We start from the raw sequence: 81,778 nt of genomic DNA on the forward strand, positions 1-81,778 counted from the left end.
GCGCCGAGCAGTTGTCCGCCTTCATCATCATGATCGCCGCTCGTTCTTCAGCCGTGAGTTGTTCGTAGTGCTTGCCCATCGCGGTACCTTACCGGTTGGGTGTTGCACTTGATTATTGATTCCGCCCTTGCACTTCTTCTTCTGGTAGGTGTTCGAAATCAGCTCCAGATCATCGGGGAGTTCCAGGGCCAGACCGGCCTTGTAGACCTGGAAATGCTGCGCCACCTGATGCAACTGACTCAGGAAATCCCGGGGCATCCGCTCATTCAGGAGCAAGTCGGGATCCGAACAGGCGAAAACGTCCGGAAGTTGGTCATAGAAAGGCGGCAGGAAGGCCACCTTGTGGCCAAAATTCCTGTCCAGACAGATCACGCTGGCGTCGTTGCCCTTGTCCAGGCGCGACAGGATGCGCCGTGTCTCGTCGTCACCGGACCTGTTGTCCAGAACAATCGGGCTGACACCAAACCCTTTGAGCTGGCGGACCATGTGCTCCACATACACACCGTTGTTGTACGAGATGAGCAAGACCGGCACATCCGACTTGCATTGGTCCAGTGCACGCGCCAGTCTCATGGGGCCGTCTCCGGCCTGCCATGCAAGCCAGCGAGACCTCATCTCGCACGCCCAGCGGTTGATTGCACCGCTCATGACGAAGCCCCGGATACCGCCAACCTGGAGGGCAACCGCCACTGCAGGAGGCCACACAGGCGCCCCCACATTCTGGCAATCAGGCGTGGGGAAAAAGCAAGCACTCTCAGAGGCAGACTGACCACGGTCAACGCGATGAGTCGCCTCCTCAGACGATTGGCCTCAGCGCAAGACTGGTGCTTGGACACAAAAATCAACTTCGACTGCGCGTGGTGGAAGCCTCTGGTGTACTCGCTTCTCCAAGGCGCATCGCCTCTGACGGAGCCACGCGAAAAGTGCCGGGCGATCGCTCCAGGCACCACAATCATCGGGCGGCGATGCTGAAACAGACGAAGGCAAAGATCGTCATCTTCGTAGTAGAGGAAAAACGTCTCGTCGAAGAAACCCACACATTCAAAGGCGGACAGGCGAAACAGCATGGCCGCACCACACACGAAACCCACACAGACCGGTCCATCGGCCCCAGGCCCGGTGCTGGGCCAAACCGTCTGGGGCCAGCGGTAATTGATCTCGCGGCGCCCGTTCAGATCTGACAGTTCCGGGGCGACCACAGCCGCGTCGGGAAAATCCCGGGACGCACTGAGCAGTGTTTCCAGTGCACTGGCTGACACCACACAGTCCGGGTTGAGTAGGAAAGCCCAGGGCGTGCTCACCTGATCCAATGCCCGGTTGTTCGCCGCCCCGAACCCAAGGTTCAGGGGATGCCTGAGCACTCGCGCGTGTGGCCAAAGCGTGGCGACCCGATCAGCAGTGCCATCGCCACTGGCGTTGTCGGAGACGATCACATGCTCGCAGCATGACAGCAGCGGATCGAGACCGTCAAGACAGTGGGCGCTGTCCTTGGTCACCACCACCACGGTCACATCACGGAGCGAAGGCAGAAACACGTTGTCCCTTGGGTGGCGAACCAGCGATCAAGGCTCAGTGAGCGGACGCACCCACCACCGCATCGGGCTTGGCCTGCTTGAGCAATGCCAGCATGGTGTGTTCAATCCGGTGCAGTGCATCCACCGTCTGCCCTTCAAACCTGAGCACCAGCACGGGTGTCGTGTTCGATGCCCGGATCAGGCCAAAGCCGTCCGGCCAGTCCACCCGCACACCGTCAATCGTCGACAGCACGGCGGGCGCCGAGAAGGCCGGGTCCGCCTGGGCCAGATCGACCAGTTTCTGCACCACAGCGTGGGGTTCGCCTTCCGCACAAGCGACGTTCAGCTCGGGCGTGCTGTGGCTGGTTGGCAGGGCATCCAACACGGCGCTGGCATCCGCGCTGCGGCTGAGGATCTCCAGCATGCGCGCACCGGCGTACGAGCCATCGTCAAAGCCGAACCAGCGCTCCTTGAAGAAGATGTGGCCGCTCATCTCCCCGCCAAGCGGGCTGTCGAGCTCCTTCATGCGGGCCTTGATCAGCGAATGCCCGGTCTTGTAGATGTGGGGCACGCCGCCCGCCTCCCGGATGGCTGGCGCCAGGCGCTGGGAGCACTTGACATCAAAGATGATGTTCCCGCCCGGCACGCGAGAGAGCACGTCCCGCGCAAACAGTACCATCTGGCGATCGGGAAAGATGTTGTTGCCACCCCGGGTGACGATGCCCAGGCGGTCACCGTCACCGTCAAACGCCATGCCCAGCTCCGCTCCGGTTTCCTCCAGCGCGCGGATCAGATCCTGCAGGTTCTCGGGCTTGCTGGGATCCGGGTGGTGATTCGGGAAATTGCCGTCCACCTCACTGAACAGTTCGATCACCTCGCAACCCATGGCGCGGTACAGGGCGGGCGCCGAAGCCCCGGCGATGCCGTTGCCACAATCCACCACCACTTTCATCGGGCGGCTCAGGCGCACGTCCGACACGATGCGGTCCTGGTAAGCCTGACCCACGTCGACCGATCGGACCGAGCCGCCCGCCATCAGGGCCCAGCTGTCGGTCTCCATGATCTGGCGCAGCTTCTGGATCTCGTCACCGTAGATGGCGCGTCCACCCAGCACCATCTTGAACCCGTTGTAGTCCTTCGGGTTGTGGCTGCCCGTCACCTGGATGCCGCTGCGGCACAAGGTGCTCGCGGCGAAGTACAGCATCGGGGTGGTGACCATGCCGACGTCGATCACCTCCATGCCCGCAGCGACCAGCCCGCGGATGAGCGCTGCCGACAGCGCGGGACCACTCAGGCGACCATCCCGACCGACCGCCACGACCGTTTCACCCGACGCACGCGCGTGGGTGCCGAAGGCCCTGCCCAGCCCCTCGGCCACTGCTTCGTCAAGGGTGGCAGGCACGATGCCGCGAATGTCATAGGCCTTGAAGATCGACGGTGACAGCTGCATGTTGAGAACGATTCTTGATAGGTAAAAAGCTAACCCGACATTGTAGGATGAGCGCCGTTACCGGCCGAATGTCGATGTCCGGATCCGGCCAGCCACTGCCGCTCCACCGGGCTACCATGGGGCCATGGATACCGACCTTCATCAGAACCCGGCAGCCTGCTACGACGCACTGTGCGCGCGCGACGCCCGTTTTGATGGCCACTTCTTTGTCGGTGTCACCAGCACGGGCATCTACTGTCGGCCGGTGTGCCGGGTTCGCACACCCAAGGCTGACAACTGCCGGTTCTTTCGCCTGGCGGCACAGGCGGAGCATGCCGGTTTCCGGCCCTGCCTGAGATGCCGCCCCGAACTCGCGCCTGCCCAGCGGCATTGGTCATCGGTGGACGCGGGAGACTGCTTGCTGCAGTCCGCCTTGCAGTGGCTTGATCATCCCGGTCACTGGTCCATCGGCGACACCGGTATCGGCTCCACGCTGCAATCGCTGAGCGCACATCTGGGAATCACCGATCGGCATCTTCGCCGCCTGTTCGGCGCACGGCTGGGCATTTCCCCCCTGCAGTACCTGCAGACACGCCGGTTGCTGACCGCCAAGCAGCTGCTGACCGACACGGCGCTGCCCATGTCGCAGGTTGCACTGGCCAGCGGCTTTGGCAGCGTGCGGCGATTCAATGAGGTGTTCCGTTGCGCTTACGGCCTTCAACCCACCACCCTGAGACGGCACCCCGAGCAGGCCACAGTTTCTTCGATGGCGCCGCGTCCGGTCCTGCTGCAATGGCGCGCACCCATGCACGTCTCGTCCATGTTGACCTTCCTCGCCGACCGGCAACTGGCCGGGAACGAGGCCATGATTCACGGACCCCGGCCAGGCATGCTCAAAGCGGTCCGGCTTGAGACCCGGGCGGGATCCGTATCCGGCTGGATCCGGATCCGCTTTGTTCCCGAGCGGCAGAGTGTGACCCTGGAGGTGAGCCCCCTGCTCTGGCCAGAACTGCCACAAATCATCTGGCGGACCCGGCGCTGGCTTGATCTGGACGTCGACATCACGCAGATCGACTCAGTCCTGGATGAGGACTTTCCTTGCGGCAGCGGACTTCGCCTGCCGGGCAGTTTTGACGGTTTCGAGGCCGGCGTGCGCGCGATCCTCGGGCAGCAGGTCACCCTGGCCGCCGGCAACACCCTCACCGCCCGCCTGGTCGCCCAATGGGGCACACCGGTGGAAACACCTGCATCCTCGGTCTCAATTGCATTCCCGGACCCAGAGACTTTGGCGCATGCCGATCCCTCCCGAATGGGCTCGCTGGGCATCACCAAACAACGGCAGACAGCCATCATTGCCCTGGCACGGGCTTGCGCCGACGGCAAGCTGCGCCTTGAACCCGGTGGCGACCCGGATGCCACGGTAACGCAGTTGACGGCGTTGCCGGGTATCGGGCCCTGGACGGCACAGTACATTGCCATGCGGGCGCTGCATTGGTCGGATGCATGGCTGCCGGGCGATGCCGCGGTCCGCAACGCCTTGTGCGGCCGTCAGCCACCTTTGTCCCCTGATCACCTCGCCCAGCGCTGGCGACCGTGGCGCAGCTACGCGGTGGTGCGTGCGTGGGCCATGGGCACCTCCACCAGGAATCGACATGACACTGCCTGAACCCATCACCTACACCCGCTGGACATCGCCCCTGGGACCCATGCGCCTGGCCGCCAGCCCGCAGGGTCTGCTCGGTGCCTGGTTCGACGGCGACCGTCACGGGCCGGCCACCTGGCTGACGGCCCACTGGCAATATGAGGAGGGGCACCCGCTGCTGGACGAAGCCGCCGTACAGCTGCAAGCCTATTTTGATCAGAGCCTTCGTACCTTCGATCTGCCGCTGGACCTGCGTCTGGGCACAGGATTCCAGCAACGCGCCTGGCAAGCCTTGCTGGACATCGGCTATGGCGCAACGATCACATACGGGATCCTCGCTGCCCGACTGGACAATCCGGCAGCGGCCCGGGCCGCCGGCGCAGCCATCGGCCGAAACCCGCTGAGCATCATCGTTCCCTGCCACCGCGTGCTCGGTGCCAACGGGGCACTGACCGGCTACGCCGGTGGCCTGGAGCGCAAGATCGCCCTGCTGCGGCTTGAGGGGGCTTTGATCTGACGTCCGCTGTCCGCCCCATGGGCGGATGGACTCAGCCAGCGAATACCAGATGGGAAAAGAAAAAAGCCGTTCAGTTTTGCAACCGAACGGCTTTCATGATCACTTGGCGGAGTGGACGGGGCTCGAACCCGCGACCCCCGGCGTGACAGGCCGGTATTCTAACCAACTGAACTACCACTCCGCAGTGGTGCGGCTTTTTGCCCTCTGCTTTCGCATCAGGCCAAGTGCCACAAACTTGGCGACCCTACGGGGATTCGAACCCCGGTACTCACCGTGAAAGGGTGATGTCCTAGGCCTCTAGACGATAGGGTCAAAACCTTGGAACTTCCGGAATTCAGCATTGTAACACAGTTTTCAACGCTGAATTTTCACTAAATTTTGGTGGAGGTAAGCGGGATCGAACCGCTGACCTCTTGCATGCCATGCAAGCGCTCTCCCAGCTGAGCTATACCCCCACGGGATGTTGATGGTCACTTTGCAGTACTGCTCAACTTGCGTTTCGCTTGTTGCTCAGTGCTCATCAGCAAGACTTGAATTATAGGCACATTTTCAGGCGTTTTGCAAACGGGCCAAAATTTTTTTTCGGTCATGCAGTTCCAGTACCGCATCCAGGGAAGGCGTCTGGGGTGTCCCCATGGTCAGCACCCTCACCGGCATGGCCAGCTGCGGCATCTTCACGCCTTGCTCCGTGATCACTTCCTTGATGGCGGCGCCGATGGAGGCCTTGTCCCAGTTGCATGAAGCCAGCTTGCCGGCCAGGGAAGCCACCGCAGGCCTGATGGCGTCGGTGAGATGCTGTGCGCGGTCCTCATCCTTGACCATGACATCGGTGTAATAGGGTTGCGCCCAATCGGCCAGGGCGACCGTGGTGTCGCAGCGGTCCTTGAACAGGCCACAGATGCGCGGCAGGCGCTCGTCCGCAGTGATGCCACGCTTGGACAACTGTTCAGCGACCAACGCCGACAGCGCCACATCGTCCATGGCCTTGAGGTGCTGGGCGTTGACCCAGCGCAGCTTGGCCTCGTCGAAGCGGCCGGCGCTGCTGCCCAGGTGATCCAGGTTGAACCACTGAAGGAACTGCTCTCGGCTGAAGATTTCGTCGTCACCGTGGCTCCAGCCCAAGCGGGCCAGGTAGTTGACCATGGCGTCAGGCAGATAGCCCTCGTCGCGGTACTGCGTGACCGGCTTGGCGCCGTTGCGCTTGCTCATCTTCTCACCCTGCTCGTTCAGCACGGTGGGCAGATGGGCATAGACCGGTGGCTCCTTGCCCAGGGCCCGGAAGATGTTGATCTGGCGCGGCGTGTTGTTGACATGGTCATCACCACGGATCACGTGGGTGATGGCCATGTCGATGTCGTCCACCACCACGCAGAAGTTGTAGGTGGGCGTGCCGTCGGGGCGGGCGATCACCAGATCATCGAGTTCGCTGTTGCTGAATTCGACGCGGCCCTTGACCTTGTCGTCCCAGGCCACCACGCCGTCTTTCGGGTTCTTGAAGCGCAACACCGGCTTCACGCCTTCGGGCACCGGCGGCAGCACCTTGCCGGGCTCAGGGCGCCAGGTGCCGTCGTAGCGCGGTTTCTCCTTGCTGGCCATCTGGCGCTCGCGCAGCGCGTCAAGCTCCGCGACGCTCATGTAGCACGGATAGACCAGACCCTGGGCCTGCATCTCGGCCAGCACTGCCTTGTACCGGTCCATACGCTGCATCTGGTAGAACGGGCCTTCGTCGTGGTCCAGGCCCAGCCACTTCATGCCTTCGATGATCACGTCCACCGCGGCCTGGGTGGAACGCTCCAGATCGGTGTCTTCAATACGCAGGATGAAAACGCCCTGGTTGGCGCGGGCAAAGGCCCACGGATAGAGCGCGGAACGGATGTTGCCCAAGTGGATGAAGCCGGTGGGCGACGGCGCGAAGCGGGTACGGACGGTCATGACAGTGATCGTGAAATTCAGAGGCTGGACAGACCGCGAGCCAGATCGGCGCGGATGTCGTCCAGGTGTTCAAGGCCAACGGCCACACGGATCAGGCCCTGGCCGATGCCAGCGGCCTGACGCTGCGCTTCGGTGAGCTTGCCGTGCGAGGTGCTGGCCGGGTGGGTACACAGGGTCTTGGTGTCGCCCAGGTTGGTGCACAGCGACAGGACCTGCAGTGAATCGAGCACGTGGAACGCGCGCTGGCGGGCCTGCTCGGGGTTGGCTGCTTTCACGTCGAAAGACAGCACTGCGCCACCGATGCCGTTCATCTGGCGCATGGCCAGTTCATGCTGGGGGTGGCTGGCCAAACCGGGGTAGTACACGCGCCCGACGGCCGGGTGCGCTTCCAGCCACTGGGCCAGCGCCAGCGTCTGGGCACTCTGGGCCTTCATGCGCAGGTCCAGCGTTTCCAGGCCCTTGAGCACCACCCAGGCGTTGAAGGGCGAGAGCACCATGCCCGAGTTCTTCTGCACCGGCAGAAACTTCTCGCGGACCATGGCTTCACGGGCGCAGAGGGCACCGGCCATCACGCGGCCCTGCCCGTCCAGGTACTTGGTGCCGGAGTGCATCACGATGTCGGCGCCGAGTTCGATGGGGCGCTGCAAGGCTGGCGTGGCAAAGCAGTTGTCCACGGCCAGCAGCGCGCCGGCGTTGTGCGCCAGATCAGCCAGAGCACGGATGTCGCACACCTCACCCAGCGGGTTGGTCGGCGTTTCGGCAAACAGCAGGCGCGTGGTCGGACGCAACGCGGCGGCCCAGGCGGCCAGATCGGTCTGCGGCACCACGGACGTTTCGACCCCGAAACGGGCGAATTCGGAGCCGATCAGTTTGAGGGTCGAACCGAACATGCTCTGGGAAATGATGACGTGATCGCCTGCCTTGAGCAGGCTGAAGCACATCAGCATGACCGAGGCCATGCCCGAGGCCGTGGCCATGCAGGCCTCGGCGCCTTCCAGGGCGGCCAGCCGCATTTCGAAGCTGGACACTGTGGGGTTGCCGGAGCGGCCATAGGTGTAGCCATCGTCCTCGCCCGCGAAACGGCGCGCGGAATCCTCGGCGGAGGGCTGCACATAGCCGCTGGTGAGGTACAGGGCCTCGGAATTCTCACCGTAGGCGCTGCGCTCGGCGGCCAGGCGCACGGCCAGGGTTTCGCGGTGCAGGGCAGCCAAACTGTCGGACTTTTGTGGTGCGCTCATGGAGGTCAGCCTGTGGCTCAGGACACCTGGGCATTGGGCAAAGCCAGGCGGGAAGCGTCCTCGTCGCCCTCCTCTGCCTTCTGATCCCGACCATCGTTCATGCGGGCGATGGTCTCGGGGGTGATGTCACCCGTCACATAGACCCCGTCGAAGCATGAAGCATCAAAACCCGCCAGCGCCGGGTTGAGCGAGCCGATGGCCTGCTTCATCGCGTCCACATCCTGATAGATCAGGGCGTCACAACCGATGCTCTCCCGCACCTCGTCCACCGTGCGCCCATGGGCCACGAGCTCGTGTGAGGTCGGCATGTCGATACCGTAGACGTTGGGGAAGCGAACCGGCGGCGCGGCGCTGGCCATGTAGACCTTGCGCGCGCCCGCTTCGCGGGCCATCTGAACAATCTCGCGGGACGTGGTGCCGCGCACGATGGAGTCGTCCACCAGCAGTACGTTACGCCCCTTGAACTCGCTGCCGATCACGTTGAGCTTCTGGCGCACCGACTTCTTGCGAACGCTCTGGCCGGGCATGATGAAGGTACGGCCCACGTAGCGGTTCTTCACGAAACCTTCGCGGTAGGGCAGACCCAGGATGTGCGCCAATTCCATGGCACTGGGGCGCGAAGATTCGGGGATCGGAATCACCACGTCGATCTCGGTGGGCGGTACGGTCGAGATCACCCGCTTGGCCAGCGTCTTGCCCAGGTTCAGGCGAGCCTGATAGACCGAGATACCGTCGAGCACCGAGTCCGGCCGGGCCAGATAGACATATTCGAAGATGCAGGGGTGATGTCGGACGTTGTCCGCGCACTGCTCGAACTGGACATTGCCCTGCAGGTCCACGAAGAGCGCCTCCCCGGGCTGAACATCGCGCTCCAGTTCGAAACCGGTCCCCTCCAGCGTGACCGATTCACTGGCCACCATGAAGCCAGACTCCCCCTTGCCTACGCACAGGGGCCGGATGCCGTAGGGATCTCGGAAAGCCACCAGGCCATGACCTGCGATCAGGGCGATGACGGCGTAGGAGCCCTTGATGCGCTGATGCACGCCACGCACGGCGGCGAACACATCAGCCGGCTTCAGGGACACCCCGCGGGTCACCTTCTCCAGTTCATGGGCCAGCACGTTGAGCAGCACCTCGGAGTCGCTCTCGGTGTTGATGTGGCGGTGGTCGGTCTGGAACAGCTCCTGCTTGAGCGCCTTGGCATTGGTCAGGTTGCCGTTGTGGACCATCACGATGCCGAACGGCGCATTCACGTAGAACGGCTGAGCCTCTTCCTCGCTGAACGCGTTGCCGGCCGTGGGATAGCGAACCTGGCCCAGGCCGCAGTTGCCCGGCAGGGCACGCATGTTGCGGGTGCGAAACACATCGCGCACCATGCCCTTGGCCTTGTGCATGAAGAACTTGCGCCCTTGCTGCGTCACGATGCCGGCCGCATCCTGACCCCGGTGCTGCAACAGCAGCAGCGCGTCATAGATCAGCTGGTTGACAGGTGCCTGGCTCACCACGCCGACGATTCCACACATGTTCAGATCCCCACAAAGACAGACAAAAATTCAGACCCGTGCCTCAAGGCAGATAGCGCGCCATCTCCGAGGGCAGCAGGGGCTTGATGGCATGCACGCTGTGATCCAGCGACTGTGCCACCACCGACTGCTGCCACCACGCCTCTGACCGCAGCGGTGTCAGACCCACCACCACGCTCAGGGCCAGCAGGATCACGACACCGCGAAACAAACCGAAAACACCGCCGAGCACACGGTCGATCGGCCGCAGCCCCACCGACGCCACCAGCTTCTTGACCAGCCACGCCAGCAGGCCGCCCGCAAAGGCCACCCCCACAAACACGAGCACGAAACCTGCGGCCAACCTCAAGGGCTCGGACAGACCGTCCAGCGGCAACCACGCACCTACCGTACGGGCTTGCGCCTGCGCCACCAGAAAAGCCGCCACCCAGGCAGCCAGCGACAGCACCTCGTACACCAGACCCCGCCACAACCCGATGACCACCGACAACAGCAACGCCGCCAGCAGCAACCCGTCGAGCCAGCCCATCACCATGCCCCCGTCGCGAACACGGCTGCAATCACAGGGTCAGGATGGCCGCCTGCAGGCCCAGCGACTTGGCTTTGGCCGCCGCCTTTTCGGCCTCGGCCTTGGTGGAAAACGGACCGAGCCTGACCCGGATGCGCTTGCCCTCCGAGGTTTCGGCCACGTGGGTGTAGGTCTTGAGGCCGGCTCGTTCTAGCTTGAGACGAACCTCGCGCGCCCGCTGGGCGTCGGCAAAGGCCCCCACCTGAACGATGATGCGCTCCTGGCCGTCGGTCGGCTTGGCGGTCTCCTTGGCATCGGCCTTGGGCTTGTCGGCCTTCGCCGCATCCGCCTTGGTCGTCTCCGGTTTCGAGGTCGCGGGTGCCGTCGCCACAGCGGCGGTATCGCTGGCGGTGGTGGCCGGCTTGTCTTCCGGCGTGACCACCGTCTCGCGGGGGTCGAGAGCCTCGGCCACCGGCACTGGCGCTGAGAGGCCAGCATTCGATGTCACATCGGCAGCAGCCGCCGGCTTGCGGGCGGGCAGGCTGGAGACCCCGCGCGAGGGAATGTCGATCGGAACGTCGGCCGTGAGGGGGCGCGGTGCGGTGTCGAAGAGCAGCGGAAAACCGACCACGCCTAACGCCACCAGCACGGCGGCGCCGATCAGCCGGTGACGGGCGCGGCGACGCAACTCGTCAATGGAGGGAGCAGCAGGGGTCGGCGCGTGACCCTGGGAACCTGAACGGGACTTGAACATGCGGGTATGCCGGTACACCGAGAGGCCGTCCGAACCCGCGATTGCGGGCCCGACGAACGACTTCAGGCAGCCAGGTGTTTCGCCGCCAGCCGGGGGATGCCATCCTGCAAAACCCCGCCCACGGTGAAGAAGGAACCGAAGACCACGATTCTATCAGCCGGGTCTGCCGCCGACACGGCCGCCGCCAGGGCCTGGAGGGGATCCGGGTAGCAGCCGGCCACCTGTCCCCGGCCCAAGGGGCCCGCCTCCAGAGCGCTGCGCAGGTCTTCGGCCCTGGCCGCGCGGGCGGTCGGCAGGTCGGTAAGGTACCAGCGGTCAATCAGCGGAGCCACCCGTTCGAGCATGGCGGCCAGATCCTTGTCGGCCATCGCGCCGAACACGGCATGGGTCGTCGGGTGGAAACCCATGGCATCCAGGTTTTCGGCCAGCGCCGCCACCGAATGGGGGTTGTGCGCCACATCCAGCACCAGGGTCGGCTGGCCGGGAACGATCTGGAAGCGGCCGGGCAGTTCCACCAGCGCCAGGCCGTTGCGCACCGCCTGGGCCGTCACCGGCAGCCGGGTCCGCAGGGCCTCGATGGCGGCCAGCACACCGGACGCATTGACCAGCTGGTTGGCGCCCCGCAAGGCCGGGTAGGCCATGCCGCTGTAACGGCGGCCACCCCGGGAGGGGTGTGTCGCCCAGCCCCATTGCTGCTTGTCACCGGCGAAGTGGAAGTCCAGTCCGATCCGCCAGAGCTCCGCCCCCACCTCGGTGGCGCGGTCCAGCACGCTTTGCGGCACGGCCGGGTCACTCACGACCACCGGACGGCCGGTGCGCATGATGCCGGCCTTTTCATAACCGATGGCTTCGCGGTCCGGACCGAGGATGGCCATGTGGTCCAGGGCAATGCAGGTGATGACAGCACAGTCGGGGTCGATGATGTTGACGGCATCCAGCCGGCCACCGAGCCCCACCTCCAGAATGACCACGTCCAGACCGGCCCGTGAGAGCGTGCGCAGGATGGCCAGGGTGGTGAACTCGAAGTACGTGAGGCTGACCTCGCCCTGGCCATCGTCCCCGGTCTGACCCCGACGCGCCACCTCCACCTCGGCGAAGGCGGGCAGCAACTGGTCGGCGGCGATCGCTTCGCGGCTGAGGCGGCAACGCTCCTCGAAATGCACCAGGTGCGGCGAGGTGTACAGCCCGGTGCGGTAACCTGCTTCGCAGTAGATGGCCTCGAGCATGGCGCAGGTCGAGCCCTTGCCGTTGGTACCCGCCACGGTGATGACCGGGCAATCAAAGCGCAGGTCCATGCGCCGGGCCACCCGCTGCACGCGATCGAGGCCCATGTCGATGGTGACCGGGTGCAGGCGCTCGCAATGGGCGAGCCATTCTTCCAGTGTCTGGGGGTGGGGCGGCAACGGGATCTCTTGCATGGCCCTATTGTCCCATCCCGCCGGCAACCGCTGCGAGAATCGGGGCATGATCATCCTCTACGGCATCCCCAACTGCGACACCGTCAAGAAGGCCCGGACCTGGCTGGACAGCCAGGGCCTGCCCTACCAGTTTCACGACTTCAAGAAGGCCGGCGTGCCTCCCGAGCGGCTCCAGCGCTGGATCGAGGTGCTGGGCTGGGAGGTGGTGATCAACCGCAAAGGCACCACCTGGCGCGGGCTGGACGATGCGACCAAGGCGGGCGTCGCCGATGCGGCCAGCGCGCATGTTTTGGCCCTGGCCAATGCCTCGCTGATCAAGCGCCCGATCGTGGAATGGGACAACGCCCACGGCGGTGGCGTCACGGCGGGCTTCGATGCCGCTGCCTGGGCTGGGCGGGCCTGAGGCGCCCTGCCAGCCTAAAATGCGGGTTTTGCCCGGCGGCCCGCCGCCCTGCCTCCACCCACCCGCACCATGACCACCTCCCGCATCGACGGCGTGTCCGTCACCACCCAGGCCAACGTGTACTTCGACGGCAAGTGCGTCAGCCACGGCATCACCTTCCCCGATGGCACGAAGAAATCCGTCGGCGTGATCCTGCCCGCGACCCTGACCTTCAACACCGGCGCGCCCGAAATCATGGAATGCGTGGCCGGTGGCTGCGAGTACAAGCTGGCCGGCACCGACACCTGGGCCAAGTCCGGCCCCGGCGAGCAGTTCAACGTGCCCGGCAACAGCAGCTTCGAGATCCGCGTGACCGAGGCCTACCACTACATCTGCCACTTCGGTTGAACCACAGAGACGAATTCGACATGGCCACCATCCTGCAAAACCTGCCCAAGGGCAACAAGGTCGGCATCGCCTTCTCCGGCGGCCTGGACACGTCCGCAGCCCTGCTGTGGATGAAGAAGAAGGGCGCCCTGCCCTACGCCTACACCGCCAACCTCGGCCAGCCCGACGAGAGCGACTACGAAGAGATCCCGCGCAAGGCCATGGCCTATGGCGCCGAGAAGGCGCGCCTGGTGGACTGCCGCCTGCAGCTGGCACACGAAGGCATTGCCGCCATCCAGTGCAATGCCTTCCACATCAGCACCGGCGGCATCACCTACTTCAACACCACCCCGCTGGGCCGCGCCGTCACCGGCACCATGCTGGTGGCCGCCATGAAGGAAGACGACGTCCACATCTGGGGCGACGGCAGCACCTTCAAAGGCAACGACATCGAGCGCTTCTACCGCTACGGCCTGCTGACCAACCCCAGCCTGAAGATCTACAAGCCCTGGCTGGACCAGAGCTTCATCGACGAGCTGGGCGGCCGCAAGGAAATGAGCGAGTTCCTGATCGCCAACGGCTTCGACTACAAGATGTCGGTCGAGAAGGCCTACAGCACCGACAGCAACATGCTGGGTGCAACCCATGAGGCCAAGGACCTGGAGCACCTGAACAGCGGCATCCGCATCGTCAACCCCATCATGGGCACGGCGTTCTGGAAGCCCGAAGTGGACGTGAAGGCCGAGGAAGTCACCATCCGCTTCGAGGAAGGCCAGCCCGTCGCCATCAACGGCCAGACGTTTGATTCGCCGGTGGACATGTTCCTCAAGGCCAACGAAATCGGCGGCCGCCACGGCCTGGGCATGAGCGACCAGATCGAGAACCGCATCATCGAAGCCAAGAGCCGCGGTATCTACGAAGCCCCCGGCATGGCGCTGCTGCACATCGCCTACGAGCGCTTGGTCACCGGCATCCACAACGAGGACACCATCGAGCAGTACCGCATCAACGGCCTGCGTCTGGGCAGGTTGTTGTACCAGGGTCGCTGGTTCGACCCGCAGGCCATCATGCTGCGCGAAACCGCCCAGCGCTGGGTGGCCCGCGCCGTGACCGGTGAAGTGACGCTGGAACTGCGCCGCGGCAACGACTACAGCATCCTCAACACCGAGAGCCCGAACCTGACCTACGCGCCCGAGCGCCTGTCGATGGAGAAGGTGGAAGACGCGCCGTTCAGCCCGCTGGACCGCATCGGTCAGCTGACCATGCGCAACCTGGACATCACCGATACGCGCGGCAAGCTGGGCATCTATGCCCACACCGGCCTGCTGTCGGTCGGCCAGGGACCGGAGATCTTCAAGCTCGAAGGCAGCAAGTGATCTGACTTCGTGGAGCGGGCGGTGCCAGGGCGCGGCACTGCGCCGCTCATGTCCCCCGGCGGCCTGCGGCCGCCTCCTCCTTTACTTCGCTTTGCAGCGCCCCACCCTGGCTCCACCTTGGGTACGCAAAGGACCGACAACGTCAGATGACCACGGGCTCCGGCTCCAGCCGGATGCCAAAGCGCTCGTACACACTGGTCTGGATGGCCTTGGCCAGGGTCATGACCTCGCCACCGGTGCACGGCCGTTCGGGCGTGCCCCGGTTGACCAGCACCAGAGCCTGCTTCTCGTACACGCCGGCATGCCCCAAGGTCTTGCCCTTCCAGCCACAGGCGTCGATCAGCCAGCCGGCGGCCAGCTTGATGCTGCCGTCGGGCATGGGGTAGTGAACCACCTTGGGGTCACGGGCGATGATGTCGGCGCACTGCTCGGGCGTGACGGTGGGGTTCTTGAAGAAGCTGCCCGCGTTGCCGATGACCGCCGGATCGGGCAGTTTGGCCCGGCGGATCGCCACGACCCAGTCGAAGATCTGTTGCGCGCCGGGTTGGTGGATGCCGGTCTCCGCCATCTTGCGTTCCAGATCCAGGTAGCCCAGCACTGGCTTCCAGGGCTTGGGCAGCCAGAAGCGCACGCGGGTGATGAGCGCCCGGCCGGCCAGTCCCATGCTGCGCTCGTCGGACGGCGCATGCTTGAAGACGGAATCGCGGTAACCGAAGCCGCACTGGGCGGCATCCAGGGTCAGCGAGCGGCCAGTGACCAGATCGATGGCGTCCAGCGAATGGAAGCGGTCTTGCAGTTCCACCCCGTAGGCGCCGATATTCTGTACCGGCGCGGCGCCGACCGTGCCGGGAATCAACGCCATGTTTTCCAGCCCGGGCCAGCCTTGCGCCAGCGTCCAGGCAACGAAGTCGTGCCAGTTCTCGCCGGCGCCCGCCTCGACCAGCCAGCCTTTGGCCGTTTCCTCGACCAGACAGCGGCCGGGAATTTCGACCTTGAGCACCAGGCCCGGCACATCCCCCGTGATCACCAGATTGCTGCCGCCACCAAGCACAAAGTGGGGAGACGTGCCCCACTCGGGCTGCGCCATCAGCCCCAGCAGATCGGACGGATGGCCGATGCGCGCCAGTTGCTCGGCCCGTGCGGCGATGCCGAAGCTGTTGTAGGGCTGGAGGGAGACCTGTTTCTCGACTAACATGCCCGGATTGTCTCATTCACGTTTTGCCTGACACCCAGCCATGCCCTCTTTTGACACCAAACTGGAAGCCGACTTCGTGGAAGTGAAGAACGCGGTGGAAAACACCGCCAAGGAAATCGGCACACGCTTCGACTTCAAAGGCACCAGCGCCGGCATCGAGCTCAAGGACAAGGAGATCACCCTGTTCGGCGATGCCGATTTTCAGCTGCAGCAGGTGGAAGACATCCTGCGCAACAAGCTGACCAAGCGCAGCGTGGACGTGCGCTTTCTGGACGTCGGCAAGGTCGAGAAGATCGGCGGCGACAAGGTCAAGCAGGTCGTCAAGGTCAAGAACGGTGTCAGCAGCGAAGACGCCAAGAAGATCCAGCAGGCCATCAAAGCCAGCAAGATGAAGGTGCAGGCCGCCATCCAGGGTGATTCGGTGCGGGTGACCGGCGCCAAGCGGGACGACCTGCAGGCCGCGATCGCCCTGATCCGCGGCGAGATGAAGGACCTGCCACTGTCCTTCGACAACTTCAGGGATTGAATGGGACTCCCCCCTGCGCGGCTTCGCCGCTTCCCCCCTCTCTGGCGCGCTTTCAGCGCTGGGATGGGGGACGGCGCCAGCGGCCCGGCCGAGCCGGTTCCGCGGCGCCCTGGCTCACGCTCCATGCGCTGGGCTCCCCTCGCGCTCATTCTTTTGAGTGCCACGTGCGCGTCTGCCTGGGCGCAGTCGGTGGCGCTGTCGGGGGTGGCTGGGGGCAAGGCGCTGGTGGTGATCGATGGGGCGGCGCCCCGGTTTCTGTCTGCCGGGCAGTCGCACCAGGGCGTGCGGGTGGTGTCGGTTCAGGGGGAATCGGCCACGGTGGAGGTCAGTGGGCAGAAGCGGCTGCTGCGGGTGGGCGAAGCGCCCGTGAGCGTGGGCAGCAGCGGCCCCTCCGGTGACGGTGCCGGTCAGCGGATCGTGCTGACGGCCGACGGGCAGGGCCACTTCATGTCCAGCGGGCTCATCAATGGCAAGACCGTCCAGTTCATGGTGGACACCGGCGCCACCAATGTGATCCTGAGCGAGGCAGACGCCAAACGCATCAACCTGGCATTCGACAAAGGCCAGCGGGTCGGTGTCAGCACCGCCAATGGCCAGGTGGTGGGCCACATGCTGCGCCTGCAGTCAGTCAAGCTCGGTGACGTGCAGGTGTATGACGTACCTGCCATCGTGCTGCCCCAGGCCATGCCCTTCGTCCTGCTGGGCAACAGTTTCCTGACGCGCTTCCAGATGCTGCGCCAGAACGATCAACTGACGCTGGAGCGCCGTTACTGAACCGGCCACCTCAGGCCTGGGCGGCGGTGACCACGATCTCGATGCGGTAGGCCGGGTTGGCCAGGGGCGCCTGCACGGTGGCACGCGGCGGTGCGGCACCGGGGACCACCCAGGCATCCCAGACCTCGTTCATGAGGCCGATTTCGCGGATGTCGGTCAGGTAGATCTGGGCGCGCAGGATGCGCGACTTGTCGCTGCCGCACTCCTTCAGGCGCTGCTCCACCTGGGCGAGCACGTCCTCGGTCTGCCCCTTGATGTCGACATCGCCGCGCTCCGGCACCATGCCGGCCAGGTAGACGATGCCATTGAAGACGGCTGCCTCGCTGTAGCGGGCGGCCATGCCGATGCGGGAGATGTCGTTGGCGCTCATGAGGGCTTCTTCTTCGATCCGATCTTGCTTTCGGTACCCGCCAGCAGGCGGTTGATGTTTTCAGCGTGTCGCCAGACCAGCAGGACACCCATGACGGCCAGGCTGATGACCAGTGCCCGGGGGGCCGTCCAGGCCACACCATGGCCAAACAGGTAGTAGGCCGGCGCAAACACCGCCGTGACGATCGATGCGAGCGAGGAATACCGGAAGAACACGGCCATGACGACCCAGGTCAGCAGTGAGGCCAGTCCCAGCCAGGGATTGAAGGCCAGAATGACGCCAGCTGCCGTGGCCACGCCTTTGCCCCCCTGGAAACGGAAGAACACCGGCCAGAGATGGCCCAGGAAAGCTGCCAGCCCGACGAGGGCGACGGTGCCATCGCCCAGCCCCCAGCGCTCACCCCACCACTGGACGATGACGACGGGCAGCCAGCCCTTGAAGGCGTCCAGCAGCAGTGTCACGATGGCCGCCGCCTTGCTGCCGGAGCGCAGCACGTTGGTGGCGCCCGGGTTCTTGCTGCCGTAGGTGCGGGGGTCGGCCAGGCCCATGAGGCGACTGACGACGACGGCAAAGGACAGCGAACCGGCCAGGTAGGCCAGCACCACCGCGATGAAGGGATAGGCTTGTTCCAAGACGGATCCTCGGTGAATCAAGGGCTACTATTCTGCCAGCGCGCATTGCACCGGCCGGGCACCCAGCGGGTGGGCGAGCACCGCCGGATCGATGCCCACCAGAAAGCCGCGCCGCCCGCCGTTGATCCAGATGCGGGGCAGGCTCATCACGGTGTCTTCGACGTAGACAGGCATGGCCCGCTTCAAACCGAAGGGCGAAGTCCCGCCCACCAGGTAGCCGCTGTGGCGGTTGGCCACCTCGGGCTTGCAGGGCTCGACCGACTTGGCGCCGATCTGGCGCGCCAGGTTCTTGGTCGAAACCGTCCGGTTGCCATGCATGAGGATGGCCAGCGGCTTGGTCGCCTCGTCCTGCATGATCAGGGTCTTGACCACCGCGTACGGATCAAAGCCGAGCACGGCCGCGCTGTGCTGGGCACCGCCATGCTCCAGGTACTCATAAGGATGCTCGGTGAACACCACGCCGTGCGCCTTGAGCCAGGCGGTGGCTGGCGTCTCCGAGACATGCGACTTCTTGGCCATCACTGGGCAGGATCGCGCACTTCCCAGCGGATCGCGTCGATGGCCGTCAGCAGCTCGGGCGACAGTGGCACGCTCCAGGCGTCCAGGCACTCGTCCAGTTGCGCCACCGATGTCACACCGATGATGGTGCTGGCCACGCGCCAGTTGCGATAGCAGAAGGCCAGCGCGAGTTGCGACGGCGTCAGGCCATGCTCGCGCGCCAGCGCGTTGTAGCGGCGGGCGGCGGCCAGCGACTCCGGACGGCCCCAGCGCTGCTTGCGCATCGACTCGTACAGCGCCATGCGACCGTGGTCGCCCACCAGCCCGGTCTCGTCGTACTTGCCGGTCAGCAGCCCGAAGCCCAGCGGGGAATACGCCAGCAGGCCCACGTCCAGCCGGTGGCAGGTCTCGTCCAGGCCGTTCTCGTAACCGCGGTTGATCAGGCAATAGGGGTTCTGCACCGTGGCCACGCGCGGCAGGCCATGCTGTTCGGCCAGTCGCACGAACTCATGCACACCATACGGGGATTCGTTGGACAGGCCGATGGCCTTGACCTTGCCCTGGCGCACCAGCTGGTCCATGGCTTCGAGCTGCTCGTGGATGGACGCGCAATCCTTGTCCTTGGACGGGTCGAAATACAAAGCGCCGAAAGCCGGCACGTTGCGGGCGGGCCAGTGAATCTGGTAGAGGTCGATGACATCCGTCTGCAGGCGGCGCAGACTGCCCTCGCAGGCCGCGACGATCTCGGCCTTGGTCAGGCCGGACTGCTCGCCCCGGATCCACGGCATGCCCCGCGAAGGCCCGGCCACCTTGGTGGCCAGCACCAGCTTCTGGCGCGCACCTGGTCGGCGCGCGAACCAGTTGCCAATGATGGTTTCGGTGGCGCCGCAGGTTTCGGCCCGTGCAGGCACAGCGTACATCTCGGCGGTGTCGATGAAGTTGACACCGCGCTCCAGGGACCGATCCAGGATGGCGTGGGCATCGGCCTCGTGGACCTGTTCGCCAAAGGTCATGGTGCCCAGGCAGATGGGCGTGACTTGAAGCGTGGATGAGCCAAGGCGGGTGAGTTGCATGTCGTTCATGAGCATCTGTCTGAAAACAAAGGGGATGACCCACGCCATCAGGCGCGGACCTGCCGGTCGCGAAAGCGCTGTTCCTCCTGCAGGCGCAGCACCCGGCGCTGCACCTTGCCGGTGGTGGTCATGGGCAAGGCATCGACATATTCGATTTCCTTGGGGTATTCGTAGGGGGCCAGCTGCCCCTTGACGTGGCGCTGAAGCTCGGCCGTCAGCGCGGCCTCGAAGGCGGCGTCACCCAGACGGCGACCAGGCGCCGCTTGCAGGTACTCCTGCGCCAATACCACATAGGCCTTGACGACCGCGCCGCGCTCCTCGTCAGGCTTGGGCACCACGGCCGCGTTGGCCACGGCCGGGTGCTTGACCAGGCAGTTCTCGATCTCGCTGGGACCGATGCGGTAACCGGCGGCCTTGAACACATCGTCGCTGCGACCCTGGTACCAGAGGTAGCCGTCGGCGTCTCGCACCGCCAGATCACCGGTCCGGCACCAGCTGTCCGCCAGGTCACCGGTGTACTTGGCGCGGGTGGCGGCCTCATTCTTCCAGTAACCGAGGAAAAAGATGGGGTCAGGCTGGCCATGCACATCCTTGCGGTGCACCGCCACGTCGCCCGGCAGACCCACCGGGCATTCGTTCCCGTCCTCGTCGATGACGGCCACACGGTGTCCCGGATAGCCCTTGCCCATGCTGCCGGGCCGCGCCGGGTAGAGCCGCGCGCAATTGCCGACCACGTAGTTGATTTCGGTCTGGCCGAACATCTCGTTGACCGTGACACCCAATTCCTGCTGGCAGTAGGCAAACACGGCATCCCCCACCGCCTCCCCGGCGCTCATGATGGCCTGCAGGTTCAGCCGGTAGGTCTGGCGAGGGTGCGGGCAGGCCTTCATCATCGCCTTGAGCGCGGTCGGGAACAGGAAGGTGTGGGTCACCCCATGCCGCTGCAGGAGTTCAAAGGCGGTCTGGGGGCTGAAACGCCCGTTCCAGGCCACGATGGGACGGCCGAAGTACAGCGTAGGCAGCAAGGCATCCATCAGGCCCCCCGTCCAGGCCCAGTCCGCGGGTGACCAGAACACCGCCTGCGAGCGCACCGATGCGTCGAAAGGATCGAAACCGAACCAGTTCTGGCTGCAGACAAAACCCGTGAGGTTGCCGATGAGGGCCCGATGGGGAATCAGCGCCCCCTTGGGGTTGCCGGTGGTTCCGCTGGTGTAGATCAGCACCGCCGGTTCGTCGGCATGCGTCTCGACCAGGCGGAACGACGACGGCGCCTGCCGGATGACATCTTCCCAGTGCAGGACGTGCCGGTCATCGGCGGATGCCCCCACCGCAATGACGGAATGCAGGGCAGGACAGCTGGCGCTGACCGACTGCACCGCCGCCAGGGTACTGGCGTCGCACAGCGCCACCACGGCCTCGCTGTCGTGCAGCCGGTACTCCAGCGCATCGGGGCCGAACAGCTGAGACAGCGGCATGCCGACCGCACCCATCTGCAGCACGGCCATGTAGGCCACGGCGGTCTCGAAACGCTGCGGCATGACGATGGCGACCCGGTCGCCCCGCTGGACGCCCAGGGCCTGCAGCACATTGGACAGGCGGCAGGCCTGCTCGAACAGCTCGGCGTAGGTGTGCGACCGGTCTTCCTGCTCAGGGGCGCAGGCCTGCACCGCCGGCAGGCGGGCAACCTGCGGATCCCGCGCCCAGCGACGCATGCAGACCTCGGCCATGTTGAAACGCGACGGCACCTTCCACCGGAAACCCCGGTGGAGAACGTCGTGGTAGCCGATGCCGCCCGGCTGCGCAATTTGCGGTGTCGTGTCACTGCCTTGACGCCGGGCCATGGCTCATCTCCTTATGCTGTCGGTTTTCTCTGAATTGACTTCCCGAATGTATCAAGCCCGACGGCCTTCCCGCAGCGAATTCATCCCGATCCGGCATCTGGACTATCACGTACGCGTCTGGGGCGAGCCTTCGACCGACCGCCCTCCCCTGGTGCTGGTGCATGGCTGGATGGACGTGGCCGCCTCCTGGCAGTTCATGGTCGATGCCATGGGCGAGGACCGGCCCATCATCGCGCCGGACTGGCGTGGTTTTGGCCTGACCCGAGGACCGGCCACCGACAACTACTGGTTCCCCGACTACCTGGCGGACCTGGACGCCCTGCTCGACCATTACGCTTCCGATCAGCCGATCGATCTGGTGGGCCACAGCATGGGGGGCAATGTGGTGATGGTGTACGCCGGCGTGCGTCCCCAACGGATCCGGCGTCTGGTGAATCTGGAGGGGTTCGGCATGCCCGCCACGCGCCCGGCCCAGGCACCCGGACGCTACGCCCAGTGGCTTGATGAGCTCAAGGCGCTGCGCCGTGGGGACATGGACCTCAAGGCCTACGACAGCCTGGACGGTGTGGCCCGGCGCCTGATGAAGACCAACCCCCGGTTGACCGAGGACAAGGCCCGCTGGCTGGCGGGCGAATGGGCACAACCGGACGATCAGGGCCAGTGGCGCATCCTGGGAGACCCCGCGCACAAGGTGGTCAATGCACAGCTGTACCGCCTGGACGAGGTGCAGGAGGTGTTCGCCCGCATCACCGCCCCCCTGCTGTCGGTGACCGCGAGCGACGACAGCCTGGGCCAGTGGTGGAAAGGCCGCTACACGCTGGAGGAGTACCGCCAGCGCCTGAAGGTGGTGCCCGACCTGAGGGAGGCCCATCTCGACGACGCGGGCCACATGCTGCACCACGATCAGCCCCAGGCGCTGGCACGGCTGATCGAAACTTTCCTGGCATGAGAAAATGGGGGTTTTGCCCGCTGCGCGATCCGCAGCGGCCTGCCCTTGCGCGTCCGACGCGCCTGACCGAGAGAATCTGCCATGGAAGCCGAACGCACCAACGCCATCCGAAACCTGCTGACCGACCTGAGCGCCCGGGTGGTCGAGCTCCGGAGGTATCTTTGACTACGATGCCAAAGCCCTGAAGCTGTCGGAAGTCACGAGCGCGCTGGAAGACCCCACCGTCTGGGACAACCCCAAGCGGGCCCAGGAACTGGGCAAGGAAAAGAAGACGCTGGAAGACGTGGTGGTGGTGCTGGACCGCCTGACCAACGAGCTGTCCGACAACACCGAGCTGTTCGAGATGTCCGAGGCCGACGGTGACGATGCCGGGCTGGAGACCATTGAAGGCGAATGCGCAGGCATCCAGGCCGAGGTCGAGAAGCTGGAGTTCCGGCGCATGTTCAACAAGCCGGCCGACCCGCTGAACTGCTTCCTGGACATCCAGGCCGGCGCCGGCGGCACCGAGGCCTGCGACTGGGCCAGCATGCTGCTGCGCCAGTACCTGCGCTATGCCGAGCGCAAGGGGTTCAAGACCACCGTCGAGGACGAGACCCCGGGCGACACCGCGGGCATCAAGAGCGCGACCATCAAGATCGAGGGCGAGTACGCGTTCGGCCTGCTGCGCACAGAGACCGGTGTGCACCGGCTGGTGCGCAAGAGCCCGTTCGACAGCTCGGGCGGGCGGCACACCTCGTTCGCCTCGGTGTTCGTGTACCCCGAGATCGACGACTCGATCGAGATCGACATCAATCCGGCCGACGTGCGGGTGGACACCTACCGGGCCAGCGGCGCTGGCGGTCAGCACATCAACAAGACCGACTCGGCCGTGCGACTGACGCACATGCCCACCGGCATCGTGGTGCAGTGCCAGGACAGCCGCAGCCAGCACAGCAACCGTGACCTGGCGTGGCAGCGTCTGCGCTCGCGCCTGTACGACCACGAGATGCGCAAGCGCATGGAAGAGCAGCAGAAGCTCGAAGACACCAAGACGGACGTGGGCTGGGGTCACCAGATTCGCTCCTACGTGCTCGACAACAGCCGCATCAAGGACCTTCGCACCAACGTGGAAATCTCCGCCACGCAAAAGGTGCTGGACGGCGACCTGGACGCGTTCATCGAAGCCTCCCTCAAGCAGGGCGTCTGACCGGCGCCCACCTGCAGCATCCCACACTGGAACCCACCATGAGCTCCCTGCGAGAAGGCCCCGCCATCGTTGTCCGCCGTGAAGACTACGCGCCCCCGGCGTTCTGGATCGACACCGTCGATCTGGCGTTCGACCTCGATCCCGCCAAAACCCGTGTCCTCAACCGCATGCGCCTGCGCCGCAACCCGGATGTGGCACCCCAGGCGCTGCGGCTGGACGGCGAAGACCTGAACCTGGCGCGTGTGCTGGTCAACGGAGGCGGCTGCTCGTTCAGGATGGACGGCCAGACGCTGGTGCTGGAGAACCTGCCCGAAGGCGCCGAGCCCTTTGATCTGGAGATCTTCACCACCTGCGCACCGGAGAAGAACACCCAGCTCATGGGCCTGTACGTGAGCCAGGGAACCTTCTTCACCCAGTGCGAGGCCGAGGGTTTCCGCCGCATCACCTACTTCCTGGACCGCCCGGACGTCATGGCCAGCTACACCGTGACGTTGCGCGCCGACAAGGACCGCTACCCGGTGCTGCTGTCCAACGGCAACCTGGTCGACTCGGGTAACCTGCCGGACAACCGCCACTTCGCCAAGTGGGTCGATCCGCACAAGAAGCCCTGCTACCTGTTCGCACTGGTGGCCGGCAAGCTGGTGGCGCGCGAGCAGCGCATCGTCTCGCGCAGCGGCAAGGAACACCTGCTGCAGGTGTATGTGCGCCCCGGCGACATGGACAAGACCGAGCACGCCATGAACTCGCTGATGGCCAGCGTGGTCTGGGACGAGGCCCGCTTCGGTCTGCCGCTGGATCTGGAGCGCTTCATGATCGTGGCCACCGCCGACTTCAACATGGGGGCGATGGAGAACAAGGGCCTGAACATCTTCAACACGAAGTACGTGCTGGCCAACAGCGCCACGGCCACCGACACCGACTTCGCCAACATCGAATCGGTGGTGGGCCACGAGTACTTCCACAACTGGACCGGCAATCGCATCACCTGCCGCGACTGGTTCCAGCTCTCGCTCAAGGAAGGCCTGACCGTCTTCCGCGACCAGGAGTTCAGCATGGACCTGTGTGCCGATCCGTCGGCGCGCGCGGTCAAGCGGATCGAGGACGTGCGGGTGCTGCGCACCGCCCAGTTCCCCGAAGACGCCGGGCCCATGGCCCATCCGGTGCGACCCGACAGCTATGTCGAGATCAACAACTTCTACACCGTCACCATTTACGAGAAGGGTGCCGAAGTGGTCCGCATGATGCAGACCCTGGTAGGGCGCGACGGCTTCCGCAAGGGCATGGAACTGTACTTCCAGCGCCATGACGGACAGGCGGTGACCTGTGACGATTTCGCCCAGGCGGTGGCCGATGCCAACCCGGGCAGCGAACTCTCCCGCCTGCTGCCCCAGTTCAAGCGCTGGTACAGCCAGGCCGGTACCCCCCGCGTCCAGGCCACAGGCCGTTTCGACGCAGAGGCACGCACCTACACGCTGGAACTGGCCCAGACCTGCGACCCCACGCCGGGCCAGAGCGACAAGGCGCCCTTCGTCATCCCGGTGGCGATCGGCCTGCTCGACGCCCAGGGTCGCGATCTGCCGCTGCATCTGGACGGCGGTCCCGCCGTGGCGGGCACGCAGACGGTGGTGCTTTCCGAGGCTTGCCAGTCCTTTGTGTTCACCGGCATTGACGCTGAGCCCGTGCCGTCGGTGCTGCGCGGCTTCTCGGCGCCGGTGGTCCTCGACATGAACCTGTCGGATGCCGAGTTGCTGCACCTGCTGGCCCATGACAGCGACCCCTTCAACCGCTGGGAAGCCGGACAGCGCCTCGCGCTGCGCCGTGCCCTGCACGCGATCCGTGCGGAGGGTCCTGTGCACCAGGAGCCGCTGGATGAGGCCTTCGTCGCCGCCATGCGGGCCGTGCTGCGGCACCCGGCCCTGGACGCCGCCTTCAAGGAGCTGGTGCTCACCCTGCCGGCCGAAACCTACATCGCCGAGCAACTGGACATCGTGGACCCGCAACGCATTCACGCGGTGCGCGAGGCCATGCGCAGCCAACTGGCCCATGCCCTGCACGAGGACTGGATCTGGGCGTACGAACAGCACCGGGACAACGGCGCCTACCGACCCGATCCGGTGAGCACCGGCCGTCGCGCCCTCACGGGCATGGCACTGACCATGCTGTGCCTGGCCGCCCGCGACAACGGCAACCCGGTGTGGCCCGGCAAGGCGTACCAGCGCTTCAAGGATGCCGGCAACATGACCGACCGCTTCAATGCCCTGTCGGCCCTGGTCATCGCCGGCCTGCCGCTGGCCAGCGAGGCTCTGGCGCGCTTTCACGGCATGTTCAGGCAGGAGGCCCTGGTGCTGGACAAGTGGTTTGCCCTGCAGGCGGGCGCTCCGGACAGAGGTGGCAATATCCTGCCGGCGGTCCGCCAGCTGCTGGCCCACCCGGATTTCAACCTGCGCAACCCGAACCGGGCCCGCAGCGTGATCTTCAGCTACTGCAGCGCCAACCCGGGCGCCTTCCACCGCGCCGATGCCGCCGGCTACGTCTTCTGGAGCGAGAAGGTCATCGAGATCGACGCCTTCAACCCCCAGGTGGCGGCCCGCCTGGCCAGAGCCCTGGACCGCTGGAAGAAGCTGGCCGAGCCCTACCGCAGCGCTGCCCGCGAAGCCATCGCGCGCGTGGCCGCCAAACCCGACCTCAGCAACGACGTGCGCGAGGTTGTCACCCGTTCCCTGGCCGACTGAGACCCACTCATGAGCAACTCCATCTCCCTCACCCGCTACCTGGTCGAGCAGCAACGCACAAAAGGCCGCATCACGCCCGAGCTGCGTCTGCTGCTCGAAGTGGTGGCGCGCGCCTGCAAGCGCATCTCCATCAGCGTCAACAAGGGCGCCCTGGGCGACATCCTGGGCAGCGCCGACTCTGAAAACGTGCAAGGTGAAGTCCAGAAGAAGCTGGACGTGATCGCCAACGAAGTGCTGATCGAAGCCAACGAATGGGGCGGCCACCTGGCGGCCATGGCGTCCGAAGAGATGGACACCATCTACGTGGTGCCGAACCGCTTTCCCCAGGGCGAGTACCTGCTGATGTTCGATCCGCTGGACGGCTCGTCCAACATCGATGTCAACGTCAGCATCGGCACCATCTTTTCGGTGCTGAAGAAGCAGAACGACAGGACCGACGCGATCGAACCGGTGAGTGAGCAGGACTTCCTGCAGCCGGGCAACCAGCAGGTGGCCGCCGGCTACTGTGTCTATGGCCCGCAGACCACCCTGGTGCTGACCGTGGGCGATGGCGTGGCGATGTTCACCCTGGACCGCGAGCAGGGATCCTGGATGCTGACGGCCGATCAGGTGCGCATTCCTGAAGACACCAAGGAATTTGCCATCAACATGAGCAACATGCGCCACTGGGACGCCCCGGTCCGGCGCTACATCGATGAATGCCTGGCCGGCAAGGAAGGTCCGCGCGGCAAGGACTTCAACATGCGCTGGATCGCGTCCATGGTGGCCGATGTGCACCGCATCATGACCCGTGGCGGCGTCTTCATGTACCCCTGGGACAAGCGCGAACCCGACAAGCCAGGCAAGTTGCGCCTGATGTACGAAGCCAACCCGATGGGCTGGCTGGTGGAACAGGCCGGTGGCGCCGCAACCAACGGACGCCAGCGCATTCTGGATGTGGAACCCACCAAGCTGCACCAGCGCGTGAGTGTGATCCTGGGTTCCAGGAACGAAGTGGAGCGCGTGACGCAGTACCACCTGGAAGCCGATAGCGCTGCCAGCAAGGCCTGAAATTTGTTAGAATGGAAGGCTAGGCCGGAATAGCTCAGTCGGTAGAGCAGCTCATTCGTAATGAGAAGGTCGGGGGTTCGATTCCTCTTTCCGGCACCAGATCAAAACCCGCACATTTCTCAGGATGTGCGGGTTTTTTCATGGTCGTTTGGAAGGACGCACACAGTCGCTGGTGGCGCCATCCCCGCGTTGCCAGCACGGCGAGCGCAGGTCAGGGGCTGGTGACGGAATCCCGTCCCGATCCAGGCGGACCGGATCGGTCCTGAAGGCGCTGACGCCTGCGCGATCCAGGTCCAGGCGCAGCACCCAGCCCTCGCGCTGGGCGTCGTTGTCGGTTTCCTTCATGATGAAGTTGCCCACGCTGTAGATCACCGGTTTACCCCGGTAGATCTCAACGTCCTGGGTGACATGGGGGTGGCCGCCCACCACCGCGTCGGCGCCAGCATCGATGATCAGTCGCGCCAGTTGGCTTTGACGCCCGTTGGCCACGGGTTCGTTCTCCCAGCCCCAGTGCATAAACACCAGCACCAGATCGGCCCGATGCTGCGTCCGGGCACGGGCGATGTCGTCGACCACCTGCTCGTCCTCGCTCCAGGCAATGCCCGGTGCGTCGTGGTCGGCCTCGAAACTGCGGGGCATGAACTCGTTGTAGCTCAGCAGCGCGATGCGCAGCCCCTGGCGTTCCAGCATCAGCGGCCGGTGGGCTTGCGACAGGTTCAAGCCGCCACCGGTCTGGGCAATGCCGTGACGCGCCAGCAACCCCAGCATGTCGGCAAAGGCCTCGCGGCCATAGTCCCCGGAATGGTTGTTGGCCAGCGTCACCGCATCCACATGCCGGCGCAGCACCGGCAATACGCGCGGGTGCGCACGGAAGGAGTAGATCTTGTCGCCGGCAGTCCCTTTGGTCGAGACCACGCATTCCAGATTGACCAGCCGGATGTCGGCATCCCTGAACAGATGCGCCACCCGCGACAGGGGATCACCACCGCTGGCGATCAGGGCGCCAGGCGCGTCATCCAGCGTCGTGTCACCAGCAAACACCAGCGACACACCGGCCCACGCTGGGTTGTTCCACCACCATATCATGATCAACAGCCGGCACCAGCGGATCATGGCGCCACCCCTTTCAGATGGCACTGGTAGATCAGTTCGCGCTCCAGAGCACCGGCGTAGAGGTATTGCTGACCCGTGATCGCAATGTTGCCCGAAGCATCGGCCGCGGGAAAAGGCGGCAGGTACTTGGCCTGCTGGATGAGGACCGGCTGCGCATCGGTCTCCAGGTAGACGTAAATCAACACCCGCCGGATACGTCTGTCATCGCCCACCACGATGGGCTTGAACCGGAACCGGCCGGCGATGTCCACCGCAGGGACCGGATAGGGATCGGCCACCGGATGGGCCACAACCGTCTGCGTGTGGCCCGCGTAGGTGACCTCACAGGCCATCAAAGTCTGTGCCTGGCCCATGGTCGCGGCACCCCAACCGGCCAGAACTGTGGAGAGAAACCTGCAAAGCATCGCCGCATTGTGCCGCGTCAGGCTGCGCCAGCACCAGGCAGCACCCCGACGATGAACATCCCTAAAACATGCATCCACATCCTCCAAAGGAACTAGGTCTCCCCTACGTCCGGCGGATGGTCAGACCGGACACCTGACCAGACACTCTGGTGCAGCCATGTTGGCCTGCCAGGTGTGGTGCCTTCCCTTGGTGCTGAACTCTCTTGACAAAGGTCAACTCCCTTCTTTTTTGTTCATTTTTGATGAATATTCAAGGTTAAAGTCCTGCCCATGTCATTCGCTCACCTGCGCAACACCAGAACCTGCCGCTGCGCAGTGCTGTGCCTGTTGCTGTCCTGGTGCGTGGCGTTTGCCAGTCCATTGATCAAGCCGACCGCCCTGCATCTGGTGTGCGGCACGGCTGGTCTGGAACTGATTACCCAGTCGGACACCCCTCACAACGACGGCGTTCTTCAGGTCCTGGGACAGGACTGCGCCGCCTGCCTGCCCATCGGTCTGCCACCTGGCAGTGACCTGGCCGTGCCGCTCAACGCCTTGCCCACCGGCGAACCCGGCAACGCCCGTCACCCGTTCACACCCGCTTACCTGCTGCCCGTGCCACCGGCACGCGGCCCACCTCTTTTTGTCCCTGACCTCACCTGAAAGGTTGAATCATGAAAGAAGACCAAGTCAACGTCACCGAGGGAACCGGCCGCCTGGGCCGACGCAAATTCCTCAACACGGCCGCACTGGCGGGCCTGTCCATCGGTACCGTCGCCTGCGCCGAAAAGGACGAAGGCAAAGCCGCTGCCCCGGCAGCCGCACCGGCCGCAGCACCAGCGGCTGCCCCCCACGGCGCATCGGGCGCCCACCTCAAGCCCGGTGAACTCGACACCTACTACGGCCTGTGGAGCGGTGGCCACACCGGTGACATGCGCGTGCTGGGTCTGCCTTCCGGTCGCGAACTTCTGCGCATCCCCTGCTTCGTGCCCGACGCACTGGTCGGCTGGGGCATCACCAACGAATCCAAGGCCGTCATGGGCACCAAGCCCGATGGCCACCTGCGTTACACCGTGGGCGATACCCACCACACGCACGCCTCCTACAAGGACGGCAACTACGACGGCCGTTACGCCTGGATCAACGACAAGATCAACAGCCGCATCGCCCGTATCCGCCTCGACTATTTTGTCTGCGACAAGATCACCCAGCTGCCCAACGTGCAGGGCTTCCACGGCATCTTCCCGGACAAGCGCGACCCGGTGGACCCGGCCATCAACTACACGACGCGTGTCTTCTGCGGGGGTGAGTTCTCCATTCCCCTGCCCAACACCGGCATCGAGGACGAGACCAAGTACCGCTCACTGTTCTCGTGCGTGGACGCCGAGACCATGGAGGTGCGCTGGCAGGTGCTGATCGACGGCAACTGCGATCTGGTGGCCACGTCGTTCGACGGCAAGCTGGCCGCGACCAACCAGTACAACACCGAGATGGGCGCCAAGTACGAGGACATGATGTCCGCCGAACGCGACGCCTGCCTGTTCTTCAACATCGCCCGCATCGAGGAAGCCGTCAAAGCCGGCAAGTTCAAGACCATCGGCTCGTCCAAGGTGCCGGTGGTCGATGGCACCCGCGAAGCCAACAAGGACGCCAAAACGGCCCTGACCGCCTACGTGAGCGTGCCCAAGAATCCGCACGGTGTGAACGCCAGCCCCGACCAGAAGTACTTCATCTGCGCTGGCAAGCTCTCGCCCACCGCTACGGTCATCGAGCTGGCCAAGGTGCTGGACTGGTTCGACGGCAAGCATGAGAACGTCGATGACGCCATCGTGGCCGAGGTCGAGCTGGGTCTGGGTCCCTTGCACACCGCCTTCGACGGCCGTGGCAACGCCTACACCACGCTGTTCCTGGACAGCCAGGTGGTCAAGTGGAACGTGGACAAGGCGATTGCCTTCCACAAGGGCGACAAGACGGCCAACTATGTGGTGGATCGCCTGGATGTGCATTACCAGCCCGGCCACATCAACGCCTCGCAGTCGGAGACGATTGCGGCCGACGGCAAGTACCTGGCGGTGGGTTGCAAGTTCTCCAAGGACCGATTCCTTCCGGTGGGCCCGTTGCACGCCGAGAACGAGCAGCTGATCGACATCTCGGGCGAAAAGATGGTGCTGATGGCCGACCACCCGGTGCGTGGCGAGCCGCACGACTTCATCATCTTCAAGCGCGACCTGGTCAAGCCCAAGCAGGTCTACGACCTGGACCACCATCCGTTGGCCATCAAGGACTCCAAGGAGTCGGGCGTTTTCCGCAACGGCAAGAAGGTGACCGTGAAGATGACTTCACTGGCGCCAGCCTTCAGCCTGCGCGAGTTCAAGGTCAAGAAGGGTGATGAAGTCACGCTGATCCTGACCAACCTGGACAAGATCGAGGACCTGACGCACGGCTTTGCGATCCCGAACTACAACGTCAACTTCATCGTCAACCCGCAGGAAACGGCGTCGGTCACCTTCGTGGCCGACCAGCCAGGCGTGTTCTGGTGCTACTGCACGCACTTCTGTCACGCCCTGCACCTGGAAATGCGCACGCGCATGATCGTCGAGGCGTAAGCCCGGCCACCCGCAAGGGGGCCTCGGCTCCCTTGCGCCGCCCATGCGGCGGCACCAAGGATTCTGAGCATGTGGATTGCACGCAAGCTGGCCACCCCGCTGGCCGCCCTCCTTCTCTCGCTGGGTCTCGGACAGGGAACGGCATTCGCCGACGCCTACGAGGCCAAGCTGCCCGACGATCTGGCCACGGCGGCCGATCTGTGCACGCGCGTTCCGTGCGCCGAGGTGTTTCCGGGAGCGACCAGCTTTTCCGAGCGCAAGGGGCAACCGCCGTATGTGGACGCCTATGGAGAGGCAGACCCGCAGGCGCCGGGCAAGAAGAAACTGCTGGGCTATGTGATGCTCTCCACCGACATCACCGACACGCCGGCCTATTCCGGCAAACCGGTGATCACCCTGATCGGCATGGACACCCAGGGGCGCTATGTGGGTGTCAAGGTGCTGAAGCACTCGGAGCCCATTCTGCTGCTGGGCATTCCCGAGAAAGCCCTCATCGACTTCAACAACCAGTACCTGGGCAAGTCCGTCAAGGACACCATCGAGGTCGGACCAGCCCGCCCTGACGAGAACATCCTGGGCGTTGATGCCATTTCTGGCGCGACGGTCACCGTCATTGCCCAAAACCAGGTGATGCAACTGTCGGGTTCTGCGGTGGCCCGCCAGGTGGGCATCATCGAACCGACCGTGCGAGAGCCGGCGCGCTTTGCCGTCAGCGGCCAGCGCTACAACTGGCAGCAGTTGCAAGACATGGGGGCTGTGGTACGCCTGCGCGTACAACCCGAGCAGGTGGGCCTGGATCGTGGTCCGGAGCCCTTCATCGAACTGTGGTTCGGGGACCTCAACCACCCGGACATCGGCCGCAGCCTCATCGGCGACCGCGGCTACAACAACCTTCACGAACGCCTGCACCCCGGCGATGCTGCTTTCTTCGTCATCAGAACGGCCGGTCAGGAGTCCTTCAAGGGTTCGGGCTTCGTGCGCGGTGGCATCTACGACCGGGTGCAGGTCAAGCAGGGGGCGGATTCGTTCACCTTCCGCGACCTGGACTACCTCAACCTGTATGGTCTGGAGGCTGCCGGCGCGCCTTCGCCCACCGAGTCGGGCATCTTCATCATCCGCAAGGGCTCGTTCTCGGCCGCCTACCCCTGGAAGCTCAGCTTCCTGGGCAACCGGGTCGACCGCGCCACAGGGCATCGCAGCTTTGCCAACTTCGAGGCCAAGTACTGGCTGGCCGACGACCTGCTCGAAGGTGGCCGGCCCGTGGTCAAGGAACCCGATGCGCCCTGGGTGCGTGTGTGGAAGACGCGTGCGCTGGAGATCAGTCTGTTCGTGGCGCTGCTGGTGGCGGTGACCGTGGTGTATGCGGTGCGGGAGAAACTCACGCGCCTGTCGACCCACAAGAACAAGTGGCCGGTCAACGGTTTCAAGTACACCGCCTGGGCGCTGTCGATCGTGTTCGTGGGCTTCGGGGTGATGGCCCAGCCCTCGATCACACAGGTGCTGACCTGGTTCCATTCGCTGCTGTTCCAGTGGACCTGGTCGCTGTTCCTGTCCGATCCGTTCATCTTCGTGTTCTGGATCTTCATCATCGTGACGGTATTCCTGTTCGGTCGCGGGCTGTTCTGCGGCTGGATGTGTCCGTTCGGCTCGCTGCAGGAAGCGCTATACAAGGTCGCCCGTGCCGTGGGTCTGGGCCGTTTCCAGTTCAAGCTGCCGCAGGTCTGGCATGACCGTCTGAAGTGGGTGAAATACGCGGTCTTCTTCGGCCTGCTGGCGGTCTCGATGTTCTCGATGACCCTGGCCGAAGTGCTGGCCGAGGTGGAGCCCTTCAAGACCACCTTTCTGGTCGGTGTGATGAACCGCGCCTGGCCCTACGGCCTGTTCGTGGCCGCCATCCTGGGCCTGTCGTTGTTCATCGAACGACCCTACTGCAAGTACATCTGCCCCCTGGGTGCGGCCCTGGCCATGCCCAGCACCTTCCGGTGGTTCGGACTCAAGCGCAAGCAGGACTGCAACAGCTGCAAGGCCTGTGCCGTGGGCTGCGGCGCGCAGGCCATCGACACCGACGGGCGCATCGACCACCGCGAATGCCTGCATTGCCTCGATTGCATGGTGCTGTACACCGATACCTCCGGCTGCCCGCCGCTGGCACGCGAGCGCAAGCGCCGCGAGCGCGACGGGCTGCTGATCACGCCCATCGGCAAGGATGGTTACTACATCCCGATTGACGCGGTACCTGCCATCTCGGCCAAGGCCGCCAAGGGACCTGATCCGCGTCTGCCCACCGAGCCGGCCGTCCCCTCTTACGCCGAGGGTCAACGCGGGCTGCGCTGGCTGCTGGCGGAATTGCGGGATCACCTGTGGCCCTGGAGCGTCGCTGGCTGGCGCAGCCAGCGCGCCCTGCAGATCGCCGGTTTCTCGCTGGCAATGGCCGCCAGCGTCGCCTGGGCCCTGGCTGCCACCGGTCGGCTGTCATCAGGTGCGATCATCGCCTGGTGGTTTGGCTGGAGTGTCTACGAGGTACTGATCCGCATGAGCGGTAAGCGCTATGTCAAGGATGGCGTCTGGTGGCAGCAGCGTTACCGGGTGGCCAACTGGATGGACATGCTCAGCTATGTCGGCTTCAAGAACCTGCTGATCGGCGCGGCGCTGTTCCTGGCCCTCAAGGCCCTGGGAGTGCTCGCTTGAGACCACCCCCTGTCCTTTGCCGCCTGGCATTGACCGGCCTGCTCTTGCTGGGCGCTCTGCCGGCCGGGGCTGCCACGTGGCGCGTCGCCCCTGGTCAGGGCATTCAGGCGGCCATTGAGCAGGCGGCGCCGGGTGACACGATCGAGATCGAGCGCGGCTTCTACGACCAGAACCTGCGCATCGAAAAGCCCCTGACCTTGCGCGGTCTGGAGCGACCCACGATCAGCGGCGGCCAACGGGGTGACACTATTCGCGTGACCTCACCGGACGTGGTCATTGAGGGGCTGATCGTCCGCGACTCGGGCACCAGCCTGCTCAAGCAGCATGCGGGCATCTACATCCAGCCGGGTGCTCACCGGGCCATCGTGCGCGATTCGGTGCTGGCCTACAACCTGTTCGGTTTGTGGATCGAGAAAGCCGACGATGTGCGCATTGAACGCAACAACATCACCGGCCTGCGCGATTTCCAGTCGTCCCAACGCGGCAATGGCATCCAGCTCTACAACACCAAGGGCGCCCGCATCATCGGCAATGACGTGTCGTTCGTGCGCGATGCCCTGTATGTGGATGTGACCCATCACGCCGAGTTCCGAGGCAACCGGCTGCACCACAGCCGCTATGGCACGCACTACATGAACTCGTACCACAACCTGTGGGAAGACAACGACAGCTACTACAACCGCGGTGGCCTGGCGCTCATGGAGGTGCGCGACCAGGTGGTGCGCAACAACCGCACCTGGGGCAACTCGGACCACGGCATCATGCTGCGCACGCTGCAGGACTCGGTCATCGAGAACAACATCGTCGCCGGCAACAGCCGGGGGTTTTTCATCTACGACGTGGAGTACGCCACGCTGCGCGGCAACCTGGTGGTGGACAACACGGTGGGGGTGCACCTGGCGGCCGGATCGACCCGCAACCAGGTGACCGGCAACGACTTCATCGCCAACCGCGAGCAGGTGCGCTACGTGGGTTCACGCGATGAACCCTGGGGTGGCAAGCAGGCCGGGCAAGGCAACCACTGGAGCAACTACCAGGGTTGGGACCGAGACGGCGACGGCGTGGGCGACGTGCCCTACGAGGCCAGCGACATCGTCGACCGGCTGCAGTACCGGCATCCCATCGTCAAGCTGCTGCTGGGCAGCCCCGCGGTGCAGGCGCTGCGCTGGCTGGGTCAGCAGTTCCCCGTGCTGCGCGTGCCCAGCGTGGTGGATGCCCATCCGGCCATGGTGCCGGCCAACAAGAACTGGAGCGAATGGCGTGACAAGCACTTCCGCTGAAGCCCTCGTCATTGACGGGCTGAGCAAACGCTATGGCAAGGCGCGCACTGCGCTGATGGCCCTGGACGGCGTCGATCTGAAGATCGGGCGCGGCCAGCTCTATGGCCTGATCGGCCACAACGGCGCCGGCAAGAGCACCCTGTTCAAACTGGTGCTGGGTCTGATCGACCCAACCGCCGGGCGAATCACGGTCGACGGCATTCAGGTTGGTGGCCGGGACTTCCGGCGCGCCCGCCAGTCCATCGGCTACCTGCCCGAAAACCTGGTGCTCTACGACAACCTGTCGGGTCTGGAGACACTGCGCTTTTTTGCACGCCTCAAGGGCGCACCGCTGTCGCAATGTGGCGAGCTGCTGGACCGGGTGGGTCTGGCCAACTCCGCGCACCGTGCGGTTCGGGAGTATTCCAAGGGGATGCGCCAGCGTCTGGGGTTTGCACAGGCGCTGCTGGGCGCCCCCCGGCTGCTGCTGCTGGACGAGCCCACCACCGGCCTGGACCCTTCAGCCATCCGGCAGTTCTACGATCAGCTCGACCAGCTCCGGCAACAGGGCGTGACCATCGTGATCAGCTCGCACATCCTGGCCGAGCTGCAGCAGCGGGTGGACCGTCTGGCCCTGCTGGCCAGCGGCACCTTGCGCGCCGAGGGCACCGTGGCCGAACTGCGCGAACGCACCCGCATGCCGGTGGTGTTCCTGGCCCGCGGCGACGAGTCGGTTCGCCATCGAATCGCCGCCGCACTGGCCGCTCAGCCGGGACTCGTGGTTGCGCAGACCGAGGACCACGTGCTTCGCATCGATTGCCCGCGTGAGCAGAAGATGCCCGTACTGCAGCAGCTGGCTGCAGCGGGTCCGAGCGACCTCCAGGTGCTGGAACCCACCCTGGAAGACGTGTATTTCGAACTGAGGGAGACGCCATGAACCGCTGGCTGCAACCGCGCCAGATCTGGGCCCTGGCCACCAAGGAGTTTCGCGACCGCCTGCGCAACCGCTGGGTGCTCGCGGTGGCGCTGGTGTTCACCGTGTTCTCGCTGTTGATCACCTACTTCGGCTCCGCCGCACAAGGCCAGATCGGACCGCGATCCATTGAGCTGACGATTGCCAGCCTGGTGAGTCTGGTGATCTACCTGATTCCGATGATTGCCCTGCTGCTGGGTTTCGATGCCGTCGTGGGTGAGCGAGAGCGCGGTTCGCTGGACCTGCTGCTGTCCTTGCCCATCACCCGCCTGGAGCTCCTGCTGGGCAAGTACGCGGGTCTCGCTGCTGCCCTGACGCTCTCCACCGTCGCAGGCTTCGCCATCGTGGCGGTGCTGCTGTACCAGCGCTTCAGCACCGCCGGCCTTTTCCACTACCTGGGGTTCGTGCTCAGCTCGGTCCTGCTGGGCCTGGCCTTCCTGAGCCTGGCCATGCTGCTGTCCGTGCTGGCAAAAGACCGCGCACGCGCCTCGGGTCTGGCGATCGGGCTGTGGTTCCTGCTGGTGCTGGTGTTCGACCTGGCCTTGCTGGGGGTGCTGGTAGCCAGTGGCGGTGCCTTCGGTGGAGAGGGCTTTGCCTACCTGCTGCTGCTCAACCCGGCGGACATCTTCCGCGTGCTCAATGTGTTTTCTCTCGACGACGTACGCCGGCTCTATGGCTTGGCCAGCATCGTGCCGCCCTCGCTGGGCAACCCCTGGCTCATGGGGGCGGCCATGGCTGGCTGGATCGTCGCCCCCCTGGCACTGGCTTCCTGGAGATTCAGACCATGACCTTGTCTCAAAACCACTCGGCGGGCCGCCGCCGCTTCCTCTGCGGTTGCGCAGGCCTGGTTGGCCTGTCGACCCTGTCGCTGGCAGGCTGCAGCCGCGATACCGATGGCCATCAGAGCCAGGCGCCGCTGGAGATCGATCCCCAGACCAGCTGTTCGCTGGACGGCATGTTGCTGGCCGACTTTCCCGGCCCCAAAGGACAAATCCACTACGTTCAGGATCGTCAGGTCGACTGGTTCTGCGACACCGTGGAGCTGCTGTCCTCACTGATCGCACCCGAGCAGGTGCGTGCGGTCAAGGCCGCCTGGGTGCAGGACATGGCCAAGGCCGACTGGGATCGGCCCAAGGGCCACTGGATCGATGCACGGCAGGCCTGGTATGTGCTGGGCAGCCAACGCAAGGGCTCCATGGGGCCGACGGCGGCCAGCTTTGCCAGTGAAGCCGATGCCAAGGCCTTTGCGTCCAACCACGGCGGTCAGGTTCACCGGTATGCCGACATCAAGCCCGAGATGGTCGATCTCACCGGCGGCGCACTGCACGACACGCGGATGTGAGCATGCAAAGGCGATGGCTTCTTCTGGGCATGGGTGCCAGTTCGCTGGTGGCGACAGGGGCCGGCCTGTGGCTGACCCGCAATCGGACAGATGTGCAAACCGTGCCCGGAGACGACATCTGCATCGTGGCACCCACGCATGCCTACGACCCGGCCAGCGGGCTCCCGATGACGGCCCCCCGCGAGGTGCCGGCGCAGGCACGCTGTCCGGTCTGCGGCATGTACCCCGCGCGCCATCGGCGCTGGGCGGCACAGGTGATTTTTCAGGATGGCGATGTGCAGTTCCTGGACTCACCCTTGAGCCTGTTCCAGTACCTGCAGCAGGTGTCCCGATACACACCGGGTCGCCATGCCAGCCACATCGCGGCCGTCTATGTCAGCGATCAGGACAGCGGGCAATGGCTGGAGGTCGACGAGGCGGTGTTCGTGCACGGCTCCAGCCTGATGGGGCCGATGCGTTCGGGCAACCTGCCGGCCTTCGCGAGCGAGGCACAGGCACAAGCCTTCATCAACCTGCGTGGTGGATCCACCATGACCGCTGCCCGCCTGCGGCAGAGGTTGCCAGAGGATCTCCAGGCCCTGACCCCCCATGTCCATGACCGATCGTCTTTACGTTGACCCTTCGCACACCTTCCTTGATCCTGATCATTTGATTCATTTATTATGAATCTTAAAATTCATTCCACACAGCGAGCACGTTCGCTGACCCACCAACCACAAGGATGACCACCATGAAAACCTCTTCACTTCTTCTGACCCTGATCCTCACCGCCGGTCTGGCGGCGTGCGGACAAAAGGAATCTGCCGCGCCTGCCGCTGCTCCCGCAGCCGCGTCCGCTCCTGCAGCGGCGCCTGCAGCCCCCGCCCCCGCGGCTGCCCCCGTCGCCGAAAACACTGTGGGCAAGAAGGTCTACGGCAGCACCTGCGCCCTTTGCCATGGCGCTGGCGTTGCAGGCGCACCCAAGCCTGGCGACAAGGCCGACTGGGGGCCGCGCATTGCCCAAGGCAAGGACACGCTGTACAAGCACGCCATCGAGGGCTATACCGGCTCCAAAGGCATGATGCCGGCCCGCGGCGGCGGTGCCAGCCTGAGCGACGACGAGGTCAAGGCCGCGGTGGACCACATGGTGGCCCTGTCGCAATAAGGGACGCCATGCAGACCGCAGCCCCCCTGTCACGACGGCGCTGTATGGCGGGCGCCGGTCTTCTGGTTCTTTCGGCCTATCTGGGCCCGGCCATGGCTCGCGCTGGCACGGTTCGCATGTCGCGGCCGCTGCTGGGCACACAGATCGACATCGTCGCTCAAGGCAAGCTGGCGGCACGCGCTGCGGATCTCGCACTGTCGGAAATGGCCCGGCTGGAGCGGTTGATGAGCCGATACCGGAATGACAGCGAGGTGGCCGCCCTGCACCGTGCCGCTGGTCGGCACCCGGTGGATGTTTCTCCGGAGACCATGGCCGTGCTGCAGCAGGCACTGACCCTCTCGCGGGAGAGCGGCGGACTTTTCGACATCACCATCGGTGCCTATGACGGATGGTCGTTCAAGCCCGGCAGTCCCCGACTGCCGTCTGTTCAAGAGCGGCGGGAACAGCGCCATCTGGTCGACCACCGGCAACTCCACACTGATCCCGAGAGAGGCCAGGCACAGTTGATGCGCCGAGGAATGAAGCTCGATCTGGGTGGTGTCGCCAAACTGCCCATCCTGGAGGCAGGCATGCGAGTACTCAAGTCACACGGGCTGGACGGTGCGATGATCAATGGCGGGGGTGATGTGCTGGTGACTGGCCAGCTGGACGGCCGCGACTGGCGCATCGGCTTGCGTGACCCTGCGAACCCTTCGGGTTTGCTGGGTACCGTGTCGCTGACCGATGGCGTGGTGGCTTCTTCGGGAGACTACGAGCGTCATTTCGTCCTGGATGGACGGCACTTCCATCACGTGCTAAACCCGGAAACCGGACTGCCCGCCCAGGGTGTCCGGGGGGTGGCTATGGTGGCCCGCGACGTGAACCAGGTCAATGGCCGGGGAGCGATGGCCATGCTGCTGGGGCCGGACGCCGCTGCGCAGATGCTGAGCAAGCTACCGGGCACAGAGAGCGTCCTGGTGAATGGCGACGGACGCCGGTGGCTTTCGTCGCCCGGCATGGCTCGGCGCCTGGCCACACCCGCCGCAGGCTGACCACGGGTCAGTGCGTCAGCGACTTGCCTGCCTTGACGGACTTGCGCACCTTGGGCAACTGCAGGCTGATCGGTTGCAGCGCAGCAGATCGGGCCAGCGTCGGCGGCACCATCAGGTCGGCCAGGGTGTAAGCATCCAGCGTGTCGAAGTAGCTTTGCATGGCTTCCCTGAAGACGCCCTTGAGCCGGCAATGCCCGTCGAGTTTGCAATGGTTGCCCGCCGGGTCGAAGCACTCAACCAGCATCAGGTCAGACTCCGTCCGGCGAACGACATCGCCCAGACGCAGCTCACTGGCGGGCTTGAGCAGTCGCAGTCCGCCTCCCCGTCCGCGGGTCGTCTCCAGCCAGCCATAGCTGGCCAGCGACATGACGATCTTCATCAGATGACTGCGTGAGATGCCATGCGCCTCGGCAATCTCGGCCACCGTCGGCGGTTTGACCCGTTCCTGACAGGCAGCGCAATACATCAGCACGCGCAGGCTGTAGTCGGTCCACTGGGTCAGTCGCATGACGGCTTCAGCCCCGATCAGCGGGGCAGTGAGAGGACATCAGTCCGGATTGGCCAGCAGGCGGAACCCTTTGCCACGCATGCAGTGGGCCACCAGGTCCTCCTGATCGGACTTGGACACCTTGTTGATCCCTACCTGGAACTTGCACTCCGACAGCTGGGTGTAGGTATCGTCCGACGTGACACCTGGCTTGTGCCAGTAGGGCTTGGAACTGGCGCAGCCAGCGAGGATGGCGGCGCCGACAAGGGCGATGAGCAGCTTGTGGGTCATGGGAGGGATCGGGAAGAAAGAGGCAGGCCAATGCGTGCAAGCATATCAAACGGCGGCATGGCTGACCTGCCCCGTCACGGAATCAGGCCACCATGCCAGGGTTGCCTTCCATGCCGATGATCTTGGGCGTGTTGACTTTCACGCCCTTGATCACCTTCTTGTTGCGCAGATAGCCCGAGACCACGTCCCAGATCGGCTCGCCCTGCACGCCTTCCTGGACCGAGGCCCAGCCGGCCACTTTGTACTTCTTGTCGGCCTCGATCGGCTTGCCCTTGAGCATCATGTTGTTGATGCGCTGGCCGGCCGGCGCGTTGGGGGTGCAGCTGTAGGTCATGCCACCGACGCGCACCATGTCGCCGCCCTGCTGGTAATACGGATCGGGGTTGAAGATGTTGTCGCAGACATCTTCCATGATCTCCTTGATCTGCGCGCCGCTGAATTCGTTGAGCGTGGTCGCCGGATAGGTCAGCGCCATCTGGTCCATCATTCGTTCGTAAGTGATGGTGTCACCCGGCAGCAGTGACGTGCCCCAGCGCACACCGGGCGAGAAGGCCATGTCGGCACCCTTGACCTCCATGAGCGCGTCGCAGATCAGCTGATCCCACGAACCGTTGAAGTTGCCGCGGCGATACAGCAGATCCTCGGTGACCGCCAGCTTTTCTTCGAGCTTGTCCTTGTAGGGCGCGCGCACCTTGTCGATGAGGGCCTGCATTTCCTTGTCGGCGGGCAGCAGGTTGGAGAACACCGGCAGCAGCTTGTAGCGGAAGTCCTGGACCTTGCCACCGCGCACATCGAAGTCCAGCACACCCAGGAACTTGCTGTTGGAGCCGGCGTTGGTCACCAGCGTCTGGCCGCCGCCGTTCTTGACGATGACCGGTGCCGGCATGCCGTCGTGGGTGTGGCCACCCAGGACGGCATCGATGCCGCGCACGCGGGAAGCCATCTTGATGTCCACATCCATGCCGTTGTGCGACAGGACGACAACCACCTGCGCGCCTTCGCTGCGGGCCTGGTCCACCATCTTCTGCATGTTCTCGTCCTGGATCCCGAAGGTCCAGTCTGGCACCATGTAGCGCGGGTTGGCGATCGGGGTGTAGGGGAACGCCTGCCCGATGACCGCCACCTTGACGCCATTCATCTCGCGCATGGCGTAAGGCTTGAAGACCATGTCCTCGAAGTCGGTGGTCTTGATGTTCTGGGCCAGGAATTCGATGTGACCCTTGAAATCCTTCTCCACCACCTCCTGCACCCGCTTGGCACCGAAGGTGAATTCCCAGTGCGGGGTCATCATGTTGACACCCAGCAGCTTGCAGGCGTCGACCATGTCCTGACCATTGGTCCACAGCGATGTGGCCGAACCCTGCCAGGTGTCGCCGCCATCGAGCAGCAGCGCGTGCGGACGGCTGGCCTTGAGCTGCTTGACCAGCGTGGCCAGGTGTGCGAAGCCGCCGACCTTGCCGTAGGTCTTGGCGGCCTGGCTGAAGTTCAGGTAGGTGAACGCGTGCGCCTCTGGCGTGTTCGGTTTGAAACCGAAGTGCTTGAGCAGGTGCTCACCCACGATGTGCGGGGGACGGCCCACGGCTTCTGCCACGCCCAGGTTCACGTTGGGTTCACGGAAGTAGATCGGCGTGAGTTGCGCGTGGCAATCGGTGAAGTGCAGGAAGCTGACGTTGCCGAATTTCGGCACGTCATACAGACGCTCGCCGGCGCCCGGTTTGGCGGCCAGGACATCCTGGTGGGACAGCGCCATGCCGGTGGCTCCAGCCACGGCCAGCACCTGCATGAATTCGCGACGGCTGAAGCTCATGAACATTCCTTATCAATTGATTGCTAATACTTGCGCCAAATTTTTTTAGTCCTGGCGCCGCCCCCTGGCGGACCTGGGCAGGCCCGAAGGCCTGCCCGGATGACCGTTTACTTGTTGACCGGTGAGTTCGGGTCCAACAGCAGGGCCATCACATGCTTGAGCTGCTGCTCATTGAGAATGCCCTTGTGGCCAGCCCGAGGCATCTGGGAGCAGGCGTTGTAGGCCCGCGAATTCCACATCTTGCCCCAGGTGTACTCGACGATGGCCTTGGACGCCGGGCTGTTCGGGTCGGAGACGCCGCGCAGCTTGCCGTAGTTGTACAGGCTCGGGCCCAGGTTTCCAAAGGAGATTTCCTCCTTGGTGATCTGGTGGCAGTTGTAGCAGTTGCCGCCGTTGACGGTTTTCTCGTTGTCGCTCCAGGTCAGGCCGCGTCCGCTCTGGGCAATTTTCTCGCCCTCCTTCCAGTCGCCCAGGAACTTGCCATCCGAGGGCCACTTCACGGTCTTCATCTCGGCCTCTTCAATCGCCTTGGCCAGCTTTTCGTCGATGGGCTTGCCTGCGACCTGGGCGGCTGCACATTCGCGGTTGGCGTCATCCTGCACCAGGCGATCCACTTTCGCCATGCCCTTATCCTGAAAGGATGCCTTCACGACATCACCCGTGATCCGGTCGTACTCGGCCGAGGGCAAGGAGGAAACGCAGGCGCTCAGGCCAAGGACCAGCACCGGGGCGGCCAACAAGGTGGCAATGGTGGATTTCTGCATGTGTTCTTCTCCTGTGGTCTTCAGCGCTTGATGGTGGGTACGGCCGACTCGGCACCCTTGGCATTCACACCCATGTAGACGCCAAGAGCAATGGTTGCATCGCTGCCGAACTTGGGCTCAGGGAAGCGCTGCTGGCGATAACAGTCATTCAGACGCTTCTGCATGGTCCACATCTGGGAATTGGACACACGGTAGGCAGGCCAGGCTGCAAAGCCGATGCCGTCGCCCGGGTTCTTGGTCAGGTTGGGCAAATCCTGCAGCCGGATGCGACCATCATCCGTACCATGACAAGATGCGCAGGAGAAGTCGTGCGGGCCGCCACGCTGAAAGAACAGGCGCTTGCCCACCTCGTACATGGTCTTCTCTTCGGCGGTGTTGTAGGGCAGCGCAAAGCGCATGCCCTTGGACTGGGTGGCCACATAGGTGGTGATCGCCACCAGGTTGGCGCCCTCGCCCCTGCCAATCGAGGGGGCTGCTTTGTACAGCTCAGCCTCATTGAAACCCTGAAGGGTCACCATGCAATGAATCAGGCGAGTCTCCAGATCCATCACCTTGCCGGTGTCCTTGAAGTACCTCGGCATCTCGACGAAAGCGCCCTTGAGCACACCCGGGCCCTTGCCCAGATCACACTGCTCCAGCGACACATTCTTCGGCCCGCGCTTCTGCTTCCAGAGCTCTTCGCCCTTCATCTCGAAGAGTTCAGCCGGGTTGCCATCCTGCAGCATCTCGCGGTACTTGGCGATCCCGTCTGCAGCACTACCCTGTGCCCATGCAGATCCCTGCCCCAGCGCCGCCAGCGCGACCATGGCCAGAACGTGTCGTTTCATCGGTTGCTCTCCTCGTTGTGATGAAAAACCAAACGGCCAGCGACTTGCGTGGCTGGCCGTGCAATCCACGCGCCTGATCAGGCGATCGTGGCTTCGTCGGTGCGGGTGTCGCCCTTGTTGTCGACCCACTTGACCGCGACCTTGTCACCCTTGGCGCCGCCCTTGAACTTGAAGGACAGGAAGGGGTTCTGCGACACCGAGCCGCTGAACATCGCCTTGAGAACGCTCTTGCCATTGTGGGTGGCCTCGACGTCCTGAATGAAATGGGCGGGGATGGTGTTGCCGGAAGCATCCTTGCGGGTGCCGGGCTCCATGGGGTGGGACATCAGCACGCGGACGGTGACTTCATCGCCTGCAACGGCGGCGCGGATGCGCATCGGATCAGCCATGATGGACTCCTGATAACTCTGAAAAATTGGGGGGTATCTGTCGAAAGGTCAAAGATGATCAGCCGCCGCAGCCGCCGAGCGTCACTTTGGTTTCCTTCGTGGCAGAGAACAGCTTGCCGTCGGCCTTGACCACAGCGACGACGTTGGTGCTCTGGCCCATCTTCAGGCGGGTCTGCACATCGGCAGCGGTGCCCGCAGGAATGAAGAAAGCGGCCGACAGGGGCGTCGGGTTCTTCTCGACGATCAGATAGATCTCGGTGGTGTTGGGCAGCTTGCTGGTGGCGCCCACGGGCACGACAGCGCCGTTTTCGGCAATGTCGGGCGAGACCACGGTCACCTGGTCGCTGGAAGCGGCCTGGCCACCGATGGCCTTGAGGGCATCTTCAACGGTCTTGACCTGGAAGCTGGCACGGTCCACAGCGGCCTGGGCCTGGCTCTGGGTCACGAGGCCCAGGGAAATCAGGGTAGCGAAGGCGCCCGTGGTCTTCAGGGCGGTGCGGCGGGAGGAATTCATGAGAGGCTCCTTGCGTGAGAAAGGGTGAAAGTTTATTTGTCCGGCGCGCCGGCCAAGATCCAGCCGGCAAGCAGCTTGAGCTCGTCGTCCTTGAGGTTGGGCTGCGGCGGCATGGGGATCGGACCGTAGATGCCGGAGCCGCCACTCTTGATGCGGGCAGCGACCTTGTCCAGCGCACCGGCTTCGCCCTTGTGCTTGGCGGCCACATCCTTGTAGGAGGGGCCCACCAGCTTCTTGTCGACGGCGTGGCACGACAGGCAGGCGCTCTTCTGGGCCAGCGCCTTGGCCGCTGCGGCATCCACCGCATGCGACATGGGAGCCAGGAAGACCAGAGAAGCGGCCAACAGAGCGGGTTTGAAAAGCATGTTCACAGGTTAAGGTCTCCTTGAAAAGAATCGTACTGGGGTTTACTAGTGCTTACTGATATCCAGATGTAACGCCAGATTGCCTTCGGCTCCGCGGGTCATTTGGCCCCGCCGGCGATCCACTCGGCGATCGCCTTGGCATCGGCATCGGAGACCTGGGGTTGAGGCGGCATGGGCACCGCACCATAGACACCCGAGCCGCCCGATTTGATCTTGCCGGCCAGGTACGACACCAGATCGGTCTTGCCCTTGTGCTTGGCCGCGATCTCATTGAAGCCGGGCCCCACGATCTTGTTCGTCACACCATGGCAGGCCGTGCAGGCGTTGCTGGCGAGCTTGGCCTTGACATCGGCCGCCCCACCGGCGGCAGCCGCCACGACGACCGCCTTGGGCGCGGGTGCAGAACCCACGGGACCCTTGGGCGCCGGCTTGGTGGTGTCGGCACCGCGGACCGGACCGATGACGCGGTTCTGCTCCAGGATGTTGCCGTGCGCATCGCGCGCAAAGTCCGGCAGCGAGGAACGGATCTTCATCTCGGTCGGGCAGTCTTTCATGCAGGCCACGTTCTGCACGTCGCCCTTGCCGTTGACCTTCCACATCGGCTCATAGAAGACCATGCCGTTGCGGTTGGGCATGCGCTTTTGCACCTCGGCGATGTTCTTGTCGCTCAGGACAAAGTCCCCGGGCACCACCTCAGCCAGGCTCAGCAGATAGGCCACCACGCCGTAGACCTCATCGGCCTTGAGCGACTTGGGCGCGTTCCACGGCATGGCGCGGTTGATGTAGTCCCAGAGGGTCGAAACCGTGGCCACCTTCATCATCGTGGTCTTCTGTGGCGCCGTGGAGGGCGCTCCCTCCACCAGAGCAGCCACGCGACCGGTCTCGATGTCCTTCTTGGTGGTGCCGCCGATGATCGGCGTGAAGACCTCGTTGGATTCACCGAAGTCGCCATGGCAGGACGAGCACTTGGCCATCCAGACCTCTTCACCGAGCTGGACCGAACCTGCCCCAGCGGGCAGGCCCTTGAAGTCCGGACGGACATCGATGTCCCAGGCCTTGACTTCGGCCGGCGTGGCGTCACGCCCGATGTCGTGCCAGGGCTTGCTTTGAGCCAGAACGGATGCGCTCAGTGCCGTGAGGGCCAGACCAGCGACGGCGACGCGGATGGAGTTGCGGAAATCGATGTTCATCAGTACACCTGCACGTTGGAGACTTCGCCGTTTTCGGAAACCAGCCAGCTCTGGATGGCGTTCTGGTGATAGACCGAGCGAGTGCCGCGCACGGCGCGCAGCTGGTTGATCTTGGGCTGCACATAGCCGGTGCTGTCGATGGCGCGGCTTTGCAGAATGGCGGGCTTGCCATCCCAGACCCAGTCGATGTTGAAGCGGGTCATGGCCTTGGGCAGGACCGGGCCTTCCAGGCGGGCGGTGCGCCAGTTGCGACCGCCGTCCACGCTCACGTCCACGCGCTTGATGGCACCCCGGCCGGACCAGGCCAGGCCGGTGACGTTGTAGAAACCCTTGTCCAGCAGGGTCTGACCGGCCGATGGCGTGGTGATGACAGACTTGCACTCCTGTATGCCGGTGTACTGGCGGTGCGTCCCATCGGGCATGTGGTCGATGTAGTGGACGGCCTCATCCTTGGTGGCGTATTTTTCGTCGCCCACCTCAATGCGGCGCAGGTACTTGACCCAGCTCACGCCCTGGATCCCGGGCACCACCAGACGCAACGGGTAGCCGTTCTCGGGACGCAGCATCTCGCCGTTCATGCCCCATGCCACGATCACGTCGTCCATGGCACGCTCGATGTCGATGGTGCGGGTCATCGAGGAACCGTCGGCACCCTCGGCCAGCACGTATTTGGCTTTCTTCTTGTCGATCCCGCACATTTCCAGCAAGGTCGACAGCAGCACGCCGGTGAATTCCGAGCAGCTGATCATGCCGTGGGTGTACTGCACCGTGGGCACCGCCACGTTGCCCCACTCGGTGGCGGTGTTGGCGCCGCATTCGATGAAGTGAATGCGCGAGACACTGGGCAGGCGCATCAGGTCGTCCATGGTGAAGACGCGCTCACGCTTGACCAGGCCGTTGACCATGAGGCGGTGCTTGGACGGATCGATGTCCCACCAGCCCTGGTGATGGCGCTCGAAGTGCAGGCCGCTGGGCGTGATGATGCCGAACAGGCCCTGCAGGGGCGTGAAGCTCACCGACGCCTGGTTGACCCGGGTCAGGCCAGGGCTCTGGCGGCGCTGCAGGTTGGCCTCCCATTTGCTGGGCTTGCCGTAGCCGTCGGTGACCACCGGCAGGCCCAGGCCCGTGGTGTGTTCGGGCAGCTTGAGGATGGCGTCCTCGCCCTCGGCGGCCACCGCACGGGTCGCTGCCGTGGCGGAAGCGGCCGCGCCCGCCCCCATGGCCAGAGCCTTGCCCATGAAGCTGCGCCGCGCCTTGCGGGCCTGCTCCAGGTGCTCGGCACTCAGGTGGTTTTCGGGTGCAGGCAGGACGCGCCCGATGACGTCGCTCAGGTCTCTAGACACTTGTTTCTTCCTTGTGATGGCCGATGAAGGGGTCGTTAGCCGTGGGTACAGAGGGATCGCCGAAATCATGGTCTGCCGGGGTCGACACCTGCGAGAGCACCGTCCGGCACAGGTCCAGGTACACCGGACTGCTGACCCGGTAGAACACCTGGGTGCCTTCCCGGCGCCGCGACACCAGCCCCGCTTGGTACATGAGTCCCAGATGACGCGAGACATTGGCCTGGGCCAGACCCGTCACGCGCAGGATCTCGCTGACGCAACGCTCCTGCCGGCACAGGGCGTGAAGGATCCGCAGCCGCGCCGGTTCACCCAGCACGCTGAAGTAGCGCGCCAGCGAGTCGTACACAGACTGTGGTTCGTTCAATCCCGCCTCCGGACAAGCCTTGATTTCGGTCAATCAACTATATGATTGAATGCCTATATATAGATTAGTGTAAACCCTGATTCTTCGGATTTGCTGACATGCGCTACCCGGTGGACACACCTGAAGTGCATGAAGGGGCAGCCTGACCGGTGACTGACAGAGGAGAGGAAACCGGGCCCTATGCCGCTAGGGGTTTGCCCCGTTGGGCTAGCCTGTCGTCCACTGCTAGCATCGATCTGACATACATCAAAGCATCAGCAATTGCTGATTGATGGGTGGCAGACCGCATCTGCTACAGTTTTTGATGGCGGCACTCCCCGTCCTTCCACAATCACAGATCCGGAGATGAAGATGAAGAGAACGAAAAAATGGCTGGTGGCCGGCGCCTTGGGCACCGCCGCCCTGTGGGCGCAAGCCGAGGTCAACCAGGTGCGCGTGTGGGCCGCTGCCTGCGCCAACTGCCATGGCACGGAAGGCCGAGCCCTGCAGGGCATGGAAGCCCTCGCGGGCAAGGACAAGGATGAAATGCTGCAGAAGCTGCTGGATTTCAAGAACGGTCGCAAGCCGGCCACGATCATGCACCAGCTGTCCAAGGGCTACACCGACGAGCAGCTGGCGCAGATCTCTGCCTACTTCGCCGCCCAGAAGAAACAATGAGGAGACCCGTCATGCAACGTCGTCAGTTTGTTCAAACGCTTGGTGCCGGCTCTGCGGTCGCCGGTCTTGGTCTTCTTGGTGGATGTGCCGCCGGTGGCAGCGGTGCCAAGGTGGTGGTGGTCGGCGGCGGCTATGCAGGCGCCACCGCTGCCAAGTATGTGCGCATGTTCTCCAACTACGGCATCGACGTGACCCTGGTCGAGCCGAACCCCTCCTTCATCTCCTGCCCGATCTCCAACCTGGTCATCCAGGGCAGCAAGACCATTGCGGATATCACGACCCCCTATGACAACCTGGCCAAGCGCCACGGCGTCAAGCTGGTGCGCGACATGGTGGCCTCCATCGACCCCGAGAAGCGGATGGTCAAGCTGGCCAGCGGGGGAGAGCTGCCCTACGACCGCCTGATCGTCTCGCCGGGTATCGACTTCATGTGGGAGACCCTGCCCGGCATGGCCAGCCAGGCGGCCAAGGACAAGGTGCTCCACGCCTGGAAGGCTGGCGCCCAGACCGTGGCCCTGCGCAAGCAGCTTGAAGCCATGCCGGACGGTGGAGTCTATGCCCTGTCGATCCCTCTGGCCCCCTACCGCTGCCCGCCCGGCCCCTATGAGCGCGCCTGCATGGTGGCCAACTACTTCAAGAAGGCCAAGCCTAAAAGCAAGGTCGTGATCTTCGACGCGAACGACGACATCCAGTCGAAGAAGGGCCTGTTCATGAAGGCCTGGGATGAACATTACAAGGGCATCATCGAATACCGTCCCAAGCACCGGGTCACCGACGTGGACGCGGCCACCAACACCCTGAAGTTCGAGTTCAACGACGACTTCAAGGCCGCGGTGGCCAACGTGGTGCCGGCCATGCGGGCCGGTGACATCGCCGTCAAGACCGGCCTGGCGACCGCCAACAAGCGCTGGTGTGAGGTGGACTTCCTGACCTTCGAGTCCAAGGCGGCCAAGAACATCCACGTGCTGGGCGACGCCATCCAGATTGCCCCGGGCATGCCCAAATCGGGCCACATGGCCAACCAGCACGGCAAGACCTGTGCCGCTGCCGTGGTATCGCTGCTGCAGGGCAAGGAGCCGCCGGCCCTGCCGATCTACGCCAACACCTGCTACAGCTTCGTCACCGACGAAGACGTGGTGCACGTGGCCAGCGTGCACCGCTACGACGCCGAGAAGAAGACGATGCTGACCGTACCGGGTTCCGGCGGTGTGTCGTCGGCAGCCAGCGAACTGGAAGGCCGCTATGCACTGGCCTGGGCCCGCAACATCTGGGCCGATACCCTGGCATGACGCACCACCCCGGCCCCGGCCGGGGTTTTTCCGGCTCCAAATATCAGTATGAGGTTATGCAATGAAACCTGAGCACACCAGGCTGTTCCAGGTGGTCGCGCTGTCGGTCGCGGGGCTTTTCGCCGGCTCCGTCCACGCGCAGGCCGACGAGGCCCGGGCCAAGAAGATCGCCGGTGGATCCTGCTTCCTGTGTCATGGCGCCAATGGCGAATCCACCAGCGAACTCTTCCCGCGTCTGGCCGGCCAGCACGCCGAGTACATTGCCAAGCAGCTGGACGCGTTCAAGACCGGCAAGCGCAAGAGCACAGCCATGTCGGAGATGGTGGCCAAGCTCACCCCCGACGAAATGCTGGCCTTGGGCAAGTACTACGAGAAGATGTCCCTGCCGCGTGAAGAGGCCAAGGATCCCCAACTGGCCGGCATGGGTCGCTACATCTACCACAACGGCAACAAGTTCAGCGGCGTGCCTGCCTGCGTGAGCTGTCACGGCACGAACGGCGAAGGCGCGGCCAACCTGCCGCGTCTGGCCACCCAGTTCTCGGGCTATATCCACAACCAGCTCAAGTCGTTCAACAAGCGCGAACGCACCAACGACAACGCGGTCATGCACACGGTGGTGGAAAAGATGACCGAGCTGGAGATGGCGGCGGTGGCCGAGTACGTCAGCAGCAAGTGACACTGGGCCATCGCATCGGTTGATGTGCGGAAAGGCCGGCGCGCACGCCACTTTGTCGTGCTGGTCTTTTTGTCTTCAGCCGCACCCCGTCATGGGGTGCGGCTTTTTTTGCGGCCGCGGTCAACCGCAAGGCATCACAAGGGCTCGATGCGGTCCGGGTCCGGTCGCTCCAGCCATTGCGCCCATTCGTCGGCCAGGCGCACCGCCTCTGACACAGCCACATGCCACACGCGCGATCGCGCGCCGACATCCATCCCGTAGCGGTTGAAATCGGTGCGATCAGGCAGCTTGCCGTTGGGCAGACTGCGGACCCAGTCGGTGTCGGGTGCGAGCACCAGCATCCAGTCCAGCGCCGATGACGACCGGTGGCGGTTGCGCCAGGCCTTGTCAAGCCAGCCAGGCACCACCGCCTTCTGGAAGTGCGGATAGAGCACGATCGGTGCGTCCACGCGGTGCCGATAACGCAGGTGCAGGTGGTAGTCGGTGATGCCACCATCCCAGTAAACGCCCCGGGGCGCATCAGGGATGTCGGCCACCGGGCGCAGCACGAAGGGGATCGAACAACTGGCCTGCAAGGCCTGCATGAAATTGCCGGCATGCAGCCCCACCTGACGGGTGTGAAGATCGGCCGTATCAAACGGCAACTCCGCAACGGCACCGGCGGCGCTTTGCGTGGAAAACACCACGCGCTCCAGCCATCCGCCCAATGCCGCCCGGCTGAAGGCATTGGCCACATAGGCACCCAGATAGCCTGCCGGGGTCCGCCACCGGCCGTCCCTGGACAGCAGACGGCGCCCCCGCGAGGTGACCACATGCAGGCGATAGCGGGAGTGACCGAGCACTTCGTCCACGCGCCCACCATAGAAGCGCTGCAGGTTGGCCGCAAACCCGGCACTGATCTGATCGGCGGTCAGCCGTTTCTGTCCGGGGGGCAACTCATAGCGCTGACCGATGTACTCGCGCTCCAGCCGGCTCAGTGCTTCCACGGGGTCATGCAGGCACGCGGTGGCCACGCGCCAGGCACCGATCGATGCACCGATCAGGTCGATGGGCTGATCCGAACGCATCAGCCAGTCCCCAAACAGGAAGCGGTCCAGCGGGCCGAGGATCAGCCCCTTGGGTCCTCCGGCCGCGCCGGGCACGGTACCAACGTGACCTGGCACCAGACCATGATCCCTGATGTGCTGGCGGGCCTTGGGGCCCGCAAAAAGGCGAAGCGCTTGCATGGGCTGCGATTGTGACGCAGCCGGACGCACCTCAGGCGCCGTCTTCCTCGCCGATCCGCGTGAGTGCGGGAATGTCTTCACCGATCACGGTATCGGGATCGATGCCCAGCACCAGACCCACCGGATCGGGATACGAGCTGATCAGCGCCTGACTGCCCAGCGAAAGCTCTTCGGCGCGGGCACGCCAGGAGGCGATGTGGATCACGCCGGCAATCGGCTCATAGACATCGTTGTCGAATGGGGCGATCTGATGCTCGATCGCATCCACCATGTTTCTGGGGAACTTCCACTCCCTGGCCAAGGCAGCCCCCACCTCGGCGTACGAGTAGCCGAACACCCCCCGTTGGGCACGGGCCCGCTTGAGATCGAGCAAGGGAATGCTGCGGTTGAGCTCCAGCATGGGTTCGGGCATGGCCACATGCATGACCAGCTCGCCGATCGCATGCACCAGACCGGCGGTGAACGAGGCACTCTCGTCCAGCCGGATGGGCAAAGCCAGGTAACGGGACAGGTTGGCGGTGTTGAGGCTGTAGCGCCAGAACTGGTTGAGGTTGATACCGCCCACCGCATGGAAACTGTCATCCAGCGCGGCCGCGATCACCAGTGCCCTGACCTTGATCAGTCCGAGCACATTGATGGCACCCCGGGCATCCGAGACCGAACGCGTGAGTCCGAAGAAGGCCGAATTGGCCAGCTTCAGGAGTTTGGCGGTCAGCACGGGGTCCGCCTCGATGTACTCCGCCACCTTCAGCATGTCGACCTCTTCCTGGTCGAAGGTCTCGATGAGCTTGCGCACCACCTTGGGCGCCGACGGGAGGGCGTTCGGCTGCTTCAGGAGTTTGTGAATGGGCGTCATGGAAACCTCGCGGCGATGATGAATGGGTCTGTCAACTTACCCCTGTGCTGTACATCGTCATTCCCGGCAGGATCTTGAATGCTTTGTGCTCAATCCAGAAAGGCACCCAGGGCCTGACTGAACTCCCAGTCTTCCGGGTCCTTGCCCAGCACACTGTCGAGGTCCAGACCCAACGTCAGGCCCACCATGTCGGGGAAGGTGGCGGCCAGTCCCTGTTCATCGAGCTGGATTTCCTCGGCCCGGGCTCGCCAGGACGCCAGATGGATCACACCGCCCAGGGCATCATAGGTCTCGCCTTCAAAGGGCTTGATCTGATGCCGCAGGGCACTCACCGTCTCTGCGGGGAACTGCCAGCGCTCGGCCATGCCGGCACCCACATCGGCATAGCAGTAGTCGAACACCATGAGCTCGGCGCGGGCACGGTTGAGGTCCAGGGCGGGCGTCCCCATGTCGATGGGCGCCATTTCGTCCGGCATGGCAATGTGCATGATCAGGATGCCAATGGCATGGATCAGCCCGGCGGTGAAGGCATTGCCCTGATTCTGGTACAGCGTACCCGCCAGGGATTTGGCAATCTCTGCCGTGCGCAGGCTGTAACGCCAGAACTGCTTGAGATCGATGCCAGGCACACCCTTGAAGCTGGAGCCCAGGGCCGCCGCCATGACCAGTGAGCGCACATGCGTCATGCCGAGCATGGCCACGGCCTCGTCCACGTTGCCAATCTTGCGGCTGACACGGAAAAAGGCCGAATTGGACAGACGCAGGACCCGGGTCGTCAGTGCCGGGTCGCGTGCAATGAGCTCCGACACCCGCTTGGGACTCGGATCCTCCTTGTTCATCTCGGACAGCAGGTCCGAGACCGCTCGCGGCATGGCGGGCAAAGCGCGCGGGTAATTGAGAAGGGCTTCGAGTTGCATGGGCCTCAGGTCCGGATGTCAGAACATGTGTCAGTCATCATACTGAGCATCGGCAACGCAGACACTGACTTGAGACAGGGATATCCCTGTTTGCGTCGTCAGCCTTTCCTGAGCGACTGCAGCTTGGCGAAGGCCGAGGCCATCGCTGAACTGGGCTCCGTCTGCCGGTTGCCTCCTTGGCTATGCCTGGGCGCGCCGCGGGCCGGCTCGTATCGGTTGTCGCGCGGCCCGTCCCGGCGGGCCGGAGCGGCGTCCAGCTTCATGGTCAGGCTGATGCGCTTGCGCGACACGTCCACCTCCATCACCTTGACCTTGACGATGTCGCCGGTCTTCACCACCTCGCGCGCGTCGTTCACGAACTTGTGACTCAGCTGACTGACGTGGATCAGCCCGTCCTGGTGCACGCCCAGGTCCACAAAAGCACCAAATTGCGCGACGTTGGATACCGTTCCCTCCAGAACCATGCCTTCGCGCAAGTCAGCGATGTCATCCACGCCCTCATTGAAACGCGCCACCTGGAAGTCCGGACGCGGGTCGCGGCCCGGTTTCTCCAGCTCGCCCAGGATGTCCTTGACCGTGATGACGCCGAACTTCTCGTTGGCAAACAGCTCGGGCCGCAGGGTCTTGAGCATGTCGGCACGGCCCATCAGGGACTGAACCGGCTGGCCGGTCTTTTCGATAATCTGCTCCACCACCGGGTAGGTTTCCGGGTGCACGCCGGTCATGTCCAGCGGGTTGTCTCCGTCACGGATGCGCAGGAAGCCGGCCGCCAGTTCGAAGGTCTTGGCACCCAGACCGCTCACTTCCAGCAATTGCTGGCGGTTCCTGAACGCACCGTTTGCCTCGCGCCAGCGCACCACCGCCTTGGCCACCGAACCCGACAGGCCCGACACGCGCGTGAGCAGCGGCACGCTGGCCGTGTTCAGGTCCACCCCCACACCGTTGACGCAGTCTTCCACGACCGCGTCCAGGGTGCGGGCCAGCTCGGTCTGGTTCACATCGTGCTGGTACTGCCCCACCCCAATGCTCTTGGGGTCGATCTTCACCAGCTCGGCCAGCGGGTCCTGCAGGCGGCGGGCAATCGACGCCGCGCCGCGCAGGCTCACGTCCACGTCCGGCATCTCCTGCGCCGCGAACTCGCTGGCGGAATAGACCGAGGCACCCGCCTCGCTCACCACCACCTTCTGCACGCCTTCCATCCCGGCCTTGGCCAGCATCTTGATCAGGTCACCGGCCAGCTTGTCGGTCTCGCGGCTGGCGGTACCGTTCCCAATCGCGATCAGCTGCACGCCGTGCTGGCGACACAGCAGCGCCAGCGTGTGCAGCGCACCGTCCCAGTCGCGGCGCGGCTCATGCGGGTAGACGGTGTTCGTCGCCACCAGCTTGCCGGTCGCGTCCACCACGGCCACCTTCACCCCGGTACGGATGCCCGGGTCCAGGCCCATCACCGCCTTCTGGCCGGCGGGCGCGGCCAGCAGCAGGTCGCGCAGGTTGTCGGCAAACACCTTGATCGCCACCGCCTCGGCGCGCTCTCGCAGGCGGGCGAACAGGTCGCGCTCGGTGGACAGGCTCAGCTTCACGCGCCAGGTCCAGGCCACGCACTTGCGGATCAGATCGTCCGCCTTGCGGCCCTGGTGGCTCCAGCCCAGGTGCACCGCGATCCGGCCTTCGGCCAGCGACGGTTTGCCCGGCTCGGGCTCCACCGGCTGCACCAGCTTCACGTCCAGAATCTCCAGCGCCCGGCCGCGGAACACGGCCAGCGCCCGGTGCGAGGGCACGCGGCCAATGGGCTCGTCGTATTCAAAATAGTCGCGGAACTTGGCGACGTCGGGGTTGTTCTCGTCCTTGGTCGCCACGCGCGTGCTCTTGAGCAGGCCCTCGGCCCACAGCCACTCACGCAGGCTTTGGACCAGCGCCGGATCCTCGGCCCATCGCTCGCTCAGGATGTCGCGCACACCGTCCAGCACCGCCTGAGGCGTCGAGAAGTCCGCGCCGGGCTTGCCGTCGTCCAGCACCTCGGGCGGCCGGGTGAAAGCGGCCGCTTCGGCCAGCGGGTCCAGCGTCGGATCGGCAAACAGCTTGTCGGCCAGCGGCTCGATGCCAAATTCCCGGGCGATCTGCCCCTTGGTGCGGCGCTTCTGCTTGAAGGGCAGGTAGATGTCCTCCAGCTCCTGCTTGGTCGGCGCATTGGCGATGGCCAGACGCAGGGCGTCGGTCAGTTTGCCCTGCTCGTCAATCGCCTTGAGAATCGCACCCCGGCGGTCCTCCAGCTCGCGCAGGTAACCCAGCCGGTACTCCAGCTCGCGCAGTTGGGTGTCGTCCAGTCCTCCCGTCACCTCCTTGCGGTAGCGGGCAATGAAAGGCACCGTTGCGCCTCCATCCAGCAACTCGACAGCGGCCAGCACCTGGCGCTCCTGAACCCGGATTTCCTGGGCGATCTGGGAAATGATCTTCTGCATGGCTAAACGGGGGCCCCTGAGACCCCTGACTGACGAAAGCCGGCGAGTTTGCCATACCCGCCGACCTTGACCTCCTGCCAGCCAAGGGGCCCGTCACATGGTGCTGGCGACACCGAGAGGGACGGTCAGCCGGACCCGGGTTCCGCCGCCCGGCGCAGACTCGAATTCCAGCACCCCACCAATCGCTGCGGCCCGGCGGCGCATGCCCGTGATACCCTTTCCCGAGGACGACTGTGTGGTCAGGGTGCTCATGCCATGCCCGTCGTCGCGGACTTCGAGGACCAGCGCCCTGTCGGTGGCATCAAGGCCGCAACTCAGCCGAATGGTCGTGGCGCCGGAATGGCGCATGGCGTTGGCCAGGGCTTCCTGGGCCACACGGAGCACCTGCCGGCTTCGCTCACGGCGAACCGTGTTCAGCGGCCCGTCCAGGGGAACGTTCCACTGCAGGACGATGCCCAGCCGGTCCAGCGAAGGCTGAACACGGTAGCGAAGCCGACCCAGCGCGTCGATCACGTGCTCATCCGCGTCGTCGATCGCATCAACCAGGATCTTCACTTCCAACAGGCACTGCTCGAGGGACGATGCCAGGTCCGACTCCCTGGGATCGTCCTTGTCCAGTCCCGCAAGGATCGCCACCATCTGCGATCCCACGCCATCATGCAACTCCTGAGCAATCCGTTGCCGCTCCAGATTGACGGCCTGACCGGAGTCGTGCTCACTGGGGGTGTGCCCATACCCGTAGAGGCCGGAGTGGGCAAACTGCTGAGCAATCACAGAGGCATCCGAGAGGGGACGCCGCAAGCGAGCCAGACGACCACTGAGCTCCATGCGACCCGAGGCAATCATCCACACCAGCGTCAACAGCCCGGCAAACACCTGATGAATCAAGGTGGGCGCCAACGCCTCTGCCGGCGTGGCCACCAGGTCCTCCATCACGATGCCCAAGCCCACAAGACCGGCGAGCAAGGGCAGCCACGCCCGGACGCTGGAAGCCTTCGCCAAGGCCAGCGCCGCCAGCAGAAAGAGGGTCGAGGACAGCAACACATTGCCCGCCTGCCACACCAACCAAACCCAGGTCTGGGGGGTAGCCGGAAGAAAGTGGGTCGCCAGCAGGACGGCTCCCCCACACCACTGCAGCAGCCACAGCCCCCAATCCGGCCAGGACTTCCTGCCAGCAGCCGTCAGCAACAGGAACGTGATACCAGCCAGGATCGCCTGGTAGATCTGGTAAGCCATGTGGCGGGCAACCCGGCTGGCTGGCTCCAGCTCAATCCACAGCTCGGTGAGGACCCACACGAATCCCAGCATCACCACCGCGGCGAACATGCCGTCTGCCGCCGTGAGTCCGATCGTCTGCTGGTCCCGGGAGCCTGGAAGCAGAAACGTGGCCGCCAGTGCGGCAAAGGTCAACACCACCGCCACCAGCAAGCCCGGGCTGATGGCCATCCAGCGCACTTGCAAGGGACTGCTCTGCAATGGCAGATGCCGGAACGCGAGATCGGCCAAGACCAGCAACAGCAGGGCCAGCACCAGCAGCTGGAGCACCCGATGACCGACAGTGAAACGATCAAACATGGGCTTCTCGGTGGCCCGGAGCCGGCCTGATCAGATCAGTCCACGCTCGGTCGCGCAGCTGACCGCCTGTGCCCGCGTTCGCACACGCAGCTTCCGATAAATGTTGCGCACATGCGCGTTGACGGTCTGCATGCTGATGTCCAGGCGCACCCCGATCTCGCCACTGGTGTAACCCGCAGCCACCATGCGCAAGACCTCTCGCTCTCGGTCCGAGAGGCGCTCCTTGGAAGTGCGCGCGGGCTCATCCGAGGGGCGCCCTTCCAGTCTGTGCAACAGGCGCCTGGCGAGATTGGGCGTGATAGATGCGCCTCCGTTGACCACCTGCAGAACCGCCTGAGAGAAGCTGCCGAACCAGGAGTTCTTGATCAGGTAGCCAGTCGCACCCAGCTCAAACGCGTGCAGGGCGTGCCTTTCGTCCTCGATGGCCGAAATCACCACCACCTCTGCCATGGGGCGAAGACTCTTGACCTGCTCGATCAACTCGAAGCCGCTGCCATCGCCCAGGTTCAGGTCAACGAGCAGCACATCGAAATCCTGCTGCGCCACACGACGCCGGCCTTCCTTGAACCCCCCGGCCTGCGCCACCAGGTGAATGCGCTTGTCGGCCAGCAGCTCCTGGGCAATCACATGGCGAATGTGCGGATCGTCGTCGACGAGCAGGACCCGGACGGGCTGGTCCGGTTGTCCCACCAGGAAATCGGGCCACACCGAGGCAGGACCCTGCCAGCTCTGCCCGCCGGACACCGGAATCTGCGCAGGAGCATTCCGACTGGTGCCGGTAACGACAAGGTCATCGTGGGTCAACGTGTTCATGTGTCCTCCCGGCAGTTGCCCGCCTTTACAACCCCCCACTGAAGTTTTGTGGACTTGCGTCACAAAACCTCTCCACGGCCTGGCAAGTGAACACTTAAACGTTAATTGAAGTCAAAACACCGCCAACGGGAGATGCGAATTTGATACAGATACAGGCATTTTCTTGTGCAACTTTCTATTTTTTACATTCGATACATTTTGTTACTACATAGTTCTTTTTGGGTAATGGATTCAAAAAAGATAGCAGTCAGATCCGACCATGGATGGGGCAGATTCACCGTGTAACCTTTTTTACTCCAATTTGAATCGTATCCCTGTAGTACCCACGGAGCGTCATTGGCCGTCACGGAACACATCTTCACACTGCGATCCCAGACGACGGCAGATCGCAAAACCCCAGTGAAACGCGATCGGTCGACGTCGACAGGCTGGCAGACCTGGAATCCTCCAGGCCGCCGGGAAACGTGGACCAACTTCTTGAGGAAACCATCATGAAAAAGCTTGCCATCATCGCTCTCGCGACCGCTGCCTCTTCTGCCTTCGCGTTCAACTGGGGCCAGAATCCCCAGCCGCAACCGAACGCTCCCTGCGACACCTGCCCCCAAATTGACATCAAGGGCGCTTCGGTACAAACCGTTTCCGCCACCTTCTCGACTTTCGGCAACGAGGGTTACAACGGTGGCAACGCACAACAGAACGTTTCCAGCAACTCGGGCAACGTGCTCGTGACAGCACCGTCGAACCAGACCACCACGGCATTTGGCTCGGCGGTGACCAACAAGGCTGACGGCAACAACGCCTATGCCAGCCAGAACCTGTCCTCCAACGTCGGCAAGGTCAACATTGCTGCAATGTCCATGCAGACAACTTCGTTGGCAGGTTCGGTGGTGTTCAACAAGGCTGGTGCCAACTCCAAGGCGGTCCAGAACCTGGCCACCAACAACGGCTGCATTGCCTGCAAGTGATTCAGCGCGACTGACCCTGGGACAGCATCCATGTCTGCGCACAGGATGCTGTCCCTTTTTCTTCACACCAGGAGTCGAGGCATGAACACACATTCAAGTGCATTGACGTTCCGCGTATTTTTCTTGGCGCTTCTCATGGCGCCTGCACTGGGGATACCAGCCGCACCGGGCGAAGACATCATCGTCCTGTCCAAGCCTGTCTCCTATGTATCCACGCCTCTGCCCGATGCATCAAAGTCCGAACACCTTAACCACGTCATCGACATGCCGGCGTGGATGCGGGCACGTGTCAGCCGGTTCACCGCGAAAGCCTATTCCGCATCCGCCGACGACGGCAGCATCATCACTGACAACGATGTGGTCACGACGACCACCAGCCAGGGACTTCGCAAGACCTGCGTACAGGAAGTAGGAACCACGACCACGACGTCGGATTCGCTGGGTGGCCGGTACGGCCCTGGACAGAAAGACCAGGTGGTGGTCCTGCGCGGCGACCTGGTCAACGTCTGCCGCTGAGCGCACAACAAGAACCGAGGGCATCATGAAACATCGTCATCAAGAACTGAGCGTCGCACCGGGAAAGTGGACCCGCCTGACAGCGTCGCTGTTGGGTGTTGTCTTTCTGATTGCCGGTTGCTCCACGCCGATGGATGCCCGCAAGGATGCCCCTTTCCAGTCCTATGCACACATGGCGGACCGGCCGACGCAGCGGCCCATGCGGTCGCTGTCGAGCTTCTCGGACTCACTGATGTGCATGGACCGACTCTTTCGGGATGCCCAGATTCCAACCACGCTGATCACCAGCAAGCAGATACCCGACTTCTCAGGCCGTGTGCCGGTGGCGACCAAAGACATGATCGTCACAGCCATCTCGCAGATGTCGCGCCTGAGCAATGCCTTCCGTTACGTCGACTTCGAAGTCGACATTGCACGCCAGGACACCGTGCAGAACCTGACGACCTTGCTGCTCAACAGCAACCAGATCCAGCTTCAACGACCAGCGCTCTATGTGTCTGGGGCCGTGTCGTTTGTGGACCAGAACGTCATCAACAACCGATTTGACGTCGGCACCTCCGCGTCCCGACTGGAGACCGGCTACAGCCAGAACCGAAATGCCACCATCATCGGGATGGAACTGCACCTGGGCGATTTCCGGACACGGACACTCATTCCGGGATTGGACTCAGCCAATGAAGTCATTGTGGGCACCGGCGGCCAGGGTCTGGACCTGGCGGGCCGGATTTCCGACTACGGGTGGCAGTTCAACGTGGGGCGTGACTACACCCAAGGTTCCGGCGCGGCCATGCGCACCCTGATCGAGCTTGCCATGATCGAGCTGGCCGGCAAATGGGCTCGGGTTCCCTACTGGCAATGCCTGACGCTGGACCAGACGCACCCGGGATTCCAGCGCCAGTTGCGCGACTGGTACGACGAGGGCAGCACCAACGTCCATCAGGCCCTGGTCAAGAAATCCCTGACCAGCAGTGGCTACCTGAACGCGCAGACCAGGGATCTGCCCATTACCCACCCCACGGTTCGCTCTGCATTGGCCAAATATCAGGCGGATCAGGGGATGGTCGTGACCGGTGAGCTCAACTTCGCCACCTACGAACGCGCACTGCGCCACTACGTCACGCTGGGAGAAGACGGGCAATTCATCCGCGTGGGATGGCTGCCTGATTCGACACAGCCTCCAGTGCCCACCGTCCACGATGGGCAGGTCACCGCCGCTCCGCTGGGCGCCCCGCTGGGTGCCGACCCGGATCCCTTGCGCCTGGATGTCCAGGTCGAGAACCTGGTCGCGGACAAATCCGTGTTCGAGCAGGGCACACAGATCTTCCTCTCCGCGACGGTATCCAGAAGCGCCCACCTGTATTGCTTCATGGAGCAGTCACAAGGTGGCCTGATGAGGCTCCTGCCCAACCCGATCAACAGCAGCTCACAGGTGTCCGCGCAGCAGGCGGTTCGCATCCCTGACTGGATGGTGCCCAACCCCGGCTTCGTTCTGGATGCAGGGATGCCGGGCGAGGAATCGGTGGCCTGCTTTGCGACGGACAGCGATCTGATGACCAAGCTGCCCGACAGCCTGCAAGGCCCGGGATTGCGCCCCGTCGTCGGCATGACCGGGATGTCATCCGTCCGTGAAGCCTTCCGTCAGGCGGCTGGCACCCAGGGCTTTGCCGAGCAGAGCATCCGGTGGCGTGTGATGCCCCGACGTGCCCCGGCGCGCTGATGCATGGGGCGGTCATGAAGATGCTGCCGCGTTGCCGGACGGCCCTCCTGATCCTGTCGGTCGGCTCCCTGCAACTGCAGGCCACGGAGCTGACCTCTCAGGAGCCGCTGCGGATCCCTGCACCGGTCATGGACGGCATGACGATCCCGCCGTCCAGCGACCCGGGGCTGAAGCTTGATGTACCGATGGCCAGCCCCATTCAGGTCTCAAGGGAGAAGGCCGAGCCATTGCGCGTCTCGCCCCTGGCTGACCCATGGGTCACGGCGGAGGTGGAGCGGCTCAAAGCGCAGGTGGCACGTGGTGAGGCGGCCCCCAAAGGGAGCAAAGCCAACCCACAGCGGCGCAGATCTGCCGCCGAGGCCGCGTGGTGGCTGGGCCTGATCTACTTTCATGGTGCCGGCGTTCAGCAGAATGCCCCGCAAGCTCGCCAGTGGTTTCAGCGGGCCCATGAACTGGGGCATCCCCTGGCTGCGGCTGGCCTGGCCCTTTGCGAGATTGATGGTTGCGCGTCACCGCCCAATCCCGCAGCCGCCAGACCCTGGATCGAGCAGCTGAAGAAGGCGGACTCACCACGTGCCCTGTACCTGGCCTGGCTGGCGGACTACCGGATGGCGCCAATCGAGATGGCTACAGGCGCAGGACCTGGCGCCGCTCCGACGGTGACCTTGCCCTTCCGTGACCAGCTGCTCAAAGCCGCCAACGCCGGCGACCCCCACGCCCTGATAGAAACGGGACTGGAACTGGCCGCCATGAGGCAGTGGCCTGAGGCGCTTCGCCAGTTCCAGCGTGCGGCACCGCGCTCCGCCGTGGCCGCGGGCAACGCTGAAACCGTGCGAGAGATACTGGCACGGGATCAGTCGCCGCCAGCGGCCACGGCCGAGAAGGCCAAACGACTCCTGCTGGAGGCCAGGCGCGCGCACCGGGGCGAAGGGGCTCCCGCCAACTACGGCGAGGCCCTGAGGCTGTACCGCGAGGCGGAGGTCGCCGGGAGCGAAGAGGCCGGCCGAATGCTGGCCCTCATCACATCAAGGCCGGCACCTGGCGGAGGCATCAACATCGAATGGATGCGCCAGCTGGCCTATGTCGACCTCTCCCAAACCCTGCCTGTCTTTGGCAATCCCTTGCAGGGGCAGCGTCTGCAACGCGAGCCCTCGCCGCTGTACGACTGGCTGCCCGCCGCCTGGAAGAGCGCCCACGCGGGTGAACCCCGCCGCTGACCGCAAGTTCAGGCTCGCAGCTGAGCTCTCAAGGCTATGCCGATCTCAGGGCGCTCGACAAATGGATCGGGCGGATTCTCTGCCGCACAGATGGCATCGAATCGAGAACGCGCGTTGCCCAAGGCCTTGGGATGGCTGAAGATGTAGAAGCGGTCAGTGGTCATGGCATCAAAGACCTTCTGCGCCACTTCCGCGGCCGTGACCTTACCGGACGTGACCGCCTTGTCGGTCATGGCCTGACCAATCAACTGGCTCTGCGTCGGCTTCTCATCGGCCAGTTCCGCCGGCCGGTTGCGGTGGCTCTGGCTGATGCCCGTGGACACAAAGTACGGGCAGAGGACACTGGCGCTGACCTGGTCAGTGACCAGACGCAGGTCCTGGTAAAGCGTCTCGGTGAGACTGACCACGGCGTGCTTGCTCACGTTGTACACACCCATGTTGGGCGGTGTGAGCAAGCCCGCCATGCTGGCGGTGTTGACGATGTGGCCCCGATAGGCCGGATCGGCCTTGGCGGCCGCCAGCATCATGGGCGTGAACAGCCGCACCCCGTGGATCACACCCCAGACATTGACACCCAGCACCCATTCCCAGTCGCGCACCGAGTTTTCCCAGATCAGTCCACCGGATCCCACGCCCGCGTTGTTGAAGACGAAGTGGGGGGCACCGAAACGCTGCTCGACCGCCGCGGCCAGGGATTCCATCTGCCCGGCATCGGACACATCCACCTTGCGAGCCAGCACCGCCACGTCAGCGGCCTCCATCTCGGCCTGCGCCCTGTCCAGCGCATCCTGCTGAACGTCCACCAGCACCAGATTCATGCCCAGCCGTGCACCGATGCGCGCACATTCGAGGCCAAAGCCCGAGCCAGCGCCGGTCAGAACGGCGGTCTTGCCTTTGAATTCCGTGATCATGATGGAGTCTCCTGGTGATGCAAATCAGTGACGCAACATCTCGATGTGCGGGATGCCGTCTTCGACATAGGACCGGCCGGCCGGTTCGAAGCCGTGCTGCCGGTAGAAGTGTTCAAGGTGAGCCTGTGCACCGATGCGGATGGGCTGTGGCCCCCACAGGGACAACAGGAGCCGCACGGACTCGCTCATCAGCACGTGGCCCAGCCCGCCACCACGGGCAGATGGTGCCGTGACGACACGACCGATGCTGGCTTCCTGGAAAGCGATACCGGGCGGCACCAACCGCGTGGCGGCCCGCAGCGACGGTTGAGCGCCCGGAGAGACCTGCTCTCCCAGCACGTGCAGACAGTGCGGGTCGACGTCGTCCATGTCCAGAAACAGGCAGGCCTGTTCCACCACGAACACCTCGGAGCGCAGCCGCAGCAGGCGGTACAGCGATGACGCCGAAAGCGCATCAAACGGCAAGCAGCGCCAGGACAACGCCGCCTGCTCAGGGAAGCGGGTGGTACCGGTCAAACGCGCACTTCCTTGAGGACATAGCCGATGCGAGGGAAGTGCACATGCACCCTCCCGGCCCGCTCATCTTCCCGTGCAATCGTGTAGCGCGTCCGCGTGGCAGCCACCAGGATGCCTTCGCTGGGCTCGGTGCCAAAGCTCTCCGCGGCCACCGTGACACGGCTGCCCAGCGCAATGCCGTGGTCGTCCTGGAAATGCTCGCCCGCCACAGGCTCCGGCGTGGCTGCAGCCGCCACGGCGATCGCCTCTGTGGAACTCAGCCGCTGAGCCGACCCATGACCCAGGGTGTGCATGCGGTCCAGCCAGGCCAGCACCTCGGGGGTTGCCTCCAGGATGCCCGACATGGCAGGCACCATGCGGCGTGTGAACCACAAAGGGTGATAGGCGGCAAAGTCGGCGACACAGGGTTGCTCACCCAGCAGGTAGGGCTGATCATGCAGCATGTGGGCCAGGCGGCGCAGGTAGCTGCGATAGGCACCGGCCGCGTCCCCGGGACGCAAGCGGTTCATGCCGCTGCTCATGGCACCGCGGTCTGCGGCGAACGCCTGTGCCGCTTCCGGTGGCTGACTGGCAAACAAGGCGGCAGCCCCTTTGGGACTCAAGCTGTACGCCATCGACGCCCAGAACAGGCTGGTATCGGCCCACTGCGAGACCACGCGCGCCAGGCCTTTGAGATGGGCGGGGAACAGCGCCGGCTCGGGACGATGGTGTTCCAGCACCTCGGCGATCAGAGCGGTGTCGCAGTAAATGTCCGCCCCGATCTGCAGAAGCGGGGTGCGCCGGTAGCCACCGGTCAAGGCCACCACATCCGGCTTGGGCATCACACTGGGAATGAAGACACTTCGCCAGGACAGCCCCTTGAAGCCCAGCATGAGCCGAGCCTTCTCGGCAAAGGGCGACATCGGATAGTGGTGAAGGATCAGGTCAGCCATGTCGAACTCCCTGCGGCAGAGAACGGCGAATCACCGCATCAGATCAGCTTGACAAGCTGCTTGCCGAAGTTCTTGCCCTTGAGCAGGCCCAGGAACGCCTCAGGGGCGGATTCGATGCCCTGCGAAATGGTCTCGCGCGGACGCAACTTGCCCTGGGCCACCAGGGTGCCCAGTTCGGTCAGCGCCTGCGGCCAGTCTTCCATGTGTTCGCTGACGATGAAACCTTGCACCTTGAGCCGGTTGATCAGGATCAGCGCCGGGTTGGCCAGCGGCAGCGGCTGGCCGTCGTAGCCGGCAATCATGCCGCAGACGGCAATGCGACCGAAGGCGTTAATGCGCAGCAGCACCGCGTCGAGGATCATGCCGCCGACGTTCTCGAAGTAGCCGTCGATACCCTTGGGGGCCACTTCCTTGAGCGCCTTGGCCAGCGAGTACATATCTTTATGCTGGCGATAGTCGATACAGGCGTCGTAACCCAGCTCTTCCACCGCGTACTTGCACTTGTCCGGACCGCCGGCGATGCCCACCACGCGACAGCCTCGCGCCTTTGCCAGTGCCGCGAACGCACTGCCCACCGCACCGGTGGCGGCACTGATGACCACGGTCTCGCCTTCCTTGGGCTCGATGATGCGGACCAGGCCATACCAGGCCGTGACACCAGGCATGCCTACGGCACCGAGGTAGTAGGACAGTGGCACATGGGTGGTGTCGACCTTGCGCAGTGCGCCCGGTTGATTGGCATCCACCACGCTGTATTCCTGCCAGCCGCCCATGCCGACCACCTGGTCACCGGCCTGATATTTGGGGTGCTTCGACTCGACGACCTCACCCACGGTACCGCCAATCATGACCTCGCCCAGCGGCTGCGAGGCCGCGTAGCTCTTGCTGTCGTTCATGCGGCCGCGCATGTAGGGGTCAAGGCTGAGGTAGTGGTGCTTCACCAGCACCTGTCCGTCGGCCAAGGCCGGCGTGTCGGTCGTGACGAGCTTGAAGTTGTTCGCGGTGGCTTCGCCCTGGGGGCGGTTGTCGAGCAGGATCTGGCGGTTGGCGGGCATAGCGTGTCTCCGTGAAATATCTGTTCAGTCGGTCTTGAGGGTGTTCAGCGCCTGGGTGGACTTGCCCACCGGCAGACGCGGCACGTACTTGAAGGTGCCGGTGGCGTGCGCGCACAGCTTGCCCTCGGCATCCACGATGCGGCCTTCGGTGAAGGCCATGGTGGCGGTGCGATGCAGCAAGCTGCCATGCGCCACCAGCGGGCCCTTGGCGGCCCGCATGAAACTGGTCTTCATCTCGATCGTCACGCAGCCCATGGAAGGCTCCACCGAACGGGCCGCGTGGGCCATGACCACGTCCAGCAGCGTCATGCTGGCACCGCCATGGACGACGTTGAACGAGTTCTCGTGCTCGGGGCGCGGGTTGAAAGTGATCTGTGCCTGCCCGCCTTCGAACTGCTGCAACTCGAAGCCGAGGTGCTCGACAAAGGGGATGTGGACCTGGAATTTCATGCGCGAACGATATATCCGTGGCCCGTTCAGCCGCCAGTCACGATGGAAACCCCACCGTCGACCGCCAGCCACTGGCCGGTGATGTGTTTGCCGGCATCGGAAGCATAGAGCAGTGCCAGACCCTTGAGGTCTTCGTCATCGCCCAGACGGCCCAGCGGCGCGTGGGCCGCCAGCTTCTCCTCACCCATGGCCTTGAGGGTACCCTGCGTCATCTTGCTGGGGAAGAAGCCCGGGCAGATGGCGTTGACACGGATGCCGTGCGCACCCCACTCGGCCGCCAGCGCCCGCGTGAAGTTGATCACCGCGCCCTTGGAGGTGTTGTAGGCAATCGTCTTCATGCCGGGCGGGTTGCCGCCCAGGCCGGCGATGGATGCGGTGTTGATGATGCTGCCCTTGCGGCGCGGAATCATGCTGGCCTTGGCCACCAGCTGGCTGAGCAGGAAGTAGCTGCGCACATTCAGGTTCATGACCTTGTCCCAGGCGTCCAGCGGATGGTCCTCGGCCGGCGCACCCCAGGCCGCACCGGCGTTGTTGACCAGAATGTCAATGTCACCCAGGCGCTCCATCGATTCGCTGGCCAGCTGGCGAATCTGGTCTTCGTGCTGGCAGTCGGCCGCGATCCAGCGGGCGTCGATGCCGGCGGCCTGCAGTTCGGCGGTGGCCTGCTCCAGGTCCTCGGCCTTGCGCGAGCTGATGAGCACGCGCGCGCCGGCTTCGCCCAGGGCGTGGGCCATTTGCAGGCCCAGGCCGCGCGAGCCGCCGGTGACGAGCGCCGTACGGCCCTTGAGGTCGAACAATTGCTGGATGGTGCGGGTCATGGTTGTCTCCTTGTGAATGGTGTTCAGAAAGCGTCTTCGGGCAGGCTGGCGCAAGTCAGGTCGCGATCGCGCACCACCTGCAGCCAGGCGCCGATCTTGGGCAGTTCGTAGTGGAAGAAGAAACGCATGGCGGCCAAACGGCCGGTACGGGCGTGGCTGTCGGGTTGTGCCTGCGCGGCCAGCGCCACATCCAGCCAGATCCAGGCCAGCACTGTGTGACCGAATGCCTGAAGGTAAGGCACGGCATTGGCCAGCGCATCGGTCGGGTTGCCGGTGGCCCAGGCCGCCTTGGTCGCGGCACCCACATCCTGCAGGGCCTTGCCCAGCGCGTTGGCATGGGCGGCCAGTTCAGGCACCTGAATCGCCCGCTGGATGGTGGCATTGATACGGTCGGCCAGCAACTGAAGGCCCTTGCCGTTCTCCATCAGCACCTTGCGGCCCAGCAGGTCCATGCCCTGGATGCCGTGCGTGCCCTCGTGGATCATGTTCAGGCGGTTGTCACGCCAGTACTGCTCCACCGGAAAGTCGCGCGTGTAGCCGTAGCCACCGTGCACCTGGATCGCCAGGGAATTGGCTTCCAGGCACCACTCGCTCGGCCAGCTTTTGGCAATCGGCGTCAGCACCTCCAGCAGCAGGCGAGCATCGTCCGCCGCCTCCGGCGCGCCGGTGTGCTGTTCGTCCACCAGGCGCGCACAATAGAGCTCCAGCGCCAGCGCCCCTTCGGCGTAGCTCTTCTGGGCCAGCAGCATGCGCTTGACGTCGGCGTGCTCGATGATGCGCACCTGCGGCTGGGCCGGGTCCTTGCCAGCCGGCCCCATGGGTCGACCCTGCGGCCGGTTCTTTGCATAGTCCAGGCTGGCGTGATAGCCGGCCATGCCCAGCATGGTGGCGGCCATACCCACGCCGATGCGCGCCTCGTTCATCATGTGGAACATGCATTTGAGGCCTTCGCCCGGACGGCCCACGAGGTAGCCGATGGCTCCGGCGTCCCCACGAACGGGGTACTTGCCTTCGCCGAAGTTCAGCAGCGTGTTGGTGGTGCCGCGCCAGCCGCATTTGTGGTTGAGGCCTGCCAGCGCCACATCGTTGCGCTCGCCGGTCAGTTGACCATCGGTGTCGACCAGCTTCTTGGGCACGATGAACAGCGAGATGCCCTTGACGCCCGGTACCGGCTTGCCATCCGGTCCGGGAATCTTGGCCAGCACCAGGTGGACGATGTTTTCGGTCAGCTCGTGCTCGCCAGCCGAAATCCACATCTTGTTGCCCTTGAGGCGATAACGTGGACCCAGCGGGTCGGCCTCGGAATCGGCCCCATCGGGTACGGCGCGCGTCGCCACATCGCTCAGCGATGAGCCCGCCTGCGGCTCCGAGAGACACATGGTACCGGAGAAGCGGCCATTGAACTCGTTGAGCGCGAACACGCGCTTCTGCATGTCGGTGCCATGCGCCATCAGCAGGTTGGCGTTGCCGGTGGTGAGCATGCCGCTGCCAATGGACACCGAGGCCATGGCGAAGAAGGCGTTGGCGGCCGCCTCCACTGAGTACGGCAACTGCATGCCGCCAATCTCGTAGTCCTGCGCGGCACTGAGCATGCCGCTGTCGGCATAGGCCTTCTGCGCATCGTGCGTGGCCTGCGGCAGGATCACCTTCTCACCGTCGAAATGCGGCTCCTGCGTGTCCACCAGCCGGTTGAAGGGCGCGTACTTTTCGCGCGCGATGCGCTCGCAGGTGTCGAGTACCGCGTCGAACGTCTCACGGCTGTGGTCGGCAAAACGTTCACGCTGGTTCAGGCTGTCCACCGACAGCCAGTCGTAGAGCAGGAAGTCAACGGTGGGGCGCACGCTCATATCGGCTCCGGAAAGAAAAAGGGGCGGCAGCGGCCGCCCCTCGGACGACGTGATTACAGGACCTCGAACACCCCGGCAGCACCCATGCCGCCGCCGATGCACATCGTCACGCACACGCGCTTGGCGCCGCGGCGCTTGCCTTCGATCAGGGCATGGCCGGTCAGGCGCTGGCCCGACACACCGTAGGGATGACCCACGGCGATGGCGCCACCGTTGACGTTCAGGCGGTCGGCCGGGATGCCCAGCTTGTCGCGGCAGTAAATCACCTGCACCGCAAAGGCTTCATTGAGCTCCCACAGGTCGATGTCGCTCATCTTCAGGCCCAGGCGCGAGAGCACCTTGGGAATGGCGAACACCGGGCCAATACCCATCTCATCGGGTTCGCAACCGGCGACGGCAAAGCCCAGGAAACGGCCCAGCGGCTGCAGACCCTTCTTCTCGGCCAGGGTTTCATCCATCAGCACGCAGGCACCAGCGCCGTCGCTGAACTGGCTGGCGTTGCCGGCCGACACCAAGCCACCGGGCAGTGCCGAGCGCAGACCGTGGATGGCGTCGAACGTGGTGCCGGGGCGGATGCCTTCGTCGTTCTCGACTGTCACCTGCTTGGTCATCAGGCCCATGACCTTGTCTGCCACGCCGGCGGTCACGGTGATGGGCGCGATCTCGGCCTTGAACAGGCCGGCTTCCAGCGCGGCGGCGGCCTTCTGCTGGCTGGCGGCGCCGTACTCGTCCATGGCGTCACGGCCAATGTTGTAGCGCTTGGCCACCTGTTCGGCGGTCTGCAGCATGTTCCAGTAGATCTCGGGCTTCTGTTTCTCGAGCGCCAAGTCCTTGAGCATGTGCTGGTTCATTTCCTGCTGCACGCAGGAGATGCTTTCCACACCACCGGCCACATACACCGAGCCTTCACCGGCGATGATGCGCTGGGCGGCCAGGGCGATGGTCTGCAGCCCGGAGGAACAGAAGCGGTTGACGGTCATGCCCGAGACGGTGATGGGCAGGCCGGCCTTGAGCGCGATCTGGCGCGCGATGTTGGCACCGGTCGCGCCTTCGGGGTTGGCGCAGCCCATGATCACGTCCTCGACTTCGGCGGCGTCGATGCCGGCGCGCTGAACGGCGTGCTGCACCGCATGGCCGCCAAGCGTGGCGCCATGGGTCATGTTGAAGGCACCCTTCCAGCTCTTGGTCAGGGGCGTGCGGGCGGTGGAAACGATGACGGCGTTGGTCATGATGAATTCCTCAAATCTTGGTGCGTGCGGTCATCAGAAGGTCTTGCCTTCGGCGGCCAGGCGGGCCAGCAGAGGCGCCGGCTGCCAGAACTGAGCGTCGTCCAGCGGGTTCTTGGCGAAGCGCTTCATGGCCTGGACCACGTTGAACAGACCGACCTCGTTGGCGTAGTTCAGCGGGCCGCCGCGGTGCACCGGGAAGCCGTAGCCGAAGATGTAGACCACGTCGATGTCGCTGGCCTTGTTGGCGATGCCCTCTTCCAGGATGTGTGCGGCCTCGTTGACCAGGCTGAACACCAGGCGCTGCACGATCTCTTCATCGGAGATCTTGCGCGGCGTGATGCCCAGGGCCTTGCGGTGCTCCTCGATCATCTGAACCACCTCGGCGTTCGGGATGGCGTCGCGCTTGCCGGGCACGTAGTCGTACCAGCCCTTGCCCACCTTCTGGCCGAAGCGGCCCTTCTCGCACAGCAGGTCGGCGGTCTTGCTGTACTTCATGTCTGGCTTCTCGACATAGCGGCGCTTGCGGATGGCCCAGCCGATGTCATTACCCGCCAAGTCGCCCATGCGGAACGGACCCATGGCAAAGCCGAACTTCTCGATCGCCTTGTCCACCTGCTCCGGGGTGCAGCCTTCGTCGAGCAGGAAGCCGCCCTGGCGGCCGTACTGCTCGATCATGCGGTTGCCAATGAAGCCATCGCACACGCCGGAGACGACGGCGACCTTCTTGATCTTCTTGGAGATGGTCATCACCGTGGCCATCACGTCCTTGGCCGTCGCGTCACCACGCACCACCTCCAGCAGCTTCATGACGTTGGCCGGGCTGAAGAAATGCAGGCCCACCACGTCCTGCGGACGCTTGGTGAAGTTCGCAATCTTGTTGACGTCCAGCGTCGAGGTGTTGGACGCCAGGATAGCCCCGGGCTTCATCACCTCGTCCAGCTTCTTGAACACGGTTTCCTTGACGCCCATGTCTTCGAACACCGCCTCGATCACCAGATCGGCATCGGCAATGTCTTCGTACTTCAGCGTCGTGCTCAACAGGCCCATGCGCTGGTCAAGCTTGTCCTGCTTGAGCTTGCCTTTCTTGACCTGGGCCTCGTAGTTGCCACGCATGACGCCCACGCCGCGGTCCAGTGCCTCCTGCTTCATCTCCAGGATGGTCACCGGAATGCCGGCATTGAGGAAGTTCATGCTGATGCCGCCACCCATGGTGCCGGCACCGATCACGGCGACCTTTTCGATCTTGCGCTGCGGCGTGTCTTCCGGCACATCGGGGATCTTGCTGGCGGCGCGCTCGGCGGTGAACAGGTGTCGCAGAGAGCGGCACTCGGACGTCCACATCAGGTTGATGAAGATTTCGCGCTCGAAGGCCATGCCGTCGGCGAACTTCTTCTTGGTCGCGGCTTCCACGGCGTCCACGCACTTGGCAGGGGCCGGGAAGTTCTTGCTCATGCCCTTGACCATGTTGCGAGCGAACTGGAAGTAGGCGTCCCCGTCCTTGTGCTTGCACGGCAGGTTGCGCACCAGCGGAAAGGCCGAACCGTCCGCGTGCTTGGCGGCCATCTCGCGCGCCAGCGCCAAGGCTTCTTCGGCCAGCGACTCGGGCGAGGCGGCCAGCTTGTCGAACAGCTTCTGCCCGGGCAGCATCGCCAGCATCTCGCTCTTGACCGGCTCGCCGCTGACAATCATGTTCAACGCGGCTTCGACACCCAGCACGCGCGGCAGGCGCTGCGTGCCACCGGCGCCGGGGATCAGACCCAGCTTGACTTCGGGCAGTGCGACATTGCAACCGGGTGCCGCGATGCGGTAGTGCGCGCCCAGCGCCAGCTCCAGCCCACCGCCCATGCACACGCTGTGCACGGCCGCGATGACGGGCTTGGTGGTGTTCTCCACCCGGCTGATGACGCTCAGCAGATTCGGCTCCTGAATCGCCTTGGGCGTCCCGAATTCACGGATGTCGGCCCCGCCGGAGAAGGCCTTGCCTGCACCGGTGAGCACGATCGCCTTGACGGCCGGGTCGTTTTCTGCCTTCTCCAGACCGTCGACGATGGCCTGGCGGGTGGACAGACCCAGACCGTTGACCGGCGGGTTGTTCAGCGTGATGACGGCCACGTCGCCGTGGACCTGGTACTCAGCGGTCATGAGATCTCCTCTGTGTGATAGGGGGAAACAGTCCGAAAAACGAACGGTCGTGCGATTTTAGAAAACTTGTGCGATGCGGCAAGGGCCACTTGTCGCATGAGAGTCATCGGCGCACGGGCAGGGTCAGAGGTGCCGTGGAACTGGCTCTGCCAGGCCACAGGCACCGCCCCCCAGTGGGGGGTGACGCCGAAGGCGGCGCGGGGGGCGTTCAGACCTCCAGCCATTCCTTGCGGGTGTAGGGGTCGGCGCGCAGGGTATCCGGCGTACCTTCAAACACGATGCTGCCATGGCCCATGACCAGCGCCCGATCCGAAATGTTCATGGCGATGGTCAGCTTCTGCTCGATCAGCAGCACCGAAATCCCGCGGGCCTTGAGCTTCTGCAGATACTCGCCCACCAGCTCCACGATCTTGGGCGCCAGGCCCTCGGTCGGCTCGTCAATGATGATCAGATCGGGGTCGCCCATGAGGGTGCGGCACAGGGTCAGCATCTGCTGCTCGCCACCAGAGAGCACGCCTGCCTCGGTGTGCTCACGCTCCTTCAGACGCGGAAACATGGCGTACATGTCCTCGAAGCTCCAGCGCGCACCCTTGCCTTTGCCCTTCTGGCCCAACAGCAGGTTCTGGTGCACCGTGAGCTTGGGGAAGATGTCGCGGTTCTCGGGCACGTAACCAATGCCCAGGTGCGCAATCTCGAACGGCTTCTTGCCGCGGACAGGTTGCCCCTTCCATTCGATGGTGCCGTCACACTCAACCAGGCCCATGATGGCCTTGGCGGTGGTCGACCGGCCAGAACCGTTGCGCCCCAGCAGGGCCACGATTTCACCCTCACCGACACCCATGCTCACACCATGAAGGACATGGCTTTTGCCGTAATAGGCGTGGAGGTTTTCGATCTTCAGCATGTGGCCTCCTTCAATGTCCGACCGCTGCGGCCTGCTCATCGGCCAGCACCGATCCCAGGTAGGCCTCCTGCACCTTCGGATTGGCCCGTACGGCCTCGGGGGTGTCGAAGGCAATCACTTCGCCATAGACCACGACGGCAATCTTGTCGGCCAGACCGAACACGACGCCCATGTCATGCTCCACCGTCAGCAGCGTCTTGCCAACCGTCACCTCGCGGATAAGGTCGATGAAGCGGCTGGTCTCGCTCTTGCTCATGCCGGCCGTCGGCTCGTCCAGCAGGATCACATTGGCCCCACCCGCGATGGTGATGCCGATCTCCAGCGCCCGCTGCTCGGCATAGGTCAGGTTCATGGCCAGGGTATCGCGCTTCTTCTCCAGCCGGATCATGTGCATGAGCTCTTCCGCACGGTTGTTGGCGTCGTCCAGATCGGCCAGGAAGCGGAACAGCGTGTAGCGGTAACCCAGGCTCCAGAGGACCCCACAGCGCAGGTTCTCGAAGACGCTGAGCTTGGGAAAGATGTTGGTGATCTGGAAGCTGCGCGAGAGGCCCAGGCGGTTGATCTCGAAGGGCTTCTTGCCGTCGATGCGGGTACCGTTGAGCAGCACCTCGCCACTGGTCGGCGCAAACCGCCCCGAGATGAGGTTGAACAGCGTGGACTTGCCGGCGCCGTTGGGGCCGATGATGGCGACCCGTTCGCCGGCCCGAACCGCCAGGTTGGCGCCACGGATGATCTCGGTCTTGCCGAAGCTCTTGCGCAGGTCACGCAGCTCCAGGGCGTAGCCCCCGGCGTGGACGTGGGTCATGGACTGCTCGAAACGGTCGGTCTCTGCGGTGGATGCGGCGCTGCTCATTGCGTCTCCCGGCGCTTGATTTCTTTCTCGATGTCGGTCTGGATGGCCGCCCACTGGCGTGAGTACTCACGCCGGGCCAATTCAAAGATGCCCAGTCCGGTGAGCGTGACGAAGACGGCACCGAACCAGCTGCTGGCGGCTTTGGCATTGAGCTCCATGCCCAGATACCGGACCGTGTCACCCATGGCGGCGTCCAGCTTGAGGTGGTAGATCATCTCGACCATGGCGCCTGCCCCCAACAGAATGACGAGAGCGGTCACGCCCAGCGCCAGGTAGGACACCCAGATCTCGCGCAGCCGGCCGAAGGACGCCACGCGCAGGTTCATCATGATCAGGCTGGCGATGCCCCCGGGGGCGTACATCACCATGAACAGGAAGATCAGGCCCAGGTACAACAGCCAGGCCTTGGTCAACTCGGACAGCAGCACCGACGCCAGCACCATCAGCACGCCACCGATGATCGGTCCGAAGAAGAAGGTGGCACCACCCAGGAAGGTGAACAGCAGGTAGCCACCCGAACGGGCTGCGCCGACCACCTCGGCCGTGACGATCTCGAAGTTGATCGCGGCCAGCCCGCCCGAGATTCCGGCAAAGAAGCCGGCGATCATGAAGGCCAGGTAGCGAACGATCTGCGTGTTGTAGCCGATGAACTCCACCCGCTCCGGGTTGTCGCGAACCGCGTTGAGGATGCGGCCCAGGGGTGTGCGGGTGAAGGCGTACATCAGTGCCACACACACGAAGGTGTAGATGGCGATCAGGTAATACACCTGGATGGGCGGACCGAAGGTGATGCCCATGAAGGGATCACCCGCGACCCGGTTGCCCGACACGCCCGCCTCACCGCCGAAGAACTCGGAGAACATCAGCGACATCGCGAACACCAGCTCGGCCATGCCCAGCGTGATCATGGCAAACGGTGTGCCAGCTTTCTTGGTCGTGACGTAACCGAACAGGATGGCGAAGAACAGCCCGGCGACGCCACCCACCAGCGGAATGAGGCTGACGGGAATCGGCATCGAGCCACTGGACACCGCGTTGAGGGCATGGATCGCCATGTAGGAGCCCAGACCGGTGTACACCGCATGGCCGAAGCTGAGCATGCCGCCCTGCCCCAGCAGGATGTTGTAGGACAGGCAGGCAATGATGGCGATGCCCATCTGGGTGAGCATGGTCACCGACAGGCTGCTGGTGAACAGCTTGGGCGCCACCAGCAGCACCAGGGCGAACAGCGACCAGATGATCCAGCGGCCGACGTTCCAGGGTTTGAATTCGTAATGGGTCTTGGACATGTTCATCAGCCTTCGCGGGTGCCCAGCAGCCCCTTGGGCCGGAAGATCAGGATCAGCACCAGGAACAGGTACGGCAGGATGGGCGCCACTTGGGACAGGGTCAGCTTGAGCACCGAGTTCTCGAGCATCGCGGCGCTGGGCTCGATGCCCAGTTGCTGCACGAAGCTGATGAACGAGTAGTCGATGCCCACGGCAAAGGTCTGGATCACACCGATGAGCAGGGAGGCCAGGAAGGCGCCGGAGAGTGAGCCCATGCCACCGACCACCACCACCACGAAGATGACCGAACCCACCGTGGCGGCCATGGCCGGCTCGGTCACGAAGGTACTGCCCCCGATGACGCCCGCCAGCCCGGCAAGCGCTGTACCGGCACCGAAGACCAGCATGAACACCCGTGGCACGTTGTGTCCCAGGCTCTCCACCATTTCGGGGTGCGTCAGCGCTGCCTGGATCACCAGACCGATGCGGGTGCGTGTCAGCAACAGCCATAGCGACACCAGCATCAGCACCGCCACCAGCATCATGAACCCACGTGTGGCCGGAAAGGGCGAGCAGATGACGCCTTCAGCGCTGCAGACCGCCTGGCCGGCCGCGCCCCAGACCATGCTCAGACTGTCGTTGGCGTGATGCACCAGCGTGAACGCCGGTCCGCGCAGGACCTCCGGTGGAGGAAAGTCCACCGCTGTTCGCCCCCAGATCAGCTGCACGAGTTCCAGCACGATGTAGGACAGGCCGAAGGTGACCAGCAACTCCGGCACATGGCCGAACTTGTGCACCTTGCGCAGGCTGGCGCGCTCAAACAGGGCACCGAGTGCGCCAACCATCAGCGGTGCGATCACCAGGGCCGGCCAGAATCCGACCAGATCGGTCATGGTGTAGCCGATGTAGGCACCCACCATGTAGAAGCTGGCGTGAGCGAAATTGAGCACGCCCATCATGCTGAAGATGAGGGTCAGCCCCGAACTCAGCATGAACAGCAGCAGCCCGTAGCTGACGCCGTTGAGCATGGAGATGATGACGAACTCCAGGGACATGGGATCCGGCCTTTGCGCAGTGAACCGGCGGGTCAGCACATTGCTGACCCGCACCAATGACTTTCAAGGGAAGTCGGGCAACCGCCGAGGTTACCCGCCTGCCGGGACGGCGACATGGACCGTCCGGCAGCTGGCGACGCGAACCGGTCAGCCAGGACGCTTCATCTGGCAGCTGGTCGGGGTGCTGGCCACGAAGGACGGGAACTCCTTGACCGGCGCCAGCGTCATGCCGGTGTTTTCAGGGCTGTAGGGATACTTCTGGTCAGCCTTCTGCCAGACCGTCAGGTACAGCGGCTGCTGCAGCTGGTGATCGGTCTTGCGCATCTCGACTTCGCCGTTGTAGTTGTTGACCTTCAGGCCCTCCATGGCGGCGGCCACCTTCACAGGATCGGTCGACTTGACTTTGGCCATGGCGGTGGACAGCACGTTGAAGGCCGACGGAATCGCGCCGGTGAACATGTCGTCCTTGTACTTGGTCTTGAACTCGGCCATCCACTGACCCATCTGGCCACCCATGTTGTAGTGGGAATAGGCCACCTGGAAGACGCGGCCCTCGCCACCCGTGCCCAGAGCCGTCGGGGTCCCCGTCACGCCGGTGTAGTAGGTGTAGAACTTGCCGGTATAGCCGCCCTCGTTGGCCGCCTTGATCAGCAGGGCCAGATCCGAACCCCAGTTGCCGGTGATCACGGTGTCGGCGCCCGAAGCCTTGATCTTGGCAATGTAGGGCGCAAAGTCACGCACCTGGGCCAGCGGGTGCAGGTCCTCGCCCACGATCTTCACGTCGGGGCGCTTGCGGGCCAGGTTCTCCTTGGCGAACTTGGCCACCTGCTGGCCGTGCGAGTAGTTCTGGTTCAGCAGGTAGACCTTCTGGACGTCCTTCTGGTCCTTCATGTAGGTGGTCAGCGCCTCCATCTTCATGGACGTGTCGGCGTCAAAGCGGAAGTGCCAGTAGCTGCACTTGCTGTTGGTGAAGTCAGGGTCCACCGCGGCGTAGTTCAGGAACACCACCTCCTTGCCGGGGTTGCGTTCGTTGTGCTTGTTGACGGCCTCGATCAGCGCACCCGCCACCGATGAGCCATTGCCCTGGGCGATGTAACGCACGCCTTGGTCCAGCGCCGCCTTGAAGGCATTCAGACTCTCGGCCGGGCTGAGCTTGTTGTCGAAAGCCACGATCTCGAACTTCACACCGGCCGGGTTGCTGGCAGTGAACTTGTCAGCAAAGTACTGCCAGCTTCGCATCTGGTTGAGCCCCAGAGGCCCCATCAATCCGGTCTGCGGATCGATCAGGGCGATCTTGACCGTCTCGCCCTTCTGGGCGAAGGCAGAAGACAGGCTCAGGGCCAGGGATGCGACAGCGATGGTTTTGAGTGCAAAGCGCATGAATAGTCTCCAGGGTGGGCGAAAACCCCAGCGTACCCGCTGCCTGTAAGCTTGAACTCAGGGATTGCCCTAGCCCCTATCGCACAGGTGACTGTGCGCTCACACAACAATAGCAGGCTAGCCGCGCTCAGGGGCGAAGCATCTGGCACGTGGGGTCGCGGGCAATCTCGCTGGCCGGCATGAAATCCACCGGCACAAAGGCGTGTCCCGTGCCCTCGGCGGTGTGCTCGCGCGGACCCTCCAACTTCTGCCAACGGGAGATGTACACGCCTTTCTGCAGCTGATGGTCGTCCGCGCGCATCGACACCGGACCATTGAACCCGCGGAAGATCGCGCCACTGAGCCGGGCGGCCACCTGGACCGGATCGCTTGAACCCACATGACGGAAGGCATGCTGCAGCATCATGATGCCGTCGTAGGCCGCGTAGACCACGAAGTCCTCGCCATATTCGCGCCGGAACCGCAGCGCCAGTTCACTGATCTCGCCTTCCTGCCGCGTGTGGTTGGTGGCCACCTGATACACGGGCAGCCGCTCACCCGATGTGGCCAGCAGGGCCGGTGTGCCCGGCAGCGAGGGGTAGTAGGAATAGACCGGAATCCAGAGCTTGTGGGCCTGCATCGATTGCACCAGGCGGCGAAAGTCGACCCCCCAGTTGCCGGTCACCACCGCTTGGGCATCCGATGCCTTGATCCGGCCCACATAAGCGCTGAAATCCTCCAGCGAAAACGCGGGATGCAACTCATCGCCCACCACCTGAACGGCCGGGGCCTCCTGCTGGATGTCCTGCCGGAAATACAGGGCAAACTGCTGCCCGTGGGCATAGTTCTGGTTGAGCAGCCACACGCGCGTCAAGTCAGGCTGTCGGCCCAGGTGGCGGGTCAGCGCCCGCATCTTCATGGACGTGTCCGCGTCGATCCGGAAATGCCAGTAGCTGCATTTCTCGGCGGTCAGCGCCGGGTCCATCGCCGCGTAGTTGATGAGGATGACGGCCTTGTCAGGAAAACGGGTGTTGTGACGGGTGATGGCCTCGGACAAGGCAGCCGCGACACCCGATCCATTGCCCTGGATGATGTAGCGGAACCCCTGGTCGATCGCCGCCTTCAGGGCGTTGACGCTTTCCTGCGGCGACGCCTTGTTGTCAAAGCCGGCCACCCGGATGGGGGGCCCGCCATGGAGGCGACCGAGTTCCCGCGCCATGAACTGCCAGCTGCGCAGGCTGTTGCGACCGATGTCGGACGCAGGGCCGGACAGCGGGTCGATGAAGGCCATGCGCACCACTCCAGCGCTGCGCGGGGGCTGCGCACGGACCCAGGGGCTGGCGCAGGAAGCCGCCAGCACCCCCAGCAAAGCATCCCGCCGCCGCCACTGGCGCATGGCCATCAGCTCGTCACAGACCGGGCAGCTTGTAGTCCGCCAGTTGTTGACGCAGGGTCATCTTCTGCATCTTGCCGGTGGCACCCAGCGGAATGGCATCGACAAACACCACATCGTCCGGGATCTGCCATTTGGCGATCTTGCCCTCGTAGAAGGCGAGCAACTCGTCGCGCGAGACCTCGGTGCCGGGCTTCTTGACCACCACCACGATGGGCCGCTCGTCCCACTTGGGGTGCCTCATGCCGATGCAGGCCGCCATGGCCACCGCAGGGTGGGCCATCGCAATGTTCTCGACGTCGATCGAGCTGATCCACTCACCGCCGGACTTGATGACGTCCTTGCTGCGGTCGGTGATCTGCATGAAACCGTCGGCGTCGATGGTGGCCACATCACCCGTGGGGAACCAGCCGCGGCCGGCCGCGTCGTACTTGAGCGGGTCACCGCCCTCGCCCTTGAAGTAGCTGGCGATGATCCACGGGCCGCGCACCAGCAGGTCGCCGTAGGCCTTGCCGTCCCACGGTTGTTCCACACCGTCCTCGTTGACAATCTTCATGTCGACGCCGAACACGCTGCGGCCCTGCTTGAGGCGCACCTTCAGCTTCTCGTCGGCCGGCATCGCCACCTGCGCGTTCTTGAGCGTGCAGACCGTGCCCAGCGGGCTCATCTCGGTCATGCCCCAGGCGTGCAGCACCTCGACCCCGTACTGGTCGTTGAAGGCGTTGATCATGGCCGGTGGGCAGGCCGAGCCTCCAATCACGGTTCGGGTGAGGGTGCTGAACTTCAGACCGTTCTGCTGCATGTGGCCCAGCAGCATCTGCCACACGGTGGGCACACCGGCGGCCATCGTCACCTTCTCGCCCTCGATCAGTTCGTAGACCGACTTGCCATCCAGCGCCGGGCCGGGAAAGACCAGCTTGCAGCCCACGGCGGCGGCCGAGTACGGCAGGCCCCAGGCATTGACGTGGAACATGGGCACCACCGGCAGGATGGAATCGCGTGCCGAGCAACCCAAAGCATCGGGCAGCGCCGCGCCGTAGGCGTGCAGCAGCGTGGAACGGTGCGAATACACGGCGCCCTTGGGATTGCCGGTGGTGCCGCTGGTGTAGCACATGCTCGACGCGCAGTTCTCGTCGAACTCGGGCCAGGTGTAGGTGTCGTCCTGACCACCGATCCAGGCCTCGTAGCTCAGCAGATTGGGGATGCCACTGTCGGCCGGCAGCTTGTCGGCGTCGCACAGCGCCACCCAGTGCTTGACACCCGGGCATTTGCTCCAGACCGCCTGCACCAGCGGCAGGAAAGTCATGTCAAAGCACAGCGCGCGGTCGTCGGCGTGGTTGACGATCCAGACCAGCTGCTCGGGGTGCAGACGCGGATTCAAGGTGTGCAGCACGCGCCCCGAGCCGCTGACGCCAAAGTACAGCTCCAGGTGACGGTAGCCGTTCCAGGCCAGGGTGCCCACGCGCTCGCCGAAGCCCAGGTGCAGGCTGTCCAGCGCATTGGCCACCTGGCGCGCACGGCGGGCCACCTGACCCCAGGTCGTGCGGTGGATGTCGCCCTCCACCCGCCGCGAGACGATTTCCGTGCTGTGGTGGTGGCGGTCGGCGTGAACGATGAGATTCGAAATGAGCAGCGGTTGGCTCTGCATCTGGCCCAGCATGGGTATCTCCTGATCAGGGTGGTTAGGCAAACGGCCTTAAAAGAACGGTCTGGAGTTGACCCGGTTCCGTGGACACATCATGCTTTGTGTTCAAGGAGTCACCAATGTCCAAAGTACGACCGCCCTACCCGGCGGAGTTCCGCCAGCAGATGGTCGAGTTGGTTCGAGCCGGCCGCT

General features: G+C 64.2%; 78 protein-coding genes and 4 tRNA genes. 29 read left to right on the forward strand and 53 right to left on the reverse strand.

The window, feature by feature from the left end; all coding sequences use genetic code 11:
* Window positions 1–27: 27 nt before the first annotated feature.
* The 3 genes from ACFQNJ_RS16520 to ACFQNJ_RS16530 all read right to left on the reverse strand — a co-directional run bounded on the left by ACFQNJ_RS16520 (window position 28) and on the right by ACFQNJ_RS16530 (window position 2,964).
* Window positions 28–648, reverse strand: coding sequence for a glycosyltransferase family protein (locus ACFQNJ_RS16520; protein ID WP_382259530.1), 621 nt, complete (start codon window positions 646–648; stop codon window positions 28–30).
* On the reverse strand, window positions 645–1,496 hold the full coding sequence (locus ACFQNJ_RS16525; RefSeq protein WP_382259532.1) for a glycosyltransferase family 2 protein: 852 nt from the start codon (window positions 1,494–1,496) through the stop codon (window positions 645–647). Before ACFQNJ_RS16525 ends, ACFQNJ_RS16520 begins: the two co-directional genes overlap by 4 nt.
* Before the next feature lie 73 nt (window positions 1,497–1,569).
* A complete protein-coding gene (locus tag ACFQNJ_RS16530; RefSeq protein WP_374641052.1) occupies window positions 1,570–2,964 on the reverse strand; it encodes a phosphomannomutase/phosphoglucomutase in 1,395 nt (464 codons plus the stop codon).
* Window positions 2,965–3,088: 124 nt separating this feature from the next.
* On the opposite strand from ACFQNJ_RS16530, the gene ACFQNJ_RS16535 reads away from it, so the two are divergent.
* Together ACFQNJ_RS16535 and ACFQNJ_RS16540 are read left to right on the forward strand one after the other, a co-directional pair.
* Window positions 3,089–4,609 (forward strand): DNA-3-methyladenine glycosylase 2 family protein, encoded by a 1,521-nt coding sequence (locus ACFQNJ_RS16535; protein ID WP_382259534.1) that lies wholly within the window; start codon window positions 3,089–3,091, stop codon window positions 4,607–4,609.
* Window positions 4,596–5,102 (forward strand): methylated-DNA--[protein]-cysteine S-methyltransferase, encoded by a 507-nt coding sequence (locus ACFQNJ_RS16540; RefSeq protein WP_382259536.1) that lies wholly within the window; start codon window positions 4,596–4,598, stop codon window positions 5,100–5,102. Before ACFQNJ_RS16535 ends, ACFQNJ_RS16540 begins: the two co-directional genes overlap by 14 nt.
* A 104-nt stretch (window positions 5,103–5,206) precedes the next feature.
* Here the strand turns inward: ACFQNJ_RS16540 and ACFQNJ_RS16545 are convergent.
* The 9 genes from ACFQNJ_RS16545 to folC form a co-directional block, all read right to left on the reverse strand.
* Window positions 5,207–5,283 (reverse strand) — tRNA-Asp (locus ACFQNJ_RS16545).
* Between the two features lie 55 nt (window positions 5,284–5,338).
* Window positions 5,339–5,414, reverse strand: a tRNA-Glu gene (locus ACFQNJ_RS16550).
* Window positions 5,415–5,481: 67 nt separating this feature from the next.
* Window positions 5,482–5,557 (reverse strand) — tRNA-Ala (locus tag ACFQNJ_RS16555).
* A 94-nt stretch (window positions 5,558–5,651) separates the two neighbouring features.
* The gene (gene gltX, locus ACFQNJ_RS16560) at window positions 5,652–7,034 is read right to left on the reverse strand and encodes a glutamate--tRNA ligase (RefSeq protein ID WP_382259538.1); all 1,383 of its coding nucleotides are present in this window, start codon (window positions 7,032–7,034) and stop codon (window positions 5,652–5,654) included.
* Window positions 7,035–7,051: 17 nt separating this feature from the next.
* The gene (locus tag ACFQNJ_RS16565) at window positions 7,052–8,272 is read right to left on the reverse strand and encodes an O-succinylhomoserine sulfhydrylase (protein WP_382259540.1); all 1,221 of its coding nucleotides are present in this window, start codon (window positions 8,270–8,272) and stop codon (window positions 7,052–7,054) included.
* Between the two features lie 17 nt (window positions 8,273–8,289).
* Complete coding sequence (gene purF, locus ACFQNJ_RS16570) at window positions 8,290–9,795, reverse strand: amidophosphoribosyltransferase (RefSeq protein ID WP_382259542.1); 1,506 nt, start codon at window positions 9,793–9,795, stop codon at window positions 8,290–8,292.
* 43 nt (window positions 9,796–9,838) lie between these two features.
* Window positions 9,839–10,324, reverse strand: coding sequence for a CvpA family protein (locus ACFQNJ_RS16575; RefSeq protein WP_382259544.1), 486 nt, complete (start codon window positions 10,322–10,324; stop codon window positions 9,839–9,841).
* A 31-nt stretch (window positions 10,325–10,355) separates the two neighbouring features.
* The gene (locus tag ACFQNJ_RS16580) at window positions 10,356–11,057 is read right to left on the reverse strand and encodes an SPOR domain-containing protein (protein ID WP_382259546.1); all 702 of its coding nucleotides are present in this window, start codon (window positions 11,055–11,057) and stop codon (window positions 10,356–10,358) included.
* Between the two features lie 62 nt (window positions 11,058–11,119).
* Complete coding sequence (gene folC, locus ACFQNJ_RS16585; RefSeq protein WP_382259548.1) at window positions 11,120–12,475, reverse strand: bifunctional tetrahydrofolate synthase/dihydrofolate synthase; 1,356 nt, start codon at window positions 12,473–12,475, stop codon at window positions 11,120–11,122.
* Between the two features lie 46 nt (window positions 12,476–12,521).
* Between folC and ACFQNJ_RS16590 the strand changes: the two genes are divergently transcribed.
* The 3 genes from ACFQNJ_RS16590 to argG all read left to right on the forward strand — a co-directional run bounded on the left by ACFQNJ_RS16590 (window position 12,522) and on the right by argG (window position 14,620).
* A complete protein-coding gene (locus tag ACFQNJ_RS16590) occupies window positions 12,522–12,878 on the forward strand; it encodes an ArsC family reductase (protein ID WP_382259550.1) in 357 nt (118 codons plus the stop codon).
* Window positions 12,879–12,947: 69 nt separating this feature from the next.
* Window positions 12,948–13,265: a pyrimidine/purine nucleoside phosphorylase gene (gene ppnP / locus ACFQNJ_RS16595; protein ID WP_382259552.1), complete on the forward strand. Its 318-nt coding sequence runs from the start codon at window positions 12,948–12,950 to the stop codon at window positions 13,263–13,265.
* A 20-nt stretch (window positions 13,266–13,285) separates the two neighbouring features.
* Complete coding sequence (gene argG, locus ACFQNJ_RS16600; RefSeq protein WP_382259554.1) at window positions 13,286–14,620, forward strand: argininosuccinate synthase; 1,335 nt, start codon at window positions 13,286–13,288, stop codon at window positions 14,618–14,620.
* A gap of 142 nt (window positions 14,621–14,762) precedes the next feature.
* On the opposite strand, the gene murB is transcribed toward argG, so the two are convergent.
* Window positions 14,763–15,815: a UDP-N-acetylmuramate dehydrogenase gene (gene murB / locus ACFQNJ_RS16605; protein ID WP_382259556.1), complete on the reverse strand. Its 1,053-nt coding sequence runs from the start codon at window positions 15,813–15,815 to the stop codon at window positions 14,763–14,765.
* 40 nt (window positions 15,816–15,855) lie between these two features.
* On the opposite strand from murB, the gene ACFQNJ_RS16610 reads away from it, so the two are divergent.
* A complete protein-coding gene (locus ACFQNJ_RS16610; RefSeq protein ID WP_374641039.1) occupies window positions 15,856–16,341 on the forward strand; it encodes a YajQ family cyclic di-GMP-binding protein in 486 nt (161 codons plus the stop codon).
* Between the two features lie 123 nt (window positions 16,342–16,464).
* Window positions 16,465–17,115, forward strand: coding sequence for a retropepsin-like aspartic protease family protein (locus tag ACFQNJ_RS16615; RefSeq protein WP_382259558.1), 651 nt, complete (start codon window positions 16,465–16,467; stop codon window positions 17,113–17,115).
* Window positions 17,116–17,125: 10 nt separating this feature from the next.
* Here the strand turns inward: ACFQNJ_RS16615 and ACFQNJ_RS16620 are convergent, their stop codons facing one another.
* Genes ACFQNJ_RS16620 through ACFQNJ_RS16640 form a run of 5 tightly spaced genes read right to left on the reverse strand, consistent with a single transcriptional unit; the run spans window position 17,126 to window position 21,415 of the window.
* The gene (locus ACFQNJ_RS16620) at window positions 17,126–17,485 is read right to left on the reverse strand and encodes a RidA family protein (protein ID WP_382259560.1); all 360 of its coding nucleotides are present in this window, start codon (window positions 17,483–17,485) and stop codon (window positions 17,126–17,128) included.
* Window positions 17,482–18,117, reverse strand: a complete 636-nt coding sequence (plsY, locus tag ACFQNJ_RS16625; protein WP_374641036.1) for a glycerol-3-phosphate 1-O-acyltransferase PlsY — start codon at window positions 18,115–18,117, stop codon at window positions 17,482–17,484. The genes ACFQNJ_RS16620 and plsY overlap by 4 nt, the downstream gene beginning before the upstream one ends.
* Window positions 18,118–18,144: 27 nt before the next feature.
* Entirely contained in the window at window positions 18,145–18,636 is a 492-nt protein-coding gene (locus ACFQNJ_RS16630) for an aminoacyl-tRNA deacylase (RefSeq protein WP_382259562.1), read from the reverse strand.
* The gene (locus ACFQNJ_RS16635; RefSeq protein ID WP_382259657.1) at window positions 18,636–19,688 is read right to left on the reverse strand and encodes an aldo/keto reductase; all 1,053 of its coding nucleotides are present in this window, start codon (window positions 19,686–19,688) and stop codon (window positions 18,636–18,638) included. Before ACFQNJ_RS16635 ends, ACFQNJ_RS16630 begins: the two co-directional genes overlap by 1 nt.
* Before the next feature lie 47 nt (window positions 19,689–19,735).
* Entirely contained in the window at window positions 19,736–21,415 is a 1,680-nt protein-coding gene (locus ACFQNJ_RS16640; protein WP_382259659.1) for an acyl-CoA synthetase, read from the reverse strand.
* A 160-nt stretch (window positions 21,416–21,575) separates the two neighbouring features.
* Between ACFQNJ_RS16640 and ACFQNJ_RS16645 the strand changes: the two genes are divergently transcribed.
* From ACFQNJ_RS16645 to ACFQNJ_RS16665, 5 genes are all read left to right on the forward strand, one after another.
* Window positions 21,576–22,478, forward strand: a complete 903-nt coding sequence (locus ACFQNJ_RS16645) for an alpha/beta fold hydrolase (RefSeq protein ID WP_382259564.1) — start codon at window positions 21,576–21,578, stop codon at window positions 22,476–22,478.
* Window positions 22,479–22,559: 81 nt separating this feature from the next.
* Window positions 22,560–23,664 (forward strand): peptide chain release factor 2 gene (gene prfB, locus ACFQNJ_RS16650; RefSeq protein ID WP_374641032.1). Its coding sequence is split into 2 segments (ribosomal slippage): window positions 22,560–22,640 and window positions 22,642–23,664, totalling 1,104 coding nucleotides; the frame shifts between segments, so codons are not numbered across the junction.
* A 38-nt stretch (window positions 23,665–23,702) separates the two neighbouring features.
* Entirely contained in the window at window positions 23,703–26,396 is a 2,694-nt protein-coding gene (gene pepN / locus ACFQNJ_RS16655) for an aminopeptidase N (RefSeq protein WP_382259566.1), read from the forward strand.
* A gap of 9 nt (window positions 26,397–26,405) precedes the next feature.
* Complete coding sequence (locus tag ACFQNJ_RS16660; protein ID WP_382259568.1) at window positions 26,406–27,446, forward strand: class 1 fructose-bisphosphatase; 1,041 nt, start codon at window positions 26,406–26,408, stop codon at window positions 27,444–27,446.
* 23 nt (window positions 27,447–27,469) lie between these two features.
* Window positions 27,470–27,545, forward strand: a tRNA-Thr gene (locus ACFQNJ_RS16665).
* 39 nt (window positions 27,546–27,584) lie between these two features.
* Here ACFQNJ_RS16665 and ACFQNJ_RS16670 read toward each other — a convergent pair.
* Together ACFQNJ_RS16670 and ACFQNJ_RS16675 are read right to left on the reverse strand one after the other, a co-directional pair.
* Entirely contained in the window at window positions 27,585–28,559 is a 975-nt protein-coding gene (locus tag ACFQNJ_RS16670; RefSeq protein WP_382259570.1) for a CapA family protein, read from the reverse strand.
* Entirely contained in the window at window positions 28,556–28,912 is a 357-nt protein-coding gene (locus ACFQNJ_RS16675; RefSeq protein WP_382259572.1) for a hypothetical protein, read from the reverse strand. The genes ACFQNJ_RS16670 and ACFQNJ_RS16675 overlap by 4 nt, the downstream gene beginning before the upstream one ends.
* A gap of 321 nt (window positions 28,913–29,233) precedes the next feature.
* Between ACFQNJ_RS16675 and ACFQNJ_RS16680 the strand changes: the two genes are divergently transcribed.
* From ACFQNJ_RS16680 to ACFQNJ_RS16725, 10 genes are all read left to right on the forward strand, one after another.
* On the forward strand, window positions 29,234–29,605 hold the full coding sequence (locus ACFQNJ_RS16680; RefSeq protein ID WP_382259574.1) for a hypothetical protein: 372 nt from the start codon (window positions 29,234–29,236) through the stop codon (window positions 29,603–29,605).
* 11 nt (window positions 29,606–29,616) lie between these two features.
* On the forward strand, window positions 29,617–31,548 hold the full coding sequence (gene nosZ, locus ACFQNJ_RS16685; protein ID WP_382259576.1) for a TAT-dependent nitrous-oxide reductase: 1,932 nt from the start codon (window positions 29,617–29,619) through the stop codon (window positions 31,546–31,548).
* Window positions 31,549–31,617: 69 nt separating this feature from the next.
* Window positions 31,618–34,236, forward strand: coding sequence for a 4Fe-4S binding protein (locus tag ACFQNJ_RS16690; protein WP_382259578.1), 2,619 nt, complete (start codon window positions 31,618–31,620; stop codon window positions 34,234–34,236).
* Entirely contained in the window at window positions 34,233–35,516 is a 1,284-nt protein-coding gene (locus ACFQNJ_RS16695) for a nitrous oxide reductase family maturation protein NosD (RefSeq protein ID WP_382259580.1), read from the forward strand. The genes ACFQNJ_RS16690 and ACFQNJ_RS16695 overlap by 4 nt, the downstream gene beginning before the upstream one ends.
* A 55-nt stretch (window positions 35,517–35,571) precedes the next feature.
* Window positions 35,572–36,432, forward strand: coding sequence for an ABC transporter ATP-binding protein (locus ACFQNJ_RS16700; protein ID WP_382259661.1), 861 nt, complete (start codon window positions 35,572–35,574; stop codon window positions 36,430–36,432).
* Complete coding sequence (locus ACFQNJ_RS16705) at window positions 36,429–37,256, forward strand: ABC transporter permease (RefSeq protein ID WP_382259582.1); 828 nt, start codon at window positions 36,429–36,431, stop codon at window positions 37,254–37,256. The genes ACFQNJ_RS16700 and ACFQNJ_RS16705 overlap by 4 nt, the downstream gene beginning before the upstream one ends.
* Window positions 37,253–37,810 carry a nitrous oxide reductase accessory protein NosL gene (locus tag ACFQNJ_RS16710; protein WP_382259584.1) on the forward strand — a complete coding sequence of 186 codons (558 nt, stop codon included), beginning with the start codon at window positions 37,253–37,255 and terminating at the stop codon, window positions 37,808–37,810. Before ACFQNJ_RS16705 ends, ACFQNJ_RS16710 begins: the two co-directional genes overlap by 4 nt.
* 2 nt (window positions 37,811–37,812) lie before the next feature.
* Complete coding sequence (locus tag ACFQNJ_RS16715; RefSeq protein WP_382259586.1) at window positions 37,813–38,427, forward strand: nitrous oxide reductase accessory protein NosL; 615 nt, start codon at window positions 37,813–37,815, stop codon at window positions 38,425–38,427.
* Window positions 38,428–38,540: 113 nt separating this feature from the next.
* Window positions 38,541–38,954 carry a c-type cytochrome gene (locus ACFQNJ_RS16720; protein ID WP_374641014.1) on the forward strand — a complete coding sequence of 138 codons (414 nt, stop codon included), beginning with the start codon at window positions 38,541–38,543 and terminating at the stop codon, window positions 38,952–38,954.
* A gap of 8 nt (window positions 38,955–38,962) precedes the next feature.
* Window positions 38,963–39,985 (forward strand): FAD:protein FMN transferase, encoded by a 1,023-nt coding sequence (locus ACFQNJ_RS16725; RefSeq protein WP_382259588.1) that lies wholly within the window; start codon window positions 38,963–38,965, stop codon window positions 39,983–39,985.
* Window positions 39,986–39,992: 7 nt separating this feature from the next.
* Here the strand turns inward: ACFQNJ_RS16725 and ACFQNJ_RS16730 are convergent, their stop codons facing one another.
* The 11 genes from ACFQNJ_RS16730 to ACFQNJ_RS16780 form a co-directional block, all read right to left on the reverse strand.
* On the reverse strand, window positions 39,993–40,493 hold the full coding sequence (locus ACFQNJ_RS16730; protein WP_382259590.1) for an RrF2 family transcriptional regulator: 501 nt from the start codon (window positions 40,491–40,493) through the stop codon (window positions 39,993–39,995).
* A gap of 39 nt (window positions 40,494–40,532) precedes the next feature.
* Complete coding sequence (locus ACFQNJ_RS16735; protein WP_382259592.1) at window positions 40,533–40,763, reverse strand: hypothetical protein; 231 nt, start codon at window positions 40,761–40,763, stop codon at window positions 40,533–40,535.
* 82 nt (window positions 40,764–40,845) lie between these two features.
* Window positions 40,846–42,570, reverse strand: coding sequence for a thiosulfohydrolase SoxB (soxB, locus tag ACFQNJ_RS16740; protein ID WP_374641010.1), 1,725 nt, complete (start codon window positions 42,568–42,570; stop codon window positions 40,846–40,848).
* A gap of 107 nt (window positions 42,571–42,677) precedes the next feature.
* Window positions 42,678–43,334, reverse strand: coding sequence for a sulfur oxidation c-type cytochrome SoxX (soxX, locus tag ACFQNJ_RS16745; protein ID WP_382259594.1), 657 nt, complete (start codon window positions 43,332–43,334; stop codon window positions 42,678–42,680).
* A 20-nt stretch (window positions 43,335–43,354) separates the two neighbouring features.
* Window positions 43,355–44,161, reverse strand: coding sequence for a sulfur oxidation c-type cytochrome SoxA (gene soxA / locus ACFQNJ_RS16750; RefSeq protein ID WP_382259596.1), 807 nt, complete (start codon window positions 44,159–44,161; stop codon window positions 43,355–43,357).
* A 77-nt stretch (window positions 44,162–44,238) separates the two neighbouring features.
* Window positions 44,239–44,550 carry a thiosulfate oxidation carrier complex protein SoxZ gene (gene soxZ, locus ACFQNJ_RS16755; RefSeq protein WP_382259598.1) on the reverse strand — a complete coding sequence of 104 codons (312 nt, stop codon included), beginning with the start codon at window positions 44,548–44,550 and terminating at the stop codon, window positions 44,239–44,241.
* Between the two features lie 58 nt (window positions 44,551–44,608).
* A complete protein-coding gene (soxY, locus tag ACFQNJ_RS16760) occupies window positions 44,609–45,064 on the reverse strand; it encodes a thiosulfate oxidation carrier protein SoxY (protein ID WP_382259600.1) in 456 nt (151 codons plus the stop codon).
* A gap of 32 nt (window positions 45,065–45,096) precedes the next feature.
* Entirely contained in the window at window positions 45,097–45,429 is a 333-nt protein-coding gene (locus ACFQNJ_RS16765) for a c-type cytochrome (RefSeq protein WP_374641005.1), read from the reverse strand.
* A gap of 98 nt (window positions 45,430–45,527) precedes the next feature.
* The gene (locus tag ACFQNJ_RS16770; protein WP_382259602.1) at window positions 45,528–46,619 is read right to left on the reverse strand and encodes a c-type cytochrome; all 1,092 of its coding nucleotides are present in this window, start codon (window positions 46,617–46,619) and stop codon (window positions 45,528–45,530) included.
* A complete protein-coding gene (gene soxC, locus ACFQNJ_RS16775) occupies window positions 46,619–47,962 on the reverse strand; it encodes a sulfite dehydrogenase (RefSeq protein WP_382259604.1) in 1,344 nt (447 codons plus the stop codon). Before soxC ends, ACFQNJ_RS16770 begins: the two co-directional genes overlap by 1 nt.
* Window positions 47,955–48,326 (reverse strand): ArsR/SmtB family transcription factor, encoded by a 372-nt coding sequence (locus ACFQNJ_RS16780; protein WP_374641002.1) that lies wholly within the window; start codon window positions 48,324–48,326, stop codon window positions 47,955–47,957. Before ACFQNJ_RS16780 ends, soxC begins: the two co-directional genes overlap by 8 nt.
* 351 nt (window positions 48,327–48,677) lie before the next feature.
* Between ACFQNJ_RS16780 and ACFQNJ_RS16785 the strand changes: the two genes are divergently transcribed.
* From ACFQNJ_RS16785 to ACFQNJ_RS16795, 3 genes are all read left to right on the forward strand, one after another.
* A complete protein-coding gene (locus tag ACFQNJ_RS16785; RefSeq protein WP_382259606.1) occupies window positions 48,678–48,983 on the forward strand; it encodes a c-type cytochrome in 306 nt (101 codons plus the stop codon).
* An 11-nt stretch (window positions 48,984–48,994) separates the two neighbouring features.
* Window positions 48,995–50,272, forward strand: a complete 1,278-nt coding sequence (locus tag ACFQNJ_RS16790) for an FCSD flavin-binding domain-containing protein (protein WP_382259608.1) — start codon at window positions 48,995–48,997, stop codon at window positions 50,270–50,272.
* Between the two features lie 61 nt (window positions 50,273–50,333).
* The gene (locus tag ACFQNJ_RS16795) at window positions 50,334–50,948 is read left to right on the forward strand and encodes a c-type cytochrome (RefSeq protein WP_382259610.1); all 615 of its coding nucleotides are present in this window, start codon (window positions 50,334–50,336) and stop codon (window positions 50,946–50,948) included.
* Window positions 50,949–51,082: 134 nt separating this feature from the next.
* Here the strand turns inward: ACFQNJ_RS16795 and ACFQNJ_RS16800 are convergent, their stop codons facing one another.
* The 6 genes from ACFQNJ_RS16800 to ACFQNJ_RS16825 all read right to left on the reverse strand — a co-directional run bounded on the left by ACFQNJ_RS16800 (window position 51,083) and on the right by ACFQNJ_RS16825 (window position 58,794).
* Window positions 51,083–52,174 carry a patatin-like phospholipase family protein gene (locus ACFQNJ_RS16800; protein ID WP_382259612.1) on the reverse strand — a complete coding sequence of 364 codons (1,092 nt, stop codon included), beginning with the start codon at window positions 52,172–52,174 and terminating at the stop codon, window positions 51,083–51,085.
* A 31-nt stretch (window positions 52,175–52,205) separates the two neighbouring features.
* Entirely contained in the window at window positions 52,206–53,030 is an 825-nt protein-coding gene (locus ACFQNJ_RS16805; RefSeq protein ID WP_382259614.1) for an HDOD domain-containing protein, read from the reverse strand.
* Between the two features lie 89 nt (window positions 53,031–53,119).
* Window positions 53,120–53,947, reverse strand: coding sequence for an HDOD domain-containing protein (locus tag ACFQNJ_RS16810; RefSeq protein ID WP_382259616.1), 828 nt, complete (start codon window positions 53,945–53,947; stop codon window positions 53,120–53,122).
* A 98-nt stretch (window positions 53,948–54,045) separates the two neighbouring features.
* Window positions 54,046–56,406, reverse strand: coding sequence for a Tex family protein (locus ACFQNJ_RS16815; RefSeq protein WP_382259618.1), 2,361 nt, complete (start codon window positions 56,404–56,406; stop codon window positions 54,046–54,048).
* Window positions 56,407–56,499: 93 nt separating this feature from the next.
* A complete protein-coding gene (locus ACFQNJ_RS16820) occupies window positions 56,500–57,981 on the reverse strand; it encodes a sensor histidine kinase (protein ID WP_382259620.1) in 1,482 nt (493 codons plus the stop codon).
* 30 nt (window positions 57,982–58,011) lie between these two features.
* Window positions 58,012–58,794, reverse strand: a complete 783-nt coding sequence (locus tag ACFQNJ_RS16825; RefSeq protein ID WP_382259622.1) for a LuxR C-terminal-related transcriptional regulator — start codon at window positions 58,792–58,794, stop codon at window positions 58,012–58,014.
* A 491-nt stretch (window positions 58,795–59,285) separates the two neighbouring features.
* Between ACFQNJ_RS16825 and ACFQNJ_RS16830 the strand changes: the two genes are divergently transcribed.
* The 4 genes from ACFQNJ_RS16830 (at window position 59,286) to ACFQNJ_RS16845 (ending at window position 63,209) form a co-directional block, all read left to right on the forward strand.
* Window positions 59,286–59,759, forward strand: coding sequence for a hypothetical protein (locus ACFQNJ_RS16830; RefSeq protein WP_382259624.1), 474 nt, complete (start codon window positions 59,286–59,288; stop codon window positions 59,757–59,759).
* Window positions 59,760–59,840: 81 nt separating this feature from the next.
* A complete protein-coding gene (locus ACFQNJ_RS16835) occupies window positions 59,841–60,275 on the forward strand; it encodes a hypothetical protein (RefSeq protein ID WP_382259626.1) in 435 nt (144 codons plus the stop codon).
* A 25-nt stretch (window positions 60,276–60,300) separates the two neighbouring features.
* On the forward strand, window positions 60,301–61,992 hold the full coding sequence (locus ACFQNJ_RS16840) for a DUF4384 domain-containing protein (protein ID WP_382259628.1): 1,692 nt from the start codon (window positions 60,301–60,303) through the stop codon (window positions 61,990–61,992).
* Between the two features lie 14 nt (window positions 61,993–62,006).
* The gene (locus ACFQNJ_RS16845) at window positions 62,007–63,209 is read left to right on the forward strand and encodes a tetratricopeptide repeat protein (protein ID WP_382259630.1); all 1,203 of its coding nucleotides are present in this window, start codon (window positions 62,007–62,009) and stop codon (window positions 63,207–63,209) included.
* 8 nt (window positions 63,210–63,217) lie between these two features.
* Here ACFQNJ_RS16845 and ACFQNJ_RS16850 read toward each other — a convergent pair whose 3' ends face one another.
* The 16 genes from ACFQNJ_RS16850 to ACFQNJ_RS16925 form a co-directional block, all read right to left on the reverse strand.
* Entirely contained in the window at window positions 63,218–64,120 is a 903-nt protein-coding gene (locus tag ACFQNJ_RS16850; protein WP_382259632.1) for an SDR family oxidoreductase, read from the reverse strand.
* 24 nt (window positions 64,121–64,144) lie between these two features.
* A complete protein-coding gene (locus ACFQNJ_RS16855) occupies window positions 64,145–64,636 on the reverse strand; it encodes a GNAT family N-acetyltransferase (protein WP_382259634.1) in 492 nt (163 codons plus the stop codon).
* A complete protein-coding gene (locus ACFQNJ_RS16860; protein WP_382259636.1) occupies window positions 64,633–65,568 on the reverse strand; it encodes a glutathione S-transferase family protein in 936 nt (311 codons plus the stop codon). The genes ACFQNJ_RS16855 and ACFQNJ_RS16860 overlap by 4 nt, the downstream gene beginning before the upstream one ends.
* A 38-nt stretch (window positions 65,569–65,606) precedes the next feature.
* Window positions 65,607–66,623 carry an NADP-dependent oxidoreductase gene (locus tag ACFQNJ_RS16865; protein WP_382259638.1) on the reverse strand — a complete coding sequence of 339 codons (1,017 nt, stop codon included), beginning with the start codon at window positions 66,621–66,623 and terminating at the stop codon, window positions 65,607–65,609.
* A 24-nt stretch (window positions 66,624–66,647) separates the two neighbouring features.
* On the reverse strand, window positions 66,648–67,073 hold the full coding sequence (locus ACFQNJ_RS16870) for a PaaI family thioesterase (protein WP_374641478.1): 426 nt from the start codon (window positions 67,071–67,073) through the stop codon (window positions 66,648–66,650).
* 26 nt (window positions 67,074–67,099) lie between these two features.
* Entirely contained in the window at window positions 67,100–67,891 is a 792-nt protein-coding gene (locus ACFQNJ_RS16875) for an SDR family oxidoreductase (protein WP_382259640.1), read from the reverse strand.
* Between the two features lie 23 nt (window positions 67,892–67,914).
* The gene (locus ACFQNJ_RS16880) at window positions 67,915–69,738 is read right to left on the reverse strand and encodes an acyl-CoA dehydrogenase (protein ID WP_382259642.1); all 1,824 of its coding nucleotides are present in this window, start codon (window positions 69,736–69,738) and stop codon (window positions 67,915–67,917) included.
* 53 nt (window positions 69,739–69,791) lie between these two features.
* Window positions 69,792–70,967, reverse strand: a complete 1,176-nt coding sequence (locus tag ACFQNJ_RS16885; RefSeq protein ID WP_382259644.1) for an acetyl-CoA C-acyltransferase — start codon at window positions 70,965–70,967, stop codon at window positions 69,792–69,794.
* A 33-nt stretch (window positions 70,968–71,000) separates the two neighbouring features.
* Window positions 71,001–73,109 (reverse strand): 3-hydroxyacyl-CoA dehydrogenase NAD-binding domain-containing protein, encoded by a 2,109-nt coding sequence (locus ACFQNJ_RS16890; RefSeq protein WP_382259646.1) that lies wholly within the window; start codon window positions 73,107–73,109, stop codon window positions 71,001–71,003.
* A gap of 208 nt (window positions 73,110–73,317) precedes the next feature.
* Window positions 73,318–74,013, reverse strand: a complete 696-nt coding sequence (locus ACFQNJ_RS16895; RefSeq protein WP_382259648.1) for an ABC transporter ATP-binding protein — start codon at window positions 74,011–74,013, stop codon at window positions 73,318–73,320.
* A 10-nt stretch (window positions 74,014–74,023) separates the two neighbouring features.
* Window positions 74,024–74,818 carry an ABC transporter ATP-binding protein gene (locus ACFQNJ_RS16900; protein ID WP_382259663.1) on the reverse strand — a complete coding sequence of 265 codons (795 nt, stop codon included), beginning with the start codon at window positions 74,816–74,818 and terminating at the stop codon, window positions 74,024–74,026.
* Between the two features lie 44 nt (window positions 74,819–74,862).
* The gene (locus ACFQNJ_RS16905; protein ID WP_374641466.1) at window positions 74,863–76,155 is read right to left on the reverse strand and encodes a branched-chain amino acid ABC transporter permease; all 1,293 of its coding nucleotides are present in this window, start codon (window positions 76,153–76,155) and stop codon (window positions 74,863–74,865) included.
* 5 nt (window positions 76,156–76,160) lie between these two features.
* The gene (locus tag ACFQNJ_RS16910; RefSeq protein ID WP_382259651.1) at window positions 76,161–77,189 is read right to left on the reverse strand and encodes a branched-chain amino acid ABC transporter permease; all 1,029 of its coding nucleotides are present in this window, start codon (window positions 77,187–77,189) and stop codon (window positions 76,161–76,163) included.
* A 147-nt stretch (window positions 77,190–77,336) separates the two neighbouring features.
* A complete protein-coding gene (locus ACFQNJ_RS16915) occupies window positions 77,337–78,569 on the reverse strand; it encodes a branched-chain amino acid ABC transporter substrate-binding protein (RefSeq protein ID WP_374641462.1) in 1,233 nt (410 codons plus the stop codon).
* A 127-nt stretch (window positions 78,570–78,696) separates the two neighbouring features.
* Complete coding sequence (locus ACFQNJ_RS16920; protein ID WP_382259653.1) at window positions 78,697–79,950, reverse strand: ABC transporter substrate-binding protein; 1,254 nt, start codon at window positions 79,948–79,950, stop codon at window positions 78,697–78,699.
* 7 nt (window positions 79,951–79,957) lie between these two features.
* Entirely contained in the window at window positions 79,958–81,601 is a 1,644-nt protein-coding gene (locus ACFQNJ_RS16925; RefSeq protein WP_382259655.1) for a 3-(methylthio)propionyl-CoA ligase, read from the reverse strand.
* Window positions 81,602–81,778 lie beyond the last annotated feature (177 nt).

It is taken from the genome of Hydrogenophaga bisanensis (assembly GCF_042665135.1).
Classification (GTDB): domain Bacteria; phylum Pseudomonadota; class Gammaproteobacteria; order Burkholderiales; family Burkholderiaceae_C; genus Hydrogenophaga; species Hydrogenophaga bisanensis.

Excerpts from the sequence above, each read along its gene's own strand:
- ACFQNJ_RS16520 (WP_382259530.1), bottom strand. The coding sequence starts at position 648 with ATGAGCGGTGCAATCAACCGCTGGGCGTGCGAGATGAGGTCTCGCTGG.
- ACFQNJ_RS16530 (WP_374641052.1), bottom strand. The coding sequence starts at position 2,964 with ATGCAGCTGTCACCGTCGATCTTCAAGGCCTATGACATTCGCGGCATC.
- ACFQNJ_RS16535 (WP_382259534.1), top strand. The coding sequence starts at position 3,089 with ATGGATACCGACCTTCATCAGAACCCGGCAGCCTGCTACGACGCACTG.
- ACFQNJ_RS16540 (WP_382259536.1), top strand. The coding sequence starts at position 4,596 with ATGACACTGCCTGAACCCATCACCTACACCCGCTGGACATCGCCCCTG.
- gltX (WP_382259538.1), bottom strand. The coding sequence starts at position 7,034 with ATGACCGTCCGTACCCGCTTCGCGCCGTCGCCCACCGGCTTCATCCAC.
- ACFQNJ_RS16565 (WP_382259540.1), bottom strand. The coding sequence starts at position 8,272 with ATGAGCGCACCACAAAAGTCCGACAGTTTGGCTGCCCTGCACCGCGAA.
- purF (WP_382259542.1), bottom strand. The coding sequence starts at position 9,795 with ATGTGTGGAATCGTCGGCGTGGTGAGCCAGGCACCTGTCAACCAGCTG.
- ACFQNJ_RS16575 (WP_382259544.1), bottom strand. The coding sequence starts at position 10,324 with ATGGGCTGGCTCGACGGGTTGCTGCTGGCGGCGTTGCTGTTGTCGGTG.
- ACFQNJ_RS16580 (WP_382259546.1), bottom strand. The coding sequence starts at position 11,057 with ATGTTCAAGTCCCGTTCAGGTTCCCAGGGTCACGCGCCGACCCCTGCT.
- folC (WP_382259548.1), bottom strand. The coding sequence starts at position 12,475 with ATGCAAGAGATCCCGTTGCCGCCCCACCCCCAGACACTGGAAGAATGG.
- ACFQNJ_RS16590 (WP_382259550.1), top strand. The coding sequence starts at position 12,522 with ATGATCATCCTCTACGGCATCCCCAACTGCGACACCGTCAAGAAGGCC.
- ppnP (WP_382259552.1), top strand. The coding sequence starts at position 12,948 with ATGACCACCTCCCGCATCGACGGCGTGTCCGTCACCACCCAGGCCAAC.
- argG (WP_382259554.1), top strand. The coding sequence starts at position 13,286 with ATGGCCACCATCCTGCAAAACCTGCCCAAGGGCAACAAGGTCGGCATC.
- murB (WP_382259556.1), bottom strand. The coding sequence starts at position 15,815 with ATGTTAGTCGAGAAACAGGTCTCCCTCCAGCCCTACAACAGCTTCGGC.
- ACFQNJ_RS16610 (WP_374641039.1), top strand. The coding sequence starts at position 15,856 with ATGCCCTCTTTTGACACCAAACTGGAAGCCGACTTCGTGGAAGTGAAG.
- ACFQNJ_RS16615 (WP_382259558.1), top strand. The coding sequence starts at position 16,465 with ATGCGCTGGGCTCCCCTCGCGCTCATTCTTTTGAGTGCCACGTGCGCG.
- ACFQNJ_RS16620 (WP_382259560.1), bottom strand. The coding sequence starts at position 17,485 with ATGAGCGCCAACGACATCTCCCGCATCGGCATGGCCGCCCGCTACAGC.
- ACFQNJ_RS16630 (WP_382259562.1), bottom strand. The coding sequence starts at position 18,636 with ATGGCCAAGAAGTCGCATGTCTCGGAGACGCCAGCCACCGCCTGGCTC.
- ACFQNJ_RS16635 (WP_382259657.1), bottom strand. The coding sequence starts at position 19,688 with ATGCAACTCACCCGCCTTGGCTCATCCACGCTTCAAGTCACGCCCATC.
- ACFQNJ_RS16640 (WP_382259659.1), bottom strand. The coding sequence starts at position 21,415 with ATGGCCGAGGTCTGCATGCGTCGCTGGGCGCGGGATCCGCAGGTTGCC.
- ACFQNJ_RS16645 (WP_382259564.1), top strand. The coding sequence starts at position 21,576 with ATGTATCAAGCCCGACGGCCTTCCCGCAGCGAATTCATCCCGATCCGG.
- pepN (WP_382259566.1), top strand. The coding sequence starts at position 23,703 with ATGAGCTCCCTGCGAGAAGGCCCCGCCATCGTTGTCCGCCGTGAAGAC.
- ACFQNJ_RS16660 (WP_382259568.1), top strand. The coding sequence starts at position 26,406 with ATGAGCAACTCCATCTCCCTCACCCGCTACCTGGTCGAGCAGCAACGC.
- ACFQNJ_RS16670 (WP_382259570.1), bottom strand. The coding sequence starts at position 28,559 with ATGATCCGCTGGTGCCGGCTGTTGATCATGATATGGTGGTGGAACAAC.
- ACFQNJ_RS16675 (WP_382259572.1), bottom strand. The coding sequence starts at position 28,912 with ATGGGCCAGGCACAGACTTTGATGGCCTGTGAGGTCACCTACGCGGGC.
- ACFQNJ_RS16680 (WP_382259574.1), top strand. The coding sequence starts at position 29,234 with ATGTCATTCGCTCACCTGCGCAACACCAGAACCTGCCGCTGCGCAGTG.
- nosZ (WP_382259576.1), top strand. The coding sequence starts at position 29,617 with ATGAAAGAAGACCAAGTCAACGTCACCGAGGGAACCGGCCGCCTGGGC.
- ACFQNJ_RS16690 (WP_382259578.1), top strand. The coding sequence starts at position 31,618 with ATGTGGATTGCACGCAAGCTGGCCACCCCGCTGGCCGCCCTCCTTCTC.
- ACFQNJ_RS16700 (WP_382259661.1), top strand. The coding sequence starts at position 35,572 with ATGGCCCTGGACGGCGTCGATCTGAAGATCGGGCGCGGCCAGCTCTAT.
- ACFQNJ_RS16705 (WP_382259582.1), top strand. The coding sequence starts at position 36,429 with ATGAACCGCTGGCTGCAACCGCGCCAGATCTGGGCCCTGGCCACCAAG.
- ACFQNJ_RS16710 (WP_382259584.1), top strand. The coding sequence starts at position 37,253 with ATGACCTTGTCTCAAAACCACTCGGCGGGCCGCCGCCGCTTCCTCTGC.
- ACFQNJ_RS16715 (WP_382259586.1), top strand. The coding sequence starts at position 37,813 with ATGCAAAGGCGATGGCTTCTTCTGGGCATGGGTGCCAGTTCGCTGGTG.
- ACFQNJ_RS16720 (WP_374641014.1), top strand. The coding sequence starts at position 38,541 with ATGAAAACCTCTTCACTTCTTCTGACCCTGATCCTCACCGCCGGTCTG.
- ACFQNJ_RS16725 (WP_382259588.1), top strand. The coding sequence starts at position 38,963 with ATGCAGACCGCAGCCCCCCTGTCACGACGGCGCTGTATGGCGGGCGCC.
- ACFQNJ_RS16730 (WP_382259590.1), bottom strand. The coding sequence starts at position 40,493 with ATGCGACTGACCCAGTGGACCGACTACAGCCTGCGCGTGCTGATGTAT.
- ACFQNJ_RS16735 (WP_382259592.1), bottom strand. The coding sequence starts at position 40,763 with ATGACCCACAAGCTGCTCATCGCCCTTGTCGGCGCCGCCATCCTCGCT.
- soxB (WP_374641010.1), bottom strand. The coding sequence starts at position 42,570 with ATGAGCTTCAGCCGTCGCGAATTCATGCAGGTGCTGGCCGTGGCTGGA.
- soxX (WP_382259594.1), bottom strand. The coding sequence starts at position 43,334 with ATGCAGAAATCCACCATTGCCACCTTGTTGGCCGCCCCGGTGCTGGTC.
- soxA (WP_382259596.1), bottom strand. The coding sequence starts at position 44,161 with ATGAAACGACACGTTCTGGCCATGGTCGCGCTGGCGGCGCTGGGGCAG.
- soxZ (WP_382259598.1), bottom strand. The coding sequence starts at position 44,550 with ATGGCTGATCCGATGCGCATCCGCGCCGCCGTTGCAGGCGATGAAGTC.
- soxY (WP_382259600.1), bottom strand. The coding sequence starts at position 45,064 with ATGAATTCCTCCCGCCGCACCGCCCTGAAGACCACGGGCGCCTTCGCT.
- ACFQNJ_RS16765 (WP_374641005.1), bottom strand. The coding sequence starts at position 45,429 with ATGCTTTTCAAACCCGCTCTGTTGGCCGCTTCTCTGGTCTTCCTGGCT.
- ACFQNJ_RS16770 (WP_382259602.1), bottom strand. The coding sequence starts at position 46,619 with ATGAACATCGATTTCCGCAACTCCATCCGCGTCGCCGTCGCTGGTCTG.
- ACFQNJ_RS16785 (WP_382259606.1), top strand. The coding sequence starts at position 48,678 with ATGAAGAGAACGAAAAAATGGCTGGTGGCCGGCGCCTTGGGCACCGCC.
- ACFQNJ_RS16790 (WP_382259608.1), top strand. The coding sequence starts at position 48,995 with ATGCAACGTCGTCAGTTTGTTCAAACGCTTGGTGCCGGCTCTGCGGTC.
- ACFQNJ_RS16795 (WP_382259610.1), top strand. The coding sequence starts at position 50,334 with ATGAAACCTGAGCACACCAGGCTGTTCCAGGTGGTCGCGCTGTCGGTC.
- ACFQNJ_RS16800 (WP_382259612.1), bottom strand. The coding sequence starts at position 52,174 with ATGCAAGCGCTTCGCCTTTTTGCGGGCCCCAAGGCCCGCCAGCACATC.
- ACFQNJ_RS16805 (WP_382259614.1), bottom strand. The coding sequence starts at position 53,030 with ATGACGCCCATTCACAAACTCCTGAAGCAGCCGAACGCCCTCCCGTCG.
- ACFQNJ_RS16810 (WP_382259616.1), bottom strand. The coding sequence starts at position 53,947 with ATGCAACTCGAAGCCCTTCTCAATTACCCGCGCGCTTTGCCCGCCATG.
- ACFQNJ_RS16815 (WP_382259618.1), bottom strand. The coding sequence starts at position 56,406 with ATGCAGAAGATCATTTCCCAGATCGCCCAGGAAATCCGGGTTCAGGAG.
- ACFQNJ_RS16820 (WP_382259620.1), bottom strand. The coding sequence starts at position 57,981 with ATGTTTGATCGTTTCACTGTCGGTCATCGGGTGCTCCAGCTGCTGGTG.
- ACFQNJ_RS16825 (WP_382259622.1), bottom strand. The coding sequence starts at position 58,794 with ATGAACACGTTGACCCACGATGACCTTGTCGTTACCGGCACCAGTCGG.
- ACFQNJ_RS16830 (WP_382259624.1), top strand. The coding sequence starts at position 59,286 with ATGAAAAAGCTTGCCATCATCGCTCTCGCGACCGCTGCCTCTTCTGCC.
- ACFQNJ_RS16835 (WP_382259626.1), top strand. The coding sequence starts at position 59,841 with ATGAACACACATTCAAGTGCATTGACGTTCCGCGTATTTTTCTTGGCG.
- ACFQNJ_RS16840 (WP_382259628.1), top strand. The coding sequence starts at position 60,301 with ATGAAACATCGTCATCAAGAACTGAGCGTCGCACCGGGAAAGTGGACC.
- ACFQNJ_RS16845 (WP_382259630.1), top strand. The coding sequence starts at position 62,007 with ATGAAGATGCTGCCGCGTTGCCGGACGGCCCTCCTGATCCTGTCGGTC.
- ACFQNJ_RS16850 (WP_382259632.1), bottom strand. The coding sequence starts at position 64,120 with ATGATCACGGAATTCAAAGGCAAGACCGCCGTTCTGACCGGCGCTGGC.
- ACFQNJ_RS16860 (WP_382259636.1), bottom strand. The coding sequence starts at position 65,568 with ATGGCTGACCTGATCCTTCACCACTATCCGATGTCGCCCTTTGCCGAG.
- ACFQNJ_RS16865 (WP_382259638.1), bottom strand. The coding sequence starts at position 66,623 with ATGCCCGCCAACCGCCAGATCCTGCTCGACAACCGCCCCCAGGGCGAA.
- ACFQNJ_RS16870 (WP_374641478.1), bottom strand. The coding sequence starts at position 67,073 with ATGAAATTCCAGGTCCACATCCCCTTTGTCGAGCACCTCGGCTTCGAG.
- ACFQNJ_RS16875 (WP_382259640.1), bottom strand. The coding sequence starts at position 67,891 with ATGACCCGCACCATCCAGCAATTGTTCGACCTCAAGGGCCGTACGGCG.
- ACFQNJ_RS16880 (WP_382259642.1), bottom strand. The coding sequence starts at position 69,738 with ATGAGCGTGCGCCCCACCGTTGACTTCCTGCTCTACGACTGGCTGTCG.
- ACFQNJ_RS16885 (WP_382259644.1), bottom strand. The coding sequence starts at position 70,967 with ATGACCAACGCCGTCATCGTTTCCACCGCCCGCACGCCCCTGACCAAG.
- ACFQNJ_RS16890 (WP_382259646.1), bottom strand. The coding sequence starts at position 73,109 with ATGACCGCTGAGTACCAGGTCCACGGCGACGTGGCCGTCATCACGCTG.
- ACFQNJ_RS16895 (WP_382259648.1), bottom strand. The coding sequence starts at position 74,013 with ATGCTGAAGATCGAAAACCTCCACGCCTATTACGGCAAAAGCCATGTC.
- ACFQNJ_RS16900 (WP_382259663.1), bottom strand. The coding sequence starts at position 74,818 with ATGACCCACGTCCACGCCGGGGGCTACGCCCTGGAGCTGCGTGACCTG.
- ACFQNJ_RS16905 (WP_374641466.1), bottom strand. The coding sequence starts at position 76,155 with ATGTCCAAGACCCATTACGAATTCAAACCCTGGAACGTCGGCCGCTGG.
- ACFQNJ_RS16910 (WP_382259651.1), bottom strand. The coding sequence starts at position 77,189 with ATGTCCCTGGAGTTCGTCATCATCTCCATGCTCAACGGCGTCAGCTAC.
- ACFQNJ_RS16915 (WP_374641462.1), bottom strand. The coding sequence starts at position 78,569 with ATGCGCTTTGCACTCAAAACCATCGCTGTCGCATCCCTGGCCCTGAGC.
- ACFQNJ_RS16920 (WP_382259653.1), bottom strand. The coding sequence starts at position 79,950 with ATGGCCATGCGCCAGTGGCGGCGGCGGGATGCTTTGCTGGGGGTGCTG.
- ACFQNJ_RS16925 (WP_382259655.1), bottom strand. The coding sequence starts at position 81,601 with ATGCTGGGCCAGATGCAGAGCCAACCGCTGCTCATTTCGAATCTCATC.